The 112,383-nt window shown below is 68.7% G+C and carries 106 protein-coding genes and 3 tRNA genes (1 of these 109 running past the window's edge); 38 read left to right on the top strand and 71 right to left on the bottom strand.

The features are described 5' to 3' along the window. Positions 1-12 precede the first annotated feature (12 nt). The 4 genes from JCR33_RS02860 to JCR33_RS02845 form a co-directional block, all read right to left on the bottom strand. The gene (locus JCR33_RS02860) at positions 13-729 is read right to left on the bottom strand and encodes a hypothetical protein (protein WP_198880476.1); all 717 of its coding nucleotides are present in this window, start codon (positions 727-729) and stop codon (positions 13-15) included. Continuing rightward, positions 722-1,114 carry a hypothetical protein gene (locus JCR33_RS02855; RefSeq protein WP_198880475.1) on the bottom strand — a complete coding sequence of 131 codons (393 nt, stop codon included), beginning with the start codon at positions 1,112-1,114 and terminating at the stop codon, positions 722-724. The genes JCR33_RS02860 and JCR33_RS02855 overlap by 8 nt, the downstream gene beginning before the upstream one ends. Before the next feature lie 347 nt (positions 1,115-1,461). Beyond that, a tRNA-Gln gene (locus JCR33_RS02850) sits at positions 1,462-1,535 on the bottom strand. Between the two features lie 149 nt (positions 1,536-1,684). Beyond that, a complete protein-coding gene (locus JCR33_RS02845; RefSeq protein ID WP_198880474.1) occupies positions 1,685-2,089 on the bottom strand; it encodes a gamma-butyrobetaine hydroxylase-like domain-containing protein in 405 nt (134 codons plus the stop codon). Positions 2,090-2,191: 102 nt separating this feature from the next. Between JCR33_RS02845 and moaA the strand changes: the two genes are divergently transcribed. Next, positions 2,192-3,193, top strand: a complete 1,002-nt coding sequence (moaA, locus tag JCR33_RS02840; protein ID WP_198880473.1) for a GTP 3',8-cyclase MoaA — start codon at positions 2,192-2,194, stop codon at positions 3,191-3,193. A gap of 200 nt (positions 3,194-3,393) precedes the next feature. Continuing rightward, positions 3,394-4,689 carry a multidrug effflux MFS transporter gene (locus tag JCR33_RS02835; protein ID WP_198880472.1) on the top strand — a complete coding sequence of 432 codons (1,296 nt, stop codon included), beginning with the start codon at positions 3,394-3,396 and terminating at the stop codon, positions 4,687-4,689. A 3-nt stretch (positions 4,690-4,692) separates the two neighbouring features. Here the strand turns inward: JCR33_RS02835 and JCR33_RS02830 are convergent, their stop codons facing one another. The 8 genes from JCR33_RS02830 to JCR33_RS02795 form a co-directional block, all read right to left on the bottom strand. Then, positions 4,693-5,781 carry a DUF1513 domain-containing protein gene (locus JCR33_RS02830; RefSeq protein ID WP_198880471.1) on the bottom strand — a complete coding sequence of 363 codons (1,089 nt, stop codon included), beginning with the start codon at positions 5,779-5,781 and terminating at the stop codon, positions 4,693-4,695. Further along, complete coding sequence (locus JCR33_RS02825; protein WP_198880470.1) at positions 5,781-6,869, bottom strand: imelysin family protein; 1,089 nt, start codon at positions 6,867-6,869, stop codon at positions 5,781-5,783. The genes JCR33_RS02830 and JCR33_RS02825 overlap by 1 nt, the downstream gene beginning before the upstream one ends. Next, positions 6,866-8,503 (bottom strand): di-heme oxidoreductase family protein, encoded by a 1,638-nt coding sequence (locus JCR33_RS02820; protein ID WP_198880469.1) that lies wholly within the window; start codon positions 8,501-8,503, stop codon positions 6,866-6,868. The genes JCR33_RS02825 and JCR33_RS02820 overlap by 4 nt, the downstream gene beginning before the upstream one ends. Beyond that, a complete protein-coding gene (bfr, locus tag JCR33_RS02815) occupies positions 8,463-8,948 on the bottom strand; it encodes a bacterioferritin (protein WP_198880468.1) in 486 nt (161 codons plus the stop codon). The genes JCR33_RS02820 and bfr overlap by 41 nt, the downstream gene beginning before the upstream one ends. Positions 8,949-8,951: 3 nt before the next feature. After that, positions 8,952-9,209, bottom strand: coding sequence for a (2Fe-2S)-binding protein (locus JCR33_RS02810; RefSeq protein WP_211110010.1), 258 nt, complete (start codon positions 9,207-9,209; stop codon positions 8,952-8,954). A gap of 9 nt (positions 9,210-9,218) precedes the next feature. Beyond that, positions 9,219-10,481 carry an imelysin family protein gene (locus tag JCR33_RS02805; protein WP_198880466.1) on the bottom strand — a complete coding sequence of 421 codons (1,263 nt, stop codon included), beginning with the start codon at positions 10,479-10,481 and terminating at the stop codon, positions 9,219-9,221. Positions 10,482-10,788: 307 nt separating this feature from the next. Next, complete coding sequence (locus JCR33_RS02800) at positions 10,789-11,526, bottom strand: haloacid dehalogenase type II (RefSeq protein WP_198880465.1); 738 nt, start codon at positions 11,524-11,526, stop codon at positions 10,789-10,791. Between the two features lie 149 nt (positions 11,527-11,675). Next, entirely contained in the window at positions 11,676-12,194 is a 519-nt protein-coding gene (locus tag JCR33_RS02795; protein WP_198880464.1) for a hypothetical protein, read from the bottom strand. 280 nt (positions 12,195-12,474) lie between these two features. On the opposite strand from JCR33_RS02795, the gene JCR33_RS02790 reads away from it, so the two are divergent. Next, positions 12,475-13,827 (top strand): deoxyribodipyrimidine photo-lyase, encoded by a 1,353-nt coding sequence (locus tag JCR33_RS02790; protein WP_198880463.1) that lies wholly within the window; start codon positions 12,475-12,477, stop codon positions 13,825-13,827. 48 nt (positions 13,828-13,875) lie between these two features. Here JCR33_RS02790 and JCR33_RS02785 read toward each other — a convergent pair whose 3' ends face one another. Beyond that, positions 13,876-14,658, bottom strand: a complete 783-nt coding sequence (locus JCR33_RS02785; RefSeq protein WP_198880462.1) for a response regulator — start codon at positions 14,656-14,658, stop codon at positions 13,876-13,878. Positions 14,659-14,942: 284 nt separating this feature from the next. Between JCR33_RS02785 and JCR33_RS02780 the strand changes: the two genes are divergently transcribed. Both JCR33_RS02780 and JCR33_RS02775 read left to right on the top strand, forming a co-directional pair. After that, positions 14,943-15,110 carry a NepR family anti-sigma factor gene (locus tag JCR33_RS02780; protein WP_198880461.1) on the top strand — a complete coding sequence of 56 codons (168 nt, stop codon included), beginning with the start codon at positions 14,943-14,945 and terminating at the stop codon, positions 15,108-15,110. Then, the gene (locus JCR33_RS02775) at positions 15,107-15,643 is read left to right on the top strand and encodes a sigma-70 family RNA polymerase sigma factor (RefSeq protein WP_198880460.1); all 537 of its coding nucleotides are present in this window, start codon (positions 15,107-15,109) and stop codon (positions 15,641-15,643) included. The genes JCR33_RS02780 and JCR33_RS02775 overlap by 4 nt, the downstream gene beginning before the upstream one ends. A gap of 97 nt (positions 15,644-15,740) precedes the next feature. Here the strand turns inward: JCR33_RS02775 and JCR33_RS02770 are convergent, their stop codons facing one another. From JCR33_RS02770 to JCR33_RS02755, 4 genes are all read right to left on the bottom strand, one after another. Next, positions 15,741-16,220: a pyridoxamine 5'-phosphate oxidase family protein gene (locus tag JCR33_RS02770; RefSeq protein ID WP_198880459.1), complete on the bottom strand. Its 480-nt coding sequence runs from the start codon at positions 16,218-16,220 to the stop codon at positions 15,741-15,743. A 176-nt stretch (positions 16,221-16,396) separates the two neighbouring features. Then, on the bottom strand, positions 16,397-18,154 hold the full coding sequence (locus JCR33_RS02765; RefSeq protein WP_198880458.1) for a sensor histidine kinase: 1,758 nt from the start codon (positions 18,152-18,154) through the stop codon (positions 16,397-16,399). A 132-nt stretch (positions 18,155-18,286) separates the two neighbouring features. Further along, on the bottom strand, positions 18,287-18,484 hold the full coding sequence (locus JCR33_RS02760; protein ID WP_198880457.1) for a CsbD family protein: 198 nt from the start codon (positions 18,482-18,484) through the stop codon (positions 18,287-18,289). A 116-nt stretch (positions 18,485-18,600) separates the two neighbouring features. Continuing rightward, positions 18,601-19,608 carry a YihY/virulence factor BrkB family protein gene (locus tag JCR33_RS02755; RefSeq protein WP_198880456.1) on the bottom strand — a complete coding sequence of 336 codons (1,008 nt, stop codon included), beginning with the start codon at positions 19,606-19,608 and terminating at the stop codon, positions 18,601-18,603. A gap of 120 nt (positions 19,609-19,728) precedes the next feature. Between JCR33_RS02755 and JCR33_RS02750 the strand changes: the two genes are divergently transcribed. Further along, positions 19,729-20,868: an AI-2E family transporter gene (locus JCR33_RS02750; RefSeq protein ID WP_198880455.1), complete on the top strand. Its 1,140-nt coding sequence runs from the start codon at positions 19,729-19,731 to the stop codon at positions 20,866-20,868. Positions 20,869-21,117: 249 nt separating this feature from the next. On the opposite strand, the gene JCR33_RS02745 is transcribed toward JCR33_RS02750, so the two are convergent. The 7 genes from JCR33_RS02745 to JCR33_RS02715 form a co-directional block, all read right to left on the bottom strand. Then, a complete protein-coding gene (locus JCR33_RS02745) occupies positions 21,118-21,411 on the bottom strand; it encodes an HU family DNA-binding protein (protein ID WP_332461103.1) in 294 nt (97 codons plus the stop codon). Between the two features lie 259 nt (positions 21,412-21,670). After that, positions 21,671-24,112, bottom strand: a complete 2,442-nt coding sequence (gene lon, locus JCR33_RS02740; protein ID WP_198880453.1) for an endopeptidase La — start codon at positions 24,110-24,112, stop codon at positions 21,671-21,673. Between the two features lie 483 nt (positions 24,113-24,595). Next, complete coding sequence (gene clpX, locus JCR33_RS02735; RefSeq protein WP_198880452.1) at positions 24,596-25,864, bottom strand: ATP-dependent Clp protease ATP-binding subunit ClpX; 1,269 nt, start codon at positions 25,862-25,864, stop codon at positions 24,596-24,598. Positions 25,865-26,133: 269 nt separating this feature from the next. Next, positions 26,134-26,760: an ATP-dependent Clp protease proteolytic subunit gene (locus JCR33_RS02730; RefSeq protein ID WP_198880451.1), complete on the bottom strand. Its 627-nt coding sequence runs from the start codon at positions 26,758-26,760 to the stop codon at positions 26,134-26,136. A gap of 8 nt (positions 26,761-26,768) precedes the next feature. After that, positions 26,769-28,175: a trigger factor gene (gene tig / locus JCR33_RS02725; RefSeq protein ID WP_198880450.1), complete on the bottom strand. Its 1,407-nt coding sequence runs from the start codon at positions 28,173-28,175 to the stop codon at positions 26,769-26,771. Between the two features lie 362 nt (positions 28,176-28,537). Then, positions 28,538-28,622: transfer RNA gene (locus tag JCR33_RS02720), tRNA-Leu, on the bottom strand. 49 nt (positions 28,623-28,671) lie between these two features. Further along, the gene (locus JCR33_RS02715) at positions 28,672-30,162 is read right to left on the bottom strand and encodes an NAD(P)H-hydrate dehydratase (protein ID WP_211110009.1); all 1,491 of its coding nucleotides are present in this window, start codon (positions 30,160-30,162) and stop codon (positions 28,672-28,674) included. 195 nt (positions 30,163-30,357) lie between these two features. Here JCR33_RS02715 and JCR33_RS02710 point away from each other — a divergent pair, with 195 nt between their 5' ends. The 3 genes from JCR33_RS02710 to JCR33_RS02700 all read left to right on the top strand — a co-directional run bounded on the left by JCR33_RS02710 (position 30,358) and on the right by JCR33_RS02700 (position 33,929). Further along, entirely contained in the window at positions 30,358-30,696 is a 339-nt protein-coding gene (locus JCR33_RS02710) for a P-II family nitrogen regulator (RefSeq protein ID WP_198880449.1), read from the top strand. Positions 30,697-30,748: 52 nt separating this feature from the next. Beyond that, positions 30,749-32,158: a type I glutamate--ammonia ligase gene (glnA, locus tag JCR33_RS02705; protein ID WP_198880448.1), complete on the top strand. Its 1,410-nt coding sequence runs from the start codon at positions 30,749-30,751 to the stop codon at positions 32,156-32,158. A gap of 148 nt (positions 32,159-32,306) precedes the next feature. After that, positions 32,307-33,929 (top strand): GMC family oxidoreductase, encoded by a 1,623-nt coding sequence (locus JCR33_RS02700; RefSeq protein WP_198880447.1) that lies wholly within the window; start codon positions 32,307-32,309, stop codon positions 33,927-33,929. 28 nt (positions 33,930-33,957) lie between these two features. Here the strand turns inward: JCR33_RS02700 and JCR33_RS02695 are convergent, their stop codons facing one another. The 5 genes from JCR33_RS02695 to JCR33_RS02675 form a co-directional block, all read right to left on the bottom strand. Further along, entirely contained in the window at positions 33,958-34,578 is a 621-nt protein-coding gene (locus JCR33_RS02695; RefSeq protein WP_211110008.1) for a response regulator transcription factor, read from the bottom strand. A gap of 4 nt (positions 34,579-34,582) precedes the next feature. After that, positions 34,583-34,969, bottom strand: a complete 387-nt coding sequence (locus JCR33_RS02690) for a response regulator (RefSeq protein WP_198880446.1) — start codon at positions 34,967-34,969, stop codon at positions 34,583-34,585. A 304-nt stretch (positions 34,970-35,273) separates the two neighbouring features. After that, positions 35,274-36,032 (bottom strand): acetoacetate decarboxylase, encoded by a 759-nt coding sequence (locus JCR33_RS02685; protein ID WP_198880445.1) that lies wholly within the window; start codon positions 36,030-36,032, stop codon positions 35,274-35,276. A 47-nt stretch (positions 36,033-36,079) separates the two neighbouring features. After that, positions 36,080-37,258 (bottom strand): patatin-like phospholipase family protein, encoded by a 1,179-nt coding sequence (locus JCR33_RS02680; protein ID WP_198880444.1) that lies wholly within the window; start codon positions 37,256-37,258, stop codon positions 36,080-36,082. A gap of 106 nt (positions 37,259-37,364) precedes the next feature. Then, positions 37,365-38,195, bottom strand: a complete 831-nt coding sequence (locus JCR33_RS02675) for a class II aldolase/adducin family protein (RefSeq protein WP_332461102.1) — start codon at positions 38,193-38,195, stop codon at positions 37,365-37,367. Positions 38,196-38,306: 111 nt separating this feature from the next. Here JCR33_RS02675 and JCR33_RS02670 point away from each other — a divergent pair, with 111 nt between their 5' ends. Then, complete coding sequence (locus tag JCR33_RS02670) at positions 38,307-39,257, top strand: LysR family transcriptional regulator (RefSeq protein ID WP_198880443.1); 951 nt, start codon at positions 38,307-38,309, stop codon at positions 39,255-39,257. On the opposite strand, the gene JCR33_RS02665 is transcribed toward JCR33_RS02670, so the two are convergent. Both JCR33_RS02665 and JCR33_RS02660 read right to left on the bottom strand, forming a co-directional pair. After that, positions 39,197-39,964, bottom strand: a complete 768-nt coding sequence (locus JCR33_RS02665; RefSeq protein WP_198880442.1) for a GntR family transcriptional regulator — start codon at positions 39,962-39,964, stop codon at positions 39,197-39,199. The genes JCR33_RS02670 and JCR33_RS02665 overlap by 61 nt on opposite strands. A gap of 80 nt (positions 39,965-40,044) precedes the next feature. Further along, entirely contained in the window at positions 40,045-41,031 is a 987-nt protein-coding gene (locus tag JCR33_RS02660; protein ID WP_198880441.1) for an NAD(P)-dependent oxidoreductase, read from the bottom strand. 98 nt (positions 41,032-41,129) lie between these two features. On the opposite strand from JCR33_RS02660, the gene JCR33_RS02655 reads away from it, so the two are divergent. Then, the gene (locus tag JCR33_RS02655; RefSeq protein ID WP_198880440.1) at positions 41,130-42,095 is read left to right on the top strand and encodes a DMT family transporter; all 966 of its coding nucleotides are present in this window, start codon (positions 41,130-41,132) and stop codon (positions 42,093-42,095) included. 11 nt (positions 42,096-42,106) lie between these two features. On the opposite strand, the gene JCR33_RS02650 is transcribed toward JCR33_RS02655, so the two are convergent. From JCR33_RS02650 to JCR33_RS02640, 3 genes are all read right to left on the bottom strand, one after another. Continuing rightward, a complete protein-coding gene (locus JCR33_RS02650) occupies positions 42,107-43,294 on the bottom strand; it encodes a CaiB/BaiF CoA transferase family protein (protein WP_198880439.1) in 1,188 nt (395 codons plus the stop codon). Next, positions 43,291-44,082 carry an enoyl-CoA hydratase/isomerase family protein gene (locus JCR33_RS02645; protein ID WP_198880438.1) on the bottom strand — a complete coding sequence of 264 codons (792 nt, stop codon included), beginning with the start codon at positions 44,080-44,082 and terminating at the stop codon, positions 43,291-43,293. Before JCR33_RS02645 ends, JCR33_RS02650 begins: the two co-directional genes overlap by 4 nt. 64 nt (positions 44,083-44,146) lie before the next feature. Continuing rightward, entirely contained in the window at positions 44,147-45,118 is a 972-nt protein-coding gene (locus JCR33_RS02640; RefSeq protein ID WP_198880437.1) for a Bug family tripartite tricarboxylate transporter substrate binding protein, read from the bottom strand. A 251-nt stretch (positions 45,119-45,369) separates the two neighbouring features. Here JCR33_RS02640 and JCR33_RS02635 point away from each other — a divergent pair, with 251 nt between their 5' ends. From JCR33_RS02635 to JCR33_RS02625, 3 genes are all read left to right on the top strand, one after another. Further along, positions 45,370-46,281 carry an alpha/beta fold hydrolase gene (locus JCR33_RS02635; protein ID WP_198880436.1) on the top strand — a complete coding sequence of 304 codons (912 nt, stop codon included), beginning with the start codon at positions 45,370-45,372 and terminating at the stop codon, positions 46,279-46,281. Between the two features lie 223 nt (positions 46,282-46,504). Beyond that, positions 46,505-46,960, top strand: coding sequence for a tripartite tricarboxylate transporter TctB family protein (locus JCR33_RS02630; protein ID WP_198880435.1), 456 nt, complete (start codon positions 46,505-46,507; stop codon positions 46,958-46,960). Positions 46,961-46,999: 39 nt separating this feature from the next. Then, positions 47,000-48,505: a tripartite tricarboxylate transporter permease gene (locus JCR33_RS02625; protein ID WP_198880434.1), complete on the top strand. Its 1,506-nt coding sequence runs from the start codon at positions 47,000-47,002 to the stop codon at positions 48,503-48,505. Between the two features lie 74 nt (positions 48,506-48,579). On the opposite strand, the gene JCR33_RS02620 is transcribed toward JCR33_RS02625, so the two are convergent. Further along, complete coding sequence (locus JCR33_RS02620; RefSeq protein ID WP_198880433.1) at positions 48,580-49,947, bottom strand: MmgE/PrpD family protein; 1,368 nt, start codon at positions 49,945-49,947, stop codon at positions 48,580-48,582. Positions 49,948-50,106: 159 nt separating this feature from the next. On the opposite strand from JCR33_RS02620, the gene JCR33_RS02615 reads away from it, so the two are divergent. The 3 genes from JCR33_RS02615 (at position 50,107) to tcuB (ending at position 53,824) form a co-directional block, all read left to right on the top strand. After that, positions 50,107-51,165, top strand: coding sequence for an isocitrate/isopropylmalate dehydrogenase family protein (locus JCR33_RS02615; RefSeq protein ID WP_198880432.1), 1,059 nt, complete (start codon positions 50,107-50,109; stop codon positions 51,163-51,165). A 93-nt stretch (positions 51,166-51,258) separates the two neighbouring features. After that, positions 51,259-52,671, top strand: coding sequence for an FAD-dependent tricarballylate dehydrogenase TcuA (gene tcuA / locus JCR33_RS02610; RefSeq protein WP_198880431.1), 1,413 nt, complete (start codon positions 51,259-51,261; stop codon positions 52,669-52,671). Beyond that, on the top strand, positions 52,658-53,824 hold the full coding sequence (tcuB, locus tag JCR33_RS02605) for a tricarballylate utilization 4Fe-4S protein TcuB (RefSeq protein ID WP_198880430.1): 1,167 nt from the start codon (positions 52,658-52,660) through the stop codon (positions 53,822-53,824). The genes tcuA and tcuB overlap by 14 nt, the downstream gene beginning before the upstream one ends. A gap of 3 nt (positions 53,825-53,827) precedes the next feature. Here tcuB and JCR33_RS02600 read toward each other — a convergent pair whose 3' ends face one another. Further along, the gene (locus JCR33_RS02600; protein ID WP_198880429.1) at positions 53,828-54,553 is read right to left on the bottom strand and encodes a phosphoribosyltransferase; all 726 of its coding nucleotides are present in this window, start codon (positions 54,551-54,553) and stop codon (positions 53,828-53,830) included. A gap of 182 nt (positions 54,554-54,735) precedes the next feature. On the opposite strand from JCR33_RS02600, the gene JCR33_RS02595 reads away from it, so the two are divergent. After that, on the top strand, positions 54,736-55,155 hold the full coding sequence (locus JCR33_RS02595) for a VOC family protein (RefSeq protein ID WP_198880428.1): 420 nt from the start codon (positions 54,736-54,738) through the stop codon (positions 55,153-55,155). A 98-nt stretch (positions 55,156-55,253) separates the two neighbouring features. On the opposite strand, the gene JCR33_RS02590 is transcribed toward JCR33_RS02595, so the two are convergent. The 3 genes from JCR33_RS02590 to JCR33_RS02580 are packed head-to-tail and all read right to left on the bottom strand — an operon-like array spanning position 55,254 to position 57,863. Further along, a complete protein-coding gene (locus JCR33_RS02590) occupies positions 55,254-56,624 on the bottom strand; it encodes a sensor histidine kinase (RefSeq protein ID WP_198880427.1) in 1,371 nt (456 codons plus the stop codon). 4 nt (positions 56,625-56,628) lie between these two features. Beyond that, positions 56,629-57,306 carry a response regulator transcription factor gene (locus JCR33_RS02585; RefSeq protein ID WP_198880426.1) on the bottom strand — a complete coding sequence of 226 codons (678 nt, stop codon included), beginning with the start codon at positions 57,304-57,306 and terminating at the stop codon, positions 56,629-56,631. Positions 57,307-57,347: 41 nt separating this feature from the next. Next, positions 57,348-57,863: a PepSY domain-containing protein gene (locus JCR33_RS02580; RefSeq protein ID WP_198880425.1), complete on the bottom strand. Its 516-nt coding sequence runs from the start codon at positions 57,861-57,863 to the stop codon at positions 57,348-57,350. Between the two features lie 144 nt (positions 57,864-58,007). On the opposite strand from JCR33_RS02580, the gene JCR33_RS02575 reads away from it, so the two are divergent. Continuing rightward, entirely contained in the window at positions 58,008-58,646 is a 639-nt protein-coding gene (locus JCR33_RS02575) for a DedA family protein (RefSeq protein WP_198880424.1), read from the top strand. On the opposite strand, the gene JCR33_RS02570 is transcribed toward JCR33_RS02575, so the two are convergent. From JCR33_RS02570 to JCR33_RS02555, 4 genes are all read right to left on the bottom strand, one after another. Beyond that, positions 58,612-60,087, bottom strand: coding sequence for an inorganic phosphate transporter (locus tag JCR33_RS02570; protein WP_332461107.1), 1,476 nt, complete (start codon positions 60,085-60,087; stop codon positions 58,612-58,614). The genes JCR33_RS02575 and JCR33_RS02570 overlap by 35 nt on opposite strands. Before the next feature lie 90 nt (positions 60,088-60,177). Continuing rightward, positions 60,178-60,636 carry an NUDIX hydrolase gene (locus JCR33_RS02565; RefSeq protein ID WP_198880422.1) on the bottom strand — a complete coding sequence of 153 codons (459 nt, stop codon included), beginning with the start codon at positions 60,634-60,636 and terminating at the stop codon, positions 60,178-60,180. A gap of 222 nt (positions 60,637-60,858) precedes the next feature. After that, entirely contained in the window at positions 60,859-61,674 is an 816-nt protein-coding gene (locus JCR33_RS02560) for an enoyl-CoA hydratase/isomerase family protein (protein WP_332461101.1), read from the bottom strand. Further along, positions 61,671-62,795, bottom strand: a complete 1,125-nt coding sequence (locus tag JCR33_RS02555; protein WP_198880421.1) for a CaiB/BaiF CoA transferase family protein — start codon at positions 62,793-62,795, stop codon at positions 61,671-61,673. Before JCR33_RS02555 ends, JCR33_RS02560 begins: the two co-directional genes overlap by 4 nt. Before the next feature lie 231 nt (positions 62,796-63,026). Between JCR33_RS02555 and JCR33_RS02550 the strand changes: the two genes are divergently transcribed. After that, positions 63,027-64,055, top strand: coding sequence for a LacI family DNA-binding transcriptional regulator (locus JCR33_RS02550; RefSeq protein WP_198880420.1), 1,029 nt, complete (start codon positions 63,027-63,029; stop codon positions 64,053-64,055). Here the strand turns inward: JCR33_RS02550 and JCR33_RS02545 are convergent. Both JCR33_RS02545 and JCR33_RS02540 read right to left on the bottom strand, forming a co-directional pair. Then, positions 64,052-65,410, bottom strand: a complete 1,359-nt coding sequence (locus tag JCR33_RS02545) for an MmgE/PrpD family protein (RefSeq protein ID WP_198880419.1) — start codon at positions 65,408-65,410, stop codon at positions 64,052-64,054. The genes JCR33_RS02550 and JCR33_RS02545 overlap by 4 nt on opposite strands. Positions 65,411-65,830: 420 nt before the next feature. Next, positions 65,831-66,784 (bottom strand): homocysteine S-methyltransferase family protein, encoded by a 954-nt coding sequence (locus tag JCR33_RS02540; RefSeq protein WP_198880418.1) that lies wholly within the window; start codon positions 66,782-66,784, stop codon positions 65,831-65,833. A 100-nt stretch (positions 66,785-66,884) separates the two neighbouring features. Here JCR33_RS02540 and JCR33_RS02535 point away from each other — a divergent pair, with 100 nt between their 5' ends. Continuing rightward, positions 66,885-67,535, top strand: a complete 651-nt coding sequence (locus JCR33_RS02535; protein WP_198880417.1) for a TetR/AcrR family transcriptional regulator — start codon at positions 66,885-66,887, stop codon at positions 67,533-67,535. Here the strand turns inward: JCR33_RS02535 and JCR33_RS02530 are convergent. Beyond that, complete coding sequence (locus tag JCR33_RS02530; protein WP_198880416.1) at positions 67,514-67,990, bottom strand: OsmC family protein; 477 nt, start codon at positions 67,988-67,990, stop codon at positions 67,514-67,516. The genes JCR33_RS02535 and JCR33_RS02530 overlap by 22 nt on opposite strands. Before the next feature lie 188 nt (positions 67,991-68,178). Here JCR33_RS02530 and JCR33_RS02525 point away from each other — a divergent pair. Continuing rightward, positions 68,179-68,262: transfer RNA gene (locus JCR33_RS02525), tRNA-Leu, on the top strand. Between the two features lie 1,328 nt (positions 68,263-69,590). Here the strand turns inward: JCR33_RS02525 and JCR33_RS02520 are convergent. Next, positions 69,591-70,061 (bottom strand): DapH/DapD/GlmU-related protein, encoded by a 471-nt coding sequence (locus JCR33_RS02520; protein WP_198880415.1) that lies wholly within the window; start codon positions 70,059-70,061, stop codon positions 69,591-69,593. Between the two features lie 79 nt (positions 70,062-70,140). Further along, complete coding sequence (gene pdxR, locus JCR33_RS02515) at positions 70,141-71,595, bottom strand: MocR-like pyridoxine biosynthesis transcription factor PdxR (RefSeq protein ID WP_198880414.1); 1,455 nt, start codon at positions 71,593-71,595, stop codon at positions 70,141-70,143. Positions 71,596-71,795: 200 nt separating this feature from the next. Here pdxR and JCR33_RS02510 point away from each other — a divergent pair, with 200 nt between their 5' ends. The 4 genes from JCR33_RS02510 to JCR33_RS02495 all read left to right on the top strand — a co-directional run bounded on the left by JCR33_RS02510 (position 71,796) and on the right by JCR33_RS02495 (position 75,590). Further along, complete coding sequence (locus tag JCR33_RS02510; protein WP_198880413.1) at positions 71,796-72,317, top strand: CinA family protein; 522 nt, start codon at positions 71,796-71,798, stop codon at positions 72,315-72,317. Continuing rightward, positions 72,314-73,276, top strand: a complete 963-nt coding sequence (locus tag JCR33_RS02505; RefSeq protein WP_198880412.1) for a CobW family GTP-binding protein — start codon at positions 72,314-72,316, stop codon at positions 73,274-73,276. Before JCR33_RS02510 ends, JCR33_RS02505 begins: the two co-directional genes overlap by 4 nt. Positions 73,277-73,428: 152 nt before the next feature. Beyond that, positions 73,429-74,160, top strand: a complete 732-nt coding sequence (locus JCR33_RS02500) for an orotidine 5'-phosphate decarboxylase / HUMPS family protein (RefSeq protein WP_198880411.1) — start codon at positions 73,429-73,431, stop codon at positions 74,158-74,160. 2 nt (positions 74,161-74,162) lie between these two features. Next, complete coding sequence (locus JCR33_RS02495) at positions 74,163-75,590, top strand: aldehyde dehydrogenase family protein (RefSeq protein ID WP_198880410.1); 1,428 nt, start codon at positions 74,163-74,165, stop codon at positions 75,588-75,590. A 43-nt stretch (positions 75,591-75,633) separates the two neighbouring features. On the opposite strand, the gene JCR33_RS02490 is transcribed toward JCR33_RS02495, so the two are convergent. Then, positions 75,634-77,247, bottom strand: a complete 1,614-nt coding sequence (locus JCR33_RS02490) for a peptide chain release factor 3 (protein ID WP_198880409.1) — start codon at positions 77,245-77,247, stop codon at positions 75,634-75,636. A gap of 454 nt (positions 77,248-77,701) precedes the next feature. Here JCR33_RS02490 and JCR33_RS02485 point away from each other — a divergent pair, with 454 nt between their 5' ends. Then, positions 77,702-78,886, top strand: coding sequence for an ATP-binding protein (locus JCR33_RS02485; RefSeq protein ID WP_198880408.1), 1,185 nt, complete (start codon positions 77,702-77,704; stop codon positions 78,884-78,886). A gap of 175 nt (positions 78,887-79,061) precedes the next feature. On the opposite strand, the gene dhaK is transcribed toward JCR33_RS02485, so the two are convergent. The 14 genes from dhaK to JCR33_RS02415 form a co-directional block, all read right to left on the bottom strand. Then, complete coding sequence (gene dhaK, locus JCR33_RS02480; RefSeq protein WP_198880407.1) at positions 79,062-80,048, bottom strand: dihydroxyacetone kinase subunit DhaK; 987 nt, start codon at positions 80,046-80,048, stop codon at positions 79,062-79,064. Then, positions 80,045-80,488, bottom strand: a complete 444-nt coding sequence (locus JCR33_RS02475) for a hypothetical protein (protein WP_198880406.1) — start codon at positions 80,486-80,488, stop codon at positions 80,045-80,047. Before JCR33_RS02475 ends, dhaK begins: the two co-directional genes overlap by 4 nt. After that, complete coding sequence (gene ptsP, locus JCR33_RS02470) at positions 80,481-82,103, bottom strand: phosphoenolpyruvate--protein phosphotransferase (RefSeq protein WP_198880405.1); 1,623 nt, start codon at positions 82,101-82,103, stop codon at positions 80,481-80,483. The genes JCR33_RS02475 and ptsP overlap by 8 nt, the downstream gene beginning before the upstream one ends. Beyond that, complete coding sequence (locus JCR33_RS02465; RefSeq protein ID WP_198880404.1) at positions 82,096-82,398, bottom strand: HPr family phosphocarrier protein; 303 nt, start codon at positions 82,396-82,398, stop codon at positions 82,096-82,098. Before JCR33_RS02465 ends, ptsP begins: the two co-directional genes overlap by 8 nt. After that, the gene (dhaM, locus tag JCR33_RS02460) at positions 82,395-82,784 is read right to left on the bottom strand and encodes a dihydroxyacetone kinase phosphoryl donor subunit DhaM (RefSeq protein WP_198880403.1); all 390 of its coding nucleotides are present in this window, start codon (positions 82,782-82,784) and stop codon (positions 82,395-82,397) included. Before dhaM ends, JCR33_RS02465 begins: the two co-directional genes overlap by 4 nt. Beyond that, a complete protein-coding gene (gene dhaL / locus JCR33_RS02455; RefSeq protein ID WP_198880402.1) occupies positions 82,781-83,416 on the bottom strand; it encodes a dihydroxyacetone kinase subunit DhaL in 636 nt (211 codons plus the stop codon). Before dhaL ends, dhaM begins: the two co-directional genes overlap by 4 nt. Then, positions 83,416-84,459 carry an ABC transporter ATP-binding protein gene (locus tag JCR33_RS02450; protein WP_198880401.1) on the bottom strand — a complete coding sequence of 348 codons (1,044 nt, stop codon included), beginning with the start codon at positions 84,457-84,459 and terminating at the stop codon, positions 83,416-83,418. Before JCR33_RS02450 ends, dhaL begins: the two co-directional genes overlap by 1 nt. After that, positions 84,456-85,565 carry an ABC transporter ATP-binding protein gene (locus tag JCR33_RS02445; protein WP_198880400.1) on the bottom strand — a complete coding sequence of 370 codons (1,110 nt, stop codon included), beginning with the start codon at positions 85,563-85,565 and terminating at the stop codon, positions 84,456-84,458. Before JCR33_RS02445 ends, JCR33_RS02450 begins: the two co-directional genes overlap by 4 nt. A 5-nt stretch (positions 85,566-85,570) precedes the next feature. After that, on the bottom strand, positions 85,571-85,888 hold the full coding sequence (locus JCR33_RS02440) for a hypothetical protein (protein WP_198880569.1): 318 nt from the start codon (positions 85,886-85,888) through the stop codon (positions 85,571-85,573). Next, positions 85,885-86,832, bottom strand: coding sequence for a carbohydrate ABC transporter permease (locus tag JCR33_RS02435; protein ID WP_211110007.1), 948 nt, complete (start codon positions 86,830-86,832; stop codon positions 85,885-85,887). The genes JCR33_RS02440 and JCR33_RS02435 overlap by 4 nt, the downstream gene beginning before the upstream one ends. After that, positions 86,829-87,776: a carbohydrate ABC transporter permease gene (locus JCR33_RS02430; protein ID WP_198880399.1), complete on the bottom strand. Its 948-nt coding sequence runs from the start codon at positions 87,774-87,776 to the stop codon at positions 86,829-86,831. The genes JCR33_RS02435 and JCR33_RS02430 overlap by 4 nt, the downstream gene beginning before the upstream one ends. Positions 87,777-87,850: 74 nt before the next feature. Beyond that, on the bottom strand, positions 87,851-89,176 hold the full coding sequence (locus tag JCR33_RS02425; protein ID WP_408628747.1) for an ABC transporter substrate-binding protein: 1,326 nt from the start codon (positions 89,174-89,176) through the stop codon (positions 87,851-87,853). A 421-nt stretch (positions 89,177-89,597) separates the two neighbouring features. Next, the gene (locus JCR33_RS02420; RefSeq protein ID WP_198880397.1) at positions 89,598-90,683 is read right to left on the bottom strand and encodes a GSCFA domain-containing protein; all 1,086 of its coding nucleotides are present in this window, start codon (positions 90,681-90,683) and stop codon (positions 89,598-89,600) included. Between the two features lie 210 nt (positions 90,684-90,893). Continuing rightward, complete coding sequence (locus tag JCR33_RS02415; RefSeq protein ID WP_198880396.1) at positions 90,894-92,273, bottom strand: aminotransferase; 1,380 nt, start codon at positions 92,271-92,273, stop codon at positions 90,894-90,896. Positions 92,274-92,439: 166 nt separating this feature from the next. Here JCR33_RS02415 and JCR33_RS02410 point away from each other — a divergent pair, with 166 nt between their 5' ends. From JCR33_RS02410 to argE, 3 genes are all read left to right on the top strand, one after another. Then, positions 92,440-92,760 carry a hypothetical protein gene (locus tag JCR33_RS02410; protein WP_198880395.1) on the top strand — a complete coding sequence of 107 codons (321 nt, stop codon included), beginning with the start codon at positions 92,440-92,442 and terminating at the stop codon, positions 92,758-92,760. Positions 92,761-92,858: 98 nt separating this feature from the next. Further along, a complete protein-coding gene (locus JCR33_RS02405) occupies positions 92,859-94,043 on the top strand; it encodes a M24 family metallopeptidase (protein ID WP_211110006.1) in 1,185 nt (394 codons plus the stop codon). Next, a complete protein-coding gene (gene argE / locus JCR33_RS02400) occupies positions 94,040-95,218 on the top strand; it encodes an acetylornithine deacetylase (RefSeq protein ID WP_198880394.1) in 1,179 nt (392 codons plus the stop codon). Before JCR33_RS02405 ends, argE begins: the two co-directional genes overlap by 4 nt. Here the strand turns inward: argE and JCR33_RS02395 are convergent. Next, entirely contained in the window at positions 95,196-96,233 is a 1,038-nt protein-coding gene (locus JCR33_RS02395; protein ID WP_198880393.1) for a LysR family transcriptional regulator, read from the bottom strand. The genes argE and JCR33_RS02395 overlap by 23 nt on opposite strands. A 171-nt stretch (positions 96,234-96,404) precedes the next feature. Here JCR33_RS02395 and JCR33_RS02390 point away from each other — a divergent pair, with 171 nt between their 5' ends. The 6 genes from JCR33_RS02390 to JCR33_RS02365 all read left to right on the top strand — a co-directional run bounded on the left by JCR33_RS02390 (position 96,405) and on the right by JCR33_RS02365 (position 102,316). Further along, positions 96,405-96,911 carry an RbsD/FucU family protein gene (locus tag JCR33_RS02390; RefSeq protein ID WP_332461100.1) on the top strand — a complete coding sequence of 169 codons (507 nt, stop codon included), beginning with the start codon at positions 96,405-96,407 and terminating at the stop codon, positions 96,909-96,911. 165 nt (positions 96,912-97,076) lie between these two features. Then, entirely contained in the window at positions 97,077-97,958 is an 882-nt protein-coding gene (locus JCR33_RS02385; RefSeq protein ID WP_198880392.1) for an amidohydrolase family protein, read from the top strand. Beyond that, entirely contained in the window at positions 97,955-99,493 is a 1,539-nt protein-coding gene (locus tag JCR33_RS02380) for a sugar ABC transporter ATP-binding protein (RefSeq protein ID WP_198880391.1), read from the top strand. The genes JCR33_RS02385 and JCR33_RS02380 overlap by 4 nt, the downstream gene beginning before the upstream one ends. Then, positions 99,490-100,491 (top strand): ABC transporter permease, encoded by a 1,002-nt coding sequence (locus JCR33_RS02375; RefSeq protein ID WP_198880390.1) that lies wholly within the window; start codon positions 99,490-99,492, stop codon positions 100,489-100,491. The genes JCR33_RS02380 and JCR33_RS02375 overlap by 4 nt, the downstream gene beginning before the upstream one ends. Positions 100,492-100,539: 48 nt before the next feature. Continuing rightward, the gene (locus tag JCR33_RS02370; protein WP_198880389.1) at positions 100,540-101,484 is read left to right on the top strand and encodes an ABC transporter substrate-binding protein; all 945 of its coding nucleotides are present in this window, start codon (positions 100,540-100,542) and stop codon (positions 101,482-101,484) included. A gap of 52 nt (positions 101,485-101,536) precedes the next feature. Further along, positions 101,537-102,316, top strand: coding sequence for an L-fucose dehydrogenase (locus tag JCR33_RS02365; RefSeq protein WP_198880388.1), 780 nt, complete (start codon positions 101,537-101,539; stop codon positions 102,314-102,316). A gap of 142 nt (positions 102,317-102,458) precedes the next feature. On the opposite strand, the gene JCR33_RS02360 is transcribed toward JCR33_RS02365, so the two are convergent. Continuing rightward, complete coding sequence (locus JCR33_RS02360) at positions 102,459-103,730, bottom strand: NtaA/DmoA family FMN-dependent monooxygenase (protein WP_232372071.1); 1,272 nt, start codon at positions 103,728-103,730, stop codon at positions 102,459-102,461. Positions 103,731-103,963: 233 nt separating this feature from the next. Between JCR33_RS02360 and JCR33_RS02355 the strand changes: the two genes are divergently transcribed. Continuing rightward, a complete protein-coding gene (locus JCR33_RS02355) occupies positions 103,964-104,647 on the top strand; it encodes a GntR family transcriptional regulator (protein WP_211110005.1) in 684 nt (227 codons plus the stop codon). Between the two features lie 143 nt (positions 104,648-104,790). Beyond that, on the top strand, positions 104,791-105,150 hold the full coding sequence (locus JCR33_RS02350; protein WP_198880386.1) for a RidA family protein: 360 nt from the start codon (positions 104,791-104,793) through the stop codon (positions 105,148-105,150). 9 nt (positions 105,151-105,159) lie between these two features. On the opposite strand, the gene JCR33_RS02345 is transcribed toward JCR33_RS02350, so the two are convergent. The 6 genes from JCR33_RS02345 to JCR33_RS02320 form a co-directional block, all read right to left on the bottom strand. Beyond that, positions 105,160-106,035 carry an SMP-30/gluconolactonase/LRE family protein gene (locus JCR33_RS02345; protein ID WP_198880385.1) on the bottom strand — a complete coding sequence of 292 codons (876 nt, stop codon included), beginning with the start codon at positions 106,033-106,035 and terminating at the stop codon, positions 105,160-105,162. 10 nt (positions 106,036-106,045) lie between these two features. Then, positions 106,046-107,944 carry a 1-deoxy-D-xylulose-5-phosphate synthase gene (gene dxs / locus JCR33_RS02340; RefSeq protein ID WP_332461099.1) on the bottom strand — a complete coding sequence of 633 codons (1,899 nt, stop codon included), beginning with the start codon at positions 107,942-107,944 and terminating at the stop codon, positions 106,046-106,048. Positions 107,945-108,073: 129 nt separating this feature from the next. Continuing rightward, on the bottom strand, positions 108,074-108,517 hold the full coding sequence (locus tag JCR33_RS02335) for a host attachment family protein (RefSeq protein WP_198880384.1): 444 nt from the start codon (positions 108,515-108,517) through the stop codon (positions 108,074-108,076). A gap of 25 nt (positions 108,518-108,542) precedes the next feature. Next, complete coding sequence (locus tag JCR33_RS02330) at positions 108,543-109,634, bottom strand: dipeptidase (protein WP_332461098.1); 1,092 nt, start codon at positions 109,632-109,634, stop codon at positions 108,543-108,545. A gap of 62 nt (positions 109,635-109,696) precedes the next feature. Beyond that, positions 109,697-110,683 carry a TRAP transporter substrate-binding protein gene (locus tag JCR33_RS02325; RefSeq protein ID WP_198880382.1) on the bottom strand — a complete coding sequence of 329 codons (987 nt, stop codon included), beginning with the start codon at positions 110,681-110,683 and terminating at the stop codon, positions 109,697-109,699. Between the two features lie 60 nt (positions 110,684-110,743). Then, on the bottom strand, positions 110,744-112,383 hold the 3' portion of the coding sequence (locus JCR33_RS02320; protein WP_198880381.1) for a TRAP transporter large permease subunit. It continues 61 nt past the right edge of the window; the window shows 1,640 of its 1,701 coding nt (coding positions 62-1,701); the start codon falls outside the window, past its right edge; its stop codon occupies positions 110,744-110,746.

The following is a 112,383-nucleotide window of genomic DNA, read 5'->3' as shown; positions in this document are numbered from 1 at the left end:
CCACGCGGCAGCTCAGGGCGAGGCCATGTTCCTGATCATGTCGATCAGCTGCTTGTTCCGAGCGCGCCGGTCGCGGGCCAATTCGACGTGGCTGAGCGAACCCGTCACGACGATGCGATGGGCAAGACCCGACGCTTCTTCGATGATGAAGTCCTCGAGGCTGCGCTCGGCGATCACGGCGGCCTCCTGAAGGATCGAATGCTCGACCGGCTCGATGGACAGCGTGACGGGGATCATGTCGGATGGGCCGGGATCGGCATCGTCGATGACGACGGGGCGTTCGGCCAGAGCCTGGCGCAATCGCGCCAACATGTCGGCAGCGTCGGTGTCGGCGAGCACCGCGATCATGACGCGGACGGCGGCCGGAGAACCAGCGGCGGCAAGGGCCTCGATCCGATCGGCGTCGCTCTCGGCATCGTCGGATGCGGGAGCGACCGCTTTCAGGATCTCGATCACTTCGGGCGCATAGCCGAGCGCGGCGAGTTCGGCGGCGGTCACGCTCGTTCGCACCAGGACGCCGTGCAGCCAGACGGCATGTCGCTCGGCGATCGATGCCTCGGGATAGAGCCGGGCCAGCGTGGCGGCGACGCGGATCAGATGATCGACATAAGGCTTGCCCGCGCGATCGAGCTGCCCGGCATGGAACGAGGCGGCATAGGCTGCCGTCGCCTCCAGCGTGGGGTGGCCGGGTCGAGGGGTGCTCCCCGGGGCGCCGGTGGTCTCATTCATCGCCGGGACCCCAATCCTCGATGGTCGCCGTCATGGTGCCGACGTCGATTTCGAGACTTCCACGGCCTTCAGTCTTCAGCGTCTCGAAGGCGAGATTGAAGAAATGGCTGCCTTCGCGCACGACGGACATCGGATGCATGGAGAGGTCCGATGCGCCGTCGTCAAGATCCCAATAATCGATGACAACGATATTCTTGTCCGCGAGATAGTTGAACGCGGCATAGACCTTCGCCCGTCTGACCCCTGCAAGCCAGCTCATCGCGACCGACCCCTCATCGGTCTGGCCGAGGGCGTCGCCCGCGGCCGCCGGGCCGACCAAGGCGAGCGGCGGCCCCCTTTCGTCGGCCCGGCCACGCTGTGATCGGCACGACGCCGCTGACGGCATCCTTGGCCGTCGCGAACCGAGCATGGCGAAATGCACAGCATCCGGCGTCGCGGCTGGAGAGGACAACGTCCCGATTTCCAGACGGAGGGCGACCTTGCCAAAGTCATGGGCGGCACCAAAGAGGGGAACACATCACGGGACGAGAGGCAGTGTGCGCTTGATCCGGCCACCCGGCAAGAATGCGCCGGCGGGTTGGTTCCATCACTCCGACATGCCACGCGGGGCGCCCCGGCAGCGTGCGTCCCGCACAACGCCGGTAAGGCGAACATGGAGACCCACCCCCGAGCGGGGATGCCAAACATCCCGACCGAGAAGGCTTGAGGACTGAAGCGAATTCGAACGGTGAGTGGCTGGGGGACCAGGATTCGAACCTGGACTAACGGAGTCAGAGTCCGCTGTTCTACCGTTAAACTATCCCCCAAGAAACGGCGCCTTCGAACGCGGGGAGCACTCGGGCGGCCCGTGCGGTGCGGTGCACCGACGATGCCCTCGCCGTCTCGTCAGGTGCGCCTCTTTGGCAGTCCGGGCGGCTCGCGTCAAGTGCGGCGGGCAAGGTTCTGCCCGCGTCGATCAGCGGCGCAGCGGGGCGCTGCCGGGCCGATCGCGCGACAGGCCGTGGGTGGCGAGGTCCTTCTCATAGTCGCGCCAGTTATCGTCCTGCGATGCGCCGAGGGCGAAGAGGTTCTCGAACGTATAGAGGCCGCTCGCGTGACCGTCGGAGAAGGCGATTCGCACCGCGTAGCGCCCGACCGGGTGAATCGAGGAGATCGTCACCCCGCGCTTGCCGCCCAGCACCATCGGATGGCCGTGCCCCTTGCGCTCGGCCGACGGGGTCAGCACGCGCAGATATTCCGACGGCATCGCGTGGGACGTGCCGTCCTCGTAACGCACGGTGAGGCTGTCGCGGGCGGGCGACACGCGCAGTTCCAGCGGCCAGGGCGCAGTGTCGTCGGCTGCGTTCGGCGTCTCGCTCAACGGTCCCTCCCTCGCCTCCCCTCATTGCATCCGAATGACGGGGGGTGCGAAATCCATATTCATCGACATATAAAGGGATGACGGCGTTCCGAAAGAGATCATATGACGGCACCGCTCATCGACACCTTCGGCAGGACGGTCAGCTACCTGCGCATCTCGGTCACCGACCGGTGCGACTTTCGCTGCGTCTACTGCATGTCGGAGCACATGTCCTTCCTGCCGAAGAAGGAGCTCCTCAGCCTCGAAGAGGTCGACCGCGTGGCGAGCGCCTTCGTCGCGCGTGGCGTGAAGAAGCTGCGCATCACCGGCGGCGAGCCGCTCGTGCGGCGCAACGTGATGAGCCTGTTTCGCGCCCTGTCCCGCCATTTGGAGAGCGGCGCGCTCGAGGAGCTGACCGTCACCACCAACGGCTCGCAGCTCGGCAAATATGCCGCCGAGCTCGCCGACTGCGGCGTGCGGCGGGTGAATGTCTCGCTCGACACGCTCGACGCCGACACCTTCCACGCCATAACCCGCTGGGGCGATCTCGACCGGGTGCTCGGGGGCATCGAGGCGGCGACGGCGGCCGGCCTCAAGGTGAAGATCAACATGGTGGCGCTGAAGGACACCAACGCCCACGAGATCGAGCCGATGCTCCGTTTCTGCCACGAGCGCGGCCACGATCTCACCCTCATCGAGACGATGCCGCTCGGCGAGATCGAGGCCGACCGCACCGACCAATATCTGCCGCTGACGGCGGTGCGGGCGGGGCTCGAGGAGCACTTCACCCTCATCGACCTGCCCGACCGCACCGGCGGTCCCGCCCGCTACGTGCGGGTGGCGGAGACCGGCGGGCGGATCGGCTTCATCACCCCCCTCACCCATAATTTCTGTGAGAGCTGCAACCGGGTGCGCCTCACCTGCACCGGCACGCTCTATCTGTGCCTGGGGCAGGATCATGCGGTGGACCTGCGCGAGCCGCTGCGCCAGTCGGAAGGCGACGAGGCGCTGCACCGGGCGATCGACCACGGCATGATGATCAAGCCCAAGGGACACGACTTCGTCATCGAGCGGCGCAATGCTCGCCCGGCCGTCGCCCGGCACATGTCGACGACGGGGGGATAGAGCGCCCTGCGTCCGATCGCGCGCGGGATGCCCTATTTCGTTGAATAGGAGCATGTCTTATTCGCTCGAGTGCGTTCATTCGAGCGGAACGTGAGTCTGCGACCGCCGCCCACCGCGGCGCGAGCCTGCCCTTCGGCCGCCTCGTCCCCCAACGAGCGGAAGGGCCAATGAGACGGCGGCAAGGCCGCAGAGGACCAAGAATGTCAGAGGACCACAGCCGGCCCGCGTCTGCCGACGTCTCCGCCGATCCCGTTCTTTCGGTGACGATCGACGAGCGGGCCCCGGCCCTCGATCGCGAGCGCCCCGTCCCGGTGGCGGCTCCCATCGGGCTCTTGGTGCTCGTCTCCACCGTGCAGCCGACGGCGCTCAACATGCACATGCCGGCGCTCGCCCGGATGCAGGAGGATCTCGCCACCTCCACCTCGGCGATCCAGCTCACCCTGTCGGCCTACCTCGCGGCGACGGCTGTCGGGCAGATCGTCGTCGGCCCGGTCTCCGACATCTACGGCCGCCGTCCGGTGCTCCTCGCCGGGCTGATGGTGTTTCTGATCGGCACCCTCATCTGCGCCCTCGCACCCACGGTGGACGTGCTCGTCGCCGGGCGCATCGTCCAGGCGTTCGGCGGGTGCACCGGCCTCGTCCTGTCGCGCGCCATCGTGCGCGACACGCACGGCTCGGCGAGCGCCGCCTCGATGATCGGCTACGTGACGATGGGCATGGCCATCGCGCCGATGATGACGCCGGCCCTCGGCGGGGTGATCTCGGAGGCGACCTCGTGGCGCCTCGTCTTTGCCGCGATGGGCCTTCTCGGCCTCGCGGGGCTCGTGCTGACGGCGATCCGCCTCAAGGAGACCCACCCGGCCACCGGCACGACGCACGCCTTCGCCCGCTTCGTGCGCGAGGTGGGCGAGCTCGCCCACGTGCCGGCCTTCTGGCTCTTCGCCCTCACCCTCTGCTTCCTCAGCGTCTCCTTCTTCGCCTTCGTGGCGGGGGCGGTGTTCGTCTCGCAGTCGGTCTACGGGCTGTCGCCGGCAGGCTATGGGCTCTACTTCATGTTCCTGCCGGTGGGCTACATCATCGGCAACTTCGTGACCGGCCGCTTCGGACAACGCTTCGGCATCATCCCGCTGATCGTGGTCGGCAACATCCTGTCGCTGCTCGGCACCATCGTCTCCGCCGTCGGGGCGCTGCTTCTCATCCACCACCCCGCCGCCCTCTTCGCGCCGATGCTCCTGGTGGCGGTGGGCAATGGCCTGTCGCTGCCCAACGCGCTCGCCGGCTCGGTCAGCGTGGAGCCGCGGCTCGCGGGCACCGCGTCGGGCTTTGCCGGGGCCCTGCAGGTGGGTGGCGGCGCCGTGGCGAGCGTGCTCGTGGGCCTCCTCTCCGACGCCGGAATCTGGCCCGACTCGGCCTGGCCGGTGCTGATGCCGATGCTCGTGTGCGGCGTCGTCGCGGTGGGCCTCAGCTTCACCCTCCGACCGCAGATGATGCGCTGAGGCCTACCCCTCGGCGACGATCCGCATCAGGTGATTGTCGAAGGCGAGCGCCACGGCGCGCTCCTCCTCGCCGGCGAGGATGTGGCCCGATCCGGTGGAGACCAGGAAGTCGACCGAGCGCGGAGCGACGCCGCATGCGTCCGCCTCCCGGCGCACCCGCACCGGCGCGAGGCTCGCGACGTCCCACTCCACGACGCAGCCGCCCCGCGGGCTCGTGGTGGCGACGGTCGCCCCGTCCCGGCTCACCGCCACCGAACCGACATACTGGTTCATCCCGGCATAGATGTCGTCGTCGGCCTCCACGAGGGTGAGGCCGCGGTCGCGATGGAGGCTGCCGACGAGCGGCACGCGGTCGGTCTTCGGCCCCTCATATTGGCCGCCGAACCACACCGACCCGTCGCCCGCCTCGGCGATGTGACGGATGGAGAGCTGATGGAGCCGAGGATCGAGCACCGCGTTCTCGAGGAGATCGCCGGTCGCGATGTCGATGAGAGCGAGCGAAGGCTCCATCGTCGGAATGTTGAGGTCGAGGCGGGGGAAGTCGGGGTGGGTGAGGATGCCGCCGTTCGCCACCGCCGCGGTGCGTCCGTCCGACAGCAGCAGCGCCTCGTGGGGGCCGATGCCGTGGGTCGGAAACTCGCCGATGCGGCGGAAGCCGTCGGTCGCGTCGTAGACGCCGATCATGCCACGCTCGCCGTCGAAGTCGTTCTCGGTGGCGTAGAGCACCTTGCCGTCGGGTTGGAAGAAGCCGTGGCCGGCGAAGCGGCGGTCCTCCGGCGGAGCGAAGGCGGCGACCCGCTCGCGCCGTGCAAGGTCGAGCACCACGGCGAAGCGGCCCGGCCGGCGGGCGAACACCACCGCCTTGCCGGCGTCGGGGGAGACGGCGGCGCCGTGCCCGCGGGCGTCGAGCTCCTCGGTGAAGAGGATGCGGCCGTCGCCGTCGAGCACCACCGCGGCGAAGGCTCCGTCGGGCTTGCGGCAGCACGAGACGAAGGCGGGCGCTCCGTCGGCGGCGGCGAGCGGCATGCGGGCCCAGCCCGCGAGAACCCCTGCACCGGTGGCGGCGAGCATTTGACGTCGGCTGAGCATCATCAATCCCCATCCATCGAGTTGAAACCGGCGACGAAGCCGAATGCGCCGGGGATGCGTGTGGCGAGGAGACGGTTCGCGGCGGCGATCGGGCTTCGGGCGTAGGTCAGGCGGCGGTGCGGCTCCGCCTCCGCGGCGAGCGTCTCGAAGGGCGTGCCGCTCGCGATCAGCGGATCGAGGGCGCGGGCGACCTGCGCCAGCTCGAAGCGCACGCTCGCGGCGAGGTTGCCCTCCTCCGCCAGCAGCGCCTGGAGCGGCTCGCCGGCGATCGCCGCGACCCCCTCGGTGTTGGCAAGGATCGAGGGGAGCGTGAGATTGGAGCGCCAGAAGGGGGCGCGCTTGGGGTGGGCATCCTCGGGCGCATCGCCGATCACCGCGCCGAGCTTCAGCTCGTCGACGAGCTGAAGCTCCTCGGCGCCGGCCTGCAGGATGTCCTGCAGCGCCTCGCCGTGCGAGCGGTAGAGCCGGTTTTCCGGTCCGGCCGTTTCCATGAGGTGGGCGAAATCGCCCCGCCATCCCGCTTCGATGCTCTCGGCGACGTCGAGGATCGCGGCGGCGATGGTGGCTCCATAGCGGCACCGGAAGGGCGCGCCGGTCGCCAGCTCCTCCGCGTCGTTGCCGAAGAGCACATATTCGAGCGCCGGCAGGCCCTGCACGGCGACGCTCTTCGCCTTCAGCGTCGCAAGCTCGGTGGCGCTCTCGTCCTCGGTGCGGATCACCTCCGTCACCTGCCGTAGACCGCGGCTGCGCCGATCGGGCCAGAAGAACAGGCGCTCGAAATTGTTGTCCTCCCGCGCCGGCCCGAACCGGTAGAGCTCGATGCGCGAGAAGCGGACGACGAGGGTGCCGAACGCCTCGCGTGCGGTCTCGAGCGTCGTTTCCGCCGGCTCCGCGCAGAGCGAATCGAGCGCGACGCGGTTCATCTCCGCCGCCGCCGTGAACGCCTCGTGCGCCGGCACGATCACGGTCCTGATGATCGCCTCCACGGTGGGGCGAAAGGCAAAGCCCGTCGGCCCTTCCGCACGGGCCGGCCCGGCCACGACGGAGGCGAGGACGGCTGCCCCGATCAGACTGAGCGAGCGAAGCGTCATAGGGACTCCAGGAATGCGAGCAGCGCCTCGCGCTCGCCGCGGGACATGTCACGCACGCGGGAGGCCGCGGCCTCCGCCTCGCCACCATGCCACAGGATCGCCTCGAGCAGACTGCGCGCCCGGCCGTCGTGCAGGAAATAGGTGTGGCCGTTGACGGTCTCGGTCAGGCCGATCCCCCACAACGGGGCCGTGCGCCACTCGCTGCCCGACGCATTGCCCACCGGTCGGCCGTCGGCGAGCCCCTCGCCCATGTCGTGGAGGAGCAGATCGGTGTAGGGCCAGATCAGCTGAAAGCGTTGCGCCTTCCCCTCCGCCTTGCGGCTCGTCACGTATTTCGGGGTGTGGCAATCGACGCAGCCCGCTTCGTAGAAGAGCTTCTTGCCCTCCAATACCTTGGGATCCTCGACGTCGCGGCGCGCCGGCACGGCGAGGTTCTGCGCGTAGAAGGTGACGAGGCCGAGGAGCGGATCGGGCGCCTCCACGTCGCCGAGGCGGCGCTGGACGCCGGTCGGCTGATCGCGGCAGATCGACTGGGCGATGGAGCACTCTCCGAAAGCGTCGGTCACGATCGGGGTGGAAATGCCGATGTCTCCCGAAAAGGCCTCGGCCGACTGGACCATCACCGACGGGGTCGACGCCTTCCAGCCGAAGCGACCGATGGTGAGATCGCCGGTCACGGGATCGCGGGTGACGGAGATCTTGCCGGAGATGCCGTCGCCGTCGGCGTCGTCCGGATCGGCGTTCGCCATCAGATCGGCGGGGTGGATCGCTTCCAAAAGACCGAGCCCGATCATCGGGTTGGCGACGCGCGGGGAGAGCTGCACGGCGGGATCGATGGGCCCGTAGCCGAGGTCGGCGATGCCGTAGGTCGGCTTGCGCAGATGAACGACCTCGCCATCGGCGAGGGTCACGGGGATCTCCTCGTAGTCGATGGTCATCTGCCCCTCGGCGGAGAGGCCCGTCACCGCGAAATTCTGCAATTGACCGCCGTAGGTCGGCTCCGGGATCCGCAGGGTCTCGAAGGCGGCGAGCGCGTCGTGCTCCTCCACCGTCCGCGGCGGGACGGAGAGGCGCAGGAACATCGAGCTCGCGACGTCGTCGGGCCCGTCGGGCGGGTGGCCCCGACCGTCCTTCAGATGGCAGCGCTGGCAGGCGCGGGCGTTGTAGAGCGGCCCCAGCCCGTCCGACGCGGCGGTGGACGACGGCGCCGCCACCCACAGCTTCTTGAAGATGCCGTTGCCGACGAAGAAGGTCTGCCGCTCCTCGAAGTCGAGGTTGGCGGAGGGGTGGGAAAAGGCGTCGCGGGTGATGCTGGCGGTCGAGGTGGCGCCGCCGCCCGGCATCGCCTCGAAGCGCTCCGCGGCGGCGAAGTCGTCCGTCTGCCGGGTGACGGCGCGCACGCGCGCCCGATCCTTGGTGGAGAGATCAGTTCGCCGGGTGGGCAGGTCGAGGGTCGGTCCGGCCCGGTCGGCCACCGCGAGCGCGATCGGCGCGGCCAGGACGAAGAGGCCGGCGCCGACGGCGACGCGGGCACCCCACCGCGCACGGCGAAGCGCCTCGCGATGGTGGGACAAGGGTCGCGCAGTGAGATCGTCAGTCGACGTCGTCGGCCGAATCGGCTTGGAGCAGCGCATACCGCTCCGCGCCGATCTTGTCGAAGAGCGCAAGCTGCGTCTCCAGAAAGTCAATATGGCCTTCCTCGTCCTGCAGCAGCTCTTCGAACAGCTGCATCGTCACATAGTCCCGCTTGTCGCGGCAAACGTCGCGCGACTGGGCGTATGACGTGCGCGCGTCGTACTCGCCGGCGAGGTCCGACTCCAGCACTTCACGCACGTTCTGGCCGATTCGCAGGGGCGCGAGGGTCTGCAGGTTCGGGTGCCCTTCGAGAAAAATGATGCGCGCGGTCAGCTTGTCCGCGTGCTGCATCTCCTCGATGGATTCCTTACGCTCCTTCTTGGCGAGCTTCGTGAGCCCCCAATCCTCGAGCAGGCGGTAGTGGAGCCAGTACTGGTTGATGGCAGAAAGCTCCAGAAAGAGCGCCTCGTTGAGGCGCTCAATCACCAGGGGATCGCCCTTCATTGGTTAGTCCTTCGGCAGCAGGTGTCCCCCCATAGAAACCCTACCGAAGGTCGTTCCGTCCACCTCTTTCATCGCCTCGGCGAGAAGTTCGTCCACGATCCTGTTCACGGACGGGAAACATCCGCAGCAGCGACCGCGCTTTTGCAGCTCGCGGTAGACGTACTGAGGTTCCAGCCTGCCTGCTGGATCCTCGGCGAGAATGCGGCGCACCGCATCCTCGATCTCAGCTTTCACGATGACGTTGCAGTGGCAAACGATCATACGTGGACCCTACTGAAAGACGGCGTTCGGATCGTCGAGGCTGTCGGAGCCCTCGATTTCGATGGCACCGAGATCCATCGCCGCGACGACCCGCTCGATGAAGGGAGTCTGCGCGATCAGCGCGTCGATGGCCGCCTGAACGATGGCGTTGCCCTCCTCATTGCCCTCGCCGATCATCTGATCGTAGGCCTCGATGCTCTCGGCGCGGGCCTTCATCACCGCCATGGCGTCGACGGTCGCATCGAGCTTCTGGAGAAGCTCTTCGTTGAGGGCCGGGTCCTTGGCCGCCATCATGTCGGCGATCGAGGGACCGGAGACGATGCTGCCGTCGATGCGCCGATAGTGGCCGGTGTAGACGTTGCGGATGCCGATCGCGTCGAAATAGTGCGAATTGTGGGTGTTGTCGGAGAAGCAGTCGTGCTCCTCTTCCGGGTCGTGCAGCAGCAGGCCGAGCTTCATGCGCTCGCCGGCGAGCTCGCCGTAGGAGAGCGAGCCCATCCCGGTGAGGATGGTGGCGAGACCCGTCGCCTCGTCCGCCATCACCGCCTCGCGGGCGGCGCCGCCTTCGGCCCAGTTCGCCACCATCTCCTCGAGGTCGGCGATGAGCAGCGTGGACGCGGCCTTCAGATATTCCGCCCGCCGGTCGCAGTTGCCGTTGGTGCAGTTCTCGGTGTCGTAGTCGCTGGCGGGACGGCTGCCGGCACCCGCCTCGGTGCCGTTGAGGTCCTGACCCCACAGCAGGAACTCGATGGCGTGGTAGCCGATGGAGACGTTCGCCTCCACCTCCTCGGCCTCGTGCAGCGTGTCGGCAAGCAACGCGGGGTCGATCACCGAGGCGTCGACCGTCTCGCCGTTCACCGTGATCTCGGGGTTCGCGATCACGTTGATGGTGTAGAGAGCGTTGGCATCGGACTCGGTGCCGTAGCTCGGCGCCACGTAGTCGATCAGGCCCTCGTCGAGCGGCCAGGCGTTCACCCGGCCTTCCCAGTCGTCCACCATCGCGTTGCCGAAGCGGTAGGCCTCGGTCTGCTGATAGGGCACACGCGCGGCGAGCCACGACGCCTTGGCGGCGAGAAGGCTTTCCTCGGTTGCGCTGTCGATGAGGCCGTCGATGGCATAGTCGAGCGCTTTCGCGGCGAGGAGGGAATCCTCGTAGCCGGCGTGTGCGATGTCGGCATAGGTGGCCAACACCGCGGACGGGTCGACCTCGTCGGCCGCCGCACCACCGGTGATTCCCAGCACCACGGTCGCTGCCCAGGCGACGGTCTTCATGCAGGCCTCCAATCGCTCAGTTTCTGACTGGCCGCGGCGAGGCGTTCCGCCCCGCGACACCCGCTGCCAATATTCGTTCTGACTTGCTTGGTGCTGGGAAACAAGCCACAAGTCAATACGAAGATTCGATTGAACGACTCTAGATTACCGACGAAGAATTCAGTCTAGAAGAATTCGAAATTCGATTTATACTGGTTCTAATGTGAAGGGCCGTCGACACCGCCCTGCCACCGCCCCGCGCCTGCCGAAAACAGAAACGGCGCCCCGAAGGACGCCGTTTCTGCCGTCGTGCGCGCTGCCGCGTGCGTCAGCCTGTCGCGCCCGCTTCGGCCTCCACCGCCGCCGCCAGCTCGGCCATGCTGTTGAAACGGAAATCAGTGGTCGGCCGCTCGCCGGGGTCCATGGTCGCGCCGAAGCCTTCGTCGGCATGGCGGCGATAGATCCAGCACGTCGCGAGCCCATGGCGCACGCCCGGAACATGGTCGTGGAACAGGCTTTCCGCCGTGTGCAGGATGTCGCCCTTCTCGATCCCGAGCGCGGCGAGCTTGTCGAGCATGTAGATGAAGTTCGCGTCGGAGGGCTTGTAGGCGCCGACGTCTTCGGCCGTATAGATCGCATCGAACGGCACCTGGAGGCGCGCGTTGCTGCCGGCAAAGCTTTCATTGTCGACGTTCGACAGGATGACGAGCTTGAAGTGCGTCTTGAGCACCTTCAGCGCAGCGGCCGAATCGGGAAAAGCGGGCCACTGCGGCACGGAGCGGCCGTAGGCGAGGCATTCGGACCAGTCGACCGTCAGCCCCCACTCCTCGGCGATCCGCTTGTAGACCACCGCCAGGAGCTCCTTGTAGGGCTTGCCGGGCGTCTGGCGCTGCTGCGCGGATTCGTGACGCGCGTGGGTCTCCAGGATCACATTACGCGTCGGCGCCTGCGGCAGGCGGGAGACGAGCGGCGAGAGGCCGGCCACCATGCCCGATTCCCAGTCGATCAACGTGCCGTAGCAGTCGAACGTCAGCGCCTTGAAATCCGTCAGCCTCTTGCCGGTCATCGTGTCCGCCATCCTCGTTGGAGTCCACTCGTAGCTACCCGAGTGGGCGGAGGGAGGAAACGGCCGATACGAAAAAAGCGCGCCGCACGGACGCGCTCCCCTCCACGCCGCGGATCCCCTATCCGCGGCGCGCCTTGGTCGCAGGGACCCTAGAGGTCCTCGCGGTAGAACAGCTCCGGCTGGTCCGCGCCGGAGGCGAGCGCCTGCCGGAGCTCGGCCGGGGCCTCGACGGCCGGCGCCGCCGTCACCACGCGCAGCTCGGCGATGGCGTCCGGATCGTCCCGCACGGTGATCGAGGGGATGATCGCATCCTTCGCGATGATCGTGGTGTTCGACAGCGGATCGTGGGTGTAGACCTCACGTCCATCCGGATCGAGCAGCACAATGCGCTGCTTGGAGCCGCCGCCGATCACCTCCACGTGGGTCACCACCGAGGCCGACTCGATGCGATCGGTATCCCGCTTGACACCCACCCCGTCATCCGAGTAGTCCGCGAGGTGCCGGTCGCCGGACACCATGGACCCGGCCAACATGAAGTTCTCGGTCATCCCGGCGACCGATCCGGTGACCTTGTTATAGAAGTCTTCATGATTGGCAGCGTATGCTGCCGCAGCAACTGAACCAGTGAACACTAGCGCCGCGACCGCGTATCGACTGAACACTGACATCCGCGCTTCTCCTTCCGTGGGCTCCCGCCCCAAATCCGTTGGTCTACGTCAAATTGTCGGCGCTTGATTAACTGTGTCGAAACGCTAGCGCCCTAAACTTACCGTCGTCAGATGGTGCTGTGGCTTCAAAGCCACAAGACTGTGGATGAAAAATCGTTCACTAAAAAAATGAGCGAGTTTCCGCTTTGTCGTCGTTCCGATAACGGATAACGTCGCCATTCGGTTTCACAATCCGTTCGATTTTTTATACCCTTCGGTAGAGATCCGAGCAAGCTGGCGGATGGCCAACGAGCGCACGCGCGCCCTCAACATCGCGCGACCCCGAAGTGAACGGCCCTACGTTCTCTACTGGATGAGCCACAGCCAACGGGCCGATGCGAACCCCGCGTTGGAGCGTGCCGTCGAATGGGCCAACGAGCTCGGGCGCCCTCTCCTCGTCCTCTTCGTCGTCGATCCGTCCTATCCTGAGGCAAACGCTCGCCATTTCACCTTCATGCTCGAAGGCGTGAAGGACGCGATGACGCGAATCGCCAGGCGCGGCGCCCATTTTTCCCTCCAGATCGGCGCACCACCGAAGATTGCGGCAAGGCTTGCGCAGGCCGCGGCCGTGGTCGTGACCGATCGCGCCTATCTGCGCCACCTCGTGGCCTGGCGGCGCGAGCTCGCCGAGGGATGCGACGCTCTGGTGGAGGAGGTCGAGGGCGACGTGATCGTCCCCGTCGGGGAGGCGTCCACCAAGCTCGAGAGCGCGGCGAGAACGATTCGGCCCAAGCTTCACAAATGCGTGAGCCGCTTTCTCACCCTCCCCACAACGCACACGCTGAAGGTGCCCGCGGCCGATCTCGCCCAAAAGGACGATGTCGCGCTCGACGACGTCGCCGCCTTCGTGAAGCGCCTCGGTGTCGACGACAGCGTCCCTCCGGTCGCCGTCAGGGGCGGACAGACCGAAGCCCGTCGCCGCCTCACGGCCTTCCTGAAGAGCGACCTCGCCCACTATGGCGAGGGGCGCGCCGACATCGTCGACCGTCACGTGTCGATGATGAGCCCCTATCTGCACTATGGGCACATCTCGCCGGTGGAGATCCATCAGCGGGTTCGCGACGCCGCCGTCACGCCCGAGAGCGCCGACCGCTATGTCGAGGAGATGCTGGTGCGGCGCGAGCTCGCCGCCAACTTCGTCTGCCACGCCGAGGACTACGATGCGTGGAGCGCCCTCCCCGCCTGGGCGCGCGAGACGCTCGATGCCCACAAGGACGATCGGCGCGAGGCCGTCTACACCCGCCGCGAGCTGGAGGCCGGGGCGACCGGCGACCGCTACTGGAACGCCGCCATGCGCGAGATGCGCGTGACCGGCTATCTCCACAACCACATGCGCATGTACTGGGGAAAGCGGATCCTCGGATGGACCAACACGCCCCGCTACGCCTTCGAGACGACGCTCTATCTCAACAACAAGTACCTACTCGACGGGCGGGACATGAACTCCTACGCCAACGTCGGCTGGATCTTCGGGCTGCACGATCGCGGCTGGCCGGAGCGCCCGGTCTACGGCAAGGTCCGCACCATGACGCCTGGCGGGCTGGAGCGTAAGTTCGACGTCGACGCCTACGTCGCCTGGGCCGAAGCGCTCTGAGGCCTCGCCCCGCCGAGCATCGCCCGGCGCGGGAGGCTTGGCCGTCCGTCAGGCGGCGGCGTTCTCGGCGGTGTTGAAGAACAGCGCCTGGCTGATCACCGCCTTCACCGTGTCGGTCTCGAACGGCTTGGTGATGAGGAAGGCGGGCTCCGGCCGCTCGCCGGTGAGAAGACGCTCCGGATAGGCGGTGATGAAGATCACCGGCACCGTGATCGAGTGCAGGATCTCGTTGACCGCATCGAGACCGGAGCTGCCGTCGGCGAGCTGGATGTCGGCGAGCACCAGGCCCGGGCGGCGGGACTTCACGGCGGCGACGGCCTCGGTGTGGGTCCGCGCCATGCCCGCCACCTCGTGGCCGAGCCCTTCGACGAGCGCTTCGAGGTCCATCGCGATCATCGGCTCGTCCTCGATGATGAGGACGCTCGTCGCGACCTGCTCGGCGATGGAGCGACCCGCCTCGTCGATCAGCGTGCGCACCTCGTCCGAGGAGGTGGCGAGGATTGCGGCCGCCTCCTCGACCGTGAAGCCTTCCACGGTGGTGAGGAGGAAGGCCTGCCGCGCGCGCGGCACCATGGCGTCGAGCCGCTTTTCGTAGGCCGCGGAACGGGAGACGACTTCGTGATTGAGGTCCACCGAGTCCCACACCTTGATGAGGATCCGGTAGAGGGCGACGCGCGGCGCGAGATCCTTGGCGAACATCGCAGGATCGGCCAAGAGCGCCTGGAGCACCGCTTCCACGTAGGCATCGCCGCTCGGCTGACTGCCGGTCAGGGAGCGCGCGAAGCGACGAAGGTAGGGGATCTGCGGCGCAATGATCTTGGCGAGCGACATGGGGAGTCCTTGACAGCGACGAACCGTGAATTTTGCCAACGCTTTAATCATCCCACCCTGTGCCGGCGCTGGGTTCGACACAGGGTGGGATGATATTCGCTGGTCTCTTGGAACGAATGAGCGGGCGAAACGTTCCCATGTGTCGGACGGAATTTGCGGCAACGCTATTTCAGCAAATTCGCCCCCACCTGGAACGCGGCAAGATGGAATTGAGTTGACTATGACGACGAGGGTCTTGGCCGATGGCTGAGGAGAATGAGGATCACTACCGTGGAGATGACGCCATGCAGACGCTGATCGGGAAGCAACTGCGCGATCTCTACGACTCCGTCCTCGTTGAGCCCCTGCCGGACAAGATCGTGGAGCTTCTCACCAAGCTCGACGACCTGACCGGTGACGACGACAACCAGGATAGCAGTGGCAGTAGCAGTGCAGATTCGGACCGCCAATGAGCGTTCGTGACGAGCTGATCCGCCAAATTCCCAACCTGCGCGCCTTCGCTGTCTCGCTCTGCGGCAATGCCGAGCGGGCGGACGATCTCGTGCAGGAGGCCTTGATGAAGGCCTGGGCGAGCATCGACATGTTCGAGGCGGGCACCAACATGCGGGCCTGGCTCTTCACCATCTTGCGCAACGTCTATTATTCCGACTTCCGCAAGAAGCGCCGCGAGGTGGAGGACGCCGACGGCAAACTGGCCGCCAACCTCGCGAGCCATCCCGAGCAGCACGGCCATCTCGACATGGTGGACTTCCGCAGCGCGCTGGCCAAGCTCGCCCCCGATCAGCGCGAGGCGCTGGTTCTGGTGGGCGCCTCCGGCTTCTCCTACGACGAGGCGGCGGAGATCTGCGGTTGCGCCGTCGGCACGGTGAAGAGCCGCGTAAACCGCGCCCGGACCCGCCTTGCCGAGCTCCTCTCCGTCCAGTCGGGCGGCGAATACGGACCGGACCACCAAAGCCGCTCCGTCGTCGAGGCGCGCCGCTTCTGACCAACCCGGACGGGCGGACCGAGCCGCCGATCACGCGAGCACGAAAAAGGGGGCGCCCGGCCGGCGCCCCCTTTCCCGTTCCAGCGCTTTGCGGGCGCTACATCACGACCTTGCGGTTGTCGCCGATCGCCGGCGCCTCGTCGGAGGTCGTCGTCAGCATCTTGAGGGCCACGATGAGGTCGGAATTGGGGTTGTCCCAATATTCGGCCATCTCCGGTCGCACGCCGATCAGGATCGCGTCGGGGTCCTCCGGGCCGCCCTCGAACCAGGCGTCGATGGACGGCGTCCACAGCGCCTCGAGCTTCGAGCGGTCGGTCACCACCGCCCCGCGGCCCGACACCGACACGTAGGTGTTGCTGCCGGGGTCGGCGTAGGTGAGGCAGATCCTCGGATCGGCCGCGACCTCCTCGTCCTTGTGGTTTTCGCGGGACGCCACGAACCAGATCATGTTCGCCTGCCGATCCGGGGTCCCCACCATCGGGCGCGCCCGAATGGCGCCGGAGTCGTGCGTGATCATCATGCAGGTTTCGATGCGGCTGATCTCCTGCCACACGAGTTCAAGATCCTCGGTTGTCATCATCGCTCCAAACATCACCTCGCCTCGTCCGCGAGGGGCGCTTGCATGACCTGCGTCGCCTTGTTGCACATCTGACTTATCAACAAGATGGCCGATGAAAGTGTTCCCATTCGTCCCACGATCCACACGGCGACGCACCGGTCGCACGGGCCGAGAGAGCGGGACGCGCCGCGGAGCTAGGACGCCTGGGCGAGAGCGATCCGGTCGGGCGAGGGGATCGGCACCACGCTTTGCAGGGGCAGCGTCATGCGTGCGGTGAGCCCGCTCGCCTCGAAGGAGAGGTCGACCTTGGCGCCGAGAGCGCGTGAGAGGTTGCGCTCGATCACCGTCATGCCGAAGCCGCGGGTGGTCGGCTCCACCACAGCCGGCCCGCCCTCCTCCACCCAGGTGAGCGACAGGCGTCCGCCCTCGTCCTCACCCTCGAGCTCCCAGGAGACGGCGAGCGTGCCCGTCCCGTTGGCGAACGCGCCATACTGCATGGCGTTGGCCGCGAGCTCGTGGATCGCGAGGCCGAGATTCTGCGAGGCCTCCGGCGACAGGATGAGCCGCGGCCCGTCGATGGTCACGCGGTCCGACATCGGCGGCACGAACTGACCCACCAGCACGCGGATGAGGTCGCCGATGTTCACGCCCGCCCAATCGTCGGCGACGATGAGGTCCTGCGCCGCCGAGAGCGCCCTCAAGCGGGCGATGAGGGCGGGAACGAACGCCTCCACCGTCGTCGCCTGGTTGGATGTCTGGCGGGCGATGGCGATCACCACCGTGAGAAGGTTCTTCGTGCGGTGGGTGAGCTCGCGCATCACGAGGCGCATCTGCTCCTCGTTGCGGCGACGATGGGTAATGTCGATGGAGGCGCAGGTGATGCCCGACACCGAGCCGTCCGGCTTCAGGTTGGGCTCGACGTGGAGATCGTACCAGCGCCGCTCGACCCCCTCCCCGATGCCGATCTCGGCTGAGGCGGGGCGCTTGGTCTCGATCACTCCCCGCTTCAGGCTCACGATGGGGTCGAGGTCCTGCGGCGACAGGATCTCCTCGTCGGTGCGCCCGATGATCGAGCCGACCTGCGTCTCGTCGGAGTTGGCCCAGGTGTAGCGCAGCGAGAGGTCCTGCGAGAATACGGTGATGCGCTCGCTGCGCAGCGCCAGATTGAAGCGCTGCAGCGTCTCGGCGAGGCGGCGCGAGAGGTCGGTGCGCATCATGTCGAGGCGCTTGGAGCGGGTGATGTCGATGGCGGTGCACACGAGTCCCACCGGCTCGTCGCCGTTGTGGCTGATCGGCACCACGTCGATGCGGAACCAGCTCCGCTCCTCCTCGCCCGGCACCTCGATCTCGAAGGTCTGGGTGCTGGAGGTGGTGAGGGCGCGTCGCTTGTGGCCGATCACCATGGGGCGGATCGCTTCCGGCAGCACGTCGTCGGTCCGGCCGATGGCGTGGCTCGGCGTCAGTGCGGAGCGCGGGTTGACGATCCATTCGTAGCGCAGATCGGCGTTCTGGTAGAACACGGTGATCTGCGAGTTGCGGGTGGCGAGCTCGAAATAGCGGTGCATCTCATTCACCGTCTCGAGCCGCCGATGCTCACGGCGCAGGAGGCCGCTCAGCCGTCGCCGCTTGACCTCGGAGACGCGCAGCTCGCGCGCCTTCGCCCGCGCCGCCGCCCGCCGTGCCGGCAAGGCGGGCGCGAAGAAGCGCTCGGCGAGCATCACCCCGGTGACGAGCACGGCCAGGATGACGCAGACGACGGCGACGCTCTGCGCCGCCGTCGCAAGCGATCCCTGTCCCGCGAGCTGGGGCAGCGCGTCGATCACGAGGACCAGCGCACCGAGTAGGCAAACCAGCCGCATCTTGTTGGCTGTCGCGACGATGCCGACGGCGATCAAAATGAACGCGATCGCCCACGGCATCAGGGTCGGAAACCACGCCGCAGCCCCGTTCATCGCAGACTGGTGATGGCGCGCGGGAACAACCTACGGCCGCAACCGACGTCCGGTCGCGACCGTCTTTCCTGCATCGCTTGAGCGTTGATCGACAAGGCCGCAAGCCTCCGGCGTTAAAGTCCTTTAAGAGACCTAGAGCCGCGACAGCCAGGCGTCGACCGCCTCGCGCGCTTCTTCTTTACTTTTGCCGTACCGTTCCTGGATCTTGCCCTCGAGGCGGGTGCGGTCGCCCTTGACCTCCTGCAGGTCGTCGCCGGTGAGCTGGCCCCATTCGGACTGCGCCTGGCCGACCATCTGCTTCCAGTTGCCTTCGATCTGATCCCAGTTCATCTGAAATCCTCCTTCAGTGGATGCCCCTACCAACGGCAAAGCCCGCCGTTGCGTTGCATCGGCCTTGCGGCGAGATCAGCGCACCCCGCGCGGCAAGGCCCGCGCCGGCCTCGCTCTCAGCTGCCGAACGCCTTTCCGACCGTGTCGGCCACGTAGGCGCCGCGCCGTCCCATCGGCTGATCGGGCCCGATGGTGGTGTCGACCATCGTCTGATGCTCCACCTCGGCGGCGAGCTGGGCGCCGAGGAGGAGGATGTAGATGGAGATGTAGAACCAGAACATCAGCGCGATGATGGTGCCGAGAGAGCCGTAGATGATGGCGTAGTTGGCGATGTTGGAGAGGTACCAGGAGAGGAGCGTCGAGGCGGCGAGCCAGCCGACCGCCACGGTGACCGCGCCGACGGAGATCCACCGCCAGCGGGCCGCCTTTCGGCTCGGGCCGAGGCGATAGATCGCGGCCGATCCGAGCGTCACCACGATGAAGAGAGCCGGTGCGGTGAAGCGGCGCCCACCGTAGGCGGGACCGTCGCCGCCGAAAAGGAGCGGCAGCAGCACGATGACGCCGACCACCAGGAGCCCCAGCACCAGCGAGGTGATGGTGACGGCGAAGGTGCGCACATAGAGGGCGATGATACCGCGCTTCTCGATCTCGCCGTAGGCGATGTTCATGGCGCCGAAGAGGGCGACCATGGCGTTGTTCATCGACCACAGCGACAGCGCGATGGAGAGGGCGAAGGCGACGGTCAGCCCGTTTTCGCGCAGGTGCGACACCCGGCCGATCTCGGTGCCCATCCAGTTGATGGCCTGCTCAGGGAGATAGCCGCGCAGGAAGCTGACGTGCGATTCGAGCGTCAGCGCATCGGTGATGAGACCGTAGAAAGACACCACGGCGACCATTGCCGGAAGCAGCGCCAGAAAGACGTAGAACGTCACCCCCGCGGTGATCAGCCCAAGATTGTCGATGGAGACGCGCTCCACGAGCCGCACCGTGATGTCGAGCCAGCCGCGCCAGCCGATCTGGAACGGGTTGCGCGCCGCCCGGCCCCGCAGTCGTTCGTGATAGGGCAGCTTTTCCGGCCGCGCGGTGTGGCGATGGTCGCGCGGCTTCTCTCTTTGAGCACTCAACCGCGCCCGCCTCCAAAATTGTCCGGACCGTCTCCGCCGACGACAAAGCGAACGCTCGGGCCTGTCGCCGCGTTAGGCCTCAATGGTGCATTCGTCTACCCCTTCGAAGGAGCCACGGCCTTGAGCCTCGCGACCGACTCGACATCCAACCAAGAGCCGCAACCCGAAAAAGTGAAGGTCCACGTCGGTGCGGGGGTGAAGATCCCCCTCCTCATCATCTCCCTCGTCGCCCTGTTCGGCGCGCTCGACTACGCCCAAAGCCTGATCCTACCGATCGTGCTCGCCTTCATCATGTCGCTGACGCTCACGCCGATCAATCTGTGGCTGCAAAAGCGGATCTACCCCGGCATCTCCGCCTTCCTGCTCGTTGCCGCGGTCACCGGGGTGTTGGCCATCGGCGCGCTGACGCTGAGCCAGCCGATCGGCGCCTGGATCGACAACGCGCCGAGCATCGGCATGAAGCTGCGCATGCGGCTCGCCGAGCTGCGGGAGCCGGTGGAGGCGGTGACGCGGGCGAGCAAGGAGGTGGAGGACATCGCGAGCGCCACGTCCGATCCGGAGGTGCGCGAGGTGGTGCTGCGTCAGCCCGGGCTGATGAACCGTGCCGCCACCAACATCGGCAGCATCGCGTCCACCCTCGTGGTGGCGATCGCCCTCTCCTACTTCCTTCTCGCTACCAATCGGCTGATCTACGAGAAGATCGTTCAGGCCGCGCCGAAGCTGTCGGACAAGAAGCGATCGCTCACCATCGTCAACAACATCGTGACGGTGGTGTCGAAATATCTGCTGACGATCACCGTCATCAACGCCTGCTTCGGGCTCACCATCGGCCTCATCATGTGGCTTCTGGGCATGCCGAGCCCGGTGCTGTGGGGGCTCGCGGGTTTCCTGCTCAACTACCTGCCCTTCGTCGGCTCGCTCACCGGGACGGCGTCGGGCGCGCTGGTGGGCCTCCTCACCTACAATCAGCCGGAGTGGGCGATCGCCCCCGCCCTCGCCTATTTCACCCTCACCACCATCGAGGGCAACTTCATCACGCCCTCGATCCTCGGTCATCGGCTGGAGCTGAATCCCGTCGCGATCCTCATCTCCATCGCCCTCTGGGGGTTCATCTGGGGTGTCGCCGGCATCATCATCGCCGTGCCGCTCCTCATCATCATCAAGGTGATGTGCGACAACATCCCGGCGCTCGCGGCGTTCGGGGAGTTCCTGTCGGGGGCAACGGCGGCGGAGCAGGCGAACGAGGAGCCCATCGCCTGAGGGAGCGGCGCTCACTCGCCACGGGCGCGGATGGCGCTCGCCCGGGCGAGGATGGGGCCGGCGTGTCGGACCGCCTCGCAGCGGTCCACGGACCCGGAATGGCCGACAGCCGGCACTCTCGAGGCAGGCTGTCGGAAGCCATTCGTCCCACGGGCATAAGAGACGATCACGCCCGTGCGATTGTCGTCGGCATGGCCTCGGGCCAGGCCGCTTCGAAGGGCAGGCGTCCGAGGACGCCGCCGCGCCGGATCAGGCGTTGAGGGCGTCCTTGAGCGGCTTGCCGGGGCGAAACTTCGGCACCTTGGCGGCCTTGATGGTGATCGCCGCGCCCGAGCGCGGATCACGGCCCTGGGACTCGGGGCGTTCGCTCACGGCGAACACGCCGAAGTTGGTGATGCGGACCTCGTCGCCATCCTGCATCGCCTTCACGATGGCGGCGAAGGTGGCATCCACGGCCTTGGCCGCATCCTTGGCGCTGAGATCGGTGGTCTCCGCCACCTGGGCGGCAAGTTCTGCTTTTTTCATCCCGTCTCTCCTTCTCACGGATGACCGGGTCACACTCTCACCAGCGCGGCTTGCTTGAAAAGCGAGATTTGCGCAAAGAGCCCCGGTTCCCCTGGAAAATTGGGGAGCAATCCTTTCAAAACGACAAAAATTCGACGGAGCTCGGCAAAACGCGACAATTGATAGCCGGGAAGGGGGCGAAGTCGCTCACAAAGCAGGCAGGCTGAGGAAAAAGGCACGAAAAAGGGCGGGTTTCCCCGCCCTCTCCGCTTAGCGCTTTCGGCTGATTCGCGCGGCCTCAGTGGGCGCGAAAGGTGGCCGATTCGTCGTCCTCCGTGCGCTCGGCGCGGGTGTAGGTCGGCTCGGTCCACTCGATGGGCTCCGGCATGCGCACCAGGGCCCGCTTCAGAACCTCGTCCATCCGCGACACGGGGACGATGTCGAGCGCGTTCTTCACGTTGTCGGGGATGTCCGCGAGATCCTTCGCGTTCTCCTCCGGGATCAGAACGGTGCTGATGCCACCGCGCAGCGCGGCAAGCAGCTTCTCCTTGAGGCCGCCGATGGGCAGCACCCTGCCCCGCAGCGTGATCTCGCCCGTCATCGCGAGATCGCGACGGATGGGGATGCCGGTCATCACCGACACTACGGCCGTCGCCATCGCGATGCCGGCGGACGGACCGTCCTTCGGCGTCGCGCCTTCCGGCACGTGGACGTGGATGTCGCGCCGGTCGAACATCGGCGGCTCGACACCGAGGTCGGTCGCCCGCGAGCGGACGTAGGACGCCGCGGCCGAGATCGACTCCTTCATCACGTCGCGCAGGTTGCCGGTCACGGTCATCTTACCCTTGCCCGGCATCATCAGACCTTCGATGGTGAGGAGCTCGCCGCCCACCTCGGTCCAGGCGAGACCCGTCGCGACGCCCACCTGATCCTCGAGCTCGGCCTGACCGTAGCGGTAGCGCGGCACGCCGAGATATTCCTCGAGCTTCTCCGGCGTCACCGTGACGGCCTTCACCTCGCCCTTCGACGAAAGGATCTCCTTGACCGCCTTACGGGCGAGGGTCGCGATCTCGCGCTCGAGGTTACGCACGCCCGACTCCCGCGTGTAGCGCCGGATCAAGGTCCGCAGGGCCTCGTCGTCGATGGCGAACTCGCCCTTCTTGAGCCCGTGATCGTTCTCGGCCTTGGAGATCAGATGGCGACGCGCGATCTCCACCTTCTCGTCCTCGGTGTAGCCGGCGATGCGGATCACCTCCATCCGGTCCATCAGGGCCGGCGGGATGTTGAGCGTATTCGCCGTGGTCACGAACATCACGTTCGAGAGGTCGTATTCCACCTCCAGATAGTGGTCCATGAACGTCGAGTTCTGCTCCGGATCCAGCACCTCGAGGAGGGCCGACGACGGGTCGCCGCGGAAGTCCATGCCCATCTTGTCGATCTCGTCGAGCAGGAAGAGTGGGTTGGACTTCTTCGCCTTCTTCATCGACTGGATGACCTTGCCGGGCATCGAGCCGATATAGGTGCGGCGGTGACCGCGGATCTCGGCCTCGTCGCGCACGCCGCCGAGCGACATGCGGACATACTCACGGCCCGTCGCCTTGGCGATGGACTTCGCGAGCGAGGTCTTGCCGACGCCCGGAGGGCCGACGAGGCACAGGATCGGCCCCTTCAGCTTGTTGGCGCGAGCCTGCACCGCGAGGTACTCCAGGATCCGCTCCTTGACCTTGTCGAGGCCGTAGTGATCCGTCTCGAGCACGCGTTCGGCATGCTCGAGGTCCTTCTTGATGCGGGACGGCGCCTTCCACGGGATCGACAGGATCCAGTCGAGGTAGTTGCGCACCACCGTCGCCTCGGCCGACATCGGGCTCATCTGGCGCAGCTTCTTCAGCTCCGCCTCCGCCTTCTCCCGCGCCTCCTTGGAGAGCTTGGTAGACTTGATGCGCTCCTCGATCTCGGCGAGCTCGTCCTTGCCGTCCTCGCCGTCGCCGAGCTCCTTCTGGATCGCGCGCATCTGCTCGTTGAGGTAGTACTCGCGCTGCGTCTTCTCCATCTGCCGTTTGACGCGGCTGCGGATGCGCTTCTCGACCTGCAGGACCGAGATCTCGCCGTTCATGATCCCGAGCACCTTCTCGAAGCGCTCGATCACCGACGGGGTCGCCAGGATCTCCTGCTTGACCGGGATCTTGACCACGAGGTGCGAGGCGACCGTGTCGGCGAGCTTCGCGTAGTCCTCGATCTGGCCGACCGCGGCGATCACCTCGGGCGAGATCTTCTTGTTGAGCTTGACGTAGTTCTCGAACTCGGAAACCACGGACCGCGACAGGGCCTGCGCCTCCGTCTCGTCGAACGACGGCTCGTCGACGGTGGCGGCCTTGGCTTCGAAATAGTCTTCGCGGTCGGTGAAGGTCTCGACCTTCGCCCGCGTCGCCCCCTCCACGAGCACCTTCACGGTGCCGTCCGGCAGCTTCAGGAGCTGCAGCACCGTCGCGAGGGTCCCGATGGGAAACAGCCCTTCGGGGTTCGGATCGTCGTCCCCCGCCTCGCGCTGCGTCACCAAAAGGATCTGGTTGTCCGCCCGCATCACCTCTTCGAGGGCGCGGATGGACTTCTCTCGGCCGACGAAGAGAGGGACCACCATGTGCGGAAACACGACGATGTCGCGCAGCGGCAGCACCGGATAGGTGCCGTTGCCGCTCGCCGGCCGCGCCGCGGTGTCCCGATTGTCGTCCGACTGTGTCATGGAACTGTCCTTTCAGCTTGGCCCTGCTCGCCAATCATGCACGAGTCGAGCCACCCTACACCGCAACTTTCGCCGGCAACCCGAACCGCCCACTGAAAGTCGAGCGGAGTTGCGGTGCTTTCTAGGGATGCGTCATCGCATCCTGTTATTGCGAAGTGGCGTCGTGCGAAGCTCACTTCAAGCCTCAGGTCAGCAACCTGAGGATAGGGCGGCTCGATACCCGCCGCAGCTCTAGAGTCCTGATTCCGGTACCCTGCCCCTCGCTCATCGAGGCGTCTCGTCCGCTGGCTGGCCTGGGCCTCGCCGATCCAGCCTGCGGCGAGCGGCGCGCGAATGGTCGCATGCTCGAGCGGCACCTTCGCCCCTTCGGCGCAGCGGCGGCGAACGCGAGTGCCGCAGCGCACATACATGACATCGGCCCGGCGGAAGGGGCGCCGCCGGTCCGGCTCGGGACCGCCACCTCGGGGCAGCGGTCCCGCAGGATCACGCGGAGGTCCGCGAGGGCTCGGCGGCCCGATCGTCGTAGATGTAGAGCGGTCGGGCTGTACCGCCGACCACCTCTTCGGAGATCACCACCTCACGCACCCCGTCCAGCCCCGGTAGCTCGTACATGGTGTCGAGGAGGATCGCCTCCAGGATAGACCGCAAGCCTCTTGCTCCGGTCTTGCGCTCGATCGCCTTGCGGGCGATGGCGCGCAGCGCGTCGGAGTGGAAGGTCAGCTCCACGCCCTCCATCTCGAAGAGGCGCTGATACTGCTTGACCAGCGCGTTCTTCGGCTCGGCGAGGATCTGCACCAGCGCCGCCTCGTCGAGGTCCTCGAGCGTCGCGAGCACCGGCAGGCGCCCGACGAACTCGGGGATCAGGCCGAACTTCAGGAGGTCCTCCGGCTCCACTTCGCGGAAGAGCTCGCCCGTCCGCCGATCCTCGGGTGCGAACACCTGGGCCTTGAAGCCGATGGAGGTGCCCCGACCGCGGTCGGAGATGATCTTCTCAAGCCCCGCGAAAGCGCCACCGCATATGAAGAGGATGTTGGTCGTGTCGACCTGGAGGAACTCTTGCTGCGGGTGCTTGCGGCCACCCTGGGGTGGCACGGAAGCCACAGTGCCTTCCATAATCTTCAGAAGGGCCTGCTGCACCCCCTCGCCCGACACGTCCCGCGTGATGGAGGGGTTGTCGGACTTGCGGGAGATCTTGTCGACCTCGTCGATGTAGACGATGCCGCGCTGGGCCCGCTCGACATTGTAGTCGGCGGACTGGAGCAGCTTGAGGATGATGTTCTCCACATCCTCGCCCACATAGCCGGCCTCGGTCAGCGTGGTGGCGTCCGCCATGGTGAAGGGCACATCGAGAATGCGGGCGAGAGTCTGCGCCAGCAGCGTCTTGCCGCAGCCCGTGGGGCCGATCAGCAGGATGTTCGACTTCGCCAGCTCCACATCGTTCGACTTCGAGGCGTGGCTCAGCCGCTTGTAGTGGTTGTGCACCGCGACGGACAGGATCTTTTTCGCATCCTGCTGGCCGATCACGTAATCGTCCAACACCTTGCGGATTTCCAACGGGGTCGGAATGCCATCCCGCGACTTCACCAACGAGGACTTGTTCTCCTCGCGGATGATATCCATGCACAGCTCGACACATTCGTCGCAGATGAACACGGTTGGACCCGCAATGAGCTTGCGCACCTCGTGCTGGCTCTTGCCGCAGAACGAGCAATAGAGCGTGTTCTTGCCATCACCCGTGGTCGCCTTGCTCATATACTCACCTCTGCTTCCGCCAACTCTCGCGCCCGGCAGGCGCCTCGCGGCCGGAACGACCCGGCTCGACGTCCCCTACATCGATATATTGGGCAGCGCGTCGGCCCGATGCAAACCGACTCACCCGACAGTCAACGGATGATGCCGTTACCAAACACAAAATTTATCGACCTGTCTCGGTTATCCGCAAGCGCCGCGTTCCGCGAGTGTCGCCCCCGGCATAGCAGCCAGAGGCTCCATTCCCGACAGAAAGCACCCTATAGTTGTCCTTACGCCGCGTCCAGCGCCGCGCGGCTCTCGATCACCTGATCGATGATGCCGAACTCCAGCGCCTTGTCCGGCGTCATGTAGTTGTCCCGCTCCAGGGCCTTCTCGATCACATCGAGCTCCTGGCCGGTGTGCTTGCGGTAGATCTCGTTCAGCCGACGCTTCAACGCCAGGATTTCCTGGGCCTGAAGCTGAATGTCGGCCGCCGTGCCGCGGAACCCGCCGGACGGCTGGTGCACCATGATGCGCGAGTTGGGGAGCGAGAAGCGCATCCCCTTCTCCCCCGCCGCCAAAAGCAGCGAGCCCATGGACGCCGACTGGCCGATGCACAACGTCGAGATCGTCGGCCGCACGAACTGCATCGTGTCGTAGATCGCGAGACCCGAGGTCACGATGCCGCCCGGCGAGTTGATGTAGAGCGAGATTTCCTTGTTGGGATTGTCGGCCTCCAGATAGAGGAGCTGGGCGCACACCAGGGTCGCCACCGTGTCCTCGATGGGACCGGTGATGAAGATGATGCGCTCCGACAACAGGCGCGAAAATATGTCGTACGCCCGCTCGCCGCGGTTCGTCTGCTCGACGACCATCGGCACGAGCGTCGACATCGCATACTCAACAGGATCTTTCATCGCGCGCCCTAATGATCGTGGTGGTGGTGATGGTCGTGATCGTGGTGATGGTCGTGATCATGATCATGGTGAGCATGATCGTGGTCATCCTCCTCGGCATCCGCAAGGAGCTCGTCGCTCGGTACCGGCTTGTCGGTCACGCTCACGAGCTCCAGGAGGTAGTCCACCACCTTGTCCTCGAAGATCGGCGCGCGCAGCCCGGCGATGGCCTGCGGGTTGGAGCGATAGAACTCGATCACCTCGCGCTCCTGCCCCGGGAACTGCCGCATCTTCTCGGCGAGCGCCCGCTGGACCTCGTCGTCGGTGACCTCGACCTCGGCCTTGGTACCGATCTCCGACAGGAGCAGGCCGAGACGCACGCGACGCTCCGCGATCGCCTGATAGTCGGTGCGGAGCTTGTCCTCGTCGACCTCCTCGCCGCCCTCACGCTGGCGCCGAATATCCTCTTCCACCTGACGCCAGATGGAGTTGAACTCGGTCTCCACCAGCTTCTGGGGAAGCGTGAAGGTGAAGCGCTCGTCGAGCGCGTCGAGCAGCGCCCGCTTCACCCTGTTGCGCGTGGCGCCGTCGTAGCCCTGCTGCATCTGCTGGCGCACCGCGGTCTTCAGCGCGTCGAGATTCTCGAGCCCCAGCTTCTCGGCGAAGGCGTCGTCGAGGTTGGGCTCCTTCGGGGCCGCGACCTCCTTCACCGTCACGTCGAACTCGGCTTCCTTGTCGGCGAGAGTCTCGGCCGGATAGCCCTTCGGGAAGCGCACGGTCACCTTGCGCTCCTCGCCGACGGTGGCGCCTTCGAGCTGCTCCTCGAAGCCGGGGATGAAGCGGCCCTCGCCCACCACGATGTCGATGTCCTCGGCCGACCCGCCGTCGAACGGAACGCCGTCGACGCGGCCGACGAAGTCGATCTTCAGCCGGTCGCCATTCTCGGCGGCGCGCTCCACGGCCTCGTAGTCGCGATTGGCGGCGGCGAGCTTGCCGAGCTCGGTCTCGAGCTCCTCGTCGGAAACCTGGGCCACCGGTCGCTCGATGCTGATCGCCTCAAGGCCGGTCACCTCGATGACGGGCAGAATCTCGTATTTTACGGCGAAGGCGAGATCGCTCTTGCCTTCCATCACGTCCTCCATCGACCCCTGATCGAGGTCGATGTCGGGCTGCAGCGCCGGCTTCTCGTCACGCTTTTCGACCGCGTCCTTCACGGTCTCGGACATCACTTCGTTGATGACCTCGGCCATCGCCGAGCGACCGTACATGCGACGCAGGTGGGCGAGCGGGACCTTGCCGGGGCGGAATCCCTTCAGCTTCACTTTCGTACGCATATCGTCGAGGTACGCCGTGAGACGCTCGTCGAGGGTCGCTGCGGGAACCACCACTTTCAGCTCCCGCTGCAGGCCGTCCGCGCGGGTCTCGGTCACTTCCATGGGCTCACTTTCCGCAGAGTCTATCCGGGTTGTCGGGGAATGGCGCTCATGTCGCCCTCTGGCCCGATGAAGTCAATGGCGGGCATGCCCTCCCCGCGCGATATTGAGACGCGAAAGCGTTTTCGCACGAGGATTGCCCCGCCGAGCCGAGGCGACGGCCGCACGCCGCTCCCCCCGCGAGGCGACGCCGAGGCAGATCAAGTCCGAACAGCCCCACCCCGCGCCCAAGTAGCCCGAGGGGCGGTAGCGCCACACTCTCAAGCAGGCGGAGGCCAGTAGCACCCCCACGCGCTCAAGCAGGCCGGAGGCCGGTAGCGCCCCCACGCGCTCAAGCAGGCCGGAGGCCGGTAGCGCCACGAAAATGGTGCGGGTGGAGGGACTCGAACCCCCAAACCTTGCGGCGCTTGGACCTAAACCAAGTGCGTCTACCAGTTCCGCCACACCCGCTTCGCCCAACCTCTAGAGCGAGGAGCCGGCCGAGGGAAGGACCCCCGCCTCAGAGCATGTCGAAAGCGGCACGGGCAGCGCGCAGACCGTCGATGAGGTCGTCGGCGATGAGGCCCGGGCCAATGCGCGTCGCAACGAGGCCGTGCAGGAACACCCCCATCGCCGCGGCCTCGAAGGCGGGCACGCCCTGGGCGAGGAAGCCGGTGATGATGCCGCCGAGCACGTCCCCCGCTCCCGCGGTGGCGAGGAAGGGCGGGGCGTTGGCGTTGATGGCGGCGCGGCCGTCGGGGGCGGCGATCACCGTGTCCTCGCCCTTGAACACCACCACCGCACCCGACGCCGCGGCGGCGGCGCGGGCCCGGGCGAGCTTGTCGCCCCCCTCGCCGCCGAAGAGGCGGGAGAACTCGCCGGCATGGGGGGTGAGGACGGCCGCCCCCTCGCCCACCGCCCGCTTCAGCCCGGCAACGTCGCCGGCGAAGGCGACGACCGCGCCCGCGTCGAGCACGGCGGCCGCCGGCGCGGCGAGAGCGGCCTCGGCCATCGCCCGCGTCGCCGCGTCGGGCGGCATCCCCGGCCCGAGGAGCACGGCGTTGCGGCGCCGATCGGTGAGCGCCTCGGTCAGACCCGTCGCGTCGTCCACCCGCGCGAGCATCACCGTCGTGAGGTGGGCGGCGTTGACGAGCAGCGCATCGCCCGGCGAGAGCAGCGTCGCAAGCCCCGCACCGGTCCGCAGCGCCGCGGTGATCGCGAGCCGCGCCGCCCCGGTCGCCGTCATCGGCCCGGAGACGGCGACGGCGTGGCCGCGGTCGTACTTGTGCCCGCCCCGGGCAAGCTTGGGGCGATGCGCACGCCAGAGGTCCGGCTCGTTGGCGAAGGTCGTGACGGCGAGCCCCTTCAGCGTCGCCGCGGCGATGCCGATCTCGGCCACCGTGACCTTGCCGCAATAGTGCCGGCCGGGCACCAGGAGATGGCCGGGCTTGCGGCACTCGAAAGTCACCGTCCGGTCGGCGCGGATCGCGACGCCGCGCACCATCCCGGTCGCCCCGTCGATCCCGCTCGGCAGGTCGATGGCGACGACGTGGGGCGCGGCGCGGCTGCGCACCCGCGCGCGGTTCACCCGCGTCACCAGCGCCGCCATCGCACCTTCGAGATCGCGCGACAAACCGCCGCCGAAGAGACCGTCGACGATCACGGTGGCGGCCTCGACGGCCGCGTCGATGGCGCCATCGTCGGCCGCCACGCGCGGCCCGCGATAGGCGGATCGGGCGGTGACCGCCTCCTCCGAGCCCCCCTCCCCGGCGAGATCGAGCACAGCGACCCGATAGCCCCGCTGGCGCAGCACGCGCGCCGCCACGAAGGCGTCGCCGCCGTTGTTGCCGGGTCCGGCGAGGACCAGCGCGCTCACCCCGTGACCCAATGCCGCGACGGCATCGGCCACCGCCGTGCCGGCCCGCTCCATGAGACGGGACATCGACGTGCCCGCCTCCGCTGTTCGCCGATCCGCGACCGCCATCTCGCTCGGCGTCGGCAACTCGATCATGCCACGGACATCCCTACGTTGATTGATTGACTACACATCGAGCACGATGATGCGATTTTCGGCAGTCATAGTGCCCATGCGGTCGGCAAATGCCGCTCTTTCGCACAAGCGGGCTGACGGGCCATCTGGCACACTCCGTGCATTCCGTATCACGGCCAGCGGACGGAACGCCGCGACGCCGCCCAACGGGGTCTTATGAAGAAGATCGAAGCCATTATTAAGCCGTTCAAACTCGATGAGGTGAAGGAGGCGCTGCAAGAGGTTGGCCTACAAGGTATCACGGTGCTCGAAGCGCGCGGCTTTGGCCGCCAGAAGGGCCACACCGAACTGTACCGCGGTGCGGAGTACGTCGTGGACTTTCTGCCCAAGGTGAAGATCGAGCTCATCGTACCCGACAACCTCCTGCCGGCCGCCGTGGAGGCCATCCGCAACGCGGCCCAGACCGGCCGCATTGGCGACGGCAAGATCTTTGTCCTTCCCGTCGAAGATGCTATTCGCATCCGCACCGGCGAAGCCGGTGAGGACGCCATCTGACCACCCCGTTCCCCGCACCACACTCCAGAAGCGCCAAAGAAAGCGAAGGCGAATGAGCACAGCGCAAGACATCCTGAAGGACATCAAAGACAAGGACGTGAAATTCGTCGATCTGCGTTTCACCGACCCGCGTGGGAAGATGCAGCACGTCACGATGGACGTCGGCGTTATCGACGAAGAAATCTTCGCCGACGGCACGATGTTCGACGGCTCGTCGATCGCCGGTTGGAAAGCGATCAACGAGTCCGACATGATCCTCATGCCGGATCCGGAGACGGCGCACATCGATCCGTTCTTCGCGCAGACCACGATGGCGGTCTTCTGCGACATTCTGGAGCCCTCGTCGGGTGAGGCCTACAACCGCGACCCGCGCACCACGGCCAAGAAGGCCGAGGCGTACGTGAAGTCCGGCGGTTTCGGCGACACCATCACGATGGGCCCGGAAGCCGAGTTCTTCGTGTTCGACGACGTCCGCTTCTCCACCGAGCCGTACAACACCGGCTTCCAGCTCGATTCCATCGAGCTGCCGTCGAACATGCCGACGGAGTACGAGACCGGCAACCTCGGCCACCGTCCGCGCACCAAGGGCGGCTACTTCCCGGTGCCGCCGATCGATTCGGCCCAGGACATGCGCTCCGAGATGCTCTCGGTCATGACCGAGATGGGCGTCACCGTCGAAAAGCACCACCACGAGGTGGCCGCGGCCCAGCACGAGCTCGGCCTCAAGTTCGACACGCTGACCCTCATCGCCGACAAGATGCAGATCTACAAGTACGTCGTGCATCAGGTGGCGAACGCCTACGGCAAGACGGCGACGTTCATGCCGAAGCCCGTGTTCGGCGACAACGGCACCGGCATGCACGTGCACCAGTCGATCTGGACCGACGGCAAGCCGACCTTCGCCGGCGATCTCTACGCCGATCTGTCGGAGTCGTGCCTCTTCTACATCGGCGGCATCCTGAAGCACGCTAAGGCGCTCAACGCCTTCACCAACCCGTCGACGAACTCCTACAAGCGTCTCGTCCCGGGCTATGAGGCGCCGGTGCTCCTCGCCTACTCGGCACGCAACCGTTCGGCCTCCTGCCGTATCCCGATCTCGTCCTCGCCGAAGGGCAAGCGCCTCGAGGTCCGTTTCCCGGATCCGTCCGCGAACCCCTACCTCGCCTACGCCGCCATGTGCATGGCCGGCCTCGACGGCATCAAGAACCGCATCCATCCGGGCGAGCCGATGGACAAGGACCTCTACGATCTGCCGCCGGAAGAGCTGAAGGACATCCCGACCGTGTGCGGCTCGCTCCGCGAGGCCCTCTCCGCCGTCGATGCGGACCGCGACTTCCTGAAGGCGGGTGGCGTGTTCGACGACGATCAGATCGATGCCTACATCGAGCTGAAGATGGAAGAGAACATGCGCTACGAGATGATGCCGCATCCCGTGGAGTTCGACCTCTACTACTCGGTCTGATCGATCCGATCGGACGACCGGAAAGGGCGGCTCACCGAGCCGCCTTTTTTGTTGCGCGACGCGGCGGCCGGGCGCCGGGCCGGGGGCACGGATCGTGCACGGCGGCCGGCGGCGACGCGATGCCGACACGATACCGACGGAGACCACGATGACCACCTCGCTCGGCGGCCTGACGCCGGACCGCGAAATCACCCAAGACACCATCCGCTCTGCCTACGACTTCATCATCTGCGGTGGCGGATGCGCCGGCAGCGTGGTGGCGCGGCGTCTGTCCGACAATCCCGAAGTCAGCGTGCTGGTGATCGAGGCGGGCGGCAGCGACCGCGTGCCGACGGTGATCGATTCCACCCTCTGGATGCAGAATATCGGCAGCGAGCGGGACTGGGGCTATCACGCCGAGCCCTCCCCCACCCTCAACGGGCGCACCCCGCCGCTGCCGATGGGCAAGGTGCTCGGCGGCGGCTCCAGCATCAACGGCTCGGTCTGGGCGCGCGGCCACAAGAACGACTTCGAGATGTGGGCGGAGGCGGCGGGCGATCCGGCCTGGAACTACGAGTCGGTGCTCGCGATCTATCGTCGCATCGAGGACTGGCACGGGCCGTCCGATCCGTATCGCCGCGGCACCGGCGGCCTCCTCAACATCCTCCAGCCCAACGATCCGGTGCCGCTGGTGCCCGCCCTGATCGAGGCGGCCGACGCCCTCGGCATCCCCCGCGTCGACGACATCAACGGCGCGGCGATGGAGGGCGACGGCGGCTGCGGCCTGCCGAGCGTGCTCGTGCAGGACGGCAATCGCCGCGTCTCGATGGCGGCGACCTATCTCCACCCGGTGATGGGCCGGCCCAATCTCCACATCCTGCTCTGTTCGGAGGTGACGCGGATCGCCATTGCGGGCGGGCGGGCGCGCGGCGTCTCGTTCGTCCACCGCGGGCGGCGCTACGAGGTGGAGGCGACACGCGAGGTCATCCTGTCGCAAGGCGCCATCAACACGCCGAAGCTGTTGATGCTCTCCGGCATCGGCGACGAGGCCGAGCTCAAGGCGCACGGCATCGACGTCGTGCAGCACCTGCCGGGGGTCGGCGCCAACTTTCAGGACCACATCCTGCTCGCCGGCTGCTGCTTCGAGTACGTGACGCCGGAGGCTCCGCGCAACAACGCCGCCGAGTTCGTGTTCTACGCCAAGAGCCGCAGCGACATCGCGACGCCCGACCTGATGCCGGTGCTCGAGGAGATCCCGTTCGGCAGCGAGGTGACGGCCACCGCCTACGACCTGCCCACCGCCGTCGACGTCGCCTGGACACTCGCTCCGGGGCTCGCCCGGCCGGACAGCCGCGGCCGGGTACGCCTTGCGAGCGCGGATCCCTTCGCCGCCCCCCGCATCGAGGCGAACTTCCTCGGCACCGACACCGACATGGCCGCGATGCTGCGCTGCGTGGAGCTCTGCCGCGACATCGGCAACTCCGCGCCGGTCGCCCCGTTCGTCAAGCGCGAGCTGATGCCGGGACCGCTCAAAGGCGCGGCGATGGAAGACTTCATCCGCAACGCCGCCGGCACCTATTTCCACGAGAGCTGCACGGCGAAGATGGGGCGGGACGAGATGTCCGTGGTCGACGCGAACCTCCGCGTCTACGGCATCGACGGCCTCAGAATCGCCGACGCCTCCATCATGCCGGAGATCTCCACCGGCAACACCATGGCTCCGACGGTGGTCATCGGCGAGCGCGCGTCGGAGATCCTCGCCACAGCCTACGGTCTGGCGGCGCCCACGTAGGCGCCACGGGTCGCTGTCAGGATCGCCGTCAAAAGAGATTTTGCTGCTTGGCGATCATCGCCGCGTGCGTGCGGTTCTTAGCGTCGAGCTTGCGGCAGAGAGTGCGCACGTGAAGCTTCACCGTGACCTCGGCGAGGCCGAGCTCGCGGGCGATCTCCTTGTTGGCGAAGCCGCGGCAGAGGCGGTCGAGCACATCGCGCTCGCGCTGAGAGAGGCGCTCGGCGATGGCGTTCGCCGGGTCGTCCGCCGCGGTGTTCATGAAGGTGATCGGCGCGTACTGCTCCCCCGCCAGCATGATGCGCACGGCGTGGACGAGCGACTTCCCCGGCATCGTCTTCGGCACGAAGCCGGCGGCGCCCGCGTCCAGCGCCTCCTGCGCCACACGGCGGTCGGCGATCCCCGACATCAGCGCCACGGGCTGCGGCGCGTTGAGGGCGATCGCCTCCGAAAGGCCCGCGAGGCCGCTCATCCCGGGCATCTGGTAGTCGAGGAGGATCAGGTCGAACGGGCCGTGGCGACCGACCGCTTCGGTCGCCGCCGGATAGTCCGGAACGCTGACGATGTCGAAGTCGCCCTCGCGCTCCAAGAAGGCGACGAGCATGTCGCGCACGAGGTCGTGATCGTCGGCGATGAGGACGGAGATGGCCATCGTCTCAGTCCTCGAGGAGGGTCGCGAGGGCTTCCACCAAGCGCTCCGGGCGGACCGGCTTGGCAAGGACCAGGTCGAAAAGGTGGTGCACGGGGGCAGCGCGGTCGGGCGCGCCGGTGAGGAGCACCAGCCCGGTGCGCGGCCGCCCGGCGCGGATCGCCGCCGCGACGCCGTCGCCCCCGACGCCCGGCATCTCGTAGTCGATCACCGCGATGTCCCACACCGCCGCCTCCTCGCCGAGGAGAGCGAGCGCCGCGGGACCGCCGTCGCACACAGTGACCGAGCACCCCGCGTCCGTCAGCACCATGGCAACGAGCCGGGCGACCTGCGGATTGTCGTCCACGACGCGGACGCGCCTCGCCGAGAGGATGGTCTCGCCTCTGGGACTCATTGCGGAATCGCCCGGTGTCCGAGTGATGTCGAATAGCGGCAGCGCGGTCATAGCCTCACCCCGTCGGCGCCGACGCACACACGCCGGCGCAGTCCTGCGGGTCGCGCCGACGCAGCCGCCGACGCAACGCCCACACCCACCATAGGAACGGAAGGTTGCGCCCAGCCGACTTCGTGACGAAAACGCACCCTTAAATTGCATTCATCATCGCGATAAAATCTCGAACTGTAAAGCCCGTGCCGATCAATCCCCGGTGGATGCCGATGGACGAGGGTAGCGGCCGGGGACGCCGGCCGCCGGCGCCTCAGTCGTCCTTCAGATAGTCGTAGACCACCTCGCCGAGGCCGAGGGTGAGGTCGGCGATGTAGTGGCTCGCCGAGACTATCTCGCGCACCGGGAGCTTGGCGACGTCGCACATCGCGTGCTCGAAGAACTGCAGCGCCGCCGGACCCGTCCAGGCCCCCTTCAGCGTGACGTCCTCCATGTAGTAGCGCACGAGCTCGCAGACCCGGGCCGTCCCGTCGACGTGCGGGATGATCTTGATCATGAAGGCCGGCTTCGCCATGCCCGCGCGCACCGGCTCGAGGTCGAGCTCGCGGTGCTTGTAGCCCATGGTGGCGACCACGCAGGGGATCGAGCCGTAGTGCAGCGTCCCCACCAGCGTCTCCGCCTGGTGGCTGATCTTGGGCGTCGCGAGCTTCTTCGGAAATCCCCAGATCTCGCGCCCGCCCGCGATCGGCGAGTTGTCGTCGAGATACATGGCGTGGACGAAGCCGCCCTCCTGCACCTCGCCGGAGGGGGTGGTGAAGCGCACCGGGATGACCTGCCCCGTCTCGGTATAGTCACCGAAGCCGGTGGAGTCGGGCATCCGGATGAACTCGTAGGCGACCGTGTCCCCCACCACCTCGAGCGGCTCCGGCACAACCGCCTGCAGCCGCTCCGGATCGGTGCGGTAGGTGATCACCACGAACTCGCGATTGTAGAACTTATAGGGTGGGCGCGGATAGGCGGGGTTCGTCAGCGGCATGGCGAATGCGTTGGCGCGCACGTCGGCAATCTTCATGGGAGCTCTCGTCGGTTGGGGGCTGGCGAAGGTCGGATCGGACGGGGCTACTCCCCCTCCCGCTCCGTCATGTCGAATGTGGCGACGCCTTCCGCGGCGGCCGTTCGCTCGAGCACCTTCGGAAAGCGCAGCGTGCGCACCACGTCGTTGTAGCCGGCCGTCCAGTGCTCCTCCATCGTCGCGCGCGAGAACTCGTAGTCCTTCGACGATCCTTCGTATCTCTTCGCGCGATAGATCAGGTGGACGATGTTGTAGACCTTCTCGTCGGCCTCGGAAATGAGCTCCTTCACGTCGTCGTCGAGCTCGGCGAGCGCCTCCTCGGGCAGCGCCTTGACGAGCTTGCCGAGCGCCCGCCGCATCCGCTGCATCCGCGTGAACTGATCGGTCGCGGCGCGGGTGCGGCTCGAGAAGCGGATATCCTTCTGGCGAAGCTCCTGCTCGACGAGATCGCGGGGGAACTCGCCGCGCGCGCTCCACAGGTCGACCTGAAAGGCCAGTGTGTCGAGGCGTGGCCGCGTGTTGAGCACCCACTGAAGCGGCGTGTTGGAGACGAGGCCGCCGTCCCAATAATATTCGCCGTCGACCTTGGCGGCCGGGAAGCCCGGCGGCAGCGCACCGCTCGCCATCACGTGCTCGGGGCGGATGGTGTGGGTCTCGCTGTCGAAATAGGCGAAGTTGCCGGTCCGCACGTTCACCGCGCCGACGCAGAAGCGGGTTTCGCGGCTGTTGATGCGCTCAAAGTCGACGAGCCGCTCCAGCGTCTCCTTGAGCGGCGAGACGTCGTAGAAGCTCTCCGCCTCGGCGCTTCCCGGAGGGGCGAGATAGGGTGGAATCGGGCGCGGCTTGAAGAAGCCCGGTGCACCGCCGAGCGCGGTGGTGAAGGCCCGGGACTGATTGAGCCAGCGGTGGAAGTCGTCGCCCTTGAAGGGCAAGCTGTCGAAGAACGGGGCCGTCAGCGACTGAATGCTGAAGGAGGGCGAGGTGACCTGCTCCCAGAAGGCGCGCAGCGCCGCCACCCGCTCCGATGGCGCGTTGCCCGCAATCAGCGCCGCGTTGATGCCGCCGATCGAGATGCCGGCGACGCAGTTCGGGTGGAGATCGGCGTCGGCGAGCGCCTGGTAGACGCCCGCCTGGTAGGACCCGAGCGCGCCACCGCCCTGAAGCAGCAGCGCGACGCGTTCAAATTCAGGCGGCTTAGCATGGTGTGCAGTCTGTCGATGGGCCATGGAGATCTTCCGGTCGGACGGGCTACTCCACTCGTCCTACCATATTCTGCACCCGCGTCTTGCCATTGTGCGGCGCGACAAGCCGACCGTCGCGCCGCCGACCCGCTCAGTCGCGGTAGGACGGATCGTGCCGATCGAGCTTGCGCAGAAGCGCCGGCCACTCGAGCACGCCGAAGGGACGACGGACCTCCGGACGGTAGAGGTGGTTGGTCTTGTCGATGATCTCCTGCGGCGGCGTGCTGATCGCCGTGTTCGCCGACATCGCCATCACCTGCGTACGGCAGGCGAGCTCGGCCCGGTAGATGTTGCTGAACGCCTGGGCGACGCTCGGCCCGACCACCAGGAGGCCGTGGTTGCGCAGAATGAGGAGATCGGCGTCGCCGAGGTCGGCCACGATCGATTCCTGCTCGGCGAGATCGACGGCCACCGACTGGTAGTCGTGATAGCCGATCTTGGCGAAGCGCATCGCCGTCTGGGTGAGCGGCAGCAGGCCGCAATCCATCGTCGACACCGCCATGCCGGCCGGGGTGTGGGTGTGGATCACGCAGAACGCGTCGGGGCGCGCCCGGTGGATGGCGCTGTGGATCACGAAGCCGGCCCGGTTCGGCTCATAGTCGAAGTCGGGCTTCAGGATCACGTTGCCGTCGAGGTCGATCTTGATCAGGCTCGACGCCGTGATCTCCTCGTAGAAATAGCCGTAGGGGTTGATGAGGAAGGTGCCCTCCTCGCCCGGCACGGCCACCGAGATGTGGTTCGCGATCATCTCGTCCATGCCCCACATGGCGACGAGACGGTAGGCCGCGGCAAGGTTCACCCGCGCGTCCCACTCCGCCTCGCTCACCTTGTCGCGCATCGAGGGGATGTCGGTGGTGTAATTCTTGGTCTTGAGGACCGCCATCGGATCCTCAGGGGTCAGGCCACGCTCATGCTTGGTCACGGGGCATCCTCCTGTTGGGGCGTACCATTCGCCCGATCGGCGCGAACCTAGACGGCTAAACGGCAAACATCTATTCACTAATCAGCCTCGATCGTTTCCCGACAGGAACCAATGGACCTTCGCGACCTCGCCTATTTCGAAGCCGTCGCCCAGTGCGCCTCCTATGAAGAGGCGGCGGAGCGGGTCGGCCGCACCAAGCCCGCGCTCACCAAGGCGGTGCGGCGGCTCGAGGATTCGCTCGGCGCGCGTCTCTTCCATCGCGAGGGGCGCGGCAAGCGGCTGACGGAGGTGGGCGAGGCGCTCTTGGAACGGGCCCGCCGGCTGCGCCGCGACACCGAAGCCGCCGAGCGCGACGTCGGCGCCCTCGCCCGCGGCGAGGCAGGCGTGCTGCGGCTCGGCGCCGGCACCACCGTCGCCGAGCATCTGTTGCCGGAGGCGTGCGCGCGGCTGAAGGCGGCCGCGCCCGACGTCGCGATCGCGCTTCAGATCGGCATGAGCGACGTGCTGCGCGCCCTGCTGCGGGCCGGCGAATGCGATCTCGTCATCGCCCCCCTCTCGCCGGGCGCGCCGTCGGAGGATCCGGAGTTCAACGCCCACGTGGTGTTCGTCGACGAGATGGTGGTCGCCGCGGGACCCGATCATCGCCTCGCGGGACCCGCGCCCGACGGGCGCGCGTCGCCGCAGCTCGCCGACCTCTCCGCCGAGGAGTGGGTGCTCCCCTCCCGCTCGGTCGCGACGCGGGCCTGGCTCGACGATCTCTTCGCCTCGCACGGCCTGCCGGTGCCGCGGGCGAAGGTAGAAGCGAGCTCGCTCGCGCCGCTCCCCGCCCTCGTCGCCGACACCGGCCTCCTCACCTTCGTCGGGCGTGATTCGCTCGGCCCCCTGGTGGCGCTCGACGTCGCCGAGGCGCGCCTCGTCCGCCGCTTCGCGATGCTCACCCGGCGGCGCGAGCTGCCCCCCGTCGCCGCCCGTTTCGCCGCTCTCCTGATGGACCTCGCGCCTCAGCCCGTGCCCGGCGACAGCTTCAGCCGCATCGAATACTCGAACCGGCCCGCCGGATAGGTGTTGACGGACGCCTCCATGACGTCGCCGTCCGCCATCAGATACTGGCGCACGATCTTGAGCGCCGGCGCGCCGAGGGGAATGTTGAGGCGTGTGGCATCGGCCTCGTCGGCGGCGATCGCCTGCATCGACTGGCGGATCTCCGAGATCTGTACTCCAAAGGCCTCGCGCAGGATCTGGTGGATCGGCTCGCGCAAGGGCGCGTCGCGGCTCACCATCCGCTGCACGGCGGCGAAGCGGCCGGCGACGTAGGCACTCGTGAAGCAGAACGGCCCGTCGGGGTCGCCGGGCACGGCCCGCGTGCCGCCGAAATGCACCCATCGTCGCCCGGTCTCGCCGCCGATGATGCCCACGAGCGCCTCGTCGGCCACCACCTCTTCCATCTCGATGAGGGTCAGCTCGGTCTCGGCGGCATACTGCATCACCCGTTCCGCCGACTGCGCCGACATGATGTAGGTGGACTTCGCGTGCCGCTCCTCCACGCGGGTGCCGATCCCTTGGGTGCGCGAGACGAGGCCGAGCTCCTGCAGGCGCCGCAGCGCCTCGCGCACCGTGGAGCGGCTGACGCCGAACTGGGTGCAGAGTTCGGCCTCGGTGGGCAGCATGCCGCCGACGGGATAGCGGCCGTCCGCGATGTCGGCCGCCAACGCCTGCGCGATACGCAAATAGCGCGGCTGCTGCCCCGTCACGCCGAACACATCCGTCACGCGCCGCCCCTCCATCTCCACCGGCCGTCCGCGGGTGCGGCCGGGCCGAGGCTGCTGTGCGCGGGCCGCGCTGTCAAACCTCAGCCGACGCGGTAGGTGAGCGGCGTCCCCTCCGTCGCCGCGGCGATGCTGCCGAGGGCGCGCTCGCACTGGAGCCGCAGCCCCATCGGCGAGCGTCCCGCCATGTGCGGCGTCATGACGAGGTTGGGCGCGCCGAGAAGCACGTCGGGGACCTCGGGCTCGCCATCGACCACGTCGAGGCCGGCAGCGGCGATCCGGCCTTCGCCGAGGGCGACGGCCAGCGCCGCGCTGTCCACCACCGATCCGCGCCCGATATTGACGAGGACGCCCGACGGCCCCAGCGCGTCGAGCACGGCGGCGCTCACCATGTGGCGCGTCGCCGGTCCCCCCGGCACGGCCATGACAAGAAAGTCGCTCACCTCGGCGAGGGAGAGGAGGTCCGGCACGAAGTCGTAGGGCGATTCGGCTCGCGCGGTCCGCCCGGTGTAGCGGATCGTCGTGCCGAAGGCCGCGGCGCGCGAGGCGATCGCCCCGCCGATCGCCCCCAGCCCGGCAATCCCCACGTTGGCGCCGGACAAGGTGGGGCGGTAGCGCTTGCGCGCGTCCATCCAGCGCCCGGCGCGCACCGCGGCGTCCATTTCCGGCAGCGCCCGCGCCGCCGCCAGCATCAGCATGATTGTGTGGTCGGCCACCGTCTCGCCGTTGGTCGCGGGGGCGTTGGTGACGGGGATCCCCCGCTCCGCCGCCGCTTCGAGGTCGATATTCTCGTGACCGACGCTGAACGAGGCGACGACCTTCAGCCGTGGAAAAAGGTCCATGTCGGCGGCGGAAAAGCCGACGATGCCGCTGGTGATCACCGCTTCCACCTCGGCGCGCGTCGCCGCGTCGAGCGCGGCGAGGCCGTCGCGTCCGCTACGATGGTCGATCGCCCGACAGCCGCGCTCCACGTAGGCGTAGGCGGCGTCGACGAGGGGGGCGACGACCAGCGTCGGGACGTCCAGCGAGCGCTCTGGCGCGCCGAGATCGAGGGGAGGCGAAAGGGTCATTGCGGCAAGGCCCATGGCTGGACAGGTGAGTGGGAATTTGCTTCTTTCATCATGTTGTCCGGACAATAGGGGCGAACGTCGCCCCATGGGAGTCCCCTTTGGTTGCCATTCCCCAATCGGCGGGCGCGACCGCGACGTCGACAGGCGGCCTTGCCGAACGGCTCGGCCCCAACGTGGTGGGCGCGCTGTGGATGTTCGCGAGCGCCATCGTGCTCACCTTGCAGGCCGCGGTGGTCAAACACCTCGGCCAGGAGCTGCCCATCGCGGTCATCCTCTTCCTGCGCGTTCTGATGATCAGCCTGATGGTCGGGCCGATGCTGATCTGGCGCGGCGGCCTGCGGGCGCTCGCGACGCGCCGCCCCCTCGGCCATCTGATGCGCGCCGTGTTCGGCCTCGGCATGATGGCCGGCAGCTTCTACGCCGTCACCGTGCTGCCGCTCGCCGACGCGACCGCCCTCTCCTTCACGCGGCCGCTGTGGTCGATGCTCACCTCCTACCTCGCCTTCGGCGAGGTGGTGGGCTGGATCGGCGGCATCGCCACCTTCTCCGGCTTCGGCGGCGTCCTCGTCATCGCCCAGCCGCAATCCGGCATCCACCCGGGGATGATCATCGCGGTGCTGGCGGCGGCCTCCTCCAGCCTCGCCCTCGTCTGCATCAAGCGCCTCACCACCACCGAGCCGGTGCAGCGCATCCTGCTCTATTTCGCCCTCACCGGCACCATCGTGCTGGCGCTGCCGGCCTATCTCACCTGGCAGACGCCCACCCTCATCCAGCTCGGCTGGCTCATCGCCATCGCGATCACCGGCTCGGCGGGCCAGCTGATGTCCTCCCTCGCCGTCAAGCACGGCGACATGACGGTGGTGACGCCCATCGACTTCGTCCGCGTTCCCGCCGCGGCGTTCATCGGCTTCCTGCTGTTCGCCGAGCTGCCGGACGTGTGGACCTTCCTCGGCTCGCTCATCATCTTCGGCTCCACGGTGGCGATCCTGCGGCTGCGCCGGCGGCCGCCGGTCGCCCCGATCGAGGATCCGGGCCACAGCCCGCCGACGCCGACGAAGAGCTGACGACATCCCGCTCAGTCGCAGAAGCGGACCGCGCCGCACGCTTCGAGCGCTGCAACCCTCTCGGGGGTGAAGCCGAGATCGGCGAGAGCGGCGCGCCCTCCCTCGCCGACGCGCGGCGGCGTCGCGGCCGCCGCGGCCCGCTCCGAGGGTCGCGGCAGACCCGGCAGCCGCGTCGCCGGCAGCTTGCCGATCCCCGGAATCTCCGCCCAGCCGATCGCCTCCATGTGGCAGACCTGCGGGTCCTCCATCAGCTCGCGATAGTCATGCACCTTGGCGTGGAGAATGTCGGCGTCGGCGAGCTTCTCCTGCCAATAACGGGTGGGCTCGGCGGCGATGAAGGGCTTGACCAACGCGTTGAGCGCCGCCGCGTTGACGATGCGCTGCTGCTCGGAGGCAAAGCGCGCGTCCTCCCGCCATTCGGGATGGCCGAGCATGTCGGTGAGGGCGCGGAAGTGGTTGTCGCGGCGTGCGTTGAGGCTCAGATAACCGTCGGCGGTGCGGAAGGTGCCGACGGGCGCGCCCACCGGCTTCACCGCCGCGCCGTCGAACACCTCGGCGACGATACGCGACTCCTGGAAGGCCATCGCGCACTCGAGGAGGCTGGTACGGATGTGCACCCCCTCCCCCTTCACCGCGCGACGGTAGAGGGCGGTGGCGACGGCTTGCGCCAGATAGAGGCCGGTCGACACGTCGATCGCGAGCATGTTGAGCCGCCGCGGCACGCCGGCCGCGTCGCGGTTGATCGACATGAAGCCGGTATAGCCCTGCATCACCGTGTCGGTGGCGGGGAGATCGCGGTTCGGCCCGCTCTCGCCGAAGCCCGTCACGGTGGCATAGACGACGCTCGGATTGACCGCCTTCACCCTCTCGTAGTCGAGGCCGAGCCGCGTGGTGACACCCGGCCTATAATTCTCGATGACGACGTCGGCCCGCTCCAGGATAGCGAGCGCGGCGCGCTGGCCCTCCTCGGACTTGAGGTTGAGCGCCAGGCTGCGCTTGCCGCGGTTGAGAACGATCGATTCGGCGGAAAAATCACCCTCGCGCCGGCCGAGGCCGCGGCTCCAGTCGCCGTAGCCGATGGGCTCGATCTTGATCACGTCGGCGCCGTTCTGGGCGAGCATCATGCCGCAATAGGGAGCGGCGACGCCCTGGGCGAGCTCGACCACCGTCAGCCCCTCGAAGGCGGGCGAGGCGGTCATCGGCGGGCGCTCTTGTCGAGGAAGGCGCGCACCGAGTCGCGATGGTCGTCGGTGGCGTAGCACACCGCCTGCGCCTCCGAGCTCAGCGCCAGCACCTGCTCCACCGGCAGGTCCGGCCCGCGGTTGAGAATGGATTTGGCGAGCGCGAGGGCAATCATCGAGCCCTCGGCGAGCTCGCCGGCCCAGGCGCGGGCCGCGGTGACGACGTCCCCGTCGGCGCGCCGGTCGGCGAGGCCGATCGCCAGCGCCTCGTCGGCCCCGACGGTGCGGGCGGAATAGATCAGCTCCTTGGCCCGCGGCAGGCCGACCCGGCGCGGCAGGAAATAGAGGCCGCCCCCGTCCGGAATGAGGCCGCGCTTGCGGTAGGCCATGGCGAAGGTCGCCGCCTCCGACACCATGACGAAGTCGCAGGCGAAGGCGAGATCGGAGCCGAGGCCCGACGACGCGCCGTTGACGGCGGCGATAGTGGGCTTGTCGAGGGTGTGAACCGTCATGATGAGGCGGTGGGTGGACTTCTGCCGCTTCCACCCGTTGAAGCCGACGCGGCCGACGGGCGCCTCCATGCGCTCCTTCATGCCCTTGATGTCGCCGCCGGCGCAAAAGGCGCTGCCCGCTCCGGTCAGCACCACCGCGCGCACGCTCTCGTCGGCGTTGATGTGCTCCAAGGTGTCGATCAGCGTGAGGCGGGTGGCGTCATCGATGGCGTTGCGCCGCTCCGGGCGATTGAGCGTCACGGTCGCGACGCCCTCCGCGATGTCGAGGAGCACGGCGTCAGGGCGGTCGTTCATGGATGGCCTCGCGTGGACAAGGGTGACCGGCGCGGTCGATCCGCGCCGGTCGGGTAGACACCGATCAGTGCTCGATCCAGGGGTTCTTGTCCCAGATCGCCTTCATTTGGGTGTAGGTGTCGTTCATGTGCGCGGCGTAGTCGTCGGGGGCGAGATAGTTCAGCGGCAGAGACTGCTTGCGGGCCGCCTCCTGGAACTCCGGATCGTCCATGATCTTCGCCACGGCTTCCGCGAGCTTGTCGCGCGCCTCGTCCGGGATGCCGGCCGGGGCGGCGAGGCCGCGGTCGGAACCGGCGACGATCGGATAGCCGAGCTCGGTGAAGGTCGGCACGTCCGGCGCCTCGGACCAGCGATCCTTGCGCATGGTGGCGAGGATGCGCAGCTGCCCTTCGGCGGCGAGCGGCGCCGCCTCGCCGATGCCCATCACGCTCGCGGCGACGTGGCCGCCGAGCAGCGCCGTGCGGCTCGGCGCGGCGCCCGGGAAGGGCACGTGCGTCACTTCGAGATCATTGGGGTTCAGGAAGCGCAGGAAGCTCGTGTGCGTCGCGCCGCCGAGCGAGGAGTTGCCGACCGGCACCGCGCCCGGATGCTCCTTGATGTAGGTGATGAAGTCTTCGAGCGTCTCGAACTCCGAATCGGTACGCACCACGAGCGACGTCGCATCCGACACGATGTTGCCGATGGGGGCGAAGCTGTCGATGTCGTAGTCGGGATCGCGCTGGATCATCGGGTTGATGAAGGACGGGATGTTGAGCATCCCGATGGTGTAGCCGTCGGGCTTGGCTTCGGCGATCGCGGTGAAGCCCAGCTCGCCGCCGGCGCCGGGCTTGTTCTCCACCGTCACCGAGACGTTGCCGCCGAGATATTTCTCCAGGAACGGCGCGAGGGTGCGCGCCATCACGTCGGTCCCGCCGCCGGCGGAGTAGCCGACGATCATCGTGATGCCCCGTTCCGGATACTCGGCGAGCGCCGGGCCCGCCGCGAGAGCGAAGGACGCCGCGAGGACGGCGACGGATGTCTTGAACTTGAATCTCATTGAGCCTCTCTCCCTATGAGCGCGGTTGTGGTGTCGCGTCTTTGCGCCGGCCGTCAGGCCGGCCATCTGGCCAACGGCCTCGCGACCGCTTGGCGGGAGAGTAGCCTTGAGGCGCTCTCAAATACAACAGCATACATTCGCGCGCCGCTATTGTCGGCTCATAGCTTCCGTTGCACCCTCCGACGCGCTAGCCGGACCGGGTGTACGTTCACGACCCGCGGACCGCCGCACACCACCACGAGGACCCCTTGATGCTGACTGACCCGCTGAGCGTCGCCGAAACCATCCTGAAGCAGCGGGACTCGCACGATCCGAGCGAAGTTCTCGCCGTGGTCGAGGCGGCATCGGAGCGGGTGGAGACCCCGTGCGGCGACGGGAGCATGGTCTGGCGCGTGTTCGGCGACGGGCCGCCCCTCGTGCTCCTCCATGGCGGGCACGGCTCGTGGCTGCATTGGATCCTGCCGATTCCAACGCTCGCGCGGCACCGGAGGCTGCTCGTCGCCGATCTCCCGGGCTTCGGCGAATCCGCCGCCCTTCCCGACGGCACCCCGACGCGCGGCGGCGAGGCGGCCGCGGCCGTCGCGGCCCCCGTCAAGGCCGGCGTCGACATCATCACCGGCACCGACGCGCCCGTCGCGGTCGCCGGCTTCTCCTTCGGCGGCGTGATCTCGACCTACCTCGCCGCCGCCCTCGGCGAGCGCTGCGAGCGCCTCTTCCTGCTCGGCGCACCGGGGTGGGGGTTGCCGGTGATGGAGCGCCCGCCGCTGCGCCGCGTGCGCGACGTCACCAGCGCCGACGAGCTCGCCGAGGTCCACCGGGCCAATCTCGCGGCGATGATGCTCGCCGATCCGGCGAACATCGACGCGCTCGCCGTCAAGATGCAGACCCTCAACGTGCCGCGCGCCCGCACCCCGAGCCGTCCGGTCTCGCGCACCGAGGCCCTCATCTCCACGCTGCCCAAGGTGAGCGCCCCGGTGACCGCGATCTACGGTGATCTCGACGTGGTCGCCCCGCAGCATGCCGAGCGCGAGGCCCTCCTCAAGGGCGTGCATCCGGAGGCCGAGCAGTACGTCATCGCCGAGGCCGGCCACTGGGTGATGTATGAAGCGGCCGACCGCGTGGCCGAGATCATCCTCGAGATATTGTCGCGATCCTCCACATGAGGATGCCGCGACTGATCCCCTTGTAGACTAGAGTATACATAGCTAGTGTCCGAGGCCTGCACGGCTTGGAGCCGACGATAAGATCGGCACGTGCGGCGCTTTCACAGGGAGGACGAACGCTCGTGACGCAGACGATGGCGGCACCGCGCCGCAACAGTTGCTTTCCGGCAAGCCCGGCCAAGGCCTATCCGGTCGCCGCGGCCTCACATCGTGAGGCCATCCGATGACCTACGGCAAGGACAGGATCGCCGCCGTCATTCTATTCGCGGTGGCCGCGGGCGTGTTCCTCTACGCCGGCACCCTCCCCTTCAAGTCGATGATCTTCCCGCGCATGATCACCGCGGTGATGGCGATCGGCGCGGTGATGATGTTCCTGCGCACCGTCTCCATCGCCGGCCGCACGCCGCAGGCCGCCGACGATCCGAAGCTGCATCAGCCCTTCTTCCGCAATCCGCTGAACTTCGTGATCACCGTCGCGGCGATGCTGCTCTACCTCTTCACCATCTCCCAGCTCGGCTACTTCACCGCAACGCTGCTCGTGATCGTGCTCCTGTCGCTCGCCCTCGGCTTCCGCGACTACCGCACGCTGGGGCTGACGACGATCGCCTTCCTCGCGCTCGTCTACGTGATCTTCATCCTCATCTTCGATCGGCCGCTTCCGCAGGGCCTCATCTACTGACGGGGACGGCCCCTCGGGCCGCTCCTCACGGAGACTGTCGTGATCGACCAACTGCTTCACGCCCTGCCGTACGTCTTCTCGCCGATGAACCTCCTCGCGATGGTCGGCGGCACGGCACTCGGGATCGCCATCGGCGCGCTGCCCGGCCTGTCGGCCACCATGGGCATCGCCGTGCTCATCCCCCTCACCTTCGGCCTCGACCCCATGGTGGGTCTCGGCATGATGGCCGGCATCTACAACGGCGCCATGTACGGCGGCGCCATCCCGGCGGTCCTGCTGCGCATTCCAGGTACCCCCGCCTCCATCGTCACCACCTTCGACGGCTATCCGATGGCCCAGAAGGGGCAGGCCGGACGGGCGCTCCAGATCGCCGTGGTCTCCTCGGCCATCGGCGGCATGGTGAGCGCCATCGTGCTCATCACCCTCGCCCCGCCGCTCGCAAGGGTCACGCTGGCGTTCGGTCCGGCGGAATATTTCTGGGTCGGCGTGTTCGGCCTCTCCGCCATCGCCGTGTTCGTCGGCAAGAACCCCATCAAGGGCATCCTGTCGGCCTGTATCGGCCTCCTCGTCGGCACGGTCGGCATCGACACGATCTCGGGCGTCGAACGCTTCACCTTCGGCATGACCGGGCTCTATGACGGCTTCCACATCGTCGTCCTCCTCACCGGCCTCTATGCCGTGCCGCCGGCGATCGCGATGGCCGAGGAAGCGGTCAAGACCGGCATCAGCCGCGCCAAGCTGCGGGTGAAGAGCGAGCACGGCATGTTCGACGACTGGCGACTCTTGTGGAAGACGTGGGCGCGCTCGTCCTTCATCGGCGTCCTCGTCGGCCTCCTGCCGGGCGCGGGCGGCAACATCGCCGCCTTCCTCAGCTACAACGAGGCGAAGCGCGCCTCCCGCACGCCGGAAGAGTTCGGCGAGGGCTCGCCCGAGGGCGTCGCCGCCGGCGAGTGCGGCAACAACGCCGACAACTCGGCAGCGATGGTGCCGGCGCTGACCCTCGGCGTTCCGGGAAGCTCGGTCGCCGCGGTGATCCTCGGCGGCCTCCTCATCCACGGGCTGCGCCCGGGGCCCGGCCTCTTCCGCGACCATCCGGACGTCGTCTACGGCTTCATGATCCAGATGTTCCTGACCTCGCTTCTCCTGATCTTCATCGGCGGAATGATCGGGACGCGCGTGTTCGCCCACGTGCTGCGCCTGCCGCGCGTGCTCCTGGTGCCGCTCATCACGGCGCTGACGGCGGTCGGCGTCTACTCGATCAACAACTCGATGTTCGACCTCTACATGATGCTGGCCTTCGGCATGCTCGGCTACGCCATGGAGCGGCTCGACTTCCCCCTCGCCCCGGCCGTGCTCGGCCTCATCCTGGGGCCGATGGCGGAGGAGAACATGCGCCTCGCCATCCTGATCTCGCAGAACGACTGGTCGGTCTTCATCACCCGCCCGATCTCGCTGATCATCGCGACTCTGACGGTTCTGGTGCTGCTCTTCCCCGTGATCCGCGGCTTCTTCGACAAGCGAAAAGCGGCGCGCGCCTCCGCCTGAGAGCGCACCTCCCGCGCACGAAAAAGGCCCGGCGTGCCACGCACGCCGGGCCTTCTCTTTTGACGGCGGCCGCCTCAGGCGCTGATGCGGCGCTCCTCGCCCCGCACCGCGGCGGGCAGGTCCATGTTCTTGCGCTTCTCGAGCCCCCAGAGGGCGGCGAGCAGCACCTCGGCCGGCTCCTCGCCGAGCACCGAGCCGGCGAGCTCGCGATACTTCTCCGACAGCTCCTCGTCGGTGAGCGGCATGTCCGGGTCACCCTTGCGCGTCGGCTGGAGATACTCGAACGTCTCCCCATCGACCGTCTCGACGGTGACGCGGGCGGCGCGCTGGGCGGGGAACAAGGCGTCGAGCTCCGGATCGAGCGACACCGTCACCCGCGAGGCGAGCGAGCGCAGCACCGGGTCGGCCATCCGCTCCGGGGTGAAGGCGGCGAGGCGCGCCCCGCCATAGACGACGCCGTGTGCCACCACGTATTGGACGCTGAAGCGGCGGTCGACGGGCGTCTGCGGGTCCGGCCGATTGCAGATGTCGAAGGTCGGCTTATAGCCGCCGACGTGGATGCTCTTGATCTTGTCGGCGGTCAGCCCGTGCTTGGCCGTCAGCACCATCACCCCGTCGATGGCGGCGAAGGTGTGGCCGCAGCAGCCGTGATTCTTGAACGTCATCCGCTCGATGATGTAGTCGCTGCCGAGCCCCGCGGTGGCCTTCTCCCAGTGCGCGTTGCCGCTCATCGCGACGCCCATGCCGACGGGGCCGTCGAGCACGTCGAGCGCGCCCGTCACCCCCTCGCGGGCGACGAGGGCGCTGGTGATGCCGGCTTCGGCCGCGTGGCCAGCGTGGATGGGCTTGCTCATCGCGTCGGAGCGGAACGCCTGCTGCAGCCCCGCCGCCATGGTCGCGGAGGTGGCGATGGCGTGCGCCGTCTGCTCCGCCGTTAGACCCAGGATGAGGGCGGAGGCGGCGGCGGCACCGAAGGTGGAGATGGTCGCCGTCGCGTGCCACAGCGCGTAGTGCTCGCGGCCCATGGCGAGACCGATGCGGGTCGACACCTCGTAGCCCGCGATCACGCCGCGCAGGAAGGTGTCGCCGTCGACGCCGGCGTGCTGGGCGGAGACCAGCGCCGCCGCCACCGTGGCACAGCCGGGATGGACGGCCGAATCGCGATGGATGTCGTCGAACTCGGCGGTGTGCGACGCCGTCCCGTTGATGAAGGCGGCGGTGCGCGGCGTCGCCATCTCGCCGTCGGGGAACACCACGGCGCGGCCGCGACCGAGCTCGTCCTTCAACGCCCGCCGCAGCATCGGCGTCGGGTTCTGGATCGAGCCCGGATACATCGCGGCGAACCAGTCGATCACCGCACGCTTGGCATGATGCATCGTCTTGTCGGACAGCGCATGCGTTCGCTCGTTGGCGACGTACTCGGACATCTGGGTGAGAAGCATGGGTGTTTCCTCATGGATTCTGGGCCGATGGCGCGGCGATCGCGACACCGTCGGTCGGGATCGGCTTGTGGGCGCCTTCTCTGTATGCAATTGAACTCAGAACACGTTGGTCGGTCAATCGGACAACGTGAAAGGGCGATATTTCGGAGGAGTCGGACGATGGATCTCAGTCTTGCGGTGCTTTCTGGCGATGGCATCGGACCGGAGATCACCGCGGCTACGCTGCACGTCGTCGCTGCGGCGGAGCGTCGCTTCGGCCTCGGCCTCCGGCTGAGCGAGCACCCGGTCGGCGTCGCCGCGCTCGCCGCCACCGGCTCCACCTTCCCCGCCGAGACCGCCGCGGCGATCAAGGCGGCGGACGGGGTGATTCTCGCGCCCGTCGACACCTACGCCTACCCGGCGGGTCAGCCGAACCCATCCGCGATCGTGCGCAAGAGCCTCGACCTCTTCGCCAACATCCGCCCCGCCGTCGCCCGCCTTCCGGCCGCCCGGCGCCGGGCCGAGATCGATCTCGTGATGTACCGCGAGAACACTGAGGGCTTCTACGCCGACCGCAACATGTTCGACGGCTCGGCCGAATTCCTCGCCACCGAGGACGTCGCGCTCGCCGTGCGCAAGATCACCCGGGAGGCGTCGACGCGAATCGCCCGCGAGGCGTTCCGCGCGGCGGCACGGCGGCGCGGCCTCGTCACCGCCGTCCACAAGGCGAACGTCCTAAAGCGGTCCGACGGGCTGTTCCTCGAGGCGGTCCGGGCCGTCGCCAGCGAATTTCCCGAAGTGCGGCTCGAAGAGGTCATCGTCGACGCGATGGCCGCCCACCTCGTGCGCGACGCCGCGCGCTTCGACGTGGTGGTGACGACCAACATGTTCGGCGACATCCTCTCCGACGAGGCGGGAGAGCTCGCCGGCGGGCTCGGCCTCGCCCCCGCCCTCAACGCCGGCAGCGACCACGCCGTGGCGCAGGCCGTGCACGGCTCGGCCCCCGACATCGCGGGAGAGGGCATCGCCAACCCCGCGGCGCTGATCCTATCGGCCGCCCTCCTTCTGCGTTGGCTCGGAGAACGGCACGCCACGAGCGCGCTGGTGGACGCGGCGGGAGCCATCGAAGGCGCCGTCGACGCCGCCCTCGCGGACCCCGCGGCCCACACCCGCGATCTCGGCGGAACGGCCACAACCATGGTGTTTGCCGAGCGCGTCGCCAACGCTCTCAAAGATTGACGACTTAAGGCTGTCGAGTGGGCTCGACCTTGCGTCGATCATCGATGTATACATTCGTATCCTATGAAGCGACAAGATCGGAACGTGTCCGACATGAAACGCCCGACTGCCCCGCCCGGGGCCCTTAAAGTGGATGTTCTGGTCGCCGGTGGCGGCAACGCGGCGATGTGTGCCGCGATCACCGCCGCCCGCAACGGCGCCAGCGTCCTCGTGGTGGAAAAGGCGCCGAAAGCCTGGCGTGGCGGCAACACGCGCCACACCCGCAACATGCGCGTCGCCCACGACGAGGGGAACGGCATCCTCACCGGCCCCTATCCTTTCGAGGAGTTCTGGGACGACCTGCAGCGCGTCACCAAGGGCAACACCAACGAGGAGCTCGCCACCCTCACCCTGGAGCGCTCCAAGGAACTGTGGGACTTCCTGTGGGCCCAGGGCGTGCGCTTCCAGCCCTCCCTCGGCGGCACCTTGTCGCTCGGGCGCACCAACGCCTTCTTCCTCGGCGGCGGGCGCTCGATGCTGAACGCCCTCTACCGCACCGCCGAGGATCTCGGCATCGACATCCGCTACGACACCGAGCTCATCGACATCGACGTGGAGGACGGCTTCTTCACCGGCGCCACCATCCGTGACGGCGACGGCACGCACCGGGTGGAGGCGCGCGGCTTCGTCGCGGCGTCCGGCGGCTTCGAGGCGGATCTCGACTGGCTCGCCGACGCCTGGGGGCCGCCCGCCAAGAACTTCCTCGTCCGCGGCACCCCCTACAACACCGGCTCGGTGCTGCGCCTCCTCATCGACAAGGGCTTCGACCAGATCGGCGACCCGCAGCAGTGCCACTGCGTCGCCATCGACGGCCGTGCGCCGAAGTTCGACGGCGGCATCGTGACCCGCCTCGACTGCGTGCCCTTCGGCATCGTCCTCAACGCCGAGGGCGAGCGCTTCTATGACGAGGGCGAAGACTTCTGGCCGAAGCGCTACGCCATCTGGGGGCGCCTCGTCGCGGCACAGCCGGACCAGGTCGGGCACGTGCTGATCGATTCCAAGTCGATCAACCTCTTCATGCCCTCCGTCTACCCGCCGGAGCGGGCCGACACGCTCGAAGAGCTGTGCCAGAAGATCGGCATCGATCCGACGAAGGTCGCCGAGACCGTCGCCACCTTCAACGCGGCCTGCCGCGGCTCCCACTTCGACCACACCGTGCACGACGACTGCCACACCGAAGGGCTGACGCCGCCCAAGACCCACTGGGCGCGCCCGATCGACACCCCGCCCTTCTACGCCTACTCGCTCCGGCCGGGCATCACCTTCACCTACCTCGGCATCCGCGTCGACCGCGAAGGGCACATGCTCTTCGCCGACGGTGCCGTCTCACCCAACATGTTCGCCGCCGGCGAGATCATGGCCGGCAACATCCTCGGCGAGGGCTACCTCGCGGGCATCGGCATGACCATCGGCTCGGTGTTCGGCCGCATCGCAGGCCAGGGAGTCTCGACCTATGTCCGCAACTGACGCCTTCGCCTCGCCCAACCTCGCCGAGGTCGACCGGCAGATGAATTTCTGCAACGCCTGTCGCTATTGCGAGGGGCTGTGCGCGGTGTTTCCGGCGATGGAGCTGCGCCGCGTCTTCACCCCGGGCGAGCTCGATTATCTCTCCAACCTCTGCCACAACTGCGGCGCCTGCTTCTACGACTGCCAGTACGCGCCGCCGCACGAGATCGCCATCAACGTGCCGGTGGCGATGGCCGAGCTGCGCGAGGAAAGCTACGCCCGCTACGCCTGGCCGCGCGCCCTCGCCCCCGTGTTCGCCCGCAACGGCGTCTGGCTGACGGTGGGGGCCGCGCTCTTCGTCGCCCTCTTCATCGGCGGCTTCATGGCGTGGAAGGACCCGCAGGTGCTGTTCGGCGTGCACGTCGGCGAAGGCGCCTTCTACAAGATCATGCCCCACTACGGCATGGTGGGCCTCTTCGGCGCCGCCTTCCTCTATGCGATCGTCGCGAGCGTGATGAGCCTCGTCACCTTCTGGCGCGCCGCCGGGCCCATCGAGGGGCTGTCGGCGATCTCCGTCGCCCGGGCGATGCACGACGCGGCGACGCTGCGCTATCTCGACGGCGGCGGCATGGGCTGCATGCACGAGAGCGAGCGGCCGAGCGACCGGCGCCGCCTCTACCATCACTTCACCTTCTACGGCTTCCTGCTCTGCTTCGCGGCGACGGGGGCGGGCACGCTCTACCACTATGCCGGGGTCGAGGCCCCCTACCCTTATTGGCACCCGGTGGTGATCCTCGGTGTTCTCGGCGGCATCGGCCTCATCGTCGGCCCGCTCGGCCTCCTCGCCACGCGCCGCGAGCGCGATCCCGCCATCACCTCCGCCAACGCCGACGGCAGCGCGCGCGACATGGGCACCGCCTTCATCATCATGCTGGTGGCGACGAGCGCGACGGGGCTCCTCCTCCTCGTCCTGCGCGCGACGCCCCTCATGGGCATCACCCTCGCGCTCCATCTCGGCGTGGTGTTCGCCCTCTTCGTCAGCCTGCCCTACTCGAAGTTCGTGCACGGCATCTACCGCTTCGCCGCGCTGGTGCGGCATGCACACGAGCAGCGCGTGGCGCACGGCGCGCCGGCCGCGGCACCGGCGCCCGCCGCCGAGCGGCGCGCCGCCTGAAGGTCAGGCGTCCATCGTCCCCTCGATGGGCGCCCAGCCTCCGGGGACGCGCCGAAACAGCGGCCCGGCGAAGACGCCGGTGACGAGCGCGGCGTCCGCCTTCAGCGCCGCGCGCCACAGGACGCCCTGGCGCATCGCGACGACGATCTTCTGCGGCCGGGCGCCGAGGCGGGCGAGAAGGCGCATCACCGCCACCATGGTGGTGCCGCTCGACACGGCGTCGTCGACGAGCACCACGCGCCTGCCTTCGAGCCGCGGCAACAGATTGGGATCGATGAAGACGCGCTTGCCCGCGCCGGGCGTCGTCACCGAGCGGACGGGTTCCGACAGGGCCTCGCGGTACCAGAATTTCTGCGAGTAGCCGAGCGGGATGTAGTTCGGATGGCCGAGGCGCTCGGCGACGAGCGGCGCGAACACCAGACCCAGCGTCGGCATTCCCACCACCACCTCCGCGTCGCCGGCGAGGCTCGCCATCGTGTCGGCGAGGGCGGCCGCCACGGTGAAGCTCGCGTGGTTCGCGATCAGCGAGGCGACGGCGCGCTCCCCGTCCGGCAGCCGCCGCAACGGCAATTCCAAAACGCGCCCGTCGAGAAGGCGAGCCGGATAGGTGTAGCGATAGGGCGGCTTGGCGGCGCCGGCCGGGTGGTCGGCCGGCAGGATCGTCTGCCACCGGTCGGTGGTCGGAGCCACGAAGTCGTCGTCGCTCGGAGCGCTCGGGATGTCGTCCATCGGTCCTCAGGCATGGCGGGCAGGATGCGGGCGGACCCTGCCGCGCACCGGCCGCGGCCGTCAATGGCGCCGACCCCACGCTCCGCCGCCGAATTGCGCTCGTCCCCGTGACGCGCGACTACCACCCCGGCCCCATCGACTGGTAGATCAGAGCGAGGCGGCAACGGCATGGGAGGACGATGATGACGACGGCAGCGACCGACAAGGGCCTCGGCGTCGCGGGCATCGACCACGTGGTGCTGCGCGTTCTCGACATGGACCGGGCCCTCGCCTTCTACACGGGGATCCTGGGCCTGCCGCTCGCGCGACGGCGCGACGATCTCGGCATGATGCACCTGCGGGCCGGCGACGCGCTGATCGACCTCGTGGCGGTGGACGGCGTGCTCGGCAGGAAGGGTGGTGCCGCCCCCGGCGCGGAGGGCCACAACATGGATCACCTCTGCCTGCGTCTCGCCGACTTCGATGCCGATAGGGTGATCGCCCATCTGAAGGCCCACGGCGTCCCGGTGGGCGACGTCGGCGTGCGCTACGGCGCGACCGGCGAGGCGACGTCGGTCTATCTGAAGGACAGCGAGGGCAACAATCTGGAGCTGCGCGGCTAGAGCCGGCTCGATGAACCCGCGCACGCCGAAGCGGCTCCAGCGTCCCCTTCTGCGCGCGTTCCGAGCGGAAAACCGGCTCCACTCTTTCCGAACGCACTCTAGCTCCGGCCGGTGCGGGCGGCCGGCAGGCGCAGGCTCGCTCTGAGGCCGGGGGCCGCGTCCTCGAGCGCGAGGCGGGCGCCGTGACGCTTGGCGACCGCGGCGACGAGGGAGAGGCCGAGCCCCACCCCGTCGGCTCCACCGCCCGGCACGCGGTAGAAGCGCTCCGTCACCCGCCCCCGCTCCGCGACGGGAATGCCCGCCCCATGGTCGCGCACGCCGACCTCGACCGCTTCGCCGGAGCGCCGCCCGTGGAGCTCCACGACGCCGCCGCCCGGGCCGTACTTGATGGCGTTGTCGAGGAGGTTCGACACGGCCTGGAAGAGGAGGTTGCGGTCGCCCTGCACGACAAGGCCAGTCTCGATGTGGCAGGTGATCCGCTGCGCCCGCGCCTCGGCGGCCGGCCCATAGAGGTCGGCTGCGTCGGACAGCAGCACGGTGAGGTCAACCCGCTCGCTCTGGTTGCCATGGCGGCCGGTCTCGATGCGGGCGATGCGCAGAAGGGCGTCGAACGTCGCCTGAAGCTCCACCGCCTCGCGCAGCGCCTGTTCGGCGAGGAGGCGCCGCTCCGGCGTGTCGGCCGCCGCGGCGAGATCCTCGAGATCGGCGTGGAGCCGCGTCAGCGGCGTGCGCAGCTCGTGGGCGATCTGGTCGGAGACGCGGCTCACCGCCTCCACCAGCTCCTCGATGCGGGCGAGCATCGCGTTGAGCGTCTCGCCGAGCCGGTCGAAATCGTCGCCCGTGCCGCGCACCGCGACGCGCCCGGAAAGGTCGCCCGACATCACCCGGCGGGCGGTTCGGCTCACCGCCTCGATGCGCCGCGCCACGACGAGGCTCATCAGGATGCCGCCGAGGAGACCAAAGAGAAGCGCCGCCGCGGAGCCCCAGCCGACGGCGTTGGCGATCAGCTCCTCCCGATCGTCGAGCTCCTCGATGTCGCGCCCCACGAGGAGACGCGCTCCGTCCGGCAAACCGACATCGTAGGCGAGCACCTCGCGCTCCCGGCCGTCGGGCATCTCGAACTCGTCGAGCTCGAACTGCAGCCAATCGCCGTTCCCGCGCGCCGGCCAGCGCGTCATGTTGGCGGCGAGGATGCGCCCGTCGGCCGACACCAGCGCATGGAGACCGTGATGCTCACCCGGCGTCTCGCCGCGCAGGGCGAGGCGATCCACCAGCGGCCCCGGATCGGCGGGGTCGTAGAACGCGGCGAGGGCGACCGCCTCGGCCGCCACGCTCTCGCGCACCAGGCGCAGCGGCTCCAAGACCGCGAACCACCAGACGAGGGCGAGAAGGCCCGCGATCGACAGGGTGAAGAGGGCCAGATAGAGCAGCGCCAGGCGGAAGGTGAGGCTCCGGAGGATCCGCGGCAAGCGGTCAATCCTCCTCGCGCAAGGCGTAGCCCGCGCCGCGCACGGTCTGGATGAGCTGCCTCTCGCCGAGGTGATCCACCTTCTGGCGCAGGCGGCTCATGTGCTGGTCGATGATGTTCGTCTGCGGGTCGAACTGGTAGTTCCACACCCTCTCCAGCAGCATCGAGCGCGTCACCACCTGGCGGGCGTGGCGCATCATATATTCGAGGATCAGGAACTCGCGCGGCGTGAGGTCGATGCGCCGACCACCCCGCCGCGCCTCGCGCGTCGCAAGGTCGAGGGCGAGGTCGGCGAACTCGAGCCGCATCCGTTCGCCCGCCGGCGCGGTGCGGCGCACCTGTACCTCGAGCCGGGCGATCAGCTCCGACATCGCGAACGGCTTGACGAGATAGTCGTCGCCGCCCGCCTTGAGGCCGGTCACGCGCTCGTCGACCTCGCCGAGGGCGCTGAGGATCACGACCGGCGTCGTGTTTCCCGCCGCCCGCATGGTGCGCAGGATGGTGAGCCCGTCGACCTCGGGCAGCATGCGGTCGAGGATCACCGCGTCGTAGCTCTCCCCGGCCGTGCGGTAGAGACCCTCGCGCCCGTCCCCCACGACGTCGACGGTGTGACCCGCCTCGCCGAGGCCCTTGGCGATGTGGGCGGCGACCCGGCGGTCGTCCTCCACGAGGAGCAGGCGCATGCGGTTCTCCCAGGTGCGCTTCGCGAGCCGACGCGACCGCCTCAGTCGACGTCGCCGAGGAGCACCTCGCCGGTCGCGAGATCGACGGCGACGTCCACCTCCCCGGTCGGGGCGAGAAGCTCGAATTCGTAGTAGAGGCGACCGTTCTCCTCGTCGAGGGAGAGCTCCTTCGCGCTGCCGCCGCCCCGCTCCTCGGCGGCAGCGATGAACTGCGCCAGCCGACCGCTCGCGCCGCGCGCCGCCTCGAAGCGCTCGGAGGCGAACCAGCCCCGCCACATCCCCTCGATGGCGCGCGTTTCGGCCGACACCACCTTGCCCGTCGCAGCGTCCACCACCACCTCGTGGAGCGTCTCCGTGCCGGCGATCTCGATCTCGTAGACGAGCCCGCCGCGCTCCCGCTCGAGCTCCGCCTCGAGGACGCCCCCGGGCACCTCGGCGAGCGCCGCCGCGACGGCCGCGCCCATGCCGATCCGCGAGGGCGAGGCCTCCTGCGCCAGCGCGAGCGGCGCGCCGAGCCCCGCGAGGACGGCGGCTGCGGCGATTGTCTTCATGCTCATGGTCGTCCCCTCCATCCAACGATTTCGGGGAAGGATCTATGGAGGCGCGCGGCCACTGTCATGTCGGCAACATTTGATTTTGGCCATACTTCAACCGCGGACCTCGCCTCGGCGTTATGCCCTGACAACGAGACGAGGAGAGTCATGTTCGACTGGATCACGGCGCTGGTGGAACGAACCGGCTATCTCGGCATCGCCATCCTGATGCTGGTCGAAAACGTCTTTCCCCCGATCCCGTCGGAGGTGATCATGCCCGTCGCGGGCTACTCGGCCGGCTCCGGCGGGCTCAACCTCGTCGCCGTCATCGTTGCGGGCTCGGCCGGCTCGGTGGGCGGCGCCTACTTCTGGTACCTCGTCGGCAAACGCCTCGGCCTCGCCCGCGTGGAGCGGGCCACCGCGCGCTGGGGCCGCTGGCTCACCATCGAGCCGCAGGACATCCACCGGGCGAGCGCGTGGTTCGCGCGCAACCAGGAGCGCGCCGTGCTGATCGGCCGTCTCGTGCCGACGATCCGCACGCTGATCTCGATCCCGGCCGGCATCGCCCACATGGGAACGCCACGCTTTCTCGCCTTCACCACCGTCGGCTCGGTGCTCTTCTGCGCGGCACTCGCCGTCGCGGGCTACGCGCTCGGCTCCCAGCACAAGCTCGTGTCGGAGTGGATGAATGTCGGCACGAACCTCTTCCTCGCCGCCATCATCGCCCTCTATCTCTACCGCGTCGTCACCTTCCGCCGCGGCGGCCGCCGCATCAGCTCAGGGCGAGGCGAATTGCAAGGTAAATGAGGGCGGACAGAAGCGCCGAGGCGGGCACCGTCACCACCCAGGCCGCGACGATGGTCATGAAGTGGGACCGCCGCACCAGCTTGCGACGCTTGCGCTCTTCCACCCCGTGCCGCTTGCCCGCCTTGCGGCCGCCGTCGGCACGGCGCACGCGCCGCCCCTCGTCCCACTCGCGGTAGAAGCCCACGCCGAAGACGCCGCCGACGGCGATGTGGGTGGAGCTCACCGGCAAGCCCAGCGTGGAGGCGAGGATCACCGTCACCGCCGCCGACAGGGCGACGCAGTAGGCCCGCACGGGGTTCAGCTTGGTGATCTGGTCGCCGACCATGCGAATGAGGCGCGGACCGAAGAGAAACAGGCCGACCGAGATGCCGAACGCACCGATGACCATGACCCACTTGGGGATCGCCACCTGGGCGGTGACGTCGCCGGAGCTTGCGACGTGCACCACGGCGGCGAGCGGGCCGACGGCGTTGGCGACGTCGTTGGCGCCGTGGGCGAAGGAGAGGAGCGCCGCCGACAGGATGAGCGGGAGCGCGAAGAGGGTCTTCAGCGAGCGCTTGCGGTTCTCGAGCCCGCGCGCCCGCCGCCGGACCACCGGCACGCTCAGCAAATAGCCCGCCAAGCCCGCGGCCACGCCGATGAGGAGCGCCCCGCTGAGGTCGACGGCAACGAGCTTCTTCAGCCCCTTCAGCGTGAGATAGGCGGCGAAGGCGCCCGCCATCAGCGCCACCAGCACCGGCACCCAGCGCCGGGCGGCGCCGAGGATGTCGGGCCGGTTGACGATCCGCCAGTTGATGAAGGCGAGGATCGCCGCCGCGATGGCGCCGCCGAGGACCGGCGAGATCACCCAGCTCGCGGCGATCGTCCCGATCGTGCCCCAGCTCACCGCCGACAGGCCGGCCGCGGCGATGCCCGCCCCCATCACCCCGCCCACCACGGCGTGGGTCGTCGACACCGGCGCCCCGATCGCCGTGGCAAGGTTCACCCACATCGCCGACGATACGAGGGCGGCGAGCATCGCCCCCACGAAGACGCTGGTGGAGGCGATGCCGGCGGGATCGACGATGCTCTTCGAGATCGTCTCCACCACGTCGCCGCCGGCGACGAGGGCGCCAGCGCTCTCGAACACGGCGGCGACGAGCAGCGCGCCACCCATCGTCAGCACGCGCGCTCCGACCGCCGGGCCCATGTTGTTGGCGACGTCGTTGGCACCGATGTTGAGGGCCATGTAGGCGCCGAAGGCGGCGGCGCAGATCACCACGAAGGGCGTGTCGTCGAGCCCGAGGAAGAGGGCCGACAGCATCGCCGCGAACACGATGAAGGCGAGACCGAGAGCCGGTGCGATCAGCGGGCGCCCGACGGCCTGCGTCGCATACTCGACATGGCCGATGCGCCTCAGATCCTTGTCGAGCTTACGAAAGGGAGTGCGGGTCTCGTCGATCGCCACGCGGGGGTCCTTCGCTCAGTCGTGAGGGTGTCGCGACCGGGCGCGGCACGGCCGGCGCCCGGTTCGCGGCGGATCGCGCCGCTCTCAAAGCGAGGCGAGCAGTCGTTTGAGGTCGGCTTCCACGACCATCTGCGCGGCCTTCTTCGGGCTGACCCAGATCCGCCGCCGTTCGCCCTTTTCGGGGAAGTCGTCCGTCATCGCCTCCACGCTCACCCGGTAGACGAGGACGTCGCACGGCATGCTGTAGCCAGCGTCTTGCCGCTTGACGGCACGGTAGCGCCCCACGGGCTCGGGAGCGGCCCGGGCGCGCAGCACCCCCGCCTCCTCCCACGCCTCGCGCAGCGCCGCGCCATGCCCTTCCGTTCCCTTGATCGGCCAGCCTTTGGGCAGGATCCAGCGTCCGGTGCCGCGGCTCGTCACGAGCAGCACCTCAGGTCGCCCCTTCCCCTCGCGCAGGCACAAGGCCGCCACCTGCAGAAGCGGCGGCCGCCGGATCAGGGGCAGCAGTAGATCGTCGCGAAGAGCCGAGATGAACGCTTTCATGCGCCCCTTCATGACAACTCTTCGCCGCAAAATGAAGTGGGTTGTCACAATTGACCACCGGGCAGGCGGAGAGCGCCGCGAACCGCCCGGTCGCTGGCGCTCGAGGGGGCTCGGCTAGGCCAGATACGCGCACAGGATGCGCATCCGACCCGCGACCCCGATGCATTCCGGCAACGCGCGGCAAGCCCCGCGCAAGCCTTGCCGCCAGATCGGTGCGCGGCTTCAGCGTCCTCTGAAGTTCGGCTTGCGCTTCTCGTTGAAGGCGTTGACGCCCTCGTGGCGGTCCTCGGTGGGGACCATCCGGTTGTAGGCTTCGATCTCGAAGGCGAGGCCGTCGCCGATCGCCATGTCGAGCCCTCGATCGATGGATTGCTTGATCTGCCGCACCGAGATCGGCGCGTTCTCGGCGATCCGCGTGGCGGTGGCGACGGCCTCCTCCACCAGTCGCTCCGGGGCGCAGACGCGGTTGACGAGACCCCACCGCTCCGCGTCCTCGGCGCTGAAGGGCAGGCCCGTGAGGGTGATCTCCTTGGCCCGCCGCGCGCCGAGGGCACGGGCGAGGTTCTGAGTTCCGCCCGCGCCGGGCATGATGCCGAGCGTCACCTCGGTCAGTGCGAAGCGGGCCGTCTGTGCGGCATAGATGAAGTCGCAGGCCGCCGCGATCTCGCAGCCGCCGCCGAAGGCCGCCCCGTTGACGGCGCCGATCTTGGGGATCGGACAGGCGAGGAGCGCACGCATCATCCGCTCGAAGATCGCGTGCTGCTGCTGCCACGTCTCGTCGCTCATGCCGCGCCGCTCCTTGAGGTCGCCGCCGGCGCAGAAGGCCTTGTCGCCCTCCCCGGTGAGGACGATCGCCCGCACCCCGTCGGCGGCGATCTGGAAGCGCTCGAAGAGCGTCATCAGATCGAGGCCCATCTGGGTGTTGAGCGCGTTGCGCGCCTCCGGCCGATGGAGCGTCACGAGGAGAACGTGGGGCGCCGGGGTCCGAAGGGTCAGCGTCGCGAAACTCGTCACCGGCTCGGGGATGGGCAGCGTCACGCCTTGATCCTTTCGTCGTGCTCGCCGAGGGCGGGCGCCGGCTTCGTGGCGCGCGGGCGGGCCCCGTCCATCGTGAGCGGCACGCCCATGAGGCGCAGCCCGTCGGCCTCGACGGCCATCTGCAGTGCTTCGGTCTGCTGGTGGCGCGCCACGGCGTCGACCGACAAGAGCGGCGCGTTGGGGACGCCGACCGCGTCGAGCGCTCCGGCAAGCGCGTCGAATTCCTGCGCCGCGACGGCCTCCGCCACGAGCGGGACGAGGATCTCGCGGTTGCGCACCCGGTCGGCGTTGGTGAGGAAGCGCGGATCCTCGGCGAGGTCGAGCCCGAGGACGCGGCAGAGCTTGGCGAAGAGGGCATCGTTGCCGGCGGCGATCATCATCCACCCGCCGCGCGTCTGGAACGCCTGATAGGGGCAGATCTCGGCGGCGCCGGAGCCATAGGGCCGGCGGACCTCGCCATCGGCCTCGTAGCCGGCGAGCGGCAGCGTCATCCAGGCGAGCCCGGTCTCGAACAGCGAGGTGGAGACGCGCGCCCCCTCGCCCGATCGCTCGCGGGCGAAGAAGGCGGCGAGCATGCCGATGACGCTCCACATGCCCGAGCCCATGTCGATCAGCGAGACGCCGACGCGCACCGGCGGCCGCCCCGCCTCCCCGGTCACGCTCATGATGCCCGAGGTCGCCTGGGCGAGCGGGTCGTAGCCGGGCTTCGCCGCGAGCGGGCCGACGGAGCCGAACGCGCCGAGATCGCACCAGACGAGGGAGGGCTTGTCGCGCAGCATCGCCGCGACGTCGAAACCGTGCCGCTCCAGCGTGCCCGGACGCAAATTCTGGATGACCCCGTCCGCCTCCTCGGCGATCAGGCGGCGCAGGCGTGCCGCGTCGACCGGGTCCGCGAGGTTGATGGTGATCCCCTCCTTGCCCCGGTTGAGGGCGGCGAAGGCGGACGCCGTCTCGCCCCAGAAGGGCGGCCCCCAGCCGCGCGCATAGTCCCCCTTGCCGGGGTTCTCCACCTTGATCACCCGCGCCCCGAGATCGGCGAGGATCATCCCCGCGTAGGGCGCGGCCACGCTGTGGCCGAGTTCCACGACGGTGATCCCGTCGAGCGGCTTGTTGGCGTCCATCCCGGTCCTCTTCTCATTCTTGGCCGGACCCTAGAGTGGCTGCCGCGACCGGGTCAATGTAACGTTTCATCATTCGTCGAACTCGTTCCGAGTCATTCGCCGAAACTGTCGAGAACCAGGAGATACCAGGCGTCGAATTTGCATGTAGGCATCATGAAACGTTGTGAATTCTCTTGCGCCGCGGCCGGCGCACCCTATTGAAGGCCTGCCCTCGGAGCGGATGGAGACGGAATGCGCAAGACGGTCGGACGCATCACGATCAAGGACGTCGCCGAAGCGGCCGGCGTCTCGGTCGGCACCGCCTCGCGCGTGATCAACAACAAGGCCACGGTGCGACCCGAGATCCGCAGCGCGGTGCTCTCGGCGATCGACCGGCTCGACTATCAGCCCAACGCCGTCGCCCAGTCGATGCGCCGCCGCTCCACCCAGCTCGTCGGCTGCATCATCCGCGAGATCAACATTCCCGCGCTCGCCGCCTTCGTGCGCGCGGCCCACGACGAGCTCGACCAGGCGGGTTACTCCCTGGTGATCTCCAACTCGGAGGGCCGCCGCGCCCGCGAGGAGGAGCTGATTCACCGCTTCGGGCGCCTCCAGTCCGACGGCATGCTCCTCGGCCCCTACACCCCCGTCGACCCCGCCTACGAAAAGCTCCTCAGAGGGTTCGGCGCGCCCATCGTGCTCTTCGATCGCAACGAGCCGGAGTGGGCGGACGCCGTGGCGGCGGACCATGCGGGCTCCATCGACCGCGCGACGAGCCGCCTCCTCGACCTCGGCCACCGCCGCATCGCGATCCTCACCGGCAATCCGCTGCTCTTCCCGGCCGCCGAGCGCATCCGCGGCTACCGGCGCGCGTTTCAAAGGGCCGGCCTCGCGGTGGACGAGAGCCTCGTGCGCGGCACCGGCTTCCTCGCCGCCGAGGGGTTCCGCAACGCCTCCTCGCTCCTTGCGAGCGCCGCCCCGCCGACCGCCCTCATCTCCGGCGGCATCGACATGCTGCCCGGCGTCCTGCGGGCGATCCGCGTGCGCGGCCTGTCGATCCCGGACGACATCTCCGTGGTCGGCTCCGGCGATTCGGAGCTCGCCGAGCTCCACACCCCGCCGATCTCGGTGGAGCGGTGGGACATGGCCGAGACCGGCCGCACCGCCGCCCTCCTCCTACTGCGCCGCATCGGCGGGGAGCGTGACACGCCGCCGGAGCACGTCCTCCTGCCCGCCGAATTCGTGGAGCGCGCCTCCCTCGCCCCACCCCGCCAAAGCTAGTTGGGCGGGGTCAGCGGCAGATCGCGCAGCGAGGCGAGGTCGCCGAGGCCGAGGAGCGCGTCGTAGAGGGCACCCGCCGCCGCGGGCTCCAGCCGCCGGCGCGCGCAGTCGAGAAACTTCTCGCGCAGCTCGTCGTCGGTGAGGCGGCGCTCCCAGCTGCCCTTGGCATACTCCACCGGCGGACTGTCGATCCGGCGGCCCCGCGCGGTGACGCTCACCCGGTCGCTCGGCGCGAAGGGGGTGCCGGGAACCACCTCGGCCGTCGTCGAGAAGCTCACCTTCTCCATCGCCGCGAGCACCTCGGGCCGGCGCACGAATCGGTCGGTGAGCTCGGACAGGCCGACGCGCCGCGCGACGAGCGCCGAGGCCATCGCGAACTCCATCGAGAACTTCGCTTCCAGCCCGGTCGTCGGGCGATGGTTGCGCAGCATCCCCATCTGCGTCTCGCCGGTGTGGACGTGCACCGCCTCCACCTCGTCGGGGCCGAGGTCGTTCTCGAGCACGATGTCGAGCATCGCGTCGATGGCGCGATGGGTCGAGTAGCAGAGCGGATACCGCTTCACGCTGACGCCGAGGTCCGGCAGCCGCCAGGAGGCACCGAGCGCGTGGTCGCGATCGGAAAGATCGGGCGCGCCGGAGGGCGAGTGGGCGCGCATGAAGCCGGTGCGGTGCTCCAGCGCGTCGGTGGCGCCGGTGAAGCCCTCCTTGGCGAGACGGGCGGCGAGCACGCCCGCTTCGGCGGCGCGGCCCGCATGAAGCGGCTTCGTCATGGTGCCGAAATTCGCGACGAGGCCCGCCGCCAGCGAGGCGGCGATGGCGATCGCATGCGCGGCCTGATCGTCGCCGAGCCCGTTGAGACGCGCGCACGCCGCGGCGGCCGCCACGGCGCCCCAGGCAGCCGTCGGATGAAAGCCGCGGTCGTGGAGCTGGCCCGGCTCCAGCTCCCGCAGAAGCGCCCAGATCTCGTAGCCCACCACGTAGGCCTCCAGCGCCTCGCGGCCGGAGGCGCCGAGCGCCCACCCCTCGGCGAGGATCGCCGGCGCGAGGACGGTGGAGGGGTGGCCGTCCATCGCGACGTCGTCATAGTCGAGGGCGTGGCCCGCGACGCCGTTGACGAAGGCCGCGTTGGTGGCGGTGAGGTTGCGGCCCGAGGGGATCGCCGGCGCCCCGCTGTTGTTTGTGGACGTCTCGACCATGCGCGCGGCGATGGCGGCGGCCGGCTCGTCGGCGCCGGCAATCATCACGCCCACGCAGTCGGTGATGCCGATCCGCGCCGCCTGAAGCGCCGCCTCGGGCACGCCGCCGAGTGGCCGGCAGACGGCGAACGCGGCGGTCTGGCGGGTCAATCCGTCCATATCAGGTCCTCAGTGGGTGAAGGCGCGGTCGGGGCCCGCCGGCGCTGTGTGGGGATCGCAGGACGGTCGCGATCGGGCGCTGCAGCACGGCAGCGCCTCAGTCGTCCCTCGCGTGGCGGTCGATCCGTGCTCCCCCACCGGTCCCGGCAAGCTCCATCGATGGGGAAACGCGCCCTCTCTCAAGGTTCGCCGCACGCCGATCGTGCGGCGAACCCCTTCGGCGTGACCCCGGCGAGAGCGCCGGGCGCGTCGTGTTGGGCGCGGCGGGTTGAGGAGTGACTCCGGTCCCGCTTCTGCGCTTTCGTCACGGCGTTTCCTATCCCGCGGGTACGGTAGGTGGGGGCTTGAACGTTGTCAATGTAACGTTTCACGGCGGTTGGCCCGATCGTCGCGCCCGCCGCGCGCCGCGATCTCCCGCGCCTAAGCCGCCTCGCGCGCCGGCTGGAGACGCCGGGCGATCTCCTCCAGATGCGTCTCGCAGGTGCCGCAGCAGCCGCCCCAGATGTCGAGATTCGGGTAGCGCCGCGCGACGTCGGCCATCTGCTCGCCGAGCTCCACGGGGTCGCCTTCTTCGAGACGGCCGAGCTTACAGAGGGCGATCTTGTCCATCTTCGCCGCGTTGGGACGGATCGAGCGCAATCGCTCCATCGCCGGGCCGGGGGCGAGCGCGGGCTCGAACTCCATCGGATGGGAGCAGTTGAGCGCATAGAACGCCGGGTAGGCGCCGCTTGCCGCGTCGACCTCCGCGATCGCCTCCGACAGGGTGCGTCCGGACGCGAGCCGCGAGTTCGAGGCGAGCGAGAAGGAGAGCGCCAGCGGCACCCCCTCCGTCTGGGCGGCCCGCACCACGCCCTTCGCCTCGGCGGGGTTGTTGAAGGTCACCGCCCAGGCGAGATCCACTCCCGCCTTGCGCAAGGTGGCGAGCTGCACCGCGTGATAGTCGGCCGCCTCGTCCTCGCCTATGGTGCGGTTGAGGCGATAGGCGTCGCCGCGAGGGCCAACATAGCCGACGATCCGGGCGTCGGGGATATCGCCGCGATACTCGGCCGCCATCTCCTGCAGGAACCGGATCGCGCCGATGTTCGCATCCGCCAGCGCCGCCGCCGAGTAGCCGAGCAGATCACCCCAGTCGGGGCTCGCCCGATAGTCGAAGCCGCCGACGAGGGCGGCCATCCCATGCCGGGCGGCGACGTCGAGATAGCGGCGGTAGATGCCGCGGATCGCCTCGCGCGGCGCAGCCCGCTCCAACAGCGGAAACATCGCGAAGTGCGGCAGCTCGTAGCCCCACTTGTACATGATCTCGGTCTCGATGCCGCCTTCGGTCAGCCACAGGAGACCCGGACGGCGCGGTGGAATGTCGGCATGCTTGGTCATGAAGACACCTCGTTGAACTGTCGTGCGAGGTGGGGCGGGCGAGCCGGCACAAAAGTGGACTCGTGGTAGGGTCGGGCACCCAAGGGAGGAGACGCGAGACATGACGGTCAGGGCGACGCAGCGCAGGGGGCAGTCGACGCGCGAGCGCATTCTCGACATCGCCGAGGCGAGCGTCCTCGCCAAAGGCTTCGGCGCCACCTCCATCGAGGAGATCATCGCCGAGGCGGAGCTGACGAAGAGCGGCTTCTTCTACCACTTCCGCGACAAGAACGCCCTCGCCCGCGCCCTCCTCCAGCGCTACCTCGACACCGAAGAGGCGCTGCTCGACGAGGTGTTCGCCGCGGCGGCCGGCATGTCGGACGATCCGCTGGAGCGCTTTCTCGCCGGCCTTACCGGCCTTGCGGAGATGATGCGGGACCTTCCGGCCGGCCACCCCGGCTGCCTCGTCGCCACCATCTGCTATTCGGAGCGCATGTTCGACCGCGAGGTGCGCGAGCTGAACCGCGCCGCCGTTCTCGGCTGGCGTGCCCGCTTCCTCGCCGTGCTCGACGAGATCGCCGAGCGCCACCCGCCGCGCGAGAGGGTCGACCTGCGCGCCCTCGCCGACATGATCTCCAACACCGTGGAGGGCGGCATCGTGCTGTCGAAGGCGCTCGGCCAGCCCCCGGTCCTCGCCGAGCAGATCCTCCTGCTACGCTCCTATCTCGGCCTGTTGTTCGGCGCCTCGCCTCAGCCGTCGGCCACCACGTAGCGCGCCGCGACGCGCACCGGAAAGTTCACCGATCGCGCGATGAAGCAGACGTCGTGGATCCTGCCGTGGATCGCGTCGGCACGGGCAGGGTCGGCGCCCGCGGCAAGGCCGATCTCCGGCCTCAGCTCGGCGCCGACGAAGCGGCCCGCCCCGCTCCTTTCCGCCTCGCCGTAGCCGACGGGCGTGTCGATGTAGGACGTCACCACCAGTCCCGCGTCACTCGCAAGGTGCAGGTACCAGAGCATGTGGCACGACGAGAGGGCGCTGAGGAGGAGGTCCTCGGGGTTCATCCGCCCGGGATCCCCGCCGAGCGCCGGATCGTTGGAGCAGTGGATCACCACCTTGCCGGGCACGGCGATATCGAAGGTGCGGTCGTAGGCGCGATAGTGCGCCGTCCCCTCCCCGCGGTTCCCGGTCCAGACGATGCGGCTCGTGAAGTCGTGCGCCTTGACCATCCTCGCTCCCCCTTGGCCGAAGCGCCATAACCCGCTCGGCCGGCACGCGAAAGCGCCGGAACCGCCGATGCGCCACACCCTTGCCGGAAAGCCACCCGCGCTGCTACCGAATGGCATCAGACAAGCAGCCGACGGACGTGCCGGCAACCCGGAGAAAGCACAGCAAAAGCTTTAACGATTTCAACGCTGCGGGCGTGATGGAATGGTAGACATACCGGACTTAAAATCCGGAGGCGAAAGCCGTGCGGGTTCGAGTCCCGCCGCCCGTACCATCTTAGTGGCGCTACCGCCCTTCGGGCTGCTTGAGCGCGCGGCTCACCGGTTCGGCCTTCGTCCGCCCCGGCGCGCCGGCTTGGTGGCGCTACCGCCCTTCGGGCTGCTTGAGCGCGCGGCTCACCGGTTCGGCCTTCGTCCGCCCCGGCGCACCGACTTGGTGGCGCTACCGCCCTTCGGGCCGCTTGAGCGGGGGGCTCACCGGTTCGGCCTTCGTCCGCTCCGGCGCGCCGTCTTGGTGGCGCTACCGCCCTTCGGGCTGCTTGAGCGCGGGGCTCACCGGTTCGGCCTTCGTCCGCCCCGGCGCACCGGCTTGGTGGCGCTACCGCCCTTCGGGCTGCTTGAGCGCGGGGCTCACCGGTTCGGCCTTCGCCCGCCCCGGCGCATCGGCTTGGTGACGCTACCGCCCTTCGGGCTGCTTGAGCGCGTAGCTCACCGGTCCGGCCTTCACCCGCTCCGGCGCATCGGCTTGGTGGTGCTACTGACCTTCGGGCTGCTTGAGCGCGGGGCTCACCGGTTCGGCCTTCGTCCGCCCCGGCGCGCCGGCTTGGTGGCGCTACCGCCCTTCGGGCCGCTTGAGCGCGTGGCTCACCGGTTCGGCCTTCATCCGCTCCGGCGCGCCGGCTTGGTGACGCTACCGCCCTTCGGGCTGCTTGAGCGCGGGGCTCACCGGTTCGGCCTTCGCCCGCCCCGGCGCACCGGCTTGGTGACGCTACCGCCCTTCGGGCTGCTTGAGCGCGGGGCTCACCGGTTCGGCCTTCGCCCGCCCCGGCGCATCGGCTTGGTGACGCTACCGCCCTTCGGGCTGCTTGAGCGCGTAGCTCACCGGTCCGGCCTTCACCCGCTCCGGCGCATCGGCTTGGTGGTGCTACTGACCTTCGGGCTGCTTGAGCGCGCGGCTCACCGGTTCGGCCTTCGTCCGCCCCGGCGCGCCGGCTGGGTGGCGCTACCGCCCTTCGGGCCGCTTGAGCGCGGGGCTCACCGGTTCGGCCTTCGGCCGCCCCGGCGCGCCGGCTTGGTGGCGCTACCGCCCTTCGGGCCGCTTGAGCGCGTGGCTCACCGGTTCGGCCTTCATCCGCTCCGACGCGCCGGCTTGGTGACGCTACCGCCCTTCGGGCTGCTTGAGCGCAGTGCGCCGAGGCGCCTTGCTCCTCGCCCTGAGCCCGTCACTGCCGGAGCGGACGGTGGGTCGCCGAGCGCTGCGGCTTCAATCCTGCACCAAGGTCGAAAGGTCGAAATCGACGTCCTCGGGGATCACGACCTCGAAGAGCGCCCGGTTCCGCTTCAGCCGCTCGGGGTCCCAGTGCCACCAGGCGAGCGCGGCGAGCTAGCGACGGACGTTCTCGTGGAAGCGATAGCGCTTCATCGTCGCCGGCGCTCCGGCGACGATGGCGAACGGCTCCACGTCGCGCGTGACGATGGCGCCACCCCCGATGATCGCGCCGTCGCCGATCGTCACGCCGGCCAAGACGATCACCTGGTCCCCGATCCACACATTGTGGCCGATCTCGATCGGTCGCTTTCCCCGCGACTCGTTGACGGCTCCCACCTCCTGCTGCAGCCACACCTGAAGGTTTACGATCTGCGTCTCGTGCCCGCTCGCGATGAAGCGGCAATTGTCGCCGATCGCGCAGTAGCGCCCGATGGTGGCCGGCCGCCGCACCTTCATCGTGCCGTTGATCGACGTATGGTAGCCGACACGAAACGCGCCCTTCACGTCCCACCGCTCCGCCGGACCGCGAATCCATCCCTCGGCCTTCGCCTTGGGGTCCATCGGGTTCCAGTAGTCATCGCTCATGGTGTGGCCACGCCTCCTGCCGATCGTCCGGTCGCAACGCGTCCCCTTATAGCCAGGCGGAATCGCTTGCCACCATCCATCACCCCATGACCTCGGCGAGGCGGGCGATGCCGGCTTCGATCTGCTCCTCGTTGAGAGAGGCGTAGCCGAGGAGCAGCCAGCCGTCCTCGTAGCGCGAGCCGCCATATTCGTGGCCGCCGCCGGAGGGAACGGTGTAGACGCCGATGTTGCGGCGCCGCGCCTCCACCTCCACCCGATGGGCCGGCCCGAGCTCGGCCGGCAGGCGCCACGAAAGATGGGTGCCGCCCGAGGTCCCCCTCAGGTCGACGGCGCCGAACCGGCCCCTGAGCGCCGCGACCAGCGCATTGCGCCGCGACAGGTAGCGCTGACGCACCCGCCGCAGATGCCGCACGAAGCCGCCGGAGTGGACGAACTCGGCGATCGCCGCCTGCTCCAGCCACACCTGGCCGTTGTCGAGGAGAGCCTTCGCCGCCGCCACCGCCCGCGTCAGGTGCTCCGGCACGATGGCGTAGCCGGTACGCAGCCCCGCCCCCAGCGACTTGGAGAAGGTGCCGAGATAAATCACCCCTTCCGGCCGCATCGCCTTCAGCGCCGGCAGCAGCGGCCCGTCGTAGTGGAACTCGCTGTCGTAGTCGTCCTCGATGAGGTAGGCCCCGCTCGCCTCGGCCCAATCGATCAGCGCCCGTCGCCGAGCCAGGGACAGCGTGTCGCCCATCGGAAACTGGTGGGAGGGCATCACGTAGGCCGCCGCCGCGTCGACCCCGGCGAGCGCATCGGTGACGAGCCCTTCGGCGTCGACGTCCACCGGGTGGAGCCGCAGCCCGAGGCTCTCGAAGAGATAGGCCGCGCCCTGGCTGCACGGGTTCTCCACCACCATCCCGTCGCCCTCGCGCACGAGCACGCGCATCGCGAGGTTGAGCGCGAGCTGGGCACCCGCCACGATCACCACCTGCTCCGGCCGCACGTGGATGTCGCGCGTCTTCGCCACATGCTCGGCGATGGCGCTGCGCAGGCTCGTCAGCCCGCAAGGGTCGCCATATTCGGTGAGGTTGTGGCCCGCCGTCGCGAGGGCGTGGAGCACCAGCCGCCGCCACGTCTTCAGCGGAAAGGCGCGCGGATCGGTGCGCTGGGTCCAGAAGTCGATGGGGATGCGGCTGGTGTTGAGGATCGCGTGCTGGCGCCCCTTGAAGGCGGCCGGGGCGCGCTTGTCGCCGGCGGGTCGCTCCGGTCGCACCGTCTCTGCGCCCTCGGCCGTCGACATCGCCTCTTCCGGCAACAGCGAGGCGACGTAGGTGCCCACCATGGGGCGCGTCACCAGATAGCCTTCGTCGATCAGCCGCTCGTAGGCGAAGGTCACCGAATTGCGGGAGACCTTCAATTCCTGCGCCAGGCTGCGCGAGGACGGCACCGCCGCGCCGGGCTTCAGCCGACCGTCGAGGATCTGCCGGCGGATGCCGTCGAAGAGCTGCTCCTGAAGGCTGGTCGACAGCGAGCGATCGAGCGTCACGAGCACGGTTCGCGTCCCCTCAAAGCGTGCGAGGCGTCTTGATAGAAGCGCCTGCGCCATGGGTCCAGCATCGCGTCCGAACAAAGGGACCAGCGGGAGGGTCCAGTCGCTCGCGAAGCATTGGAGCCAGGCGACCGGCCATGTTGACTTCGACGGGGCCCACCAACCAACTCGACACTGGCCCTCTTCGAATACGGCACCTTTTGATGACGAACTCGCTCGCCTCCATCGACAGCCTCTTCCCCGCCGAACTCCTCGAGAAGGCCGCCGCCGTGCTCGCCGCCGCACGGGCGAAGACCATCCGCCTCGCCACCGCCGAGACCGTCACGTCGGGTCTCGTCAGCGCCTGCATCACCTCGGTGTCCGGCGCGTCCGAAATCTTCGAGCGCGGCTACGTGCTCTACCACGCGAGCGCCAAGGCGACGGGGCTCGGCGTTCCCGCCGCGATCTCGGCTGCCCACGGCGCCGTCAGCGCGGAGGTGACGGAGGCCCTCGCCCTCGGCCTTCTCGACCATTGCGACGCCGGTGCCACCGTCGCCGTCACGGGCTACGCGGGCCCCGGCGGGGGCAACGCGCAAAATCCGGTCGGCACCGTCTTCGTCGCGTCCGCGTTGCGCGGCGGCGACGTCTTCGGCGAGCGCCACGTCTTCGCCGGGGGCCGCGATGCGGTGCGCCTCCAGGCCGTCGGCGCCGCCCTCGACCTCCTCACCCGACGGATCGGCCTATGACGCCAACTCCCGTCGTCCTCCTCACCGGCTTCCTCGGCAGCGGCAAGACCACCCTCCTCAACCGGCTGCTCGGCTCCCCCGACTTCGCCGACACCGCCGTCGTCATCAACGAGGCGGGCAGCGTGGGTCTCGACCATGCGCTGATCGAAAAGGGCGAAGAAGATGTCGTGATGCTCGAAGGGGGGTGCATCTGCTGCCGCCTGCGCGGCTCGCTCAACCGGACCCTCAACGACCTCGTGCGGCGGCGCGCCAAGGACGGCATGGGCTTTTCGCGCGTGGTGGTGGAGACGAGCGGCCTCGCCGACCCCGAACCGATCCTCCACGCCCTCGTCGCCGATCCGCTCTTCGTGCGCCACTACGCGATGTCCGGCGTGGTGACGGTGGTCGACGCGGTGCACGCCCTCGACACCCTCGCCGATCACGTCGAGGGGCGGATGCAAGTGGCGCTCGCCGATCGTCTCCTCATCACCAAGACCGACATCGCCACGCATCGCCGTGCGCCGCTCGAAAGCGCCCTCACCGCACTTAATCCGATGGCCGATCGCCTCGTCGCCGCCGAGATGCCGGACGCGGCGCTCGTCTGGCTCGATCCGGGTGCGGTCCCTTCCCGCCGCCCCAACCGCACCCCGCGGTGCCACGCCGTGCCGTCCGACGCGGTCGAGATCGCCACCGCCTCGCGCGTCTTCCCCGGCGCCCTCTCCCGCTGTGCCATCGACGATTGGCTCGACCATACCAGCGACCTCTTCGGCCCCGCCCTCCTGCGCCTCAAGGGCATCCTGCAGGTGGAGGGCGTCGCCGAGCCGGTGGTGCTCCACGGCGTTCAGGGGCTCGTCTATTCGCCGGGCACAGCCCCCCGCGAGGCGGGCCGCGACAATCGCATGGTCCTGATCGCCCGCGACCTTCCCGCCGTGCTCCTGGAAGACGCGCTCGACCGCCTCGCCGCCCGCGTCGTCCACTGAGCCACCAACAAAGGGCGAGGGACAAGGGGCGCGGGGCGAGGCGTCCATGGTGCCGCCCGTTGCCAACTGGCCTCATCGTTTGGAAAGGGCCAGGCGCTACCCGACCCCGCGCCGGCATCGCTAGAGTCCCCGTCGAACGAAAGGGACAGAAGATGCCGACAGTGTTTTCCGGGAAGATGGGCATCGTGCCGGCGCTCGACGTCGACGATCTCGCCGCCTTCGAGCGCGTGGTGAAGGCGACCACCGGCGTGGAGGGCGTCGCCGGCTACAAGCTCGGCCTCACCACGGTGCTTCGGGTCGGCCTCAAGGCCTCCATGAAGGCGCTGCGCGACCTCAGCGACCTTCCCGTCCTCTACGATCACCAGAAGGCCGGCCCGGACATGCCGGACATGGCGAAGAAGTTCACCGCCCTCGCCGCCGAGGCGGGGGTCGACGGGCTCATCCTCTTTCCCGTCGCCGGCCCGACCGCCGTCGACGCCTTCGTGGGCGAAGCGGTAAAGGCCGGGATCGCCCCCGTCGTCGGCGGCGAGATTCCAGTCCCCGACTACGGCATCTCCGGTGGGGGATATCTCGTCGACGATGCCCTCGACCGCATCCTCGTCCGCGCCGCGGCGGCCGGCGCCGACCACTTCGTGCTGCCCGCCCACGACGCGGCGAAGGTGAAGCGCTGGGCGGCCTGGATCGCGCAGAACGTGCCCGAGGCGACCACCTTCCTCACCGGCTTCGGCTCCCTCGGCGGCACCATCGAGGGCGCCTTCGCCACCGCGGACGCCCTGCCTCGGCGCTTCGCGATCGCCGGCCGGCTGATCACCGGAGCCGCCGACCCCGGCGCCGCGGCGCGCGACCTCTACGCCCGCATGCAGGCGGTCGCGGCGTCGGCCTGAAGATGCGCACAAGCCCCTTCGTCGCCGGCGCCTTCGTGCCCGGCGAAGCGGCCACCCGCCTGGTCGATCCCTGGACCGGCGTCGACCTCGCCGAGGTGTCCTTCGCGGGTGCGCACGACGTGGCGTGCGCGATCGCCGCCGCCCGCACCGCCTTCGACGACGGCGACTGGTCCCACCGCGCCCCCGCCGAGCGTGGCGCCCAGCTCGACGCGGTCGCCGACGGGATCCTCGCCCGCCTCGACGAGTTCGCCCGCCTCGAGGCGCAGAACGCCGGCAAACCCCTCGCCGCCGTCCGCCGCGAGATCGAGGGGGCGGCCGGGGTCTTCCGCTACTACGCCGGCGCGATGGACAAGTTCTTCGGCGAGACGATCCCCCTCGGCAGCGGCCTCCTCGACATGACGCTGCGCGAGCCGCTCGGCGTGGTCGCCCAGATCGTGCCGTGGAACTTCCCCCTCCTCGGCGCGTCGTGGAAGGTCGCCCCGGCGCTCGCGGCGGGCTGCACCGCGCTCTTGAAGCCGTCCCCCGCGACGCCGCTCACCGCGCTTCTCCTCGCCGAGGTCGTCGCCGAGGCGGGCGTGCCCGCGGGCGTCCTCTCGGTGCTGCCCGGCGGGGCCGAGGTCGGCCGCGCCCTCGCCGAGGATCCGGCCGTCGACGGCATCGCCTTCACCGGGTCGACCCGCGTCGGGGCGGAGGTCATGCGCCTCGCCGCCGGCACCATCAAGCGCGTCGCCCTGGAGCTCGGCGGCAAGAACGCCAACATCGTCTTCGCCGACGCCGATCTCGACCGCGCGGTGGCGAGCGCCGTCGGCTCCGCCTTCGGCAATGCCGGCCAGTCCTGCTCGGCGCGCTCCCGCCTCCTGGTGGAGCGTCCGCTCTACGACACCTTCCTCGCCCGCTTCGCCGAAGCGGCAGCGGCGGTGCGCACCGGCGCCTACGACGACACGGCGACCACCCTCGGCCCGCTGATCTCCGCTTCCCATCGCGCCGGCGTCCACGCCGCCGTGGAGGAGGCGCTTGCCGCCGGCGCCCGCCTCGTGACGGGCGGCACCGCCATCGACGGACCGGGCGCCTTCTACCCCGCCACCATCCTCGCGGCAGAGGCCGACAATCCCGCCTTCCATCGCGAGATCTTCGGCCCGGTCGCAACCGTGACGCCGTTCGACACGGAGGGGGAGGCGATCGCGCTCGCCAACGCCTCCGAGTACGGCCTCAACGGCTCGGTGTGGTCGCGCGACATTTCGGTGGCGCTGCGCGTCGCCCGTGCCGTGCGCACCGGGATGGTGGCGGTCAACGGGCTGCCGAGCGCATCGCGCACCAGCGTCTACGCCCCGTTTGGCGGCTACAAGCGCTCCGGCATCGGCCGCGAGCTCGGCATGCACGGCCTGGAATTCTACACCGAGGTGAAGAACGTGGTGGTCGACCTCAGCTGAGGCGCCCCACCCGCCCCAGCCCGGGCCGCAGTGCGGGGCGGCGTCAGCGCATTTCCTTGGTTTCGAGGAATTTGATGTCGGGGTTGCGCTCGCGCACGTAGTTCAGCTCCCAGGCGTTGCGCGCGAGGTAGACCGGGTCGCCGTCCACATCGTCGGCGACGGTGGACTTATTGCCGTCGACGAACGCCTTCACCAGCTTCGGGTCGCCGCCGAGCCAGCGCGCCGTCGCGTAGGGCGCCGGCTCGAAGTCGATGGTCACCTTGTACTCGGCGGCGACGCGCGAGGCCATCACGTCGAGCTGCAGCGCGCCTACGACGCCGACGATGTGGTCGCCGCCGAGATGGGTGCGGAAGACCTGCGCCAGCCCCTCCTCCGAAAGATCCTGCAGGGCGCGGCGCATCTGCTTGGTCTTCATCGGATCGCCGAGCCGCACGCGGCGCAGGATCTCGGGCGCGAAGCGCGGCAGGCCGGTGAAGCGCAGGTCGGTCCGCTCCGCCAGGGTGTCGCCGACCCGCAGCGTGCCGTGGTTCGGAATGCCGATGATGTCGCCCGCCCAAGCCTCCTCGGCAAGCTCCCGCTCGTCGGCGAGGAAGAAGATCGGCGCGGTCACCGCGAGGCTCTTGCCCGTGCCCACCTGGTTCAGCTTCATGCCGCGCGAGAAACGGCCCGAGCAGATCCGCGCGAAGGCGATGCGGTCGCGGTGGTTGGGGTCCATGTTCGCCTGGACCTTGAAGACCAGCGCGCTGACGGCGTCCTGGTTGGGGTCGACGGTCGCCTCGCCGGCCGGCTGGGGCCGCGGCGGCGGTGCCCAGGCGGCGAGCCCGTCGAGAAGGTCGGCGACGCAGAAGTCGCGCAGCGCCGAGCCGAAGAACACCGGCGACAGGTGGCCCTCGCGATAGGACTCCATGTCGACCGCCGGCAGAGCGCTCGTCGCAAGCTCGGCCTGGGCGCGGAACTCCTCCAGCACCCCGCCGTTCACCGCCGCATCGAGCGCCGGATCATCGAGACCCGACAGCTTGGTGGTGCCGCCATAGCCGGTGCCGCCGGCGTCGGTCACGCGGTGGAAGTCGTTGGTGGTGAGATTGAAACAGCCATGGAACTGGCCGCCCATCCCGATGGGCCAGGTCACCGGCGAGAGCTCCAGCGCCAGCTTGTCGGCGATCTCGTCCATCAGCTCGAACGGGTCGCGGCCCTCCCGGTCCACCTTGTTGATGAAGGTGATGATCGGAATGTCGCGCAGCCGGCAGACCTCGAAGAGCTTCAAGGTCTGCGCCTCGATGCCTTTCGCCGCGTCGACCACCATCACCGCCGAATCGACGGCCGTCAGCGTACGGTAGGTGTCCTCCGAAAAGTCCTCGTGGCCCGGCGTGTCGAGAAGGTTGAACACGAACCCGTCGCGCTCGAACATCATCACCGAGGACGACACCGAGATGCCGCGCTTCTTCTCGATCTCCATCCAGTCGGAGCGCGTGCGCCGACGCTCGCCGCGCGCCGCCACCTCGCCGGCGAGGTGGATGGCGCCGCCGAACAGCAGCAGCTTTTCCGTCAGCGTCGTCTTGCCCGCGTCGGGATGCGAAATGATCGCGAAGGTGCGCCGGCGGGCGATCTCGGGCTTCAGCGCCGCTTCGGCGGACAGATTCGGCAGAAGTGTGTTCATGGACGCGATGTAGCCCTTGTACCACGGGCTGAGAAGTGGCCGGACATCGACGAAATCATCCCGCGAACAGCCGCACGGCTCGCTCAGGCCCCCTTGCGTCCCAGCGCCGCGGCCTTGGCGGGCATCCTCGTGCGCCGCTCCGCACCCTGAGCCGCCGTTCACTCGAAGGTGAATAAGCTCGTGAAGCGGACATCCGTCGAGGCTAGCCGCCGCCTCTCAAAACTCGCCGAGTGCCGCCGTTTCGCGAGCGGGTTTCTCGAGATAGATTTGAGAGGGGGTATCCCAAACGGGGGAGGCGGTCTTGGTAGGGGCCCCACCAGGTGCCGAAAACGTTCGTTTTTGAGAGGTTACAGGCGAGGATATCAAAAACTTCATATTGCTAACAAGGGCTAACCTATAGAGGATAGTCCCCCTTAGTTTTTGATAGCTGACGCAGGAGCTACGAAGAAGCCGGATGGACCCATTCGAGAACCCGTTTGCGCCAGGTGCTGGGTCAAGGCCACCCGAACTTGCAGGCCGGGAAGCCGTGATCGGCGACGCGAAGATTGCGCTGCGGCGCTCAATAGAGCGGCGCAGCGCACAATCCCAAATCCTGCTGGGGTTGCGGGGGACAGGTAAGACTGTCCTTCTAAACGAGATACGGGAATCCGCTCAGCAGGCGGGGCACTTAACATCGTTTGTTGAGGCACCTGAGAACAAGGCGCTCGCTGAGCAGCTGTATCCCCATATCCGCCAAACGTTGCGGAAACTATCGACCACGGAAGCCGCCAAGCATCAAGCTCTCTCTGCTATGCGTGCCTTGAGAGGGTTTGCATCTGCATTCAAGATAAGTTGGGGCGATGTCGAGCTCGGCGTCGATCCTGATCCTGGAACCGCTGATAGCGGGGACCTCGAACTCGATTTATCTGATCTATTTGAAGCTATCGGCCAAGCAGCTCTGAAGGCAGAGCGTGGGTGGGTACTTCTAATAGATGAGGTGCAGTACCTTGAGGATTTTGAGTTAGCTGCTGTCATTGTCGCCGTCCATCGTATGGCCCAGCGCAATCTCCCAGTGATGGTATTTGCGGGCGGGTTGCCTCAAATTGCAAAATTATCGGGTGACGCAAAATCCTATGCAGAGCGTCTTTTCATCTTTCCAAAAATTGATGCGCTTGAGCGCAATGATGCAAGTAACGCTTTAATAAAACCACTGAGCAGTAAGGGGGTGGATATTACCCCAGAAGCGTTGGATATAATACTGGATAGGACTTCTGGGTACCCATTCTTTCTCCAAGAGTGGGGGCATCATGCTTGGAATGTTTCGGAGCTGAGCCCTATTGGAGTGGACGATGTTAATCGAGCAACGGAGCATGCCCTTCGTCGACTTGATAACGGGTTTTTCAAAGTGAGGTTCGAACGTCTTACCAAGGCCGAAGTGGATTACGTTCATGCTATGGCCAACCTCGGACGCGGTCCGTATGGCGTAAGTGACGTGGCCATAAAGCTTGGAAAAGATCAACGAGCTCTTGGACCAAGACGCGCAAGCATAATCAAGAAAGGGATGATCTACAGCCCGAGTTTCGGTGATGTAGATTTTACAGTTCCGCTCTTCGATGATTTTTTAAGGCGAACCAATCGAAGCGCAGGAGCGCGGCCTTAGCCCCTCAAAAACCGTCGTTTTTGAAGGGCCGGATGTCCGCTTAAGGCACGACTGATCAGTCGCGGCTACGACCGCAAATGGCACAAATGCGACGTCCCATCGCCCGCCCTCCCTCAGAGATCCTTCGGGCTAGCGGGCCGCGGGCCGGGCCGCTTTGATCACCATCAAGAGGCGATCACCAACGCATCGCCGCGGTGTGGACGGGCGCATCCCACAGCGCCGCCTTCTCCCCGTCGAGCCGGGTGAGGGTGATCGACGCCCCCGCCATGTCGAGGGACGTGCAGTAGTTGCCCACCAGCGAGCGGGCGACGGCCACCCCGTGGTCGCCGCAGGTGCGCAGCGCCGCATCGTAGAGGCCGTAGAGCTCCAGGAGCGGAGTGCCGCCCATGCCGTTGACGAGAAGCAGCACCTCCTCGCCCTTGGCGAGCTTCACGTCCTCGACCACGGCGCCGACGATCTCCTTGGCGATCGCGTCGGCCGTCATCATCGCCACGCGGCGGCGGCCGGGCTCGCCGTGGATGCCGATGCCCATCTCCATCTCGTCCTCGGCGAGATCGAAGGTGGGGCGACCGACCGCCGGCACCGTGCAGCTCGTGAGCGCGACGCCCATCGTGCCCGACCCCGCGTTGACGGCCTCGCCGAGCGCCTTGAGGGCGGCGAGATCGTCGCCCCGCTCGGCCGCGGCGCCGACGATCTTCTCCACGATCACCGTCGCCGCCACACCGCGCCGCCCCTGGCTGTGGGTCGAAGCCTCCACCGCCACGTCGTCGTTGGTGAGCACCGTCTCCACCGCCCCCTCGGCGATCTCGGCGGCCATCTCGAAGTTCATCACGTCGCCGGCGTAGTTCTTCACGATGAGGAGCACGCCGGCACCGCCGTCCACCGCCTCGATGGCGGCGACGATCTGGTCCGGTGTCGGCGAGGTGAACACCTGGCCCGGACAGGCCGCGTCCAGCATTCCCATGCCCACGAAACCCGCATGCATCGGCTCGTGGCCGGAGCCGCCGCCCGAGACTAGCGCCACCTTGCCCTTGCGCGGCGCGTCGGCACGCGTGACGAACATCGGGTCGAGGCGCACCGTCACGAGACCCGAATGCGCCGCGCTGAACCCGCGCAGGCTCTCGGTGAGGAGAGTGTCGGGACTGTTCATCAGTTTCTTCATGATTGGCTCCTCCCAGGGTCCGTCTGACCGCGCAGCGCGAGGGCGATCACCCGCTCGGCGAACTCGCGGATCAGCTCCTCCACCTCGCGGCGCGTGGTGGGGTCGTCGAAATGCGGCATCGGAATGCGCAGCACGTCGGCATCGATGCGCGACAGCTCCTCGATCGCACCCGCCTGCCCGGGATGGGCCTCGGCGTAGGCATCGAGAAAGCGGCGCTTCTCCTCCGGGCCGAAATGGCACACCCGAAAGAGCGTCGGAATGTGCTGCGCCGGCAGCGGCACGCGATAGGAGGGGTTGGTGACCTGGCTGATGAAGCTCTTGTGGGTGCCGATCGCCTCGGCGAGCTTCTGGCGCGTGCCCGACGGGCGCCGCTCGATGGCCGCCTTCAAGAGAAGCTTGTAGCGCGCCACCGGGTCGAGCCGGCTCACCTCGTCATCCATCGGCGCCCGTCCGCGCCTCGCGGATCGCCGCCTTCACCGCCGCCACCTCGGCGGGGGCCGCGCTGAACACCCTGAGCCCCGCCTTCAGCAGCGTGCCGGCGAGCCGCGGCGATGAGGCCATGTCGCCGCAAAGGCTCACCTCCACGCCGCCCGCGGCTCCCGCCGCCACGGTCCGGGCGATCAGCTCGAGCACGGCCGGGTTGAGCGGGTCGGCGAGCGCGGCCACCGCGGAATTGTCGCGCGCGCTCGCCGTCACGTACTGCACGAGGTCGTTGGAGCCGATCGAATAGAAGCCGGCGTCGAAGTCGGCCGCCGTCAGCGCCGCCGCCGGCACCTCGATCATCGTCCCGAGGATCGGCATCGCACAAGGGATCCCCTCCCCTTCGAGCCGGGCCACCTCCTCGGCGAGGATCGCCCGCGCCGCCTCGAGCTCGGCGGGCACCGTCACCATCGGCACCATCACCTTGAGCGGCACCGGGGCGTCGGCCGCTGCCCGCGCCAGCGCCCGCAGCTGCGTGCGGAAGACGTCCGGCCGCGCGAGCGACAGCCGCACCCCGCGCACTCCGAGGAAGGGGTTGGCCTCGCCGTCGATGGTGATGCCGGGGATCGGCTTGTCGCCGCCGGCGTCGAGGGTGCGGATCGTCACCGCCCGCCCATCGGCCCACGCGATCAGCCGCCGGTAGAAGTCGAGCTGGGCCGCCTCGTCCGGCGACCCATCCTTGAACAGAAACTCCGTGCGGGTCAGCCCCACCCCGTCGCAGATCGCGGGGTCCAGCGTCTCCAGGATGGCGGGGTCGTCGATGTTGACGAGCACCTTCACCGCCACCCCGTCGGCGGTCTCGGCGGGCTCACGGGCGTGGCGTTCGGCGGCCTCCCGCCGGCTCGCGCCCTCGGCACGCGCCGTCTCGGCGTCGGCGAGGCGCGCGACGCCCGGCGCCACCTCAAGCGTGCCGGCCCCGGCGTCGAGGATCGCGGCGACGCCCTCCTCGAGCCCGTCGGCTCCGGCGATCCCGACTACGAGGTTCACCCCCCGCGCCCGCGCCAGGATCGAGACGTGGCTCGTCGGGCTCCCGCCCACCGTCGCGACGCCCGCGACACGTCCGAGATCGAGCGCCAGGAAGGCGGACGGCGTCAGCTCGCCGGCGACGACGATCGCCCCGCCGGGTACCTCCGCGCCCTCCTCCGCCTCGCCCGACAGCGCCCTCAGCACCCGCCGCTTCAGGTCGGCGAGATCGTCGGCGCGCGCCGACAGCACCGCCTCGCCGCTTTCCCGATAGGCCCTGATCTCCGCGTCCATCGCCTCCGCCCAGGCGGCGTCGGCGGCGGTGCCGGCCCTGATCGTCGCCTCCATCGGCTCGATGAGGTCGGGATCCTCCAGAAGGATCGCCTGGAACTCCAGGATCTCCCCGGCGAGCTCGTCCTCGCTCTCGAGAAGCTGCTCCAACGCCGCCTTCGCGGCGGAAAGGGCGGCCGCGAAGGCGGCGAGCTCGGCTTCGGGATCGCCCGTCGCCTGACGCGCCCCCACCTCGGCGCTCCCGAGGCGGTGGATCGGCCCGATGGCGATCCCTCCGCACACGGGCACGCCGGAGAGGATGCGCGGGGCGATGTCAGACATCGAAATTGCGCTCCACCAGCGCCACCAGCGCCGCGACGGCGTCGGCGGCGTCGTCGCCGTTGGCGCGGATGTGGAGCGGCACGCCGTGGGCGGCCTTCATCTTCATCACCGAGTTGGGCGACTTGGCGTTCACCCACCGCTCGTCGCCGTCGGCGCGGACCTCGACGGCGGCGGCGAAGGTCTTCGCGAGCTTGGTGAGCTTCACCGCCGGCCGGGCGTGCAGCCCCGTCGGGTCCAGGATGACGGCATCGCCCGCCACCCAGTCGGCCGCGTCGTGCGTGATGGGGTCCGTCATGATCCGAAATCCTCCGCGGTCGCCCGCACCTCGGCGAGCGAGGAGCCTCCCGCCGCCTCGGTGGCGGCCATCACCGCCCCTTCCACCACCGGCGCGTCGAGGATCTGAACCTTCTCCCCCTTCCCGTCCGGCAACATCTCGATGGCCATCTCAGAGTTGGTCTCCGCACCGCCGAGATCGACGAGCACGGCCACCCCCTTCTCGGTCCACACCGTCTCGATGGCCGCCATGATGGCGGCAACATCCGTGCCGAGTCCGCCGTCCTCGGTCCCGCCGGCGTAGGCGACCCTCACCTCCTCGCCCACCATCTGGTGGACCATGTCCGCCGCCCCCTTCGCCACGTCGCGCGAGTGGGACACGATCACGATCGCCACATTGTCGCTCATCGTCCCTCCACCACGTCGCAGACCGCGTCGATGATGAGCTCGGAGGAGCGCGCGCCGGGATCGAGATGACCCGCCGAGCGCTCGCCGAGGAAGGCCGCGCGCCCCTTGGTGGCGACCATCGGCCGCGTCGCCTCCAGCGCCTCGGCCGCCGTGCCGCGGGCCGTGGCGAGGGGATCGGCCGGCCCCGCCTTCAGCGCCTCGGTGACGGGCACCAGCACGTCGAGCATCGTCTTCGCGCCGACGTCGGACTTGCCGCGCTGCTTCACCGCGTCGACCGCCGCCTCGAGCCGCGCCACCACCTCGACGAGCGAGGTCGGCGCGTCCTCGCCCGCCTTCCCCGCCGCCATCAGCGCCGAGCCGTAGAGGGGGCCCGACGCCCCGCCCACCTTCATCACCAGCGTGGTGCCGATCTTCTGGAGCGCCTTGCCGAAGGGGAGCGCCGCGATCTCGTCGGAGGCGGCGGCGACGGCCTCGAAGCCGCGCGCCATGTTGTGGCCGTGGTCGGCGTCGCCGATCGCCCGGTCGAGGTCGCACAGCTCGTCGCGGTGGGCGAGGATCGTGTCGTGCACCGCCCCGATCAGCGCCGTGACGAGCGCGTCGCCGCTCGCCACCTCGGAGGGTTCTGTGGTCATCAAAGCCGCGCTCCCGTCGCGTCGAAATAGAGGGCCGCACCGGGGCGCACCGAGGCGGCCACGGGCATGCCCTGCGTCAGTGTCGTGCGGGGCCCGAGGAGCGCATGCACCTGCCGACCGCCGATGTCGATAAGGGCAATGGTCTCAACCCCGAAATGCTCCACAGTGAGGATCTCGCCCGGCACGCCCTTGGGTGGAGCGTTGGCGACGCCGTTGGTACCCTCGCGAGGCGCCACCACCACGTCCTCCGGCCGCACCCCCACCTGCGCCGCCCCGCCCGGAACCTCGCCTACGGCGAGCGCCGTCGGCGCGACGAGGTTGATCTGCGGGCTCCCGAGGCGCTGCGCCGCATAGATGTTGGCCGGCCGCTCGTAGACCACCCGCGGCGTGTCGATCTGCACCAGCCGACCTTCGGCGAGGACGCCGATGCGGTCCGCCAGCGTCATCGCTTCGAGCTGATCGTGGGTCACGTAGACGATGGTCGCCCCGAGGTCGCGCTGGATGCGCTTCAGCTCCAGCCGCAGGTCCTCGCGCAGCTTGGCGTCGAGCGAGGACAGCGGCTCGTCCATCAGGAAGAGGTTGGGTTCGCGCACCAGCGCCCGGCCGATGGAGACGCGCTGCATCTCGCCGCCCGACAGCGCCGTCACGCGGTTCTTGAGCTTGGGGGCGATGCGCAGCAGCTCGGCGATCTCTTCGACGCGCTTGCGGATCTGCGCCGCCGACACCCGCCGCCCCGGCGCCTTCAAGGGAAAGGCGAGATTCTCGAACACGGTGAGATGCGGATAGAGCGAATATTGCTGGAAGACGAACGCCACGTCCCGCTCGGCCGGGCCGAGCCGCGTGACGTCGCTACCGGCGATCGTCACGCGCCCCTTATCGGGCGTCTCAAGCCCCGCGAAGAGGCGCAGCGTGGTGGTCTTGCCCGCTCCCGTCGGGCCGAGAAGCACCACGAACTCGCCGTCCTCGACCTCGAGCGAGACGCCGTCGACCGCGACCGTCTCGCCGAACCGCTTGGTGGCGCTCGTGAGCGACGCCTTGATCATGCCCGCTCCTCCGCCACCACGTCGCCCTCGAAGAGCGCGCTTCGCACCGCCCGGTCGCTGACGGGATCGAACACCACGAGCCGCTCCGCATCGAACGTGAGCCCCACGGTCTCGCCGGTCTTCGCCCGCACGGTGTTGGGGGCACGCACGCGCAGCCGGCCGGCGTCGGTGTCCACGGTCACGAGCTGGCGGGCGCCCATATATTCCACCGCGAACACACGCCCGCGCAGCGGCCCCTCGTCGGCGATGGTGATGTGCTCCGGCCGTGCGCCGAGCACCGCGTCGGTCGCGGCGAGCCCCTCGCGCGCCTGCGGCATCGCAAGGCTCGCCCCGTTGACGCGGATCGCCGTGGCGCCGGCCTGGAAACCGCCTTGGGCGGGCAGGAAGTTCATCGACGGACTGCCGATGAAGCCGGCCACGAAGCGCGTCGCCGGCCGCTCGTAGACCTCCATCGGCACGCCGATCTGCAGCACCTCGCCCTTGTTCATCACGCAGATGCGGTCCGCCATCGCCATCGCCTCGATCTGGTCGTGCGTCACGTAGACGGTGGTCGCCCCGATCCGGTCGTGCAGCAGGCGCAGCTCCTCGCACATGCGGTCGCGGAACTCAGCGTCGAGCGCGCCCAACGGCTCGTCCATCAGAAACGCCTTGGCGCGGCGAACGATGGCGCGACCCAACGCCACCCTCTGCCGGTCGCCCGCCGCGAGCCCCGAGACGCGACGCGACAGGAGGTTGTCAATCTCCAGCATCTTCGCGACCTCCTCGGTGCGCGCGCGCACCTCGCGCCGTGAAACGCCCTGCACACGGAGCGGAAAGGAGATGTTCTGCCGCACGTTCATGTGCGGGTAGAGCGCGAAGAGCTGGAACACGAAGGCGATGTCGCGCTGCGAGGCGCGGTTGAACGTCACGTCCTCCCCGTCGAGCAGGATGCGCCCCGAGGTCGGCATCTCGAGCCCCGCGATCATGCGCAAGGTGGTGGTCTTGCCGCAGCCCGAGGGGCCCAGCATCACGAAGAACTCGCCGTCGCGGATGGTGAAGTTCGATCCCGCCACGGCGGTGAAGTCGCCGAAGCTCTTCGTCAGCGCTTCGATCCTGATCTCGGCCATGCTCTCTACTCCGGCAGATGGCTCGCGACGACGAAGCCGACGGTGCCCGTGAGGATCACCGCAAACGACCAGCCGTAGAGGAAGAAGGAGAGCGGCTGCATCAGCATCACCACTCCCACCGCGATGACGAGGGTCGCGAGATTCTCCCACGGCCCGCGCGCGAACATCCGCCGCGCTTCGGGGGGAATGCGGTAGCGCACCAGCGGCCGCTCGTCGGCCGCGGCGTGCGGCGGGTCGGGCAACGTCGCCTCCACGGCCCGCTCGTCCGGCGTCAGCATCTCGTCCTTGGAATAGGGCTTGGGGGAGTAGGGCTCGGGGGTCATCGGCGCACCGCTCCGAAGGTAATGCCCCGCAGCAGCTGCTTGCGCAGGAGCACGGTGAAGACCACCACCGGCACCAAGAACAGCGTGGTCCCGGCGGCGACGGCCGGCCAGTCGAGCCCACCCTCGCCGATGATGATCGGAATGAAGGGCGGTGCCGTCTGCGCCGTTCCCGACGTCAGGAGCAAGGCGAAGGCGTATTCGTTCCAGGCGAAGATCAGGCAGAAGATCGCCGTCGCCGCGATGCCGGCCCGCATCTGCGGCAGCACCACCTTCACGAAGGCCTGGAAGCGGGTGTAGCCGTCGACCACCGCCGCCTCCTCGTATTCGCGCGGGATCTCGTCGACGAAGCCTTTGAGAAGCCAGACCGAGAGCGACAGATTGACCGCCGTATAGAGGAGGATCATGCCGAGGTGCGTATCGGAGAGCCCCAGCTCGCGATACATCAGATAGATCGGGATCGCGACGGCGACCGGCGGCATCATCCGGGTCGACAGGATGAAGAACATCAGGTCGTCCTTCAGCGGCACCTTGAAGCGGGAGAAGGCGTAGGCGGCGAGCGTGCCGAGGAAGACGGCGAGGAAGGTGGAGCCGAAGCCGATGATCACCGAGTTCATGTAGCGCCCGGCAAAGCGCGACTTGCCGGTGATCACCATGTTCCGCTCGCGCACCAGCGCGTCGTACCAGGTCTCGGCCGGCCCGAGGCTCTCGATATATTCCGGCGTCTGCCGCGAGCGCGTGGTGAAGAGGTTCACGTAGCCTTCGAGGGTCGGCTCGAACAGCACCTGCGGCGGATAGGAGATCGAGGCGGGCGGCGACTTGAACCCCGTCAGCACGATCCACACCAGCGGGATCATGGTGACGAGCGCGTAGGCGACCACCAGCACCCCGGCGAGGAGCTTCTGGCGGGGGCTCGCCTCCCCCACGGAATAGGCGGCGACGCTCATTGCTTCACCCGGTTCAAGGCTTTGACGTAGATGTTGCCGAGACCGAACACGGTCACGAAGAGGATCACCGCGAAGGCGGAGGCGAAGCCCGTCCGCCACTTCTCGAACGCCTCGCGCTTCAGGTTGATGGAGGCGAGCTCGGTGGTGGACCCCGGCCCGCCGGAGGTCAGCTCCACCACCATGTCGAACATCTTGAAGTTCTCGATGCCGCGGAACAGCACTGCGAGCATCAGGAAGGGCAGAATGCGCGGCAGCGTGATGTACCAGAAGGTCTGCAGCGCGTTCGCCCGGTCGACCTCCGCCGCCTCGTAGAGATAGTCCGGGATGGAGCGCAGCCCGGCGAGGCAGAGGAGCATGATGTAGGGCGTCCACATCCAGGTGTCGACGATCACGATCGCCCAGGGGGCGAGGTGCACCGAGCCGATCATGTCGATCGGCCCGACGCTGGCGAACATATTGATGATGTAGGAGAAAATGCCCGTCTGCGGCTGGTAGAGATAGGTCCAGAAGGTGCCCACCACCGCCGGCGACAGCATCATCGGAATGAGGATGATGGTGGTCCAGAAAGGGGCGCCGCGGAAGTTGCGGTTGATGAGAAGGGCGAGGCCGAGCCCCAGGAGCACCTGGATCAGCATCGTCCACACCACGAAGTTGGCCGTCGCCTGCAGGTAGCCCCAGACGTCCTCGCTGCCGAGGAGGCGTTCGTAGTTGCGCGTGCCGATCCACTTGATCTCGCGGCCCGGCTGGTTGGCCCGATAGTTGGTGAAGGAGAGATACACCGTCCAGATCAACGGGAAGATGTTGATCGCGAGGAGCAGCAGCACCGACGGGGCGATGAAGAGAACGGTGATCGCCCGGTCGGAGAGGCCCCGCGCACGGCGCAATCCTCCCCTCAGCCCGCCCGCACCCGGTACGGCGAGCCCCTGTTCCGCGTTCTGGGCCATGCCTCTTCCCAATCAGGAGTGTGAGTTCGTCAAACGCCGGCCGGCGCGCCACGGCGCCGGCCGTGCCGGGCGGCTCAGAGCTTGCCGTCGTCCTCGAAGGAGATCGTCCAGTCCTCGATCAGCTTGTCGAGCGCCTCCTGGGCGGTGCCCTGGTCGGCCACCACGTAGTCGTGGACGCGCTTCTGCATCGCCTGCAGGAGCTCGGCGTAGATCGGCTCCTGCCAGAAGTCCTTCACGTTGCTCATCGCTTCCAGGAACTGGGCGGCGAAGGGGGTGGATTCGGGGAAGTTCGGATCCTCCACCACCGCGTTGTGCACGGCGTAGCCGCCGAGCGCCCACCACTTCTGCTGCACCTCGGGCTGGGCGAACCACTTGATGTACTCGAGCGCCTCGGGCTTGTTGTCGGAATAGGCGACGACGGAGATGCCCTGCCCGCCGAGCACCGAAGCGGCTTGGTTGGCCGAGGGGTTCACGAAGAAGCCGCTCGTCTCGCCGCCCACCTCGGGGTCCTTGGCGATGCCGGGGAAGAAGGCGAAGAAGTTCATCTGCAGCGCCGTCTGGCCCGACTTATAGGCGTCGAGATCCTCGGTCATGTAGGCGTCGGAGTGGCCCGGCGGGGTGCAGCACTCGTAGAGCGCCTTGTAGACCTCGAGCCCCTTCACCGCCTCGGGCGAGTTCACCGCCCCTTCCATGTCGTAGCTGCCCGGCTCGTTCTCGTACTTGAAGCCGTAGGGGTAGAGCGCGTTGGTCACGCCCATGGTGATGCCTTCCGAGCCGCGCTCGGTGTAGATCGCCGCGCCGTAGCGCGTCTCGCCGTCGATCTCGCGGCCCTGGAAGAACTTGCCGACCTCGAGGAGCTCGTCCCACGTCTTCGGCGGGGCGAGATCGCGGCCATATTCCTCCTTGAACGCGGCCTGGATCTCCGGCTTCTCGAACCAGTCCTTGCGGTAGACCCAGCCCACGGCGTCGCCCATCGCCGGCAGCGCGTAGTAGTTGTCGCTGCCCTTCGGCCAGGCCGAGTAGGCGTCCACGGCGGCGGGCAGGAAGTCATCCATCGAGATGCCTTCGGCGTCGAAGAAGTCGTTTAGCTTGACGTAGTGGCCGTAGGTGGCGCCGCCGCCGATCCACTGGCTGTCGCCGATCATCAGGTCGCACAGCTTGCCGCCCGAGTTCAGTTCGTTGAGCATCCGGTCGGCAAAGCTCGTCCACGGCACGAACTCGAAGTTCATCTTGACGCCGGATTGGGCGGTGAAGTCCTTCGACAGCTCCACCAGCGCGTTGGCCGGGTCCCAGGCGGCCCAGCACAGCGTGATCTCCTTGTCCTGCGCGATGGCCGGCAGGGCGGTTCCGGCGCACAAGGCCGCAGCAATCGCGGCAAATCCCACGGCTTTCATGGGCAACCCCTCCTTCGGGCTATGGCGGACCACCAGCGGGTCGGCCGAGCGTTTCTGTCCCCTGCCCGCATTGGCCCCGACCGTCCGGCCGGTGGTGCGACAGCCCCGAGGGCGCCTGCGGGTCGTTATGGCGGCCGCGCTCCGCCGATGCGGAACGAACTAAACTTATCGCGACCAAAGTTGAGTGGAACTGAACTTTCCGAAGGTGTCAAGCGCAACGTCGTTGCGCCGGCGCGACGGTGCCTCGGCGGCCGCTCGGCGGCGCGAGGAGCGCCCGAACCGGTCGCGCAACGATGTCGTGAGATGGGTGGGACGTGCGGCGGCTCGCCTTGGGCGGTATCACGCCTCGCCACGCGCGGCGGTTGCCGACGCCACGGACGAGAGGGGTCGGTTCAGCGCCTCTGAGGTCGGTTCGGCCGGTCCTGGCTCAGGCGGCGCCGGCGAGGGGTACGTCGCCCTCGCCATAGAGCTCCAGCATGTGGCGGGTGACCTCTTCCACAATCTTGGGTCGTACGTGCAGGTTGTCCTCGCCGAAGGCGGACAGCCCCATCGAGGTCACCGCCTCGTAGCTCGGGAAGTAGTCGACGTCGGCCGTGGCGCTGACGATCGCCTCCGCCGCCACGCGCAGCACGGCCTTGGAATATTGGTTGGCCGTCACCGGGTCCATGTCGGCGAAGGTCGCCATGATCGGCACCGGCGACACCGTCAGCACCACCTTCTTCTTCTCGCCCGCCCGGTCGAGGTCGACGAGCAGCTGGCGCAGCATCCTGCGGCAGGTGCCGGCGCTGAGACGCACGAAGCGGTAGCGCCCCACGTCGTCCGCCCGCAGGACGTGGTTGGGCGGCGCCTGATTCAGGTAGAGCCCCGCCTCAGTGTCGTACCAGGTCTCGACGAGGCCCAGCGTGATCAAGACGTAGCGCGCCTCGGCAAGCCCGTTGCGATAGAGGGCGCGGATCTTGCGCCGCCGCTCGATGGCGGCCGCCCGCGGCAGCGTGTGGACGCCGATCGAATAGAGCGGGTCGTGGACGTGCCCCTCGGTCTTCGCCGGGATCAGCGCCGCCTCGAGATCGACGGCATCCTCCTCCTTCAACGCCTCGGCCACCACCTGGGCCATGGTGGCGGGGCTGTACTGGTTGAGGATGCGGTTCTTGCGGCCGATGTCCTCGTACATCGAGCCGTCGAACTCGGCCGTCGGCACGCGGTAGCCGGCCGCCACTAGCGGCTCCTCGATGTTGCGCGCGAAGCAGGAGCCGATGGTGAAGATCGCCCCCGACTTCTCGAGCCGGAAGGACGGCGTCACGTGCGGCATCAGCATCGACCCACGGCACCGCGCGTCGTCCCGCCCCGGATATTTGCGATAGCGGTTGGCGAGCGCGGTCTTGAGCGCGTCGAGGCCGCGCACGCCCTGGCGCTGCGCCCGGTCGCGCTCGTCTGCCGACGCCGTGGCGACGGCGTCCTCCTCGGTCCCCGTCTGAACGAGCCGCTTCACACTGTAGGCAAAAGGGATCCGCACCACCGTCTCACCTCGTCGCGTCACCGAGTGGCGACGCTACCACTGGTTGCTTCCCGTAGCTACTCGCCGCCCGCAACACCTGATTGCTCCGACCACCGCTGTCGGGACGCCGGGCGACGGGGATCATCGCACGGACGCCCGAAGCCTCCAACCCGCCGTCGGTCCTCCCGCCTTCAGTCCTCCCCGGCGACGCACCGCGCTCCGCCGCCTTTAGCCGAGCACTTCGTTCACCGCGGCGGTCGTTGCCGCGACGATGGTGTCGGCTTCCTCATGGGTGAGGCAGAGCGGCGGGGCGAACCCCAGAATGTCGCCCTCGGGCATCGCCCGGCCGATCACCCCGCGCGAGCCGAGGGCGGCGGCGACCTTCGCCCCCACCTTGCGCTCCGCCGGGAAGAAGGCGCCCGCCGCCGGATCCTCCATGAACTCCACCGCCGCGAGCATCCCCTCCCCGCGCACCTCGCCCACATGGGGGTGATGGCCGAGCGCATCCTTCAGACCCGCGACGAGGTGGGTGCCGACGGTGCGGGCATTCTCCACGAGACCCAGCTCGTCGATGAGCTTCAGGTTGGCGACGCCCGCCGCCGCGCACAGCGGATGGGCCGAATAGGTCCAGCCATGGCCGATGGGACCGAACTCGTCGGTGCCCTTCTCGAGCACCGCGGCCATCCGCTTCGAGACGATCGAGCCCGACAGCGGCGCGTAGGCCGAGGTCAGCCCCTTGGCGATGGTCATGAGGTCGGGCTCGAGGCCGTAGTGGGTCGATCCGAACATCGAGCCGAGGCGGCCGAAGCCCGTCACCACCTCGTCGGCGACGAGGAGGATGTCGTGCCGTTTCAGGATCGGCGCGATCGCCTCCCAATAGCCCGCGGGCGGCGGCACGATGCCGCCGGTGCCAAGCACCGGCTCGGCGACGAAGGCGGCGATGGTGTCGGCGCCCTCGCGGGCGATCAGCGCCTCGAGGTCGGCGGCGCACGCGGCCACGAAGTCGGCTTCGCTCATCGTCCTGTCGGCGCGGCGCAGATAGTGTGGCGCGGTGGTGTGGAGGATGCGTTCGAGCGGCAGGTCGAACTGGCGGTGGAACAGCGCGAGGCCCGTCAGCGACCCCGTCATCAGGCCGGAGCCGTGGTAGCCGCGCCAGCGGGAGACGATCTTCTTCTTCTCCGGCCGTCCCAGCACGTTGTTGTAGTACCAGACGAGCTTCACGTTGGTCTCGTTGGCGTCCGACCCGCCGAGGCCGAAATAGACCTTGCCCATGTGAGCGGGCGCCCGCTCCAGGATCATGTGCGCGAGGGTGATCGAGGCCTCGGTCCCGTGGCCGACATAGGCGTGGTAGTAGGCGAGCTTGTGGGCCTGTTCGGCGATCGCGTCGGCGATCTCGGTGCGCCCGTAACCGACATTCACGCAGTAGAGGCCGGCAAAGGCGTCGAGCAGACGGTTGCCGTCGCGGTCCTCGATGTGGGCGCCATCACCGCCGGCGACGATGCGCGTCGGCGTCTCGCCGCGCGCGTGCTGGCCCCAGGCGGTCGACGGATGGAGGAAGCTCTCCCGGTCCCAGGCATCGAGAAGATCGTTGGTCAAGGGCGTGTCCATGGCGGCCTTTCCAAGGTGCGGGGTCGAGGGAGGAAATCTGCGCCACAGCCTCCGGCCGCGCCCGGCGCGATGTCAATCCTTTCGCAAAAGGGCCCTCGCCGCAGGGAATAGACCGCGGCGCGCAGCGTTGTTCGGGGGCGACCGACGCCAACACGGAGAGCGCCTCATGGCAAACCGTCTCGCCCCCACCCCCTCCGGCTACACCGCCACCGACGATCTGTGGAAGGTCAAGGCCGACCTCGACGCCGACGCCGCGTTCTTCGGCCCCGACGGCGGCGCCGGCTACACGGCGACGGACGACTTGTGGCAGTTCGCCGACAGCCGAGGCGGCGCCCCCTACGACGCCTCGTCCCCCTATCTGCGCGACCCGGATGCCGAGAGCCGCCCGGCGATCCTCGAAGACCCTTCCGTTCGCGACGGCTATCAGGACGGGACGGACGGGATCCTGCTCGCTCCGGAGACGGACGGCTTCGGCTTCCTCATCTAGCGGCGGACGCCCGGCGAGGGCTTGCCCGCGACGGATTGGGGGGCGAAGGTCGCGAGAACGCCACCCTCCCGTCCGCCATCCAGCCACGGAAGCCCTCGTTGCCGGCCACGCACACGCCCTTCTCCGCCGCCGAGTACCAGCGGCGCCTCGCCAAGGTCCGTGCCGCCATGGCGGCGGCCGATCTCGACCTCCTCTTCATCGAAGACCCCTCCAACATGGCCTGGCTCACGGGCTACGACGGCTGGTCCTTCTACGTGCACCAGGGCGTCCTCGTGTTCCACGACGTCGACCCGATCTGGTGGGGCCGCGGGCAGGACGCCAACGGCGCCGTGCGCACCTGTTGGATGGACGACGCCCACGTCGCCCACTATCCGGACCACTTCGTGCAATCGCGCACCTGCCATCCGATGGAAATGCTCGCCGCGATGATCCGCGATCGCGGCTACGGCGCCAAGCGCATCGGACTGGAGCTCGAGAACTACTACTTCTCCGCCAAGGCCTTCCTGGTCCTCCAGAGCGAGCTGCCCGACGCGATCCTCGCCGACGCCACCGCCCTCGTGAACTGGCAGCGGGCGGTGAAGAGCGAGGAGGAGCTGGTCTTCATGCGCAAGGCCGCCCGGATCTCCGAGGCGATCGTGGACCACATCGCCGCCCGCGTGGAGCCGGGGGTGAAGAAGTCCGACATCGTGGCCGAGATCTACGGCAAGGCGATCCGCGGCCTCGATGAGGACTGGGGCGACTATCCCGCCATCGTGCCGCTGCTGCCGAGCGGTTCGGACGCCGCCGCGCCCCACCTCACCTGGGACGGGCGCACTTTCGAGAAGGGGGCCGCCACCTTCTTCGAGATCGCCGGCTGCTATCGGCGCTACCACGCTCCCTTCTGCCGCACGGTCTATCTCGGCACGCCGCCCGATGAGATCCGCCGCGCCGAGGGCGCGCTGGTGGAGGGGCTCGAGGCCGGTCTCGACGCCGCCCGCGCCGGCAACATGGCCTGCGACGTCGCCCGCGCCCTCGCCGGGCCGCTGGAGAAGGCCGGCATCGACCGGGCCGCCCGTGCCGGCTACCCGATCGGCCTCTCCTACCCGCCCGACTGGGGTGAGCGGACCATCTCGATCCGCTTCGAGGACACCACCGTGCTCGAGCCCGGCATGACCTTCCACTTCATGCCCGGCCTGTGGATGAAGGACTGGGGGCTCGAGATCACCGAGAGCATCCTCATCACGCCGGACGGGCCGGCCGAGTGCCTGTGCGACCGCCCCCGCCGGCTGTTCGTCAAGGAATGAGCCCGCTGCCGTTCGAGGCGTCGGTCGAGATCCTCGCCGACCTCGTGGGCTTTCCCACCATATCGGCGGCGTCGAACCGCGCCCTGATCGATCATGCGGCGAGGCTTCTGAACGCGGCCGGCGCGCGGGTGGAGGTGCTCGCGAGCGCCGACGGGGCCAAGGCCAACCTCTTCGCCACCCTCGGACCGGAGGTCGACGGCGGCATCGTCCTGTCCGGCCACACCGACGTGGTGCCGGCCGACGGCGCGGAGTGGGACAGCGACCCCTTCGCCTTGCGCGAGGCCGACGGGCGCTTCTACGGGCGCGGCACGTGCGACATGAAGGGCTTCGTCGCCGCGGCCCTCGCGATGGCGCCCCGCTTCGCCGCGATGCCGCTCGTCCGGCCGGTGCACTTCGCCTTCACCTACGACGAGGAGGTCGGCTGCCTCGGCGCGCGGGCGCTCGCGGGCCACCTCGCCGACGCGCCCCTGAGGCCGGCCATGGCGATCGTCGGCGAGCCGACCTCCATGCGGGTGATCGAGGGCCACAAGGGCTGTCACGACTACACCACGCGCTTCACCGGCCTCGAGGGTCACGGCTCGAACCCCGATAGGGGGGTGAACGCCGTCGAATATGCGATCCGCTTCGCCGCTCGGCTCCTCGCCCTGCGCGAGCCTTTGGTGCAGCGGGCGCCGTCCGCCTCGCCGTTCGAGCCGCCATGGTCGACGGTGCAGGTGGGCCGCATCGACGGGGGAACGGCGCGCAACGTCATCGCGCGGCACTGCGAGGTGGAGTGGGAGATGCGCCCGGTGACGGCCGCCGATGCGACCTTCGTCAAGGGCGAGCTCGCGGCCTATTGCGCCGACGTGCTCCTTCCCGAGATGCGCCGACTGCACCCCGAGGCGACGATCGAGACTGAAATCCTAGGCGAGGTTCCGGGGCTCGTGCCGATGGAGGAGAACGCCGCGCGTGATCTCCTCGCCCACCTCACCGGGGCGAACGGGGCCGACACGGTCGCGTTCGGCACGGAGGCCGGCCTCTTCCAGGCGCTCGGCCTCGACGTGGTGGTGTGCGGTCCGGGTTCGATCAGCGAGGCGCACAAACCGAACGAGTTTCTCAGCGCCGATCAGCTCCGCGAGGCGCTGCGGCTCCTCGCCGCCCTTGAGGGCGTGCTCACACAGCCGGAGCGTCGTTGACCGGTTGCGCAGGGTCCGACGGGGGTCGGTAGCGGGCGTGAGCGCGCCCCTCCCATGCCCCGTCCCGCACCAGCGCGAGAGCGGTCTCGACCAGGAGGCGCCCGACGACCATCGCGCCGCGCGGGTTGGCAAGGTCGCGCCGCATGGCGAGATGCGGCGTCCACTCCAGCACGGGATCGACGATCCGCACCGCGCTCAAGAGGCCGGCCGCGATCTCCTCGCGCACCGCGAAGGCCGGCAGGATGGTGGCGTAGCCCGCCTTGGCGAGCGCCACGGTCGCCGACAGCGAATCGATGCGGTGGGCCGGCGCCAGCAAGATGCCGCGCGAGGCCGCGGCCCCCTCAACGAGCCGGCCGAGGAGCTGGTCGGCGCTCGGCAGCACCAGCGCCATCTCGGCGAGTTCGGCGAGGCCGACGATGCGCCGCGTCGCCACCTGATGGTCGGACGCGACGACGAGATGCGGCTCCTCGATGAGGATCGGCTCGACGTGGAGACCCGGCATCGGCTGCACGTCGAAGAGGATCGCGACGTCGAGGCGGCCGAGCTGCAGCTCCTCGGCGAGGCGGGTTCCCAGGCTCTCGCTGAGATGAACCTCGATGCCCGGCGCGCATCGGCCGAGGCGCTCGAAGAAGGGCGGCACCAGCCCGGCGCAGACGGCCGGCGGCAAGCCGATGTGTACCGTTCCCGCCTCGGCGCCGCCCGAGCCCCGGACCGCTTCGGTCGCCGCCTCGACGTCGTGCAGGATCGTATGGGCCCAGTCGAGCAGCAGCCATCCCTCGTCCGTCAGCGCGATGCCGCGGGACTGGCGCCGCACGACCTTCACCCCCATCGCCTCCTCGAGCCGCCGCACCAGCGCGCTCAGCGCCGGCTGGGTGACGTCGAGTTCGCGTGCCGCCCCCGACAGCGTGCCGACCCTTGCGATGGTCACGAAGGCCCTGAGATCGCGCAGCTCCATATCTCTCCCCTTGGCGTCCGGCAGGACGTCGGCTGATGGCGTCAGCGCCGGAGCGGCCATGGCCGCCGCTTCGGCTGACGTTGCCTCGCCGTCCGCGCAGACCTCGACGACCTCGGGAGCGACCAGTACGGGAATAGGTACGGACGAAGCCGCTGAATGGTTTCCTGGCATAAGAAAAAATTATTGCTCGGCGACAATGCGAAGGCTCTTGCGCGGCAAGGGGTCGGGCCCTTGAGCACCTCCGCCCGCTTCGTCATCATCGCCCGCGTCGGCGTAGGGCCGACGGAAGGCCAAACGATGCTGAAGGGTCTCGACCCCCTCCTCTCCCCCGACCTCCTCCACACCCTCGCCGCGATGGGCCACGGCGACACCATCGTGGTGGCGGACGCCAACTTTCCCGCAGCCTCCGTGGCGATCGACACCGTGCTCGGGCGTGAGCTGCGCACCGACGCGGACGCCGTCGAGGCGTTGCGGGCGATCCTCTCGGTGCTGCCGCTCGACAGCTTCGTGCCGAAGCCCGTCACCACCATGCAGGTGGTGGACGACCCGGCCGCCGTCCCGCCGATCGTCGCCGCGGCGCTGCCGCTGATCGAAGCGGAGGGCGGAAGCGTGGAGGCGGTGGAGCGGTTCGACTTCTACGACGCCGCCCGCACGGCCTTCGCCGTGCTCCAGACCAGCGAGCGACGCCTCTACGGCAACTTCATCCTGAAGAAGGGCGTGGTGCCGCCGGACGGCTGACGGCAGGTCCCGGCGCAGCGATCACCCGTTGCCAGGCGGACGGGGTGCAGCCTAGGCTCTCCCTCGAGAATGGCCCGGAGAGGCCAGATTGGAGGATCGCCCGGCCATGACCGCAGGTCACGCGCCCAAGCTCGTCCCCGTCCCGCCATCGTCGCAGCGGGCGCGATGAGGCGCGTCGACGCCCACTGCCACTTCTGGCGCCTCGACCGGGGCGACTATGGCTGGCTCGACGCCGCCGTGCCGGCGCTCGACCCCATCCGCCGCGACGTCGCCCCCGCCGAGATGGCCCCCCTCGCCGCCGCCGCCGGCATCGGCAGCCTCGTCGCCGTGCAGGCCGCCCCGTCGACGGCGGAGACGGCCTATCTCCTGGGGCTCGCGCAGCGCCACCATGAGATCGAGGGGGTCGTCGGCTGGGTCGACCTCGCCGACCCCTCCGCGGTGGCCGACATCGACCGCTTCGCCGCCGATCCGGCCTTCAAGGGCGTCCGCCCGATGCTCCAGGACCTCGAGGAGGACGACTGGATCGCCGCCCGCCCTCGGGCCGACGCCCTCGCCCGGCTTTCCGCCCATGGTCTGCGCTTCGACGCGCTGGTGATGCCGCGCCATCTCGCGCCGCTCTACGACGCGCTCGGCCGGTGGCCGGACATCGCCGTGGTGATCGACCACGCCGCCAAGCCGGCCCTCCGCGCAGACGCCGACGATCCCCGCCACGTCATGTGGCGCGAAGGGATGGCGCGCCTTGCCGCCGACACCGGGGCCTTCTGCAAGCTCTCCGGCCTCCTGACCGAGATGGCACCGGAGCAGCGCGCGAGCCCGAAGGCGGCGCTCGCCACGCTGCGGCCGGTGCTCGACCGCCTGTTGGACTGGTTCGGCCCGGAACGGCTGATGTGGGGCTCGGATTGGCCCGTCCTCACCCTCGCCGCGTCCCACGCCGAGTGGGTGGCGCTCACCGATACCCTTCTGAAGCCGCTCGACGAGGCCAGCCGCGCCGCAATCCTCGGCGGCACCGCGCGCCGCTTCTACGGTTTAACGGAGGAGACCCTATGAGCCCCATCGTGGAGATGCGCGGGATCGACAAGCGCTTCCCCGGCGTGCACGCGCTGAAGGCGGTCGACTTCGTGCTGGAGCGCGGCGAGGTGCACGCCCTGATGGGCGAGAACGGCGCCGGCAAGTCGACGCTGATGAAGATCCTGTCGGGGATCTACCAGAAGGACGGTGGCACCATCCGCGTCGACGGGCGAGAGGTGGAGCTTGCGAGCCCGCGTGCCGCGCAGGACGAAGGCATCGGCATCATCCATCAGGAGCTCTCCCTGATGAACGATCTCACCGTGGCGCAGAACATCTTCATCGGCCGCGAGCCGCGCCGCCGCTTCGGCCGGCTCGACGACGGCGCCCTCAATCGCAACGCCGAGGCGATCTTCGCCGCGATGAACCTCAACCTCGATCCGCGGGCGAATGTCGGCCGCCTCACCATCGCCAAGCAGCAGATGGTGGAGATCGCCAAGGCGCTGTCCTACGAGAGCCGCGTCCTCGTCATGGACGAGCCCACCGCCGCGCTGAACGACAAGGAGATCGAGGAGCTCTTCATCGTCATCCGCCGGCTGAAGGCGAAGGGCGTCGGCGTCGTCTACATCAGCCACAAGATGGACGAGCTGAAGCGCATCGCCGACCGCGTGACGGTGATGCGCGACGGTGAATATGTCGGCACCGTCGAGGCCGCCGCGACGCCGGTCGGCGAGATCATCGCGATGATGGTGGGCCGCGCCCTCAGCGAGGAGGCGGTGAGGATCCCCGACCTTGCCGCTGCCGAGACGGCGCTCGAGGTGAAGGGCCTCAGCCGCGGCCGCGAGATTTGCGACGTGAGCTTCACCGTCAGGAAGGGCGAGATCCTCGGCTTCGCCGGGCTGATGGGCGCCGGCCGCACCGAGGTCGCCCGCGCCATCTTCGGCGCCGATCCGAAGGACGCCGGCGAGATCATCATGCACGGGCGTCCCGTCGCCATCGCCTCCCCGTCCGACGCGGTGGCCGCCGGGATCGGCTACCTCTCGGAGGACCGCAAGCATTTCGGCCTCGCCCTCGGGATGGACGTGCGGGCCAACATCGCCATGGCCTCGATGGAGCGCTTCACGAGCCGCACCGGCCGGCTCGACGAGAAGGCGATGCGCGACGTCGCCCGGCGCTTCATCGACCAGCTCGCGATCCGCACCCCGTCGGACCGGCAGGAGGTGCGCTTCCTCTCCGGCGGCAACCAGCAGAAGGTCGTCATCGCCAAGTGGCTCCTGCGCGACTGCGACATTCTCATCTTCGACGAGCCCACCCGCGGCATCGACGTCGGCGCCAAGAGCGAGATCTACAAGCTTCTCCAGAGCCTTGCCGCGCAGGGCCGGGCGGTCATCGTGATCTCCTCGGAGCTGCCCGAGGTGCTGCGCCTCGCCCACCGCATCGCCGTCATGTGCGAGGGCCGCCTCACCGGCATCCTTCCGGGCGGCCCCGACACCAGCCAGGAGGACATCATGCGCCTCGCGACCATGCGCGAAGCCGCCATGCAGCCCGAGGCGGAGCCGCTGGAGGCGGTCACGTGAGCGCCGTCGACGCGCCCCGCCCCGGGCTCGGCCGCCTGTTCTCGGCCGGTGCCACCCAGCGCCTTCTCGCCTTCGCGAGCCTCGTCGCCCTCCTCGTCGGCTTCTCGCTCGCCTCGCCGAACTTCATGCAGATGTCGAACATCATCGCCATCCTGCAGGCGACGTCGGTCAACGGGGTGCTGGCGGTGGCGGTGACGCTCGTCATCATCACCGGCGGCATCGACCTCTCGGTCGGCACCATGATGACCTTCTGCGCCGTGATCGCCGGCGTGGTCCTCACCTACTGGGGCCTGCCGATGCCGTTCGGCATCCTCGCCGCGATCGGCGCCGGCGCCTTCTGCGGCCTCTGCTCGGGCACCTTCGTCGCCAAGATGAAGATCCCGCCGTTCATCGCCACGCTCGGCATGATGCTGATCCTCAAAGGTCTCGCCCTCGTGATCTCCGGCACGCGGCCGATCTACTTCAACGACACGCCGGGCTTCGACCTCATCTCGCGCGGCTCGATCGTCGGCTCGATCGTCCCGGGCCTGCCGATCCCCAACGGGGTGATGATCCTGTTCCTCGTCGCGATCGGCACCGCCTACATTCTCGGCCGCACGATCCTCGGCCGCTATTGCTTCGCGCTCGGCTCGAACGAGGAGGCGGTGCGCCTCTCCGGCGTCAACACCGACGCCTGGAAGATGGCGATCTACGCCCTCGCCGGCGGCATCGTCGGCATCGCCGGCCTCCTCATCGCCTCCCGCCTCAACTCGGCCCAGCCCGCCCTCGGCCTCGGCTACGAGCTCGAGGCGATCGCCGCGGTGGTGATCGGCGGCACGTCGCTGTCGGGCGGACGCGGCACCATCCTCGGCACGCTCATCGGCGCCCTCATCATGGCCGTCCTCACCAACGGGCTGCGCATCCTCTCCGTCGCCCAGGAGTGGCAGACGGTGGTGACCGGCGCCATCATCATCCTCGCCGTCTATGCCGACCAGGTGCGGCGGCGCACGGCGAACTGAAGCGACGGCCGACAGGACCGACGCAACAACAAGAACTGGGGAGAAACGATGCTCACAAGACGGACTCTCTTCGGCGCCGCCGGCGCCCTCGCCCTCTTCGCCGCGCCGCACGGCGCGAGCGCGCAGGACGTCTACGTCCCGCTCATCTCGAAAGGCTTTCAGCATCAATTCTGGCAGGCGGTGAAGGCCGGCGCCGACCAGGCCGCCGAAGAGCTCGGCGTGGAGGTGACCTTCGAGGGGCCGGACAACGAGACGATGGTCGACCGCCAGATCGACATGCTGGCCGCGGCGCTCGCCAAAAACCCCGACGCCATCGGCTTCGCCGCCCTCGACAGTCAGGCCGCGATCCCGCTTCTGCGCCAGGCGCAGGAGGCGGGCATTCCGGTGATCGCGTTCGATTCGGGCGTCGACAGCGACATCCCCGTCGCCACCGCCTCCACCGACAACATCGCCGCCGCCGCGCTCGCGGCCGACAAGATGGCAGAGCTGATCGACGGCAAAGGCAAGGTGGCCGTCGTCGCCCACGACCAGACGAGCCGCACCGGCATCGACCGCCGCGACGGCTTCGTCAAGCGGATAGAGGCGGAGTATCCCGACATCGAGATCGTCACCGTGCAATATGGCGGCGGCGACCATCTGGAATCGACCGAGCTCACCAAGGCCATCCTTCAGGCGAACCCCGATCTCGCCGGCATCTTCGGCACCAACGAGGGCTCGGCCGTCGGCGTCGTCAACGGTGTGCGGGAGATGGGCCGCGAGGGCGTGGTGGTGATCGGCTACGATTCGGGAACGCAGCAGAAGGAGGCGATCCGCGACGGCACGATGGCGGGCGCCATCACGCAGAACCCCGTCGGCATCGGCTACGAGACGGTGAAGGCCGCCGTCGCCGCCGCCAACGGCGACTCGGTGCCCAAGACGATCGACACCGGCTTCTACTGGTACGACAAGACCAACATCGACGATCCCGAGATCGCCGCCGTCCTCTACGACTGATCGGTGGGCGGGCGGGCTCGTCCCGCCTGCCCTTTCCGCGAGGAGACCAACGATGGACCTTGGACTTGCCGGCAAGATCGTGATCGTGACCGGCGGCGGCTCGGGCATCGGCGCGGCGATCAGCCGGCGCCTCGCCGAGGAGGGCGCGGTGCCCGTCATCCTCGCTCGCCGCCCGCCCGCCGACGACGTGATCGCGCCGATCAGGGCCGCGGCGCCCGACACCCACTTCATCGCCCTGGAGCTTGCCGACGACGCAGCCTGCCGGGCGGCGGTCGCCGAGATCCGCACCCGGTTCGGCCGCATCGACGGGCTCGTGAACAACGCCGGCGTCAACGACAGCATCGGCCTCGACGCCGGGCCGGACGAGTTCCGCGCCTCGCTGGAGCGCAACCTCATCCACTACTACACCCTCGCCCACCTCACCGTGCCCGATCTCAAGGCGGCGCGCGGGGCGATCGTGAACATCTCCTCCAAGACCGCGATCACCGGTCAGGGCAACACCTCCGCCTACACCGCGGCGAAGGGGGCGCAGCTCTCGCTGACGCGCGAGTGGGCGGCCGCGCTCGCCAAGGACGGGGTGCGGGTGAACGCCGTCATTCCGGCCGAGGTGATGACGCCGCTCTACGCCAACTGGCTGCAGACCTTCGACGACCCGGAGGCGCGCCTTGCAGAGATCGTCGCCAAGATCCCGCTCGGCCAGCGCATGACCGAGGCGGTGGAGATCGCCGACGCGGTGCTCTTTCTCTTGTCGCCGCGCTCCGGCCACACCACCGGCCAGTGGCACTTCGTCGACGGCGGCTACACCCACCTCGACCGGGCACTGACGGGATAGAGCGCTTCGGCGGCGCTCCCGCTTCCTTGTCCGCGCGCGTTCCGAGCGGAAGACCGGCTCCAGTTTTCCTGAACGCGCTCGCTCTCCAGATCTGGCGCGACTGCTCTTCGCTCAGGTTGATCCAACCTTAGCGGCAAGCGCGCTAGCCTCGCAGATGGTCGCGCAGGGTGGTGCCGGAGTAGGCGCGGCGGAAGACGCCGCGCCGCTGGAGCTCAGGAACGACCGCCCGGCAGAAGGTCTCGTGCGAGCCGGGCGCGTAGGCCGGCGTCACGATGAAGCCGTCACACACCTGCGACACGAAAAGATCCTCGAGTTGATCGGCGACGCTCTCGGCGGTGCCCACATATTGGTTCGGGCGCAGCGAGCGGGCGGTGTCCTTCACCGAGCCGCCGAGAGAGCGGCGGCGCGACTCGAACACGTCCATCGACCCCTGCATGCCCTGCGTGCCGGCAAGTTCGGCCAACGACTGGCCGTCCTCGTAGCGGCTGAGGTCGACGCCGATGTTGCTCGAGGTCGAGGCGATGCGCAGCTCCTCCATCGTGAGGGCGTTGATGTAGTCGGCCTTCTCGCGGGCGATGGACTCGGTTTCGCCGACGATGCAGGTCGCCTGGGCGAGGACCGCGCAATCCTCCGGCCGCCGCCCCCGCGCGGCGACGCGCGCCTTGAGGTCGTCGTAGAAGGCCTTGGTGTCCTCTCGCGAGCGCTGGGAGGAGAATACCACCTCCGCCCAGCGGGCAGCGAACTCCTTACCCCGCTCCGAGGCGCCCGCCTGCATCAGGACGGGATGGCCCTGCGCGCTCTGGGGGATCGACAGCGGACCGCGCGTCTTGACCCAGCGCCCCTCATAATCGGCGTAGTGCACCTTGGCGGGGTCGGCGTAGACGCCGGCCTTCTTGTCCTTGATGAAGGCGTCGGGATCCCAGCTCTTCCAGAGCCTGAGGCAGGCCTCCACCACCTCGTCGGCGACCTCATAGCGCTGATCGCGCGGCGGCAGGGCGGTGAGGCCGAAATTCTTCGCCTCGAGGTCGGTCGCCGAGGTGACGATGTTCCACGCCACCCTCCCCTTGGACAATACGTCGAGCGACAGGAGGGTGCGGGCGAGGTGATAGGCCGGCAACAGCGTGGTGGAGAGCGTCGCGCCGAGGCCGAGATGGCGGGTCGCCCGGGCCATCACCGGCATCACCACCATCGGGTCGAGGTAGGAGATCTGCCCACCCCGCTCGACGTAGGTATCGAAGCCGCCCTTGTGGATGTCATAGAGGCCCTGCAGGTCGGCGAAGAAGCAGCCGTCGAAGCAGGCGGCTTCGAGGACGCGGGCGATGTGCTCGTAGCGTCCCGGATCGAGCACGTCGTCGAGCGTTGCCTCCGGATGGCGCCAACCGCCGCTATCGAGCGCGGTCGGTCCGGTTTTCAAGTAAGCAACGAGGTGCATCTGTCGGGGCACGGGAGCCATCCACTTCGCAAGGGCGAACAAAGTCTGCCGCAACTCCGACGGGCCGGCCACAACCGCAAGCAAATGGCGCGCTCCTTAGGGTTGCTGGCCCATGGTACCGCATTGCATACACTGAGATACGCCCATAAGTTTGGCGTGTTGTGCCGATGTCGTCTCGCCCGCCGTCCTCGGCACGACCGCACAGGACTTTTTGAATGACTGCCTTACCTCCCGCCGAACAACCCGTTTACGCCTCCCGTGCGGAATACGTGCACGAAACGCTCTTGGCAGAGATTCGGGCGGGCCTTCTGAAACCGGGTCACCGCATCCGCGAGGCCGAGCTCGCCGAGCGCCTCAACGTCAGCCGCACGCCGATTCGCGAAGCGATTCGCCGGCTCGTGGAGAAGGGTCTTCTGGAGCACAACAGCCTCGGCGGCCTCGCCGTGGTGCGTCTCGACCGGGCGCAGGTGAAGGAGCTCTATCAGGTGCGCGGCATCCTCGAGGCGTCGGCGGCGGAGCTTGCGGCCCGCTACGCGACGGAGGAGGACACCAACCGCATCGCCAACCTCGCGGAGGCCTGCGCCAATGCGGAGACGGCTGCCGCCGCGGCGCACTACAACACCCTCTTCCACGAGGCGATCCACGCCTGTTGCCGCAACCGCTACCTCGAATCGCTGCAGGTGCGCTTCACCGACTGGCTGTCGCTCCTGCCCGGCACCACCTTTTCCGTCACCGGGCGCATCAAGAGCGCCTTCGGCGACCACATGCGCATCGTCGATGCGATCCGCGCCGGCGACGCCGAGGCCGCCCACCGCGCCGGCCACGACCACATCGTCGAGGCCTATCGCATCCGCATCGCCATGATGTTCCCCGACGATCCGCCCGACGGGATCAGCTGACGCCCGACGACCGGGATCCGCTGACGCGGGGCGCTTGACCTTCCGACGCCAAATCGCGTCAACACCTGCGACCGGCTCCGCCGGCGGCGGGCGACGGTCCGCCTTCAGACGAGAGGGCGCAGGTGCCCCGGAAAGGATCGACGATGGCGAAGACCGCGATGGGAGCGATGGGCAAGGTTCCGCTCTCGCTGGCGACGATTGCAAACGGCTTCGTGTTCGTGTCCGGCCAGGTCCCCGTGGCCGAGGACGGCACGATCCCGGAGGGCATCGAGGCCCAGACCATGCTGGTCCTCGACAAGCTGAAGACGCTCGTGGAGGCTGCCGGAAGCTCGATGGACAACGTCGTGAAGACCACCGTCTTTCTGACGGACATCGAGGACTTCGCAGGCATGAACGCGGTCTATGCCAGTGTCTTCGCCTCCGAGCCCCCGGCGCGCTCCACCATCCGCTGCGACCTCGCGGTCGATGCGCTGGTGGAGATCGAGGCGATCGCCGCTCTCTGAGGCGCTCGCTCAGCCGGCGAAGCGGGTCTCCGGGATCCCTTTCGCCGGCAGCCCCGTCACCGCGAAGAGGCCGCCCGCGAGCGGCGGAACCGGATCGTAGGCCGCCCCGCCGATGGAGGTGAGGTAGAGCGTGTCGAGCCCGGGGCCGCCGAACATTGGCTTGGTCGGTCGCTCCACGGGCAGCTCGATGATCATGTCCACCTTGCCGGCCGGCGTGATCCGCACGAGCTGGGACCCCGCGACCCCCGCCATCCAATAGCAGCCGTCGGCGTCCACCGTGCCGCCGTCGGGGCGGCCGACCACCTCGCGCGTGTCGAAGAACACGCGGCGATCGGTGGGGGTGCCGGTGTCGCGGTCGTAGTCGCACGCCCAGACGGTGCGCACGTCGCGGTGCGAATCGGAGAGGTACATGGTGGTCCCGTCGGGCGAGAAGGCGAGACCGTTGGTGGTGTAGACGCCGTCGAGCCACTTGGTGACGGTGCCGTCGGGATCGACGCGATAGAAGGCGGCTTCCGCACGCTGCGGCTTCATCATGCCGTAGGAGCCGAGCCACCAGCGCCCGTCCCGATCGGTCGCCGAATCGTTGAAGCGGTTCTCCGGCCGGTCCTGCTCAGGCGCGGCGAGAAGGCTCCGCTCCCCCGTACCGAAGTCGTAATAGTAGATGCCCGACTCGGTGCCCATGATGGCCCCGCCGCCGGCCCGCAGCGCGAAGCAGCCGAGCCGCTCCCCGATCGCGATCGGCGCCCGCGGGCCCGACACCGGATCGAACGCATGGAGGAGCCCTGCGTCGATGTCGGCCCAATAGAGGACCCCCTCCTGATCGTCCCACACGGGGCTTTCGCCGAGCTTTGCTCCGGCGTCGTGAACGCATTCCACTTTGACCATGACGATATCCTTAGGCGCGGCTCGCAAGGTCCTCAGCGCCGAGCGCGGTGAGCGCAGTCGAGACGATGCCCGCCGCGTCGAGGCCCGCGGTGGCATACATTGCGTCGGGCTTGTCCTGATCCATGAAGCGATCGGGCAGCATCATCGGGCGGACTTTGAGGCCACGATCGAGCGCGCCTTCGCTCGCAAGGAGGGTCAGGACGTGGCTGCCGAAGCCCCCCACCGAGCCCTCCTCCACGGTGATCAGAACCTCGTGCTCGCGCGCGAGGGAGAGGATCAGGTCGCGGTCGAGGGGCTTGGCGAACCGGGCGTCGGCCACCGTCGGGGCGAGGCCCTTGGCGCCGAGCTCGTCGGCCGCCTCCAGCGCCGCGGCGAGACGGCCGCCATAGGAGAGGATCGCGATGGTCTTGCCCTCGCGCACCATGCGGCCCTTGCCGATGGGGAGCGGCGTGCCACGCTCCGGCAGCTCCACCCCCACCCCCTCCCCGCGCGGGTAGCGGAAGGCGATCGGGCCGTCGTCGTAGGCGGCGGCGGTGGCGACCATGTGGACGAGTTCCGCCTCGTCGCCCGGCGCCATCACCACCATGCCCGGCAGGCAGGCGAGATAGGTGGTGTCGAAGGCACCCGCGTGGGTCGCCCCGTCGGCGCCGACGAGGCCGGCACGGTCGATCGCAAAGCGCACCGGCAGCCCCTGGATGGCGACATCGTGCACCACCTGGTCGTAGGCGCGCTGCAGGAAAGTGGAATAGATGGCACAGAACGGCTTCATGCCCCCCGCGGCGAGGCCGGCGGCGAAGGTGACGGCGTGCTGCTCGGCGATCCCCACGTCGAAGGTGCGCGAGGGAAACACCTTGTCGAAGAGATCGATGCCGGTGCCGGAGGGCATCGCCGCGGTGATCCCGACGATCCGGTCGTCGTCCTGCGCCTCGGCGACGAGGGCCTGGCCGAACACCTTGGTATATTGCGGCGCGTTGGACTTGCCCTTCGCCTGCTTGCCGGTGATGACGTCGAACTTCGAGACGCCGTGATACTTGTCGGCGGAGTTCTCCGCCGGTGGGTAGCCCTTGCCCTTCTGGGTGACGACGTGGACGAGGACCGGCTTGTTGTCGGCGTCCCGCACGTTCTTCAGAACCGGCAGCAGGTGGTCGAGATTGTGCCCGTCGATCGGCCCCACATAGTAGAAGCCGAGCTCCTCGAAGAGGGTGCCGCCCATGGCGATGCCCTTGGCGAACTCCTCCGCCCGCGCGGCTCCGCGGGCGACGAATTTCGGCAGGCCGCGCATCATCCCCTTCATCGCCTCGCGCAGCGTGGAGTAGGAGCCGCCCGACGCGAGGCGGGCGAGATAGGCACTCATCGCCCCGACGGGCGGCGCGATCGACATGTCGTTGTCGTTGAGGATCACGATGAGGCGGGCGTCGTGGGCGCCGGCGTTGTTCATCGCCTCGTAGGCCATGCCCGCCGACATCGCGCCGTCGCCGATCACCGCGATCACCTCGTTGTCGCCGCCCTTGAGGTCGCGCGCGGTGGCGAAGCCGAGGCCCGCCGAGATCGAGGTGGAGGAATGGGCGGCGCCGAACGGGTCGTAGGGGCTCTCGGAGCGCTTGGTGAAGCCGGAGAGGCCGCCGCCCTGGCGCAGCGTCGTCATCCGGTCACGCCGACCGGTGAGGATCTTGTGCGGATAGCATTGGTGGCCGACGTCCCAGATGAGGACGTCGCGCGGCGTATTGAAGACGTAGTGGAGCGCCACGGTGAGCTCCACCACGCCGAGGCCGGCGCCGAGATGGCCACCCGTGACCGACACCACCTCGATCAGCTCGTCGCGCAGCTCGTCGGCGAGGGCCCTCAGGTCCTTCTCCGGCAACGCTCTCAGATCTTTCGGCGTGTGGACCCGGTCGAGCAATTGTCGCACGTTGAGCCCCGTTCATACACTAGAAGGGTTCACACCTAGCCCCGGGCCGAGGGGGGATCAACCATCTCGCACCCTGGGCGTGGGACGCGGCAGCGGAGCGCGGCCACCGCCACGCTCCTGACGCGGCCCTCAGCTCGCCGCGAGCACCCGCTCGATCTCGGGCAGCGGATGCCTGGTCAGCTCCTTGGCGACGTCGAGCACGATCTTCTCCTCGACCTCCTTGTGGAGCCCCTTGCGCAGCTCGCCGAGCACCACCGGCGGCGCCGCGACGATCAGCGTGTCGTAGTCGCCGCGATGCGCGGCCTTGTAGAGGCGCTCGGCGATCTCCTTGGCAAAGCGCTCCTTTTCGAGGCGATGCCAGTCGGTGTCGGCGACGGCGCTGCTGTGGGGCCCCGGCCCATCGCTCAAGCGACCGGGAGGATGAGCCCCCTGCTCGCGCGACGGCGGATTGTCCTGTGCCATGGTCCGCACGACGGTGAGATGGGGCGACGCGGTCGTGCCCTCGTTCCGCAGGAACAGGGCCTTCTCCCCGTCCCCGACCACGACCCAGGCATTGGCCGGAATCTTTGCCATTGAAGCCTCCGTTGGCTGGTCCTTATCAACCAATCGGAAGCGCTGCCGTTCCAGAGTGTTGCACGTCGGCTTTCAGGGTGCGCGCCAGCACGTCGAGCCAATTTCGGTAGCAAACCGCGTCGATCAGCTCCGCGCCGTAGCCGGCCTGCTCCATCGCCGCGACAAGATGCGGCAGCCCCGCGGCGTCGCCGATGGCGGCCGGCACCAGCGCCCCGTCGAAATCGGAGCCGAAGGCGACCCCGCGGGGGCCGAGCTTTTCGAGCAGGTGGTCGAGATGGCGCGTCATCAAGGAGAGCGGCGTCTCGGCGTGACGGCGGCCGTCCTCGCGCAGGAAGAAGGTGGCGAAGTTGAGCCCCGCGAGCCCCTCCGAATCGCGGATCGCGTCCATCTGCGCATCGGTGAGGTTGCGCGAGACCGGGCAGATCACGTGCGCGTTGGAGTGGGTGGCGACGATCGGCGCGTCGGAGACGGCGACGACGTCCCAGAAGCCCTTCTCGTTGAGGTGGCTCACGTCGACCATCACGCCGAAGGCGTTGCACGCCTTGACGAGGGCGATGCCGCGCTCGGTCAGCCCCTCGCCGATGTCGGGCGTCGAGGGAAAGCGGAACGGCACGCCGTGGCCGAAGATCGTCGGCCGGCTCCACACGAGGCCGAGCGAGCGCACGCCCGCCTGCACGAGGATCTCCAGTTCGTCGAGGTCGGGGCCGATCGCCTCGGCCCCCTCGAGGTGCAGCATCATCGCGAAGCGCCCCTCGGCGTGGGCGGCGGCGATGTCGGCGACGCTGCGGCAGATGCGCACCGCGCCGGCGGAGGCCCGCTCCACGCGGAAGGCGATGGCGAGCTGCGACAAGGTGACGGCGAGCGCGCGCTCGTGATCGAGCGCGGCGAGGGAGGGCGGCGCGAGGCTGCCGTCGGCGCGCTGCGCCGGCCCCTCCGCCGCCGGACGCGCGTCGGGCACGAAGGTGGCGAAGAGCCCGCCGGCGAGACCGCCCCGGCGGGCACGCGGCAGATCGAGGTGACCGTCGGTCCCCTCGGAGAGGAAGCGGGCTCCGGTTCGGTCGCGCTGCCACAGGCGCAGGAGCACGTCGTTGTGGCCGTCGAAGATGCGTTGCGTCACGCGATCACTCCTCAAGAGGCCCATCGTGAGCCTCCGGGGCCGGCAACGTCAATCGTCGCGTCTCAGCGCGCCTCCTGGATCATCTCGAGCGCATCGACGGCGCGCGGATCCTCCATATTGCGCACGAAGTCCTCGACGAACGGGGCCACGGCGGCGCGCCAGAGCTCCTGGTCGACCGCGGCGCGGGAGGCGCCGAGCGCCATCGCACGCTGGAGCGCCGCCTCCTGCTCCTCGGCGGCGATCTCGTTGAAATAGGCCGCCGCCTCCTCGCTCGCCTTCTGGAACAGCGCGCGCTCGTCCGCGTCGAGACCGGCCCAGAAGTTGGCGTCGAAATAGACCACGCCGACGGCCCAGATATGGGCAGTCTCGGTGAGCACCGGCGCGACCTCGTAGAGCTTCAGCGCCTCGAAGCCCGACTTCGTCATGTCCATCGCGTCGACGACGCCGTTGGAGAGGGCGGTGTAGGCCTCGGTGATGGGCAAGGCCGTGGGATTGGCGCCGAGCGAGCGCCAGAGCGCCACGTGCAGATCACTCTGCAGCACGCGCATGGTGAGACCATCGACGTCGCCCGGCTCGGTGAGCGGCGTCTTGCCGAGGAGATGGCGGGCGCCGAAGATGATGAAGGCCGGCGTCTCGAACCCTTCGGCGCGATAGGCGGCCTTCAGCTCGTCGCCGAGCGGACCCTCGAGCACGCGCTCGATGTGGGCGGCGTCCTGAAACACGAAGGGCAGATCGAGCACGGCGCCGAGCGGCACCCAGGTGGTGAGGTTGGCGATGGTGGATTCGGCGCCGGTGATGGCGCCGAGGCGGATCGCTTCGGCCTCCTCCTTCTCTCCGCCGAGCGCGCCGTTCGTGACGATGTTGATGTCGTAGGCGCCGGGCCGCTCGCGCTCCAGGATCTCGGCGAAGCGCTCCCACAGGAGCGTTTGCGGCTTGCCGGGACCATATTGCGAGGTCAGCGTCAGTCGCTCGGCGGCGGAGGTGGGAGCGGGAGCGGCCGCAAGGCCGAGCGCGAGGGCGCAGGCTGCGGCGGCGGCAAGGCGGAACATCGGGACACCCCGTTCTGTTGCGTCAGACGTCGCCTCGTCGTCTCACACCTTCCTCCCGCATCACAACAGCCGCACCAGCCCTAAAGTCGCCCCCGGAGCGAGGAGCAGGATTGCAGCAGCGAATAGCAGCGCCAGAAGGTAAGGAATCACGGCGCGGTAGACGCCGTCGATGCCGGTGATGTCCTTCGCCACCAGGACGAGCATGCCGACGGGCGGCGTGAGACCGCCGAGAAGCAGCGCCACGGTGATGACGAGTGTCGCCTGGATCGGGTCGATCCCGGCCGCCACCGCAGGGGGCAGGAGCACGGGCAGGAACAACAGGATCGCCGCGCCGACGTCGAGCACGGTGCCGACGAGGAGGGAGACGAGCACCGCTCCCAACAGGACGACGGGGCCGGAGCCGGTCGGCAAGAGGCTCGCGACGTCGATGCCGCCGGTGGCGAAGAGGAAGCCCACAGGCGCCGAGGCGCCGATGATGAGCCCCACCCGTCCGGTCTGGGTGGCGGCATCGACGAACGCTTCGGCGACGGCGCCGATCCCCCGCTCGGCGACGGCGAAGATCCCCGCCCCGGCGACCGCGAGAATCCCCGCCTCCACCGCGGTGACGAGGCCGAGCCGGAGCCCGGCAAGCACCGCGACGGCGATCGCGGCGGGCGGCAGAAGGCCGAGCAGAACGTCGATGCCCCGCCGCCCGGCCGCCCCGGCTTCCCCCGCATCGATCGATGGCGGCGGATCGCCGCGCGGCGGCGTCAGGCGGACGGCGAGCCATAGGGTGGCCGTCATCACCAGTCCCGCTCCGACGCCGGCGAGCCACAGCGCTCCCACCGACTGGTCGGTGGCCGCCGCCGCGAGGAGCAGGGCGATCGACGGTGGCAGCACGTTGGGCAGCACGGCGGCCGCCGCGGTGATCGCGGCGGCACGCGCCGGCGGGTAGCCCGCCGCCACCATGCCCGGCACGATCAGCCGGGCCCCGAGCGCCACGTCGGCGATGCTCGACCCGGAGACGCCGCCGAAGAGGAGGCTCGTCAGGACGTTGGCCTCGCCGAGGGCGCTGCGCCGTCGCCGCGCCGTCCACTCCGCCGCCGCCACGATGCGCGCGCCGATGCCGCCCGCCACCATGAGCGCCGCCGCCAGAATGAACAGCGGCACGGCGAGGAGCACGTAGGGCGACAGCCCGCGCATGATCGACTGGGCGATGGCGGCGTCGGACAGCGCCCCCGGCGACAGCGCGACCGAGGCGACGAGCGCGAGCGCGACGGGCACGCGGCAGAGCACCGCGACGGCGAATGCGGCGATGCCGGCGGCGATCGGCAGCGTCGGCAGGGGGAGAAGAGCCACCCCCGCGCCCGCCGCGAAGAGGAGGCTGCGCCACCCTCCGGCAAGCCCCACGAGACCCGCAAGCCCCGCCCCGGCCGCCGCCGCGAGATAGCGCCAGCTCGCCGGCCACCCGAGCACGGCCTCGACACCCCCCACCCGCTCGCCCGCCGCAAGGAGGCCCGTCGTCAGCGTGAGGATGGCAAAGCCGGCGACGACGGGTCCCGCGATGCGCCCCACCGCACTGCCTTCCCCCCGCACCATCGATGCGAGGGCGACGAAGGCGAGGATGGAGAAGGCCCACTGCGCCACCGTCCCCGCCCCGACGATCGGGAGGGCGAAGGTCCGCGCCGCGACGTTGAGGGCGAGCGCCGCCACCAGTGCGG

The sequence above is a fragment of the Acuticoccus mangrovi genome, assembly GCF_016411865.1.
In the GTDB taxonomy this organism is placed as follows: Bacteria; Pseudomonadota; Alphaproteobacteria; order Rhizobiales; family Amorphaceae; genus Acuticoccus; species Acuticoccus mangrovi.
Note: the sequence above shows the minus strand (reverse complement) of the source record. Positions and strands in the feature narration are given on the sequence as shown.

Coding starts and splice junctions, on each gene's coding strand:
- JCR33_RS02345 (WP_198880385.1), bottom strand. CDS start 106,035: ATGGTCAAAGTGGAATGCGTTCACGACGCCGGAGCAAAGCTCGGCGAA.
- JCR33_RS02650 (WP_198880439.1), bottom strand. CDS start 43,294: ATGACCGCCTCGCCCGCCTTCGAGGGGCTGACGGTGGTCGAGCTCGCC.
- JCR33_RS02805 (WP_198880466.1), bottom strand. CDS start 10,481: ATGAAGACCGTCGCCTGGGCAGCGACCGTGGTGCTGGGAATCACCGGT.
- JCR33_RS02820 (WP_198880469.1), bottom strand. CDS start 8,503: ATGCGCTGCTCCAAGCCGATTCGGCCGACGACGTCGACTGACGATCTC.
- JCR33_RS02575 (WP_198880424.1), top strand. CDS start 58,008: ATGTTCGACTGGATCACGGCGCTGGTGGAACGAACCGGCTATCTCGGC.
- JCR33_RS02495 (WP_198880410.1), top strand. CDS start 74,163: ATGCGCACAAGCCCCTTCGTCGCCGGCGCCTTCGTGCCCGGCGAAGCG.
- JCR33_RS02710 (WP_198880449.1), top strand. CDS start 30,358: ATGAAGAAGATCGAAGCCATTATTAAGCCGTTCAAACTCGATGAGGTG.
- JCR33_RS02730 (WP_198880451.1), bottom strand. CDS start 26,760: ATGAAAGATCCTGTTGAGTATGCGATGTCGACGCTCGTGCCGATGGTC.
- tcuA (WP_198880431.1), top strand. CDS start 51,259: ATGAAACGCCCGACTGCCCCGCCCGGGGCCCTTAAAGTGGATGTTCTG.
- JCR33_RS02780 (WP_198880461.1), top strand. CDS start 14,943: ATGCAGACGCTGATCGGGAAGCAACTGCGCGATCTCTACGACTCCGTC.
- dhaM (WP_198880403.1), bottom strand. CDS start 82,784: ATGAGCGACAATGTGGCGATCGTGATCGTGTCCCACTCGCGCGACGTG.
- JCR33_RS02355 (WP_211110005.1), top strand. CDS start 103,964: ATGACTGCCTTACCTCCCGCCGAACAACCCGTTTACGCCTCCCGTGCG.
- JCR33_RS02685 (WP_198880445.1), bottom strand. CDS start 36,032: ATGAAGATTGCCGACGTGCGCGCCAACGCATTCGCCATGCCGCTGACG.
- JCR33_RS02810 (WP_211110010.1), bottom strand. CDS start 9,209: ATGATCGTTTGCCACTGCAACGTCATCGTGAAAGCTGAGATCGAGGAT.
- lon (WP_198880453.1), bottom strand. CDS start 24,112: ATGACACAGTCGGACGACAATCGGGACACCGCGGCGCGGCCGGCGAGC.
- JCR33_RS02715 (WP_211110009.1), bottom strand. CDS start 30,162: ATGATCGAGTTGCCGACGCCGAGCGAGATGGCGGTCGCGGATCGGCGA.
- JCR33_RS02620 (WP_198880433.1), bottom strand. CDS start 49,947: ATGCTTCTCACCCAGATGTCCGAGTACGTCGCCAACGAGCGAACGCAT.
- bfr (WP_198880468.1), bottom strand. CDS start 8,948: ATGAAGGGCGATCCCCTGGTGATTGAGCGCCTCAACGAGGCGCTCTTT.
- dhaK (WP_198880407.1), bottom strand. CDS start 80,048: ATGAAGAAACTGATGAACAGTCCCGACACTCTCCTCACCGAGAGCCTG.
- JCR33_RS02370 (WP_198880389.1), top strand. CDS start 100,540: ATGCTCACAAGACGGACTCTCTTCGGCGCCGCCGGCGCCCTCGCCCTC.
- JCR33_RS02830 (WP_198880471.1), bottom strand. CDS start 5,781: ATGATGCTCAGCCGACGTCAAATGCTCGCCGCCACCGGTGCAGGGGTT.
- JCR33_RS02535 (WP_198880417.1), top strand. CDS start 66,885: ATGACGGTCAGGGCGACGCAGCGCAGGGGGCAGTCGACGCGCGAGCGC.
- JCR33_RS02380 (WP_198880391.1), top strand. CDS start 97,955: ATGAGCCCCATCGTGGAGATGCGCGGGATCGACAAGCGCTTCCCCGGC.
- JCR33_RS02600 (WP_198880429.1), bottom strand. CDS start 54,553: ATGGACGACATCCCGAGCGCTCCGAGCGACGACGACTTCGTGGCTCCG.
- JCR33_RS02775 (WP_198880460.1), top strand. CDS start 15,107: ATGAGCGTTCGTGACGAGCTGATCCGCCAAATTCCCAACCTGCGCGCC.
- clpX (WP_198880452.1), bottom strand. CDS start 25,864: ATGAGCAAGGCGACCACGGGTGATGGCAAGAACACGCTCTATTGCTCG.
- JCR33_RS02855 (WP_198880475.1), bottom strand. CDS start 1,114: ATGCCGTCAGCGGCGTCGTGCCGATCACAGCGTGGCCGGGCCGACGAA.
- JCR33_RS02395 (WP_198880393.1), bottom strand. CDS start 96,233: ATGGCCGCTCCGGCGCTGACGCCATCAGCCGACGTCCTGCCGGACGCC.
- JCR33_RS02690 (WP_198880446.1), bottom strand. CDS start 34,969: ATGAGTCCCAGAGGCGAGACCATCCTCTCGGCGAGGCGCGTCCGCGTC.
- JCR33_RS02465 (WP_198880404.1), bottom strand. CDS start 82,398: ATGACGGACCCCATCACGCACGACGCGGCCGACTGGGTGGCGGGCGAT.
- dhaL (WP_198880402.1), bottom strand. CDS start 83,416: ATGACCACAGAACCCTCCGAGGTGGCGAGCGGCGACGCGCTCGTCACG.
- JCR33_RS02615 (WP_198880432.1), top strand. CDS start 50,107: ATGGATCTCAGTCTTGCGGTGCTTTCTGGCGATGGCATCGGACCGGAG.
- JCR33_RS02490 (WP_198880409.1), bottom strand. CDS start 77,247: ATGAACACACTTCTGCCGAATCTGTCCGCCGAAGCGGCGCTGAAGCCC.
- JCR33_RS02785 (WP_198880462.1), bottom strand. CDS start 14,658: ATGTCGCTCGCCAAGATCATTGCGCCGCAGATCCCCTACCTTCGTCGC.
- ptsP (WP_198880405.1), bottom strand. CDS start 82,103: ATGTCTGACATCGCCCCGCGCATCCTCTCCGGCGTGCCCGTGTGCGGA.
- JCR33_RS02640 (WP_198880437.1), bottom strand. CDS start 45,118: ATGAGATTCAAGTTCAAGACATCCGTCGCCGTCCTCGCGGCGTCCTTC.
- JCR33_RS02770 (WP_198880459.1), bottom strand. CDS start 16,220: ATGACAACCGAGGATCTTGAACTCGTGTGGCAGGAGATCAGCCGCATC.
- JCR33_RS02800 (WP_198880465.1), bottom strand. CDS start 11,526: ATGACCGGCAAGAGGCTGACGGATTTCAAGGCGCTGACGTTCGACTGC.
- JCR33_RS02700 (WP_198880447.1), top strand. CDS start 32,307: ATGACCACCTCGCTCGGCGGCCTGACGCCGGACCGCGAAATCACCCAA.
- JCR33_RS02435 (WP_211110007.1), bottom strand. CDS start 86,832: ATGAGCGTCGCCGCCTATTCCGTGGGGGAGGCGAGCCCCCGCCAGAAG.
- JCR33_RS02630 (WP_198880435.1), top strand. CDS start 46,505: ATGACCTACGGCAAGGACAGGATCGCCGCCGTCATTCTATTCGCGGTG.
- JCR33_RS02485 (WP_198880408.1), top strand. CDS start 77,702: ATGGACCCATTCGAGAACCCGTTTGCGCCAGGTGCTGGGTCAAGGCCA.
- JCR33_RS02695 (WP_211110008.1), bottom strand. CDS start 34,578: ATGGCCATCTCCGTCCTCATCGCCGACGATCACGACCTCGTGCGCGAC.
- JCR33_RS02445 (WP_198880400.1), bottom strand. CDS start 85,565: ATGGCCGAGATCAGGATCGAAGCGCTGACGAAGAGCTTCGGCGACTTC.
- JCR33_RS02415 (WP_198880396.1), bottom strand. CDS start 92,273: ATGGACACGCCCTTGACCAACGATCTTCTCGATGCCTGGGACCGGGAG.
- JCR33_RS02475 (WP_198880406.1), bottom strand. CDS start 80,488: ATGGATGACGAGGTGAGCCGGCTCGACCCGGTGGCGCGCTACAAGCTT.
- JCR33_RS02580 (WP_198880425.1), bottom strand. CDS start 57,863: ATGAGCATGAAGACAATCGCCGCAGCCGCCGTCCTCGCGGGGCTCGGC.
- JCR33_RS02660 (WP_198880441.1), bottom strand. CDS start 41,031: ATGACCCTTTCGCCTCCCCTCGATCTCGGCGCGCCAGAGCGCTCGCTG.
- JCR33_RS02510 (WP_198880413.1), top strand. CDS start 71,796: ATGACGAACTCGCTCGCCTCCATCGACAGCCTCTTCCCCGCCGAACTC.
- JCR33_RS02760 (WP_198880457.1), bottom strand. CDS start 18,484: ATGAACTGGGATCAGATCGAAGGCAACTGGAAGCAGATGGTCGGCCAG.
- tcuB (WP_198880430.1), top strand. CDS start 52,658: ATGTCCGCAACTGACGCCTTCGCCTCGCCCAACCTCGCCGAGGTCGAC.
- argE (WP_198880394.1), top strand. CDS start 94,040: ATGAGCCCGCTGCCGTTCGAGGCGTCGGTCGAGATCCTCGCCGACCTC.
- JCR33_RS02520 (WP_198880415.1), bottom strand. CDS start 70,061: ATGAGCGATGACTACTGGAACCCGATGGACCCCAAGGCGAAGGCCGAG.
- JCR33_RS02635 (WP_198880436.1), top strand. CDS start 45,370: ATGCTGACTGACCCGCTGAGCGTCGCCGAAACCATCCTGAAGCAGCGG.
- JCR33_RS02450 (WP_198880401.1), bottom strand. CDS start 84,459: ATGATCAAGGCGTCGCTCACGAGCGCCACCAAGCGGTTCGGCGAGACG.
- JCR33_RS02545 (WP_198880419.1), bottom strand. CDS start 65,410: ATGGACGGATTGACCCGCCAGACCGCCGCGTTCGCCGTCTGCCGGCCA.
- JCR33_RS02430 (WP_198880399.1), bottom strand. CDS start 87,776: ATGGCCCAGAACGCGGAACAGGGGCTCGCCGTACCGGGTGCGGGCGGG.
- tig (WP_198880450.1), bottom strand. CDS start 28,175: ATGGAAGTGACCGAGACCCGCGCGGACGGCCTGCAGCGGGAGCTGAAA.
- JCR33_RS02670 (WP_198880443.1), top strand. CDS start 38,307: ATGGACCTTCGCGACCTCGCCTATTTCGAAGCCGTCGCCCAGTGCGCC.
- JCR33_RS02835 (WP_198880472.1), top strand. CDS start 3,394: ATGTCAGAGGACCACAGCCGGCCCGCGTCTGCCGACGTCTCCGCCGAT.
- JCR33_RS02680 (WP_198880444.1), bottom strand. CDS start 37,258: ATGGCCCATCGACAGACTGCACACCATGCTAAGCCGCCTGAATTTGAA.
- JCR33_RS02335 (WP_198880384.1), bottom strand. CDS start 108,517: ATGGCAAAGATTCCGGCCAATGCCTGGGTCGTGGTCGGGGACGGGGAG.
- JCR33_RS02765 (WP_198880458.1), bottom strand. CDS start 18,154: ATGAACGGGGCTGCGGCGTGGTTTCCGACCCTGATGCCGTGGGCGATC.
- JCR33_RS02550 (WP_198880420.1), top strand. CDS start 63,027: ATGCGCAAGACGGTCGGACGCATCACGATCAAGGACGTCGCCGAAGCG.
- JCR33_RS02555 (WP_198880421.1), bottom strand. CDS start 62,795: ATGGACGCCAACAAGCCGCTCGACGGGATCACCGTCGTGGAACTCGGC.
- JCR33_RS02440 (WP_198880569.1), bottom strand. CDS start 85,888: ATGACCCCCGAGCCCTACTCCCCCAAGCCCTATTCCAAGGACGAGATG.
- JCR33_RS02350 (WP_198880386.1), top strand. CDS start 104,791: ATGGCGAAGACCGCGATGGGAGCGATGGGCAAGGTTCCGCTCTCGCTG.
- JCR33_RS02595 (WP_198880428.1), top strand. CDS start 54,736: ATGACGACGGCAGCGACCGACAAGGGCCTCGGCGTCGCGGGCATCGAC.
- JCR33_RS02795 (WP_198880464.1), bottom strand. CDS start 12,194: ATGTCAGTGTTCAGTCGATACGCGGTCGCGGCGCTAGTGTTCACTGGT.
- JCR33_RS02790 (WP_198880463.1), top strand. CDS start 12,475: ATGGCCAACGAGCGCACGCGCGCCCTCAACATCGCGCGACCCCGAAGT.
- JCR33_RS02500 (WP_198880411.1), top strand. CDS start 73,429: ATGCCGACAGTGTTTTCCGGGAAGATGGGCATCGTGCCGGCGCTCGAC.
- JCR33_RS02385 (WP_198880392.1), top strand. CDS start 97,077: ATGAGGCGCGTCGACGCCCACTGCCACTTCTGGCGCCTCGACCGGGGC.
- JCR33_RS02565 (WP_198880422.1), bottom strand. CDS start 60,636: ATGAAAGCGTTCATCTCGGCTCTTCGCGACGATCTACTGCTGCCCCTG.
- JCR33_RS02825 (WP_198880470.1), bottom strand. CDS start 6,869: ATGACGCTTCGCTCGCTCAGTCTGATCGGGGCAGCCGTCCTCGCCTCC.
- JCR33_RS02860 (WP_198880476.1), bottom strand. CDS start 729: ATGAATGAGACCACCGGCGCCCCGGGGAGCACCCCTCGACCCGGCCAC.
- JCR33_RS02540 (WP_198880418.1), bottom strand. CDS start 66,784: ATGACCAAGCATGCCGACATTCCACCGCGCCGTCCGGGTCTCCTGTGG.
- JCR33_RS02585 (WP_198880426.1), bottom strand. CDS start 57,306: ATGCGCCTGCTCCTCGTGGAGGACGACCGCCGGGTCGCCGCCCACATC.
- JCR33_RS02325 (WP_198880382.1), bottom strand. CDS start 110,683: ATGTTCCGCCTTGCCGCCGCCGCAGCCTGCGCCCTCGCGCTCGGCCTT.
- JCR33_RS02505 (WP_198880412.1), top strand. CDS start 72,314: ATGACGCCAACTCCCGTCGTCCTCCTCACCGGCTTCCTCGGCAGCGGC.
- JCR33_RS02530 (WP_198880416.1), bottom strand. CDS start 67,990: ATGGTCAAGGCGCACGACTTCACGAGCCGCATCGTCTGGACCGGGAAC.
- JCR33_RS02365 (WP_198880388.1), top strand. CDS start 101,537: ATGGACCTTGGACTTGCCGGCAAGATCGTGATCGTGACCGGCGGCGGC.
- glnA (WP_198880448.1), top strand. CDS start 30,749: ATGAGCACAGCGCAAGACATCCTGAAGGACATCAAAGACAAGGACGTG.
- JCR33_RS02645 (WP_198880438.1), bottom strand. CDS start 44,082: ATGAACGACCGCCCTGACGCCGTGCTCCTCGACATCGCGGAGGGCGTC.
- JCR33_RS02410 (WP_198880395.1), top strand. CDS start 92,440: ATGGCAAACCGTCTCGCCCCCACCCCCTCCGGCTACACCGCCACCGAC.
- moaA (WP_198880473.1), top strand. CDS start 2,192: ATGACGGCACCGCTCATCGACACCTTCGGCAGGACGGTCAGCTACCTG.